The 110714-nt window shown below is 69.2% G+C and carries 107 protein-coding genes and 14 pseudogenes (1 of these 121 cut by a window edge); 66 read left to right on the top strand and 55 right to left on the bottom strand.

From position 1 onward, the window contains the following. Positions 1 to 75: 75 nt before the first annotated feature. A pseudogene (locus ACWY4P_RS52580) lies at positions 76 to 160 on the top strand (RacP protein); the annotation flags it as partial. A 137-nt stretch (positions 161 to 297) separates the two neighbouring features. Then, positions 298 to 1158, top strand: a complete 861-nt coding sequence (locus ACWY4P_RS52585) for a hypothetical protein (RefSeq protein WP_456213383.1) — start codon at positions 298 to 300, stop codon at positions 1156 to 1158. 32 nt (positions 1159 to 1190) lie between these two features. Here ACWY4P_RS52585 and ACWY4P_RS52590 read toward each other — a convergent pair whose 3' ends face one another. Then, positions 1191 to 3134: an alpha-L-fucosidase gene (locus ACWY4P_RS52590; protein ID WP_456207912.1), complete on the bottom strand. Its 1944-nt coding sequence runs from the start codon at positions 3132 to 3134 to the stop codon at positions 1191 to 1193. Positions 3135 to 3231: 97 nt separating this feature from the next. Between ACWY4P_RS52590 and ACWY4P_RS52595 the strand changes: the two genes are divergently transcribed. Continuing rightward, positions 3232 to 5217 carry a family 20 glycosylhydrolase gene (locus ACWY4P_RS52595; protein WP_456207913.1) on the top strand — a complete coding sequence of 662 codons (1986 nt, stop codon included), beginning with the start codon at positions 3232 to 3234 and terminating at the stop codon, positions 5215 to 5217. Between the two features lie 47 nt (positions 5218 to 5264). Here the strand turns inward: ACWY4P_RS52595 and ACWY4P_RS52600 are convergent, their stop codons facing one another. The 4 genes from ACWY4P_RS52600 to ACWY4P_RS52615 form a co-directional block, all read right to left on the bottom strand. Then, complete coding sequence (locus ACWY4P_RS52600) at positions 5265 to 6224, bottom strand: PDR/VanB family oxidoreductase (protein WP_456207914.1); 960 nt, start codon at positions 6222 to 6224, stop codon at positions 5265 to 5267. After that, a complete protein-coding gene (locus ACWY4P_RS52605; RefSeq protein WP_456207915.1) occupies positions 6221 to 6391 on the bottom strand; it encodes a hypothetical protein in 171 nt (56 codons plus the stop codon). The genes ACWY4P_RS52600 and ACWY4P_RS52605 overlap by 4 nt, the downstream gene beginning before the upstream one ends. Further along, positions 6388 to 7482: a Rieske 2Fe-2S domain-containing protein gene (locus ACWY4P_RS52610; protein ID WP_456207916.1), complete on the bottom strand. Its 1095-nt coding sequence runs from the start codon at positions 7480 to 7482 to the stop codon at positions 6388 to 6390. The genes ACWY4P_RS52605 and ACWY4P_RS52610 overlap by 4 nt, the downstream gene beginning before the upstream one ends. 115 nt (positions 7483 to 7597) lie before the next feature. Beyond that, a complete protein-coding gene (locus tag ACWY4P_RS52615) occupies positions 7598 to 8038 on the bottom strand; it encodes a MarR family winged helix-turn-helix transcriptional regulator (protein ID WP_456213346.1) in 441 nt (146 codons plus the stop codon). A gap of 205 nt (positions 8039 to 8243) precedes the next feature. Here ACWY4P_RS52615 and ACWY4P_RS52620 point away from each other — a divergent pair, with 205 nt between their 5' ends. Together ACWY4P_RS52620 and ACWY4P_RS52625 are read left to right on the top strand one after the other, a co-directional pair. Continuing rightward, entirely contained in the window at positions 8244 to 9722 is a 1479-nt protein-coding gene (locus ACWY4P_RS52620) for an aldehyde dehydrogenase family protein (RefSeq protein WP_456207917.1), read from the top strand. Positions 9723 to 9770: 48 nt separating this feature from the next. Next, complete coding sequence (locus tag ACWY4P_RS52625; RefSeq protein WP_456207918.1) at positions 9771 to 10877, top strand: NAD(P)-dependent alcohol dehydrogenase; 1107 nt, start codon at positions 9771 to 9773, stop codon at positions 10875 to 10877. A 28-nt stretch (positions 10878 to 10905) separates the two neighbouring features. Here the strand turns inward: ACWY4P_RS52625 and ACWY4P_RS52630 are convergent, their stop codons facing one another. Beyond that, entirely contained in the window at positions 10906 to 11706 is an 801-nt protein-coding gene (locus ACWY4P_RS52630) for an IclR family transcriptional regulator (RefSeq protein ID WP_456207919.1), read from the bottom strand. A 3-nt stretch (positions 11707 to 11709) separates the two neighbouring features. Next, positions 11710 to 12201: a MarR family winged helix-turn-helix transcriptional regulator gene (locus tag ACWY4P_RS52635; protein ID WP_456207920.1), complete on the bottom strand. Its 492-nt coding sequence runs from the start codon at positions 12199 to 12201 to the stop codon at positions 11710 to 11712. 203 nt (positions 12202 to 12404) lie between these two features. Here ACWY4P_RS52635 and ACWY4P_RS52640 point away from each other — a divergent pair, with 203 nt between their 5' ends. The 5 genes and pseudogenes from ACWY4P_RS52640 to ACWY4P_RS52660 form a co-directional block, all read left to right on the top strand. After that, the gene (locus tag ACWY4P_RS52640) at positions 12405 to 13358 is read left to right on the top strand and encodes an SDR family NAD(P)-dependent oxidoreductase (protein WP_456207921.1); all 954 of its coding nucleotides are present in this window, start codon (positions 12405 to 12407) and stop codon (positions 13356 to 13358) included. Positions 13359 to 13378: 20 nt separating this feature from the next. After that, positions 13379 to 14260 carry an amidohydrolase family protein gene (locus tag ACWY4P_RS52645; protein WP_456213347.1) on the top strand — a complete coding sequence of 294 codons (882 nt, stop codon included), beginning with the start codon at positions 13379 to 13381 and terminating at the stop codon, positions 14258 to 14260. Between the two features lie 67 nt (positions 14261 to 14327). Continuing rightward, a complete protein-coding gene (locus ACWY4P_RS52650) occupies positions 14328 to 15830 on the top strand; it encodes an acyl-CoA synthetase (protein WP_456207922.1) in 1503 nt (500 codons plus the stop codon). 47 nt (positions 15831 to 15877) lie between these two features. Continuing rightward, on the top strand, positions 15878 to 16333 hold the full coding sequence (locus tag ACWY4P_RS52655) for a MaoC family dehydratase (RefSeq protein WP_456207923.1): 456 nt from the start codon (positions 15878 to 15880) through the stop codon (positions 16331 to 16333). Between the two features lie 12 nt (positions 16334 to 16345). Next, positions 16346 to 16417 (top strand): annotated as a pseudogene (locus ACWY4P_RS52660) (transposase); the annotation flags it as partial. Positions 16418 to 16454: 37 nt separating this feature from the next. On the opposite strand, the gene ACWY4P_RS52665 reads toward ACWY4P_RS52660, so the two are convergent. The 6 genes from ACWY4P_RS52665 to ACWY4P_RS52690 all read right to left on the bottom strand — a co-directional run bounded on the left by ACWY4P_RS52665 (position 16455) and on the right by ACWY4P_RS52690 (position 24917). After that, on the bottom strand, positions 16455 to 18734 hold the full coding sequence (locus ACWY4P_RS52665; protein ID WP_456207924.1) for a glycoside hydrolase family 3 N-terminal domain-containing protein: 2280 nt from the start codon (positions 18732 to 18734) through the stop codon (positions 16455 to 16457). Beyond that, entirely contained in the window at positions 18731 to 20665 is a 1935-nt protein-coding gene (locus ACWY4P_RS52670) for a cellulase family glycosylhydrolase (RefSeq protein ID WP_456207925.1), read from the bottom strand. Before ACWY4P_RS52670 ends, ACWY4P_RS52665 begins: the two co-directional genes overlap by 4 nt. 88 nt (positions 20666 to 20753) lie before the next feature. Then, positions 20754 to 21797: a LacI family DNA-binding transcriptional regulator gene (locus tag ACWY4P_RS52675; RefSeq protein ID WP_456207926.1), complete on the bottom strand. Its 1044-nt coding sequence runs from the start codon at positions 21795 to 21797 to the stop codon at positions 20754 to 20756. Then, positions 21794 to 22621 (bottom strand): carbohydrate ABC transporter permease, encoded by an 828-nt coding sequence (locus ACWY4P_RS52680; RefSeq protein ID WP_456207927.1) that lies wholly within the window; start codon positions 22619 to 22621, stop codon positions 21794 to 21796. The genes ACWY4P_RS52675 and ACWY4P_RS52680 overlap by 4 nt, the downstream gene beginning before the upstream one ends. A 15-nt stretch (positions 22622 to 22636) precedes the next feature. Beyond that, complete coding sequence (locus tag ACWY4P_RS52685) at positions 22637 to 23575, bottom strand: carbohydrate ABC transporter permease (protein ID WP_456207928.1); 939 nt, start codon at positions 23573 to 23575, stop codon at positions 22637 to 22639. Between the two features lie 52 nt (positions 23576 to 23627). Beyond that, entirely contained in the window at positions 23628 to 24917 is a 1290-nt protein-coding gene (locus ACWY4P_RS52690; RefSeq protein ID WP_456207929.1) for an ABC transporter substrate-binding protein, read from the bottom strand. Positions 24918 to 25123: 206 nt separating this feature from the next. Here ACWY4P_RS52690 and ACWY4P_RS52695 point away from each other — a divergent pair, with 206 nt between their 5' ends. From ACWY4P_RS52695 to ACWY4P_RS52705, 3 genes are all read left to right on the top strand, one after another. Continuing rightward, positions 25124 to 26293 carry a cytochrome P450 gene (locus ACWY4P_RS52695; protein WP_456207930.1) on the top strand — a complete coding sequence of 390 codons (1170 nt, stop codon included), beginning with the start codon at positions 25124 to 25126 and terminating at the stop codon, positions 26291 to 26293. Positions 26294 to 26515: 222 nt separating this feature from the next. Further along, positions 26516 to 26926: a hypothetical protein gene (locus tag ACWY4P_RS52700; protein ID WP_456207931.1), complete on the top strand. Its 411-nt coding sequence runs from the start codon at positions 26516 to 26518 to the stop codon at positions 26924 to 26926. A 72-nt stretch (positions 26927 to 26998) separates the two neighbouring features. After that, positions 26999 to 27865 (top strand): hypothetical protein, encoded by an 867-nt coding sequence (locus tag ACWY4P_RS52705; protein WP_456207932.1) that lies wholly within the window; start codon positions 26999 to 27001, stop codon positions 27863 to 27865. Here ACWY4P_RS52705 and ACWY4P_RS52710 read toward each other — a convergent pair. Continuing rightward, positions 27856 to 28296: a PPOX class F420-dependent oxidoreductase gene (locus ACWY4P_RS52710; RefSeq protein ID WP_456207933.1), complete on the bottom strand. Its 441-nt coding sequence runs from the start codon at positions 28294 to 28296 to the stop codon at positions 27856 to 27858. The genes ACWY4P_RS52705 and ACWY4P_RS52710 overlap by 10 nt on opposite strands. A gap of 466 nt (positions 28297 to 28762) precedes the next feature. Here ACWY4P_RS52710 and ACWY4P_RS52715 point away from each other — a divergent pair, with 466 nt between their 5' ends. Beyond that, positions 28763 to 28894, top strand: a complete 132-nt coding sequence (locus ACWY4P_RS52715; protein WP_456207934.1) for a hypothetical protein — start codon at positions 28763 to 28765, stop codon at positions 28892 to 28894. A 165-nt stretch (positions 28895 to 29059) separates the two neighbouring features. Continuing rightward, complete coding sequence (locus ACWY4P_RS52720) at positions 29060 to 30379, top strand: YcaO-like family protein (RefSeq protein ID WP_456207935.1); 1320 nt, start codon at positions 29060 to 29062, stop codon at positions 30377 to 30379. 83 nt (positions 30380 to 30462) lie between these two features. On the opposite strand, the gene def is transcribed toward ACWY4P_RS52720, so the two are convergent. Beyond that, positions 30463 to 31125: a peptide deformylase gene (gene def, locus ACWY4P_RS52725; protein ID WP_456213348.1), complete on the bottom strand. Its 663-nt coding sequence runs from the start codon at positions 31123 to 31125 to the stop codon at positions 30463 to 30465. Between the two features lie 111 nt (positions 31126 to 31236). Here def and ACWY4P_RS52730 point away from each other — a divergent pair, with 111 nt between their 5' ends. After that, positions 31237 to 31812: a helix-turn-helix domain-containing protein gene (locus ACWY4P_RS52730; protein ID WP_456207936.1), complete on the top strand. Its 576-nt coding sequence runs from the start codon at positions 31237 to 31239 to the stop codon at positions 31810 to 31812. Between the two features lie 46 nt (positions 31813 to 31858). On the opposite strand, the gene ACWY4P_RS52735 is transcribed toward ACWY4P_RS52730, so the two are convergent. The 5 genes from ACWY4P_RS52735 to ACWY4P_RS52755 form a co-directional block, all read right to left on the bottom strand. Next, the gene (locus ACWY4P_RS52735) at positions 31859 to 32173 is read right to left on the bottom strand and encodes an FAD binding domain-containing protein (RefSeq protein ID WP_456207937.1); all 315 of its coding nucleotides are present in this window, start codon (positions 32171 to 32173) and stop codon (positions 31859 to 31861) included. 116 nt (positions 32174 to 32289) lie between these two features. Continuing rightward, complete coding sequence (locus ACWY4P_RS52740) at positions 32290 to 33309, bottom strand: ABC transporter substrate-binding protein (RefSeq protein ID WP_456207938.1); 1020 nt, start codon at positions 33307 to 33309, stop codon at positions 32290 to 32292. 39 nt (positions 33310 to 33348) lie between these two features. Next, on the bottom strand, positions 33349 to 34164 hold the full coding sequence (locus ACWY4P_RS52745; protein ID WP_456207939.1) for an ABC transporter ATP-binding protein: 816 nt from the start codon (positions 34162 to 34164) through the stop codon (positions 33349 to 33351). Positions 34165 to 34208: 44 nt separating this feature from the next. After that, positions 34209 to 35258: a FecCD family ABC transporter permease gene (locus ACWY4P_RS52750; protein WP_456207940.1), complete on the bottom strand. Its 1050-nt coding sequence runs from the start codon at positions 35256 to 35258 to the stop codon at positions 34209 to 34211. Further along, complete coding sequence (locus ACWY4P_RS52755) at positions 35255 to 36247, bottom strand: FecCD family ABC transporter permease (protein ID WP_456213349.1); 993 nt, start codon at positions 36245 to 36247, stop codon at positions 35255 to 35257. Before ACWY4P_RS52755 ends, ACWY4P_RS52750 begins: the two co-directional genes overlap by 4 nt. Before the next feature lie 523 nt (positions 36248 to 36770). Here ACWY4P_RS52755 and ACWY4P_RS52760 point away from each other — a divergent pair. Then, positions 36771 to 37082 (top strand): hypothetical protein, encoded by a 312-nt coding sequence (locus ACWY4P_RS52760; RefSeq protein WP_456207941.1) that lies wholly within the window; start codon positions 36771 to 36773, stop codon positions 37080 to 37082. A gap of 669 nt (positions 37083 to 37751) precedes the next feature. Here ACWY4P_RS52760 and ACWY4P_RS52765 read toward each other — a convergent pair. Further along, positions 37752 to 38744, bottom strand: a complete 993-nt coding sequence (locus tag ACWY4P_RS52765) for an integrase core domain-containing protein (RefSeq protein ID WP_456207942.1) — start codon at positions 38742 to 38744, stop codon at positions 37752 to 37754. On the opposite strand from ACWY4P_RS52765, the pseudogene ACWY4P_RS52770 reads away from it, so the two are divergent. Continuing rightward, a pseudogene (locus ACWY4P_RS52770) lies at positions 38715 to 38963 on the top strand (transposase); the annotation flags it as partial. The gene ACWY4P_RS52765 and the pseudogene ACWY4P_RS52770 sit on opposite strands and share 30 nt — an antisense overlap. A 169-nt stretch (positions 38964 to 39132) precedes the next feature. On the opposite strand, the gene ACWY4P_RS52775 reads toward ACWY4P_RS52770, so the two are convergent. The 4 genes and pseudogenes from ACWY4P_RS52775 to ACWY4P_RS52790 all read right to left on the bottom strand — a co-directional run. After that, positions 39133 to 40845 carry an FAD-dependent oxidoreductase gene (locus ACWY4P_RS52775; protein ID WP_456207943.1) on the bottom strand — a complete coding sequence of 571 codons (1713 nt, stop codon included), beginning with the start codon at positions 40843 to 40845 and terminating at the stop codon, positions 39133 to 39135. 790 nt (positions 40846 to 41635) lie between these two features. Then, positions 41636 to 42442 carry an integrase core domain-containing protein gene (locus ACWY4P_RS52780; protein ID WP_456207944.1) on the bottom strand — a complete coding sequence of 269 codons (807 nt, stop codon included), beginning with the start codon at positions 42440 to 42442 and terminating at the stop codon, positions 41636 to 41638. 157 nt (positions 42443 to 42599) lie between these two features. After that, positions 42600 to 43685 (bottom strand): integrase core domain-containing protein, encoded by a 1086-nt coding sequence (locus ACWY4P_RS52785; protein ID WP_456207945.1) that lies wholly within the window; start codon positions 43683 to 43685, stop codon positions 42600 to 42602. Positions 43686 to 43774: 89 nt separating this feature from the next. Beyond that, positions 43775 to 44091, bottom strand: a pseudogene (locus ACWY4P_RS52790) (helix-turn-helix domain-containing protein); the annotation flags it as partial. A gap of 239 nt (positions 44092 to 44330) precedes the next feature. On the opposite strand from ACWY4P_RS52790, the gene ACWY4P_RS52795 reads away from it, so the two are divergent. From ACWY4P_RS52795 to ACWY4P_RS52805, 3 genes and pseudogenes are all read left to right on the top strand, one after another. Next, entirely contained in the window at positions 44331 to 44519 is a 189-nt protein-coding gene (locus tag ACWY4P_RS52795) for a hypothetical protein (protein WP_456207946.1), read from the top strand. A 110-nt stretch (positions 44520 to 44629) separates the two neighbouring features. Then, the gene (locus tag ACWY4P_RS52800) at positions 44630 to 47638 is read left to right on the top strand and encodes a helix-turn-helix transcriptional regulator (RefSeq protein WP_456213350.1); all 3009 of its coding nucleotides are present in this window, start codon (positions 44630 to 44632) and stop codon (positions 47636 to 47638) included. A gap of 115 nt (positions 47639 to 47753) precedes the next feature. Beyond that, positions 47754 to 47902: pseudogene (locus ACWY4P_RS52805) on the top strand (IS5/IS1182 family transposase); the annotation flags it as partial. Positions 47903 to 47962: 60 nt separating this feature from the next. Here ACWY4P_RS52805 and ACWY4P_RS52810 read toward each other — a convergent pair. The 4 genes and pseudogenes from ACWY4P_RS52810 to ACWY4P_RS52825 form a co-directional block, all read right to left on the bottom strand. Then, on the bottom strand, positions 47963 to 50149 hold the full coding sequence (locus ACWY4P_RS52810; RefSeq protein WP_456207947.1) for a hypothetical protein: 2187 nt from the start codon (positions 50147 to 50149) through the stop codon (positions 47963 to 47965). Between the two features lie 21 nt (positions 50150 to 50170). After that, positions 50171 to 50951, bottom strand: a pseudogene (locus ACWY4P_RS52815) (helix-turn-helix domain-containing protein). Positions 50952 to 51074: 123 nt separating this feature from the next. Next, positions 51075 to 52898: a group II intron reverse transcriptase/maturase gene (gene ltrA, locus ACWY4P_RS52820; RefSeq protein ID WP_456207948.1), complete on the bottom strand. Its 1824-nt coding sequence runs from the start codon at positions 52896 to 52898 to the stop codon at positions 51075 to 51077. Between the two features lie 747 nt (positions 52899 to 53645). Further along, the gene (locus ACWY4P_RS52825) at positions 53646 to 54860 is read right to left on the bottom strand and encodes a reverse transcriptase domain-containing protein (RefSeq protein ID WP_456207949.1); all 1215 of its coding nucleotides are present in this window, start codon (positions 54858 to 54860) and stop codon (positions 53646 to 53648) included. A gap of 134 nt (positions 54861 to 54994) precedes the next feature. Between ACWY4P_RS52825 and istA the strand changes: the two genes are divergently transcribed. Then, the gene (istA, locus tag ACWY4P_RS52830) at positions 54995 to 56533 is read left to right on the top strand and encodes an IS21 family transposase (protein ID WP_456206336.1); all 1539 of its coding nucleotides are present in this window, start codon (positions 54995 to 54997) and stop codon (positions 56531 to 56533) included. Then, positions 56533 to 57324 (top strand): IS21-like element helper ATPase IstB, encoded by a 792-nt coding sequence (gene istB, locus ACWY4P_RS52835; RefSeq protein ID WP_456206335.1) that lies wholly within the window; start codon positions 56533 to 56535, stop codon positions 57322 to 57324. Before istA ends, istB begins: the two co-directional genes overlap by 1 nt. A gap of 114 nt (positions 57325 to 57438) precedes the next feature. On the opposite strand, the pseudogene ACWY4P_RS52840 reads toward istB, so the two are convergent. Together ACWY4P_RS52840 and ACWY4P_RS52845 are read right to left on the bottom strand one after the other, a co-directional pair. Beyond that, positions 57439 to 57963, bottom strand: a pseudogene (locus ACWY4P_RS52840) (reverse transcriptase N-terminal domain-containing protein); the annotation flags it as partial. Positions 57964 to 58760: 797 nt separating this feature from the next. Next, a complete protein-coding gene (locus tag ACWY4P_RS52845; protein ID WP_456207950.1) occupies positions 58761 to 59378 on the bottom strand; it encodes a hypothetical protein in 618 nt (205 codons plus the stop codon). 184 nt (positions 59379 to 59562) lie between these two features. Here ACWY4P_RS52845 and ACWY4P_RS52850 point away from each other — a divergent pair, with 184 nt between their 5' ends. Continuing rightward, a complete protein-coding gene (locus tag ACWY4P_RS52850; protein ID WP_456207951.1) occupies positions 59563 to 59811 on the top strand; it encodes a hypothetical protein in 249 nt (82 codons plus the stop codon). A 138-nt stretch (positions 59812 to 59949) separates the two neighbouring features. Here the strand turns inward: ACWY4P_RS52850 and ACWY4P_RS52855 are convergent, their stop codons facing one another. The 5 genes and pseudogenes from ACWY4P_RS52855 to ACWY4P_RS52875 all read right to left on the bottom strand — a co-directional run bounded on the left by ACWY4P_RS52855 (position 59950) and on the right by ACWY4P_RS52875 (position 63231). Beyond that, positions 59950 to 60510 carry a hypothetical protein gene (locus tag ACWY4P_RS52855; protein ID WP_456207952.1) on the bottom strand — a complete coding sequence of 187 codons (561 nt, stop codon included), beginning with the start codon at positions 60508 to 60510 and terminating at the stop codon, positions 59950 to 59952. Between the two features lie 648 nt (positions 60511 to 61158). Further along, positions 61159 to 61791 carry a hypothetical protein gene (locus ACWY4P_RS52860; protein ID WP_456213351.1) on the bottom strand — a complete coding sequence of 211 codons (633 nt, stop codon included), beginning with the start codon at positions 61789 to 61791 and terminating at the stop codon, positions 61159 to 61161. 138 nt (positions 61792 to 61929) lie between these two features. Further along, positions 61930 to 62088, bottom strand: a pseudogene (locus ACWY4P_RS52865) (IS630 family transposase); the annotation flags it as partial. 82 nt (positions 62089 to 62170) lie between these two features. Continuing rightward, entirely contained in the window at positions 62171 to 62641 is a 471-nt protein-coding gene (locus ACWY4P_RS52870) for a PPOX class F420-dependent oxidoreductase (protein ID WP_456207953.1), read from the bottom strand. Beyond that, entirely contained in the window at positions 62638 to 63231 is a 594-nt protein-coding gene (locus tag ACWY4P_RS52875; protein ID WP_456207954.1) for a dihydrofolate reductase family protein, read from the bottom strand. Before ACWY4P_RS52875 ends, ACWY4P_RS52870 begins: the two co-directional genes overlap by 4 nt. 91 nt (positions 63232 to 63322) lie before the next feature. Here ACWY4P_RS52875 and ACWY4P_RS52880 point away from each other — a divergent pair, with 91 nt between their 5' ends. Further along, entirely contained in the window at positions 63323 to 63775 is a 453-nt protein-coding gene (locus tag ACWY4P_RS52880) for a winged helix-turn-helix transcriptional regulator (RefSeq protein WP_456207955.1), read from the top strand. A gap of 390 nt (positions 63776 to 64165) precedes the next feature. On the opposite strand, the gene ACWY4P_RS52885 is transcribed toward ACWY4P_RS52880, so the two are convergent. The 3 genes from ACWY4P_RS52885 to ACWY4P_RS52895 all read right to left on the bottom strand — a co-directional run bounded on the left by ACWY4P_RS52885 (position 64166) and on the right by ACWY4P_RS52895 (position 68090). Next, on the bottom strand, positions 64166 to 65785 hold the full coding sequence (locus tag ACWY4P_RS52885) for a VWA domain-containing protein (protein WP_456207956.1): 1620 nt from the start codon (positions 65783 to 65785) through the stop codon (positions 64166 to 64168). A gap of 19 nt (positions 65786 to 65804) precedes the next feature. Continuing rightward, positions 65805 to 67004: an AAA family ATPase gene (locus ACWY4P_RS52890; RefSeq protein ID WP_456207957.1), complete on the bottom strand. Its 1200-nt coding sequence runs from the start codon at positions 67002 to 67004 to the stop codon at positions 65805 to 65807. Positions 67005 to 67163: 159 nt separating this feature from the next. Beyond that, positions 67164 to 68090: a LysR family transcriptional regulator gene (locus ACWY4P_RS52895; protein WP_456207958.1), complete on the bottom strand. Its 927-nt coding sequence runs from the start codon at positions 68088 to 68090 to the stop codon at positions 67164 to 67166. A 154-nt stretch (positions 68091 to 68244) separates the two neighbouring features. Between ACWY4P_RS52895 and ACWY4P_RS52900 the strand changes: the two genes are divergently transcribed. Next, positions 68245 to 69561, top strand: coding sequence for a DUF4419 domain-containing protein (locus tag ACWY4P_RS52900; RefSeq protein ID WP_456207959.1), 1317 nt, complete (start codon positions 68245 to 68247; stop codon positions 69559 to 69561). A 138-nt stretch (positions 69562 to 69699) separates the two neighbouring features. Beyond that, positions 69700 to 70011: a hypothetical protein gene (locus tag ACWY4P_RS52905; RefSeq protein WP_456207960.1), complete on the top strand. Its 312-nt coding sequence runs from the start codon at positions 69700 to 69702 to the stop codon at positions 70009 to 70011. 322 nt (positions 70012 to 70333) lie between these two features. Here the strand turns inward: ACWY4P_RS52905 and ACWY4P_RS52910 are convergent, their stop codons facing one another. After that, complete coding sequence (locus ACWY4P_RS52910; RefSeq protein ID WP_456207961.1) at positions 70334 to 71224, bottom strand: helix-turn-helix transcriptional regulator; 891 nt, start codon at positions 71222 to 71224, stop codon at positions 70334 to 70336. A gap of 335 nt (positions 71225 to 71559) precedes the next feature. On the opposite strand from ACWY4P_RS52910, the gene ACWY4P_RS52915 reads away from it, so the two are divergent. Both ACWY4P_RS52915 and ACWY4P_RS52920 read left to right on the top strand, forming a co-directional pair. Continuing rightward, complete coding sequence (locus ACWY4P_RS52915; RefSeq protein ID WP_456207962.1) at positions 71560 to 72582, top strand: zinc-dependent alcohol dehydrogenase family protein; 1023 nt, start codon at positions 71560 to 71562, stop codon at positions 72580 to 72582. A gap of 452 nt (positions 72583 to 73034) precedes the next feature. Next, the gene (locus ACWY4P_RS52920; RefSeq protein WP_456207963.1) at positions 73035 to 73733 is read left to right on the top strand and encodes a TetR/AcrR family transcriptional regulator; all 699 of its coding nucleotides are present in this window, start codon (positions 73035 to 73037) and stop codon (positions 73731 to 73733) included. A gap of 187 nt (positions 73734 to 73920) precedes the next feature. On the opposite strand, the gene ACWY4P_RS52925 is transcribed toward ACWY4P_RS52920, so the two are convergent. After that, entirely contained in the window at positions 73921 to 74634 is a 714-nt protein-coding gene (locus ACWY4P_RS52925; protein ID WP_456207964.1) for an SDR family NAD(P)-dependent oxidoreductase, read from the bottom strand. Between ACWY4P_RS52925 and ACWY4P_RS52930 the strand changes: the two genes are divergently transcribed. Further along, positions 74609 to 75142 carry a TetR family transcriptional regulator gene (locus ACWY4P_RS52930; RefSeq protein ID WP_456207965.1) on the top strand — a complete coding sequence of 178 codons (534 nt, stop codon included), beginning with the start codon at positions 74609 to 74611 and terminating at the stop codon, positions 75140 to 75142. The two genes, ACWY4P_RS52925 and ACWY4P_RS52930, sit on opposite strands and share 26 nt — an antisense overlap. Positions 75143 to 75286: 144 nt before the next feature. Here the strand turns inward: ACWY4P_RS52930 and ACWY4P_RS52935 are convergent, their stop codons facing one another. From ACWY4P_RS52935 to ACWY4P_RS52945, 3 genes and pseudogenes are all read right to left on the bottom strand, one after another. Further along, the gene (locus ACWY4P_RS52935; protein WP_456207966.1) at positions 75287 to 76174 is read right to left on the bottom strand and encodes a dioxygenase family protein; all 888 of its coding nucleotides are present in this window, start codon (positions 76172 to 76174) and stop codon (positions 75287 to 75289) included. A gap of 205 nt (positions 76175 to 76379) precedes the next feature. Next, complete coding sequence (locus ACWY4P_RS52940; RefSeq protein ID WP_456207967.1) at positions 76380 to 77063, bottom strand: SDR family NAD(P)-dependent oxidoreductase; 684 nt, start codon at positions 77061 to 77063, stop codon at positions 76380 to 76382. 435 nt (positions 77064 to 77498) lie between these two features. After that, positions 77499 to 78799: pseudogene (locus ACWY4P_RS52945) on the bottom strand (aspartate ammonia-lyase). A gap of 103 nt (positions 78800 to 78902) precedes the next feature. Here ACWY4P_RS52945 and ACWY4P_RS52950 point away from each other — a divergent pair. Genes ACWY4P_RS52950 through ACWY4P_RS52960 form a run of 3 tightly spaced genes read left to right on the top strand, consistent with a single transcriptional unit; the run spans position 78903 to position 81700 of the window. Next, entirely contained in the window at positions 78903 to 80246 is a 1344-nt protein-coding gene (locus ACWY4P_RS52950) for a dicarboxylate/amino acid:cation symporter (protein ID WP_456207968.1), read from the top strand. Beyond that, positions 80243 to 80983: a cysteate racemase gene (gene cuyB / locus ACWY4P_RS52955; RefSeq protein WP_456207969.1), complete on the top strand. Its 741-nt coding sequence runs from the start codon at positions 80243 to 80245 to the stop codon at positions 80981 to 80983. The genes ACWY4P_RS52950 and cuyB overlap by 4 nt, the downstream gene beginning before the upstream one ends. Before the next feature lie 30 nt (positions 80984 to 81013). Beyond that, positions 81014 to 81700, top strand: a complete 687-nt coding sequence (locus ACWY4P_RS52960; protein ID WP_456207970.1) for a GntR family transcriptional regulator — start codon at positions 81014 to 81016, stop codon at positions 81698 to 81700. A 273-nt stretch (positions 81701 to 81973) separates the two neighbouring features. Here the strand turns inward: ACWY4P_RS52960 and ACWY4P_RS52965 are convergent, their stop codons facing one another. Beyond that, the gene (locus ACWY4P_RS52965; protein ID WP_456207971.1) at positions 81974 to 82456 is read right to left on the bottom strand and encodes a MarR family winged helix-turn-helix transcriptional regulator; all 483 of its coding nucleotides are present in this window, start codon (positions 82454 to 82456) and stop codon (positions 81974 to 81976) included. 113 nt (positions 82457 to 82569) lie between these two features. On the opposite strand from ACWY4P_RS52965, the gene ACWY4P_RS52970 reads away from it, so the two are divergent. After that, positions 82570 to 83316: a dienelactone hydrolase family protein gene (locus ACWY4P_RS52970; RefSeq protein WP_456213352.1), complete on the top strand. Its 747-nt coding sequence runs from the start codon at positions 82570 to 82572 to the stop codon at positions 83314 to 83316. A gap of 95 nt (positions 83317 to 83411) precedes the next feature. On the opposite strand, the pseudogene ACWY4P_RS52975 reads toward ACWY4P_RS52970, so the two are convergent. After that, a pseudogene (locus ACWY4P_RS52975) lies at positions 83412 to 83777 on the bottom strand (hypothetical protein); the annotation flags it as partial. Between ACWY4P_RS52975 and ACWY4P_RS52980 the strand changes: the two are divergent. Then, the gene (locus tag ACWY4P_RS52980; RefSeq protein WP_456207972.1) at positions 83763 to 83897 is read left to right on the top strand and encodes a hypothetical protein; all 135 of its coding nucleotides are present in this window, start codon (positions 83763 to 83765) and stop codon (positions 83895 to 83897) included. The pseudogene ACWY4P_RS52975 and the gene ACWY4P_RS52980 overlap by 15 nt on opposite strands. Positions 83898 to 83952: 55 nt before the next feature. On the opposite strand, the gene ACWY4P_RS52985 is transcribed toward ACWY4P_RS52980, so the two are convergent. Continuing rightward, a complete protein-coding gene (locus tag ACWY4P_RS52985; protein WP_456207973.1) occupies positions 83953 to 84288 on the bottom strand; it encodes a hypothetical protein in 336 nt (111 codons plus the stop codon). Positions 84289 to 84701: 413 nt separating this feature from the next. Here ACWY4P_RS52985 and ACWY4P_RS52990 point away from each other — a divergent pair, with 413 nt between their 5' ends. From ACWY4P_RS52990 to ACWY4P_RS53015, 6 genes and pseudogenes are all read left to right on the top strand, one after another. Beyond that, positions 84702 to 84893: an aKG-HExxH-type peptide beta-hydroxylase gene (locus ACWY4P_RS52990; RefSeq protein ID WP_456207974.1), complete on the top strand. Its 192-nt coding sequence runs from the start codon at positions 84702 to 84704 to the stop codon at positions 84891 to 84893. Then, entirely contained in the window at positions 84890 to 85363 is a 474-nt protein-coding gene (locus ACWY4P_RS52995) for a transposase (protein WP_456207975.1), read from the top strand. Before ACWY4P_RS52990 ends, ACWY4P_RS52995 begins: the two co-directional genes overlap by 4 nt. 14 nt (positions 85364 to 85377) lie before the next feature. Continuing rightward, positions 85378 to 85512, top strand: a pseudogene (locus ACWY4P_RS53000) (IS30 family transposase); the annotation flags it as partial. A gap of 654 nt (positions 85513 to 86166) precedes the next feature. Beyond that, the gene (locus ACWY4P_RS53005; protein ID WP_456207976.1) at positions 86167 to 86319 is read left to right on the top strand and encodes a hypothetical protein; all 153 of its coding nucleotides are present in this window, start codon (positions 86167 to 86169) and stop codon (positions 86317 to 86319) included. A gap of 48 nt (positions 86320 to 86367) precedes the next feature. Continuing rightward, positions 86368 to 86898: a GNAT family N-acetyltransferase gene (locus ACWY4P_RS53010; protein WP_456207977.1), complete on the top strand. Its 531-nt coding sequence runs from the start codon at positions 86368 to 86370 to the stop codon at positions 86896 to 86898. 664 nt (positions 86899 to 87562) lie between these two features. Continuing rightward, complete coding sequence (locus tag ACWY4P_RS53015) at positions 87563 to 88573, top strand: S66 peptidase family protein (protein WP_456207978.1); 1011 nt, start codon at positions 87563 to 87565, stop codon at positions 88571 to 88573. 52 nt (positions 88574 to 88625) lie between these two features. On the opposite strand, the gene ACWY4P_RS53020 is transcribed toward ACWY4P_RS53015, so the two are convergent. Next, the gene (locus ACWY4P_RS53020; RefSeq protein ID WP_456207979.1) at positions 88626 to 88916 is read right to left on the bottom strand and encodes a hypothetical protein; all 291 of its coding nucleotides are present in this window, start codon (positions 88914 to 88916) and stop codon (positions 88626 to 88628) included. Positions 88917 to 88981: 65 nt separating this feature from the next. Between ACWY4P_RS53020 and ACWY4P_RS53025 the strand changes: the two genes are divergently transcribed. Beyond that, positions 88982 to 89332 carry a cupin domain-containing protein gene (locus tag ACWY4P_RS53025; protein ID WP_456207980.1) on the top strand — a complete coding sequence of 117 codons (351 nt, stop codon included), beginning with the start codon at positions 88982 to 88984 and terminating at the stop codon, positions 89330 to 89332. 62 nt (positions 89333 to 89394) lie between these two features. On the opposite strand, the gene ACWY4P_RS53030 is transcribed toward ACWY4P_RS53025, so the two are convergent. Further along, a complete protein-coding gene (locus tag ACWY4P_RS53030) occupies positions 89395 to 90687 on the bottom strand; it encodes an 8-amino-7-oxononanoate synthase (protein ID WP_456207981.1) in 1293 nt (430 codons plus the stop codon). Between the two features lie 144 nt (positions 90688 to 90831). On the opposite strand from ACWY4P_RS53030, the gene ACWY4P_RS53035 reads away from it, so the two are divergent. Both ACWY4P_RS53035 and ACWY4P_RS53040 read left to right on the top strand, forming a co-directional pair. Further along, on the top strand, positions 90832 to 92163 hold the full coding sequence (locus tag ACWY4P_RS53035) for a cytochrome P450 (RefSeq protein ID WP_456207982.1): 1332 nt from the start codon (positions 90832 to 90834) through the stop codon (positions 92161 to 92163). A 513-nt stretch (positions 92164 to 92676) separates the two neighbouring features. Further along, positions 92677 to 92805 (top strand): hypothetical protein, encoded by a 129-nt coding sequence (locus ACWY4P_RS53040; protein ID WP_456207983.1) that lies wholly within the window; start codon positions 92677 to 92679, stop codon positions 92803 to 92805. A gap of 112 nt (positions 92806 to 92917) precedes the next feature. Here the strand turns inward: ACWY4P_RS53040 and ACWY4P_RS53045 are convergent, their stop codons facing one another. Continuing rightward, positions 92918 to 94336 (bottom strand): MFS transporter, encoded by a 1419-nt coding sequence (locus ACWY4P_RS53045; protein WP_456207984.1) that lies wholly within the window; start codon positions 94334 to 94336, stop codon positions 92918 to 92920. Between the two features lie 86 nt (positions 94337 to 94422). Further along, positions 94423 to 94905 carry a MarR family winged helix-turn-helix transcriptional regulator gene (locus ACWY4P_RS53050; RefSeq protein ID WP_456207985.1) on the bottom strand — a complete coding sequence of 161 codons (483 nt, stop codon included), beginning with the start codon at positions 94903 to 94905 and terminating at the stop codon, positions 94423 to 94425. Positions 94906 to 95030: 125 nt separating this feature from the next. Between ACWY4P_RS53050 and ACWY4P_RS53055 the strand changes: the two genes are divergently transcribed. The 4 genes from ACWY4P_RS53055 (at position 95031) to ACWY4P_RS53070 (ending at position 97083) form a co-directional block, all read left to right on the top strand. Further along, a complete protein-coding gene (locus ACWY4P_RS53055) occupies positions 95031 to 95894 on the top strand; it encodes an NAD(P)H-binding protein (protein WP_456207986.1) in 864 nt (287 codons plus the stop codon). A gap of 277 nt (positions 95895 to 96171) precedes the next feature. Beyond that, positions 96172 to 96411: a hypothetical protein gene (locus tag ACWY4P_RS53060; protein ID WP_456207987.1), complete on the top strand. Its 240-nt coding sequence runs from the start codon at positions 96172 to 96174 to the stop codon at positions 96409 to 96411. A 73-nt stretch (positions 96412 to 96484) separates the two neighbouring features. Next, entirely contained in the window at positions 96485 to 96706 is a 222-nt protein-coding gene (locus tag ACWY4P_RS53065; RefSeq protein ID WP_456213353.1) for a hypothetical protein, read from the top strand. An 8-nt stretch (positions 96707 to 96714) separates the two neighbouring features. Continuing rightward, the gene (locus ACWY4P_RS53070) at positions 96715 to 97083 is read left to right on the top strand and encodes a hypothetical protein (RefSeq protein ID WP_456207988.1); all 369 of its coding nucleotides are present in this window, start codon (positions 96715 to 96717) and stop codon (positions 97081 to 97083) included. 265 nt (positions 97084 to 97348) lie between these two features. Here ACWY4P_RS53070 and ACWY4P_RS53075 read toward each other — a convergent pair. Continuing rightward, positions 97349 to 97630, bottom strand: a pseudogene (locus ACWY4P_RS53075) (dTDP-4-dehydrorhamnose reductase); the annotation flags it as partial. A gap of 384 nt (positions 97631 to 98014) precedes the next feature. On the opposite strand from ACWY4P_RS53075, the gene ACWY4P_RS53080 reads away from it, so the two are divergent. The 7 genes from ACWY4P_RS53080 to ACWY4P_RS53110 all read left to right on the top strand — a co-directional run bounded on the left by ACWY4P_RS53080 (position 98015) and on the right by ACWY4P_RS53110 (position 101725). Beyond that, positions 98015 to 98254 (top strand): hypothetical protein, encoded by a 240-nt coding sequence (locus tag ACWY4P_RS53080; RefSeq protein WP_456207989.1) that lies wholly within the window; start codon positions 98015 to 98017, stop codon positions 98252 to 98254. Next, positions 98254 to 98631: a fic family toxin-antitoxin system, toxin component gene (locus tag ACWY4P_RS53085; RefSeq protein WP_456207990.1), complete on the top strand. Its 378-nt coding sequence runs from the start codon at positions 98254 to 98256 to the stop codon at positions 98629 to 98631. Before ACWY4P_RS53080 ends, ACWY4P_RS53085 begins: the two co-directional genes overlap by 1 nt. A 413-nt stretch (positions 98632 to 99044) precedes the next feature. Beyond that, positions 99045 to 99248 (top strand): hypothetical protein, encoded by a 204-nt coding sequence (locus tag ACWY4P_RS53090; RefSeq protein WP_456207991.1) that lies wholly within the window; start codon positions 99045 to 99047, stop codon positions 99246 to 99248. Continuing rightward, a complete protein-coding gene (locus ACWY4P_RS53095; RefSeq protein ID WP_456207992.1) occupies positions 99245 to 99685 on the top strand; it encodes an NUDIX hydrolase in 441 nt (146 codons plus the stop codon). Before ACWY4P_RS53090 ends, ACWY4P_RS53095 begins: the two co-directional genes overlap by 4 nt. Before the next feature lie 142 nt (positions 99686 to 99827). Next, a complete protein-coding gene (locus tag ACWY4P_RS53100) occupies positions 99828 to 100346 on the top strand; it encodes a class I SAM-dependent methyltransferase (protein WP_456207993.1) in 519 nt (172 codons plus the stop codon). Then, entirely contained in the window at positions 100325 to 100462 is a 138-nt protein-coding gene (locus tag ACWY4P_RS53105; protein WP_456207994.1) for an NUDIX hydrolase, read from the top strand. The genes ACWY4P_RS53100 and ACWY4P_RS53105 overlap by 22 nt, the downstream gene beginning before the upstream one ends. A 975-nt stretch (positions 100463 to 101437) precedes the next feature. Further along, positions 101438 to 101725 carry a YiaA/YiaB family inner membrane protein gene (locus tag ACWY4P_RS53110; protein WP_456207995.1) on the top strand — a complete coding sequence of 96 codons (288 nt, stop codon included), beginning with the start codon at positions 101438 to 101440 and terminating at the stop codon, positions 101723 to 101725. A 52-nt stretch (positions 101726 to 101777) separates the two neighbouring features. On the opposite strand, the gene ACWY4P_RS53115 is transcribed toward ACWY4P_RS53110, so the two are convergent. Together ACWY4P_RS53115 and ACWY4P_RS53120 are read right to left on the bottom strand one after the other, a co-directional pair. Next, entirely contained in the window at positions 101778 to 102407 is a 630-nt protein-coding gene (locus tag ACWY4P_RS53115) for a DUF2690 domain-containing protein (protein ID WP_456207996.1), read from the bottom strand. A 169-nt stretch (positions 102408 to 102576) separates the two neighbouring features. Further along, positions 102577 to 102705: pseudogene (locus tag ACWY4P_RS53120) on the bottom strand (Tn3 family transposase); the annotation flags it as partial. A gap of 80 nt (positions 102706 to 102785) precedes the next feature. On the opposite strand from ACWY4P_RS53120, the gene ACWY4P_RS53125 reads away from it, so the two are divergent. Further along, positions 102786 to 103421 carry a hypothetical protein gene (locus tag ACWY4P_RS53125; RefSeq protein ID WP_456207997.1) on the top strand — a complete coding sequence of 212 codons (636 nt, stop codon included), beginning with the start codon at positions 102786 to 102788 and terminating at the stop codon, positions 103419 to 103421. Between the two features lie 241 nt (positions 103422 to 103662). Continuing rightward, positions 103663 to 103893 (top strand): peptidase inhibitor family I36 protein, encoded by a 231-nt coding sequence (locus ACWY4P_RS53130; protein WP_456207998.1) that lies wholly within the window; start codon positions 103663 to 103665, stop codon positions 103891 to 103893. Between the two features lie 270 nt (positions 103894 to 104163). On the opposite strand, the gene ACWY4P_RS53135 is transcribed toward ACWY4P_RS53130, so the two are convergent. Beyond that, positions 104164 to 104361, bottom strand: coding sequence for a hypothetical protein (locus ACWY4P_RS53135; protein WP_456207999.1), 198 nt, complete (start codon positions 104359 to 104361; stop codon positions 104164 to 104166). A gap of 624 nt (positions 104362 to 104985) precedes the next feature. Here ACWY4P_RS53135 and ACWY4P_RS53140 point away from each other — a divergent pair. The 9 genes and pseudogenes from ACWY4P_RS53140 to ACWY4P_RS53180 form a co-directional block, all read left to right on the top strand. Next, complete coding sequence (locus ACWY4P_RS53140) at positions 104986 to 105246, top strand: hypothetical protein (protein ID WP_456208000.1); 261 nt, start codon at positions 104986 to 104988, stop codon at positions 105244 to 105246. Between the two features lie 434 nt (positions 105247 to 105680). Beyond that, positions 105681 to 106043: pseudogene (locus tag ACWY4P_RS53145) on the top strand (helix-turn-helix domain-containing protein); the annotation flags it as partial. 94 nt (positions 106044 to 106137) lie between these two features. Further along, complete coding sequence (locus ACWY4P_RS53150) at positions 106138 to 106710, top strand: AMP-binding enzyme (protein ID WP_456208001.1); 573 nt, start codon at positions 106138 to 106140, stop codon at positions 106708 to 106710. Further along, positions 106707 to 107111: a condensation domain-containing protein gene (locus ACWY4P_RS53155; protein ID WP_456213354.1), complete on the top strand. Its 405-nt coding sequence runs from the start codon at positions 106707 to 106709 to the stop codon at positions 107109 to 107111. Before ACWY4P_RS53150 ends, ACWY4P_RS53155 begins: the two co-directional genes overlap by 4 nt. A 9-nt stretch (positions 107112 to 107120) precedes the next feature. Next, positions 107121 to 108416 (top strand): condensation domain-containing protein, encoded by a 1296-nt coding sequence (locus ACWY4P_RS53160; RefSeq protein ID WP_456208002.1) that lies wholly within the window; start codon positions 107121 to 107123, stop codon positions 108414 to 108416. Further along, a complete protein-coding gene (locus tag ACWY4P_RS53165; RefSeq protein WP_456213355.1) occupies positions 108341 to 108580 on the top strand; it encodes a phosphopantetheine-binding protein in 240 nt (79 codons plus the stop codon). The genes ACWY4P_RS53160 and ACWY4P_RS53165 overlap by 76 nt, the downstream gene beginning before the upstream one ends. 19 nt (positions 108581 to 108599) lie before the next feature. After that, positions 108600 to 108815, top strand: coding sequence for an MbtH family protein (locus tag ACWY4P_RS53170; protein ID WP_456208003.1), 216 nt, complete (start codon positions 108600 to 108602; stop codon positions 108813 to 108815). Between the two features lie 55 nt (positions 108816 to 108870). Continuing rightward, positions 108871 to 109746 (top strand): LLM class F420-dependent oxidoreductase, encoded by an 876-nt coding sequence (locus tag ACWY4P_RS53175; protein ID WP_456208004.1) that lies wholly within the window; start codon positions 108871 to 108873, stop codon positions 109744 to 109746. A gap of 232 nt (positions 109747 to 109978) precedes the next feature. Beyond that, positions 109979 to 110714, top strand: partial view of an ABC transporter ATP-binding protein gene (locus tag ACWY4P_RS53180; RefSeq protein ID WP_456213356.1) — the 5' end (the start) only. The gene runs 881 nt beyond the window's last position; the window shows 736 of its 1617 coding nt (coding positions 1-736); it begins with the start codon at positions 109979 to 109981; its stop codon lies beyond the right edge, outside the window.

The following is a 110714-nucleotide window of genomic DNA, read 5'->3' on the forward strand; positions in this document are numbered from 1 at the left end:
GTGGGGTCAGTTGACGTTCTTGCGGCCAGCCCGGGTTCAAAACATAACTAAACGTCCTTGAACGGTCAGGCTGACGAGTTCCGCCGCTTCATCACGCACTGTCGTCCCACACGCCGCTCCTCACCCCGGAGACAAGTGGGTCCGCCACATCGTCGCCCAGCCATTTGATGTGTTTTGGCCGCACGACGGGAACCGAGCGAGCATGATGACGCCCTTCGGCCACACACCGGCACCCATGACACCGAGGGGAACACCACCATGCCGATCTGTCGGCCGCCCCGCCATCGGCCGCGGCCGATGGCGGCACGGACCTCCGCCGGGCAGCACAGACCGCAGGACGGGCCTACCTGGCCGCACCTGGGCGCCCCGCTCGCCAACCCGACCGACATCGCCGACGACGGCCGTGTCGTGGGCGTGCAGCCCGGCCAGGGCGTGGTGCTGTGGAACGCGGACGGCACCGTGACCACTCCGGGCCTGCCGTCGGGCGAGATCTCGGCAGGTATGGCCCGGCCGGGCGAGGACGGCACCGTGCCGGCGACGGCGTCCCACCAGTTCATCGACTGGCCCGGAGGACACCCGCGCGTCGCCACGTCGTACTACCGCTGGCGGCCGGAGACCAGGTTCCAGCACCTGTCGGGGCCGGGCGACGGCTCCTTCACCCCGGCTCTCAACGACAAGGGGCTCGTCGTCGGCTGGAGAGGCGACGTGGGCACCGCCTGGCGGCCCGACGGCACCGAGGCGACGTATGCCGGCTCGGTGCTCGGCGCCACGCGCACGTGGCTGCACGGCGTCAACAACCATGGCGTGGCCGTCGGCGGGGAGACCCGCCCGGGCGGCACCTCGGCGGCCATCCGCTGGGACGCGCCCGACGCCCCGCAACGGCTGGTCGACGAAGGCTTCGGCGGGCAGGCACTGGACATCAACGCACGCGGCTGGATCACCGGAACCGTACGTGCCACAGCGGACACCCTCGCCACCAACCTCCCCGCGGTGTGGGACCCGCACGGCGGCCTGCACCGGCTCGACACGATGCTGGACCTGCCCAAGGGCAGCACCGTGCAGTCGATCGACGCCATCAACGACCACAACCAGCTGCTGCTACGGATCAGCGACACCGCCGCCCACCGCACCACCACCCTGGCCGTCCAGCTCGTCTGAACACGAGTCCGCAGGAGCCGCCGAGGGCCGGTTCAGTGACGGGTGTTCGGCCGGGAATCACCGGGCTGGGCGGATGGTGCGACCGTACGGTACAGACCCACCGTCGCCAGCTGCGGTGCGGCGCGCGCGGCCAGGACCCGGATCCGGACCCGGTCGGTGCGCACCGGCGCGTCCAGCACCAGGATCCGGCTGTAGCCGACGGTGGTACCGCTCGCCGCCTGCACCCACCTGGCGCCGTCCCAGGTGTCCACCGCGAACTCCTCGACCCGCTGGCCCCGGGTGATGTTCTCGCCGAGCAGGATCTGGTCGAAGCTCTGCGCACGGGGGAGTGCCAGGACCACGCTGCCCGTGGTGGCCTGGCCCGCCGGGGACCAGCCGGTGGACAGGTCCTCGTCGGCCAGTGCGGCACCCGTCGCGTCCACTCCGGGCGCCAGCAGGTTGGTGCGGTAGGTGTCGCGGACGGCCGTGCCGAAGGAGGTGAGCGAGGCGAGATCGGCGTCGGCGATCCGCCCGTCCGTGCCGGGCGGCGCGTTCAGCAGCATCACGGCGTTGCGCCCGACGGATCGCTGGTACTTGTCGACCAGCTCGGCCGCCGACTGAGGCCGCTCGCCGGGGTGGTAGAACCAGCCGGGCCTGATCGAGGAGTCCGCCTCGGCCGGGAACCACTGCAGATAGCGCACATCGGGTCGGCCGAGCACCGCCCGGGAACCGATGTCCTCGGCCCACGCGCCACCGGGGATCAGCCCCTCGTTGTGCGCCGTGTCCGGGTCTCCGGTCGCCGGCACGGTGCTCCACTCGCTGGTCCGCGCGGTACCCGCCTCGTTGCCCACCCACCGAGTGCCCTGCGGCCCGGCGAAGACCACGGTGTCCGGCGACAGCGCCTTGATCATCGCGAACCAGGTCGTGAAGTCGTACTTCTCGCTGATCCCCGAACCCGCCCACGGGTTGGCGCCGTCCAGCCACAGCTCGTCGATCGGCCCGTACTGGGTGAACAGTTCGTAGAGCTGGTTCAGGTAGTAGGCGTTGTAGTCGTCCTCGACGACCTCGAACGTCGGCAGAGTGCCCCGGGCCACCGCGCGGGCACGGTCGTCACCGGGTACCAGGGTCGGGATCGTACGCGCTGTGGGCGTGCTGGAGTTGCCGTACCGGCCCTGGCCGGCCGGGCTCGAGGGCGCGTCCTCCAGCGTGGCCTTCTCGGCGATCGAGCGTGAGCTGGCCGGCTTGGCCTTGATCGCCGGGATGTAGGTGTCCTTGTGCCACGCCCGGGGCAGTTCGGCCCCGTCCGACGGCGACAGATAGACCCCCACCCGCAGCCCCGCCGCACGGGCCGCGCGGACGTAGTCACCGAGGATGTCCCCGCCCTGCCGTTCGCAGCCCGCCTTCCGCGCCCGCCAGTACGCGGAGGGGTCGGTGTCACGCTTCTGCTCGGCCGCGGCCCGGGCGGCGGCGGCCTCCTCGGCCTGCTCGCAGCCCGCGGTGCTGACCCACCAAGGGCTGGCGATCACGGAATGGTTGCTGTAGCGGGTGGGATAGAGCACAAAGCCGTCGTGGTGCTTGGCGGTGAAGATGACCTGCTTGGCCCCCATCGCCCGGTACGCGCGCATCCACTGCGCCACGTCGACGCCCGGCGGGGCGAAGCGTGACTCCTTCTCCATGCCCGAGCCCCACTCGCGGTCGGTGAAGGTGTTCATCCCGAAGTGGGTGAAGCCGACGATGCCGCGCTGCTGCCAGGCCACTTGGGACGGGCGCGGCACGATGTTCGCGGCCTTCTCGACGATCCGTTCTGGGCTGTCGCACTCCTCCACGGTCATGACCGGCGCCGGCCTCACGGGCTCCTGGCACCCCGCGACGCCGCTCGCCCCTTCGGCCGCGGCGGTCGCGGGCGGCAGCGTCGCCACCCCGGTCAGCGCCATGATCGCGGAGGCGATCAGGGCGCGGCGCAGAGCGCCACTCCTCGAGCACGGGAACAGATTCATCGGATGTGTTCGCCTCTCGATGCCTCGACACCGGTCACAGCCGATGAGACTAGTAACCGTGTTCCCCGCTGGGAAGTGGGTAACAACCCTCATGCCGATGGACACAAAGACCCAACGAATGCGCGCCGCCCGCAGACGCACCCGCTGGGCCGCCTGCCTCCTGGCCGCCCTGGCCCTGTTCGTGCCGCCGGCCCTTCCGGCCTCGGCGCTCACCCCCGCGTCCGCCGCCGCCCGCACTCAGGCCCCACCAGAGGTGATACCGGCCCTGACTCAGTGGACCGCCGGAACAGGCACCCTCCCACTCAACCAGGGCTCCCGCATCCTTACGCCCCCGGCCAAACGGGCCCAGGCCGACGCCGCCACCTTCGCCGACGACCTGGCCGACGCGACCGGTCTCAGACTGCCGGTGGTCACCGGGGGAGAGCCCCGGGCCGGCGATCTGGTGCTGCGCCTCGACCCCGGTGCCAAGGACCTCGGTGCGGAAGGATACGAACTTCTCGTCTCCGACACCGTTCGGGTCACCGGAGCGACCGACGACGGACTGTTCCTCGGCACCCGCACCGTGCTCCAGATGCTCCACGGCCAGACCGCACTGCCGCGCGGCCGGACCGTCGACATCCCCCGGTACCCCGAACGCGGCGTGGGAGTGTGCGCCTGCTACATCCACATCTCGATGCCCTGGTTCGAGCGGCTGATGCGGGAGATGTCCTACCTCAAGCTCAACCAACTGTGGATCGAGGCGAAAGTCGCCAGCGACGACTACCCGAAGACCAAGTTCTGGGGCTACTACACCAAGGACGAGATACGACAGCTCTCGGCCATGGCGAAGAAGTACCACATCACGCTCATACCCGAGATCAACTCCCCTGGACACATCGACCCTTACCTGCAGAACCACCCCGAACTGCAACTCACCGACTCCTCCGGCACCAAGTCGCCCTCGCGGCTGGACATCACCCGGCCCGAGGCCTACAGCTTCTACACCGGACTCCTCGACGAGGCCCTCACGGTCTGGGACACGCCCTACTGGCACATGGGCGCCGACGAGTACATGCTCGGCTCCGACTACGCCGCCTACCCGCAGATAGCCGCCTACGCGAAGGCCAAATACGGCGCGTCGGCCACCCCTCAGGACGCGTTCATCGACTTCGTCAACCGCGTGAACACCCACGTGCGGGCCGACGGCAGAACCCTGCGGGTCTGGAACGACGGACTGACCGGCGACAACACCGTCCCTCTCGCCAAGAACATCGACGTCGAGCACTGGATCTCCGAGGCCGAACAGCCGCCCTCCACACTCCTCGCGCAGGGCCACCGGGTCATGAACTCCGCCTACTCCCTCTACCTGATCCGCGGCGGCTCAAAAATGAAGACCCAAGCCCTGTACGACAGCGACTGGACACCCCTGCGCTTCGAGGGGGAGACACTGACCGGCCCCCAGCCCCAGGTCACCGGCGCCAAGATCACGATGTGGCCCGACTTCGCCTCCGAACAGACCGAAAACGAAGTCGAGACCGACGCGTTCATGCCGCTGCGCTTCATCTCCCAGGCCACCTGGGGCAGTCCCAAACCCGCCGCGACCTACAACGGTTTCGCCGAACTCGCCGGCCGGCTCGGCCACGCCCCCGGCTGGGACAACGTGACCCGCCTCCCGCTCAAGGACGGCACCTACGCACTCACCCTCCCCGACTCGGCCAAGCGGCTGACCACGGCAGGCGCCACGGAGGGATCCCCGGCCAAGCTGGCGTCCGACCCCGCCGCGACCTGGGCGCTCTCGGCGACCTCCGACGGCTACTACCGGATCCGCGCGGTCCGCGGTGGCGCCACCACCGGCAACTGCCTGGACATGGCCAGCGGCAGACGCTACCTCGGAGCACCACTGGAGGCGGGCGCCACCATCACCCAGCAGGCCTGTTCGGACAACACCCGCACACAGCGCTGGCAGCTGATCGCCAAGGGCGGAACGGTGACCCTCGTCAACGCCATCTCCCAACTCGGCCTCGCGGAGAAGGCCGACGGTCAGGCCGTACAGATGCCTCCGGACACCCAGGCGCCGACCGCGCTGCGCCCGGTGGCGGGATAGCCGGCGGGCACCGTGGCCGGACGCCTCATCGCGCATACGCCGCAGCGTCAGAGGTCCAGCACCAACCGAGCTCCCCCGCACCGCGACACGCAGATCATCATGGTCTCGTTCGCGGCCTGCTCCTGCGGCGTCAGAACCGAGTCGCGGTGGTCCGCCTCGCCCTCGATGATGTCCGTCTCGCACGTGCCGCAGGTGCCCTCGGCGCAGGAGTACAGGACCTGCACCCCGGCCTCCTGCACCGACTCCAGGATGCTGCGGTCCGGCGGTACGGTCACCGTCAGCCCGGACTGCTGGAGCACCACGTCGAACGAGCCGGCGGGGGCGTCGGCGTGGCTCTCCTTCGCCTTGAACCGCTCGACGTGCAGCGCCTCGCCGGGCCATCCGTCGGCACACCGCTCCTCCACCGCCTTGAGCAGCGGCTCCGGCCCGCAGCAGTAGACCAGGGTGCCGGGGGAGGGGGCGGCGAGGTAGGCGGCCAGGTCCAGCAACCCGTACTGATCCTCCGGCATGACGCGCACCCGGTCCCCGTAGGAGGCGGTGAGCCGGCCGGCGAACGCCATCGATGTGCGGCTGCGCCCGCCGTACAGCAGTGTCCACTCGGTGCCCGCCGCCTCGGCGGCGGCGACCATCGGCAGGATCGGGGTGATGCCGATGCCGCCCGCCACGAACAGGTAGCGGTCGGCCGGGACCAGCGCGAAGTTGTTGCGCGGCCCCCGGACCCGTACGGACGTGCCCTCGGCCAGCTTGTCGTGGACGTACGCGGACCCGCCGCGCCCGGCGGGCTCGCGGAGCACCGCGATCTGCCAGGCGCCGCGGTCACCCGGGTCGCCGCACAGCGAGTACTGCCGGACCAGCCCGTCCTCCAGCACGAGGTCGATGTGGGCGCCGGGCTCCCAGGACGGCAGCTCCTCACCGTCCAGGTGACGGAACGTCAGGGAGACGACGCCCTCGGCCTCGTCGGCACGGCGGTCGATGACGAGGCGGCTCTCGTGCTCGGGGCTGCTCACGGGGACTCCTTGTGCTCGTGACCCTCCGGGTGGGCCAGCATCCACTCCCACATCTCGATCGGGTCCTGCGCGGTGCGCTCGGCGCCGCAGTGGCACACGCCGTGCAGGGTGTCGGTGCCCGGGACCCAGTCGATGCGGTAGACCTCGGCGCTGAGGGAGCCGCTCATCGCGTCGCGGCCGGGGTGGCGGGGGCGGGCGGCGCGGCGGCCGACGCGGGCCGGCTGCCCTCGGCGGCGAGCCGGGCCAGGATGCGGCGGGCGGCCAGGCCGCCGGTGTCGATGTTGATGCTCAGCTCCTGGTAGCCGGCCGACTCCTGGTCCAGGGCCTTCTGCAGCAGGTTGAGTGCGGTGACGTCCTGCATGACGACCGTGTGGTTGTTGTCGTGCAGGAAGGTGCTGACCTCGTCGTCGCCCTGGGCGAAGTCCCGGGAGACCGCCCAGAAGTCGTACACGTGCTTGTCGGTGGACGGCGTGATCGCGTACGTCACCTCGACGTGGAAGGCGTCCGGGTCGGTGCCGTCGGCGTGGGGCTCCACGCCGACCGGGGCGATCCGGCTGTGCAGCAGATACAGGCACGGGGCGTGGTACTCGATGTCCTGCCAGCGGGTGATGCGGCCCTCGATGCCGGTGGACCGGGAGTAGAACGGCGGGCAGGCCGCGTCGTCCATGTGGCGGCTGACCCGTACGATGCCGGCGCCCTCGTCGACCTCGGTGCTGATCGGGGTCTCGGCGACCTCGGGGGTGCCGATGTAGCCGCCGTGCAGGTATGTCTCGTGGGACAGGTCGAGCAGGTTGTCGACCAGCAGCCCGTAGTCGCAGTCGATCGGCTCCATGCCGCAGACGGTCTTCCAGCGCGGGTCGGCCATGTGCGGGGCCCGGGGGACGGCGGCGGCGTCGGCGAGGTCCGGGGCGCCGATCCACACCCACACGAACGAGTCCTGCTCCACCACCGGGTAGGAGCTGATCCGCGCGGTGCGCGGGATGCGCTTCTGGCCGGGCACGTACACACAGGTGCCGGAGGTGCCGTAGGTGAAGCCGTGGTAGCCGCACACCAGGTTGTCGCCGTCGAGCCGGCTCGGGGCGGCCGACAGCGGGTAGCGGCGGTGCACGCAGCGGTCCGCGAGGGCCACGACCTCGCCGGTCTCCTCCGTGCGGTAGAAGACGACCGGCTCGTTGAGGATGGTGCGGCCGAGCGGCTCGCGCCCGACCTCACGGCCGTAGGCGGCGACGTACCACTGGTTCCTGGCGAATTCGGTCATGACAGGTCCCGTCCGTCGTTGGAGGGTTCGTTGTGCAACACCATCGGGACCGGCGTCATGCCCCGGCAACACCCCTTCCGCCTGACGGAAGGATGGGCCTCGGGACTGTGCGGAATCAGTGCGGCGGGCGGTCGGACAGGGCGGCGCGGCAGCGGTTGAGGTAGTCCTCCAGGTCGTTGCGCTGCCGGTGGGTCAGGCCGGAGAGCATGCGCTCCTCCAGCGCCTCGACCGCCTCGTCGAGGGCGGCGAGCAGCTCGCGGCCCGCGTCGGTGAGGCTGATCAGCAGTACTCGGCGGTTGTGCGGGTCGCGGCGGCGGACGATCAGACCCCGCTTCTCCAGGGCGGTGACCATGTCCGCCATCGACTGCGCGGTGACGAAGGAGTTGCGGGCCAGCTGCGCCGAGCTCAGCCCGTCGCGGCGGCGCAGCACGGTGAGCGCGGTGTACTGCAGGGCGGTGATCCCGGCGGGCTTGACCAGTTCGTCGATCTGCGAGCGCGCCGCGAGTTCGACCTGTTTGACGGCGTACAGCAGTGAGGGGCGCGGTACTTCCGCCACGCTGCCGGGGGTGGGGTCGCTGCCGGTTTCCGCTGCGCGCGTCACCTGGTCCTCCGCTTCCGTGCGTTTCAGGTTTCCTGATTATGCCCACCCTCTTGCTTTCCTTCGGAAGGGGGCGTAACCATCAGGAAACCTGTTGGTCGCATCAGTGCGGCCGGCATCAGCGCGACGCGGTGCGCGACCGCACCGGGAAGGTGAGCGGGCCATGTCCGAATCCGGGGAGCAGAACGCCTCCGCCGTGACCCGGCCGCACATCGAGCCGGGCAGGCTCTTCATCGGCGGCGAGTGGTGGGAGGCCGGGGCGAACGGGCGTCGGGAGGTCGTCGATCCGTCGACCGGCACGGTGATCACCACCGTCGCCGAGGCGGACGTCGCCGACCTCGACGCGGCCGTCGACGCGGCCCGCGGGGCGTTCGAGGGCTGGGCGCGGACACCCGGGCGGGTGCGGGCCCGGATCCTGCACCGGGTCGCCGACGTCGTCCGCGAGCGCGAGGACGAGCTGGTCGCGGTCGAGAGCGTGGACGTCGGCAAGCCGGTCACACTGTCGCGCGCGGTGGACGTGGCGACGGCGGCGGAGCAGTACGAGTACTGCTCGGCGCTGGCGCAGAGCGTCGACGGCGCCACCCGGCAGACCCCGATCCCGTCGCACGCCTACACCCGCCGCGAGCCGCTCGGCGTGGTCGGCGCCATCACGCCCTTCAACTTCCCGCTGATCCTCAGCAGTTCGAAGATCGGCCCGGCGCTCGCGGCCGGCAACACGGTGGTCCACAAGCCTGCCGAGGAAACCCCGCTCAGCGCCCTGCTGATGGCGGAGATCCTCGCTGAGGCCGGGGTTCCGGACGGGGTGGTCAACGTCGTCACCGGCGGCGGCGCGGTCGGCGAGGCGCTGCTGCGACACCCCGGCGTCGACAAGATCGCTTTCACCGGTTCAACCCGGGTCGGCAAGCTCGCCGCCGCCGTGGCGAGCGAGAGCCTGAAGCCGGTGACCATGGAGCTGGGCGGCAACGCGGCCCAGATCGTGTTCGAGGACGCCGACCTGGACAAGGCGATCGGCTCCGTCATCAAGGGCTTCGTCTTCAACACCGGCCAGTTCTGCATGGGCGGCCCGCGGCTGCTCGTCCACCGCTCCCTCCACGACACCGTCCTGGAGATCCTCTCCCAAGCGGTCGCGGGGATCCCGCTCGGCGACCCGTTCGACCCGGCGACGGTCATCGGGCCGATGGCCGCGGCGCGGCACCTGGAGAATGTCGAGAAGTACGTGGCCATCGCCCGGGAGGACGGCGGCCGGATCATCACCGGCGGCGAGCGGCTGGAGCTGGGCGGCGGCTACTACTACAAGCCGACCGTCATCGCCGGCCTGGCCAACGACTCCCGCGCCGTCCAGGAGGAGATCTTCGGCCCGGTGCTGACCGTGCAGCCCTTCGACACCGAGGACGAGGCGGTCGGGCTGGCCAACAGCACCCCGTACGGGCTCGCCTCGGGCCTGTGCACCAACGACCTCGCGCGCGCACACCGGGTGGCGGCCCGGCTCCAGGCGGGCATCGTCTGGGTCAACGACTGGGCCATGCTCGACCCGGCGGTCCCGTTCGGCGGGGTCAAGCAGTCCGGCTACGGGCGCGAGTACGGCCCCGAGGGCCTGGAGCCCTACACCAAGGTCAAGTCCGTCGTCATCTCCCTCGCCTGACGCGCTCCGCACGTCGCCCGAACCGCGTCTCCAAGGAGTCCGCTCATCATGACCACCACCACTGCCGCCGCCATCGTCGAGTCCGCGGGCGCCGGCTTCTCCCTGACCGAGGTGGACCTCGCCGAGCCCCGCCCGGACGAGGTGCTCGTCCGCATGGTGGCCGCCGGGGTGTGCCACACCGACCTCGGCGTCGCCGCGGGCGCGCTGCCCTTCCCGCTGCCCGGAGTCCTCGGCCACGAGGGCGCCGGCGTGGTGGAGGCGGTCGGCTCCTCCGTCACCCGGGTCGTCCCCGGCGACCAGGTGCTGCTGTCGTTCACCTCCTGCGGCAGATGCGGCGGCTGCCGCGGCGGCCACCCCGCCTACTGCGACGCCTGGCTGCCGCTCAACCTGCTCGGCGGCGCCCGCGCCGACGGCTCGCCCACCATCACCCGGGGCGGCGAACACCTCGGCGGCCACTTTTTCGGCCAGTCCTCCTTCGCCCGCAACGCCCTGGTGGACGAGCGCAGCCTGGTCAAGGTGGACGCCGACGCGCCGCTGGACCTGCTGGCCCCGCTCGGCTGCGGCGTGCAGACCGGCGCGGGCGCCGTCTGGAACGTCCTGAAGCCCGCGCCCGGCGCCGCCATCGTGGTCACCGGTGCCGGCGCGGTCGGTCTGTCGGCCGTCATGGCCGCCACCCTCACCCCGGCCACCCGCATCATCGCCGTCGACCGCGTCCCCGACCGGCTGGAGCTGGCCCGCGAGCTCGGCGCCACGCACACCGTCGAGGTGGGCGACGCGGACCTGAACGAGGCGATCGCCGAGATCACCGGCGGCGCGGGCGCGGACGGCGTCGTCGAGACCACCGGCAACACCGGCGTGGCCGGTGCCGCCATCGGCGCCCTGGCCGCCCGGGGCACCGCGGTGCTGGTCGGCGCCCCGGCGTTCGGCTCCACCGTCCCGGTGGATGTCAACTTCATGCTGCCGGGCCGCAATGTGGTGGGCCTGACGCTCGGCGACAGCGAGACCGAGACTCTCATCCCGGTCCTGGTCGACCTGGTCACCTCCGGCCGCATGCCGGTCGAGAAGCTGGTCAGGCACTACGAGTTCGAGGAGATCCAGCGGGCGGTCGGCGACATCGTCTCCGGCGAGACGATCAAGCCGGTGCTGCGGTTCTGAGGCCGGCGCCGTGTCCGGGCATGGCCCCTCAGCGGGGGACCGGAGCGGTCGGCGACGCCGCTCCGCTGTCCGGCTGCCAGCCGAGGGCCAGCGAGATGCCGCGCGCCGCGACCCGCACCATGGGGACCAGCGCCTGCGTGGGGCGGCCCTCGGCGTGCACCACCACGGACACCGCCGCCACCACCTCGCCGCGCCGGCCGCGTACGGGGGCGGCCACCGAGAGGGCGTCGGTGGTGATCTGCCGGTCGCTGACGGCGAATCCGGTCTGCCGGATCCGGGCCAGCATCCGGCGCAGCCGCACCGGGTCGGTGACGGTGTGCGGGGTGAACGCCCGCATCGGCCAGTCGCAGACGCGGTCCTGCAACTCGGCATCGGCGTGGGCGAGCAGCGCCAGGCCCACCCCGGTGGCGTGCAGCGGCCAGCGGGCGCCCACGTGGCTGCGCACCTTCACCGCCGTACGCCCCGAGATGCGCTCGATATAGACGACTTCGACGCCGTCGCGCACCGCGAAGTGGACGTTCTCGTGGGTCAGCTCGTAGAGGTCCTCCAGGAACGGCATCGCCGCCTCCCGCAGGCCCACTCCGCGCGGGGCGAGCGAGGCCAGCTCCCACAGCCGGAGCCCGATGTGGTAGTCGCCACCTTCGTCGCGCTCCAGCGCGCCCCAGCGGGCGAGGGCGCCCACCAGGCGGTGTGCGGTGGCCAGCGGCAGGTCGGCGCGGCGGCTGATCTCGGTGAGCGACAGTGCCAGGTTGCGCTGGTCGAACGCCGCCAGGACATCCAGCAGCCGGTCGGCGGCGGAACGCGGGCCGGATCCGGGCGCGGTCGGCACGGGTCAGCCCCGCTCCGGCTCGGCCACCCGCAGCAGCAGTGCGTGCAGGGCGGCGCGCTCGTCCTCGTCCAGCGGCCCCAGCAGGTCGTCGGTGACGCGCCGGCTCGCCTTCTCGGTAGCCCGCAGCGCCTCGCGGCCCTGGTCGGTCAGGACGACGACCCGGCTGCGCCGGTCGCCGGGGGAGGGGCGCCGCTCGGCGAAGCCCAGCTTCTGAAGGTCGTCGACGAGGCTGACGATGGCGCTCGGGTCGTACCCCAGCCGGTCGCTCAACTCGCGCTGCAGGGCGCCGTCGACGGTGGCCAGGTAGCGCAGGAGCGCGTAGTGCCGCAGCCGCAGACCGGACTCCTCCAGGGTGGCGTTGAACAGCCGCCCCGACCGCAGTCCCAGCCGGTAGAGGAGGTAACCCGTGTCGGCGTTCAGACCGCGCATCCAGGGCGCGGCCGCCACCTTGTCAGCCGTGTCAGCGATCTTCTGCTCCAGGGTCCGGGCCGTCATGAGGGCCAACAGCGTATGGGTACCAGCCGTTCCAGCATGACGCGTGTTCAGGATTTCGACAACTATTGACCTCAACAATGATTGGTCATAGCTTCTATTTCATGGGCCGGCCCGGGGCGAGCCGACGGGCGGCGCGAAGAGCGTCGAGTACCGGTTCCCCGGCGGCCTTTGAGACCCTCGTACCGAGGAAGGGACACCCAGCCGTGTCGAACACCCGCACCGATCTGACCGGCAAGGTCGCCGTCGTCACCGGCAGCGGCCGGGGCCTCGGCCTCGCCTACGCCACGGCCCTGGCCAAGGCGGGCGCCTCCGTGGTCGTCAACGACCTCGACGAGGCGGTCGCCGAGCGGGCCGCCGAATCCATAACCGAGGCAGGCGGCACGGCTGTCGCCGAGGCGGTCGCGGTCGGCACCACCGAGGCCGCCGAGCGCCTGGTCGACCGGGCCGTCTCCGAGTTCGGCCGGCTGGACATCATCGTCACCAACGCGGGCATCCTCCGCGACAAGGTGCTGTGGAAGATGTCCGACGACGACTTCGACGCCGTCATCACCACGCATCTGAAGGGCACCTTCACCCTGGCCCGCGCCGCCGCCGTACGGATGCGCGAGCAGGGCGAGGGCGGCAGCCTGATCCTGGTCGGCTCACCGGCCGGACAACGGGGCAACTTCGGCCAGACGAACTACGCCGCGGCCAAGGCGGGCATCGCCGCCTTCGTCCGCACCTGGGCCATGGAACTCAGCCGGGCAGGCGTCACCGTCAACGCGATCATCCCGGTCGCGGCCACCGCCATGACCGAGACCATCCCCGCCTTCGCCCCCTACGTCGAGGCGAACCGGGGCGGCGAGCCGCTGCCGGACTTCCTGCGCAAGGGCGAGGGCTTCGGAACCCCCGAGGACTGCGCCGCCCTCATCCCGTTTCTCGCCTCCGAGGCGGCCCGCGACGTCACCGGCCAGTGCATCGGCATCGGCGGCGACAAGCTCGCCCTCTGGTCGCACCCACAGGAGGTCGCGGTCGCCTACGCCGACGGCGGCTGGACCCCGGAGACCATCGCGGCCACCTGGCACTCCTCGGTCGGCGCCGACCCGCAGAGCTTCGGCATCCCGGCCCCGAAGACCCCGGCCCCGAAGACCCCGGCCCCGAAGACCCCGGAGGCGTGAGCGCCGTGTACCGGCCGTCCATCAACCCCGACCAACTCGTCGCGATCGACGTCCACACCCACGCGGAGGTGTCGTCGAAGGGCCAGGCCTCGCTCTCCGACGACCTGCACGAGGCGTCCAACGCCTACTTCAAGGTCGAAGGCAAGCGCAAACCCACCCTGAAGGAGACCGCCGCCTATTACCGCGCGCGGAAGATGGCGGCCGTCATCTTCACCGTGGACGCCGAGCACGCCACCGGCACCGAGCCGGTCCCCAACGAGGAGGTCGCCGAGGCCGCCGCCGCCAACGCCGACGTCCTCATCCCGTTCGCCAGCATCGACCCCTTCCGGGGCCGCGCGGGCGTACGGCAGGCCCGCCGGCTGGTGGCGGAGTACGGGGTGCGGGGCTTCAAGTTCCACCCCAGCATCCAGGGGTTCTTCCCCAACGACCGGATCGCCTACGAGCTGTACGAGGTGATCGAGGAAACCGGGACCATCGCCCTGTTCCACACCGGCCAGACCGGCATCGGCGCCGGTGTGCCGGGCGGCGGCGGCATCCGCCTGAAGTACAGCAACCCGCTGCACATCGACGACGTCTCCGCGGACTTCCCACATCTGAAGATCATCCTGGCGCACCCGTCCTTCCCCTGGCAGGACGAGGCTCTCGCGGTGGCCACCCACAAGCCGGGCGTGCACATCGACCTGTCCGGCTGGTCGCCCAAGTACTTCCCGCCGCAGCTGGTGCAGTACGCCAACAGCCTGCTGAAGGACAAGGTCCTCTTCGGCTCCGACTACCCCGTCCTCACCCCCGACCGGTGGCTCGCCGACTTCGAGAAGCTGCCGATCAAGGACGAGGTGAAGCCGAAGATCCTCAAGGAGAACGCGGCCCGCCTGCTCGGGCTGGCCACGTCCCAGGACACCTGAGCGTCGAGACGCGCAAGCGTCACATCTCGTAGTCGTAGGACTCGCAGAACTCGCGAAGGGGCGAACGATGCGCAACGAGGGACTGGGATCCTGGCCCGTACGCCGGGCCCGCAAGACCCCGCACCGCACGGCCCTGGTCCATCAGGACCGGACCATCAGCTACGCCGAGCTGTACGAGCGCACCACCCGCCTCGCCCACGCCCTGCGCACGGCCGGCATCCGGCGCGGCGACCGGATCGCCTACCTGGGCGCGAACCACCCGAGCTACTTGGAGACGATGTTCGCCTCCGGGACGCTCGGCGCCGTCTTCGTCCCGCTCAACACCAGGCTGGCGGCGCCCGAGATCGCCTTCCAGCTCAGGGATGCGGCGGCCAAGGCGCTGATCCACGACCCGTCGCACGGCGACACCGTGGCGGGCCTGCGCGGCCAGACGGACGTGAAGACGCACATCACCGTGGGACCCGACTACGAGACCCTGCTCCGCGAGGCCTCGGCCGACCCGATCGACGAGCCGGTCGGCCTGGACGACATCTGCATCATCATGTACACCTCCGGCACCACGGGCCGCCCCAAGGGCGCGATGCTCACCCACGCCAACCTCACCTGGAACGCCGTGAACGTCCTGATCGACCAGGACCTCGCGTCCGACGAGGTGGCCCTCGTGTCGGCGCCCCTGTTCCACACCGCCGGGCTGAACATGCTGACCCTCCCGGTCCTGCTCAAGGGCGGCACCTGCGTCCTGGTCGACGCCTTCGACCCGGGCGGCACCCTCGAACTGATCGAGCGGCGCCGCATCACCTTCATGTTCGGCGTCCCGGCGATGTTCGACCAGGTCGCCCGCCACCCACGCTGGGCCGACGCGGACCTGTCGTCGGTGCGCATGCTCTCCTGCGGCGGCTCGCCCGTGCCGACCTCCCTGATCGCCACCTACCAGCAGCGGGGCCTGACCTTCATGCAGGGCTACGGCATGACCGAGGCGTCCCCGGGCGTCCTGTTCCTGGACGCCGAGCACGCGGTCAGCAAGGCCGGTTCGGCCGGCGTGCAGCACTTCTTCAGTGATGTGCGCGTGGTGCTCCCCGACCTCACCCCGGCGGCGCCCGGCGAGACCGGCGAGGTGATCGTGCGCGGCCCGCACGTCATGCAGGGCTACTGGGGTCTGCCCGACGAGACCGCCGCGTCCTTCGTTGACGGCTGGTTCCGTTCCGGCGACGCCGCCCGGGTGGACCAGGACGGCTACGCCACCATCGTCGACCGGCTCAAGGACACGATCATCTCGGGCGGGGAGAACATCTACCCTGCCGAGGTCGAGAACGCCCTGCTCACCCACCCCGACATCGTCGAGTGCGCCGTCGTCGGCGTCCCCGACCACAAGTGGGGCGAGGTCCCCCGGGCCGTCGTCGTCGCTCGGGAGGGCGCGGCGCTCGACCTCGACGAGGTCCTGGCCTTCCTGACCGGACGGCTCGCCAAGTACAAGATCCCCAAGTCGGTCGTCATCGTGGAGGCCCTGCCCCGCACGGCTTCCGGCAAGCTCCTCAAGGCCCGCGTGCGCAGCATGCACGGCGCCGACTGAGCACCCCCAGCCACCTCGGCGAACCCTCAGCGAGCGGAGAGACATACATGGGCATCACCGTCAACGGCCTGGACGAGCTGAAGAAGCTGGCCGGAACCGACCTGGGCACCAGCGACTGGATCGAGGTCACCCAGGAGCGCGTCAACACCTTCGCCGACGCCACCGGTGACCACCAGTGGATCCACGTCGACCTCGAGAAGGCCAAGGAGGGCCCCTTCGGCGCCCCCATCGCCCACGGCTACCTGACACTGTCGCTGTTCATCCCGATGTTCACGGAGCTGCTGGAGGTCGAGGGCGTCACCACCAAGGTCAACTACGGCCTCAACAAGGTCCGCTTCCCTTCCCCGGTCAAGGTGGGCTCCCGCATCCGCCTAGTCGCCCGACTCGCGGAGGTCGAAGAGATCGCGGGCGGCGTCCAGATCACCGTCGACGGCACCGTGGAGATCGAGGACGCGCCGAAGCCGGCCTGTGTGCTGCAGAGCGTCTCCCGGTTCTACGCGTAACGGAGAACGTCGAGTGGCGAGGGCGACCTGCTCCAGCAGCTGACGAAGCGGTTGCTGGAGTCCGCTCTCGAGGGCGAGATCACCGGACGGCCCCGGCGAAAGGGGGCGATCAGCTCGGCGATCAGCTTGGGCGCGCGATCACCAGCCTCGCCCCCTGCGTCCGGGCGGAGGAGGACCCGGTTTCCAGAAGGAGTTCTCCGGCTTCGACGGCAAGGCCGAGGTCCCGGGTGACGGAGCCGAGGGTGTCGGCGTTGATCTCGAACACGGCGTCGGCCTCCTCTCCGGGGCGTAGGTCGAGGCGGGCGAATCCGCGCAGCTCGCGTGTGCGGGGCCACGAGGACCCTCCCGACTGCCGCCGTACATAGAGCTGGACCGTCTCGCGTACCGGCCGCTCTCCGGTGTTGTGCACGGTGACCCGGCAGGTGAGGGTGGGATCGTCCGGGGTCACGCGGGCGCGTGACAGCCGTGGTGGTGCGTAGGTGACGGTGGTGTACGACAGGCCGTGGCCGAAGGCGTATCGGGCAATGGCCGGCTGGTCCACATAGCCGCGGTACCCGTGATCCTTGGCGTTGTAGAACACCGGCAGCTGCGCGGCCGACCTCGGTACCGACACCGGCAGCCGCCCCTCGGGCTCGGCCGCGCCGAACAGCACGTCGGCGACGGCCCGTCCGCCCCACGGGCCCGGGTACCAGGCGCTCAGCACGGCCCCGGCGGCGCCGGGAAGGTCGGGCACGGCGTGCGGACGGCCCTGCACGAGCACCACGATGACCGGCACTGCCGTGGCCGCCACCGCGTCCAGAAGCGCCAACTGCCCGTCGGGAAGCCGTAGATCGGCCAGATCGACGCCTTCTCCGCAGGTCATGCCCACCGGATTGGCGGCGGTGACGACGGCCGCGCCGTTGGAGTCGAAGGTGGTGTCGCCCGACCGGGCGCTGGACCCGCCCAGGACGAGCACCGCGAGGTCCGCCGCTGCCGCCAGCGCGGCCGCCTCCGGAACACCGGAGAGGTCGCCGCCCACCAGATCACACCCCCGTGCGTAGGTGACCTCGGTGTCCGGCGCGGCGGCCGACCGGATGCCGTCCAGGACCGTGATGTGGTGGGAGCCGGGCCGCTGCGGCGCGGTGTAGTCGCCGATCTGCTGGGCGATCGAGTCGGCGTTCGGGCCGAGGACGGCGATCCGGCGGGGCGGTGATGCGATCGGCAGGACTCCTCCGTCGTTGGCGAGCAGCGTGATCGACGCGCGGGCTATGCGCTCACTCAGCTCGCTCGGATCGGAGCGTTGTTCCCGAGGCGCCGCGCCACGAGAGCAGGGCTGTTCAAAGAGGCCCAGGCGGAACTTCAGGGTCAGGACCCGGGCCACGGCGGTGTCGAGGGTCTGCTCCGCTACGAGCCCCTGCGCCACCGCCTCGGCAAGCCTCGGATAGCAGGCGTCCCAGAGGCTGAGATCGCATCCGGCGTTCAGGGCCAGGGCACCCGCGGCCACCGGGTCTCCCGTGAGCCGGACCAGACGGTCGATGGCGCCGCCGTCCGCCATCACGATTCCGTCGAACCGCCACTGATCCCGCAGGAGTTCGGTCAGCAGCGCCCGGTTGGCGACACAGGGCAGGCCGTCGAATTCGTTGTAGGCCGCCATCACCCCGGCGGCGCCGGCTCGGACGCCGGCCCGGGCCGCCGCCAGATGGATCTCGTGCAACTCACGGGCGCTCAGCTCCGTGGCCGCGCTGTTGCGTCCGCCGACGGTGGCCCCCTGTCCGGCGAAGTGCTTGAGCACGACGGCGACGTCGGCGGTGCGCATGCCCCGCACCAACGCCTCGGTGAGCCGGGCCGCCAGATACGGGTCCTCGCCGAAGCACTCCTCCGCACGGCCCCAACGCGGGTCGCGCACCAGGTCGAGGGCCGAGACGAGCGCCACGTGACCGCCCCGTGCCCGCAGCTCCGCGCCGGCGGCGGCCGCCGCGGCCTCGTAGAGCTCGGGGTCCCAGGTGGCGCCGACGGCGAGGTTGACCGGCAGCACCGTGCCGTCCAGCGCCTGGTGGCCGTGAGGGACCTCCTCGACGAGGAGCACCGGGATCCCCAGCCGGGTGTTCTCCATGACGTGCCGCTGCACCGCGTCCGCCACCCGGGCCCCGTCCGCCGCCGTGATGCCGTCGGCGAAGCCGACGCCTGACCACGCGTCGGCCCGCTGCAGCCCGTACAGGGCTCCCATGCCGTCGTACGCGGCGACCTCGGCGCGGAAGGCGTCGGTGAGCCGGTGGCCGTCGGCCGTGCGCTCGTAGGCGTGCCAGCCGTACATGCGCTGATTGACCTGGCCCACCTTCTCGGTCAGCGTCATGCGCGCCAGCAGGTCGCGGACCCGCTCCGGCACGGGCGCGGACGGGTCGCGGTAGAGGTGATCGGTCACTTCAGCTCCAGAACACGGACACCGTACGGGGCGAGCGTCACATCCGCGGTCGGCGCGCCGGACGCGAGGTCGTGCAGCGTGCCGTCGGCGGCGGGGCGGACGTCGAGCTCCTCGGGGCTCTGGCTGACCAGCCACACGAAGCGGCGCCCGTCCTCGTGGACGAGGACGTCCGCGCCGACGTGGGGGCTGTCGACCGTCACCGGCCGCCGGGCTCCGGCGACATCGGCGAGCGCCGCGTACAGGCGGTGCGTGTCCTCGGGATTGACCCGGGCGGTGCGGGCGGCCATGTGCTCCAGGGGATAGGTGGCCAGGACGGTGCGGCCGTCTCCGGTGTCGCGCACCAGGAGGGCGGGCCGGCCGTGCGCGTCGACGGCGACCACTCGGGCATCACGGGGGAGGACCGGCAGATATGCCCGGCTGTCCTCGTTGCCCGCGACGGGGAAGCGCAGCGTGTCTCCCGCGGTCAGCCCGCCGAAGTCGTCGGTGAACGTCATCTCCAGGACCTCGTCCTCGATGGGCTCGGCGACACCGTAGGAGAGCTGCAGCTCGACGCCGAACAGCCCGTCCAGGTCGTCGAACCACGGGCCGCGGGTGCCGGGGTGCTCGCCGGAGCAGAACGAGAGGTAGACCGTGGCGCCCTCGCGGGCGCGGTGTTCGAGCTCGCGCCGGGTGCGCGTGGTGAGCTGACGGGTGGCCGGCAGCAGGTACAGGGCCGCGTCGCCGGGCAGGCCGTCGGCCTCCCGGGTGAAGCCCACCGGCAGGTCGGCGGCGCGGGTGGCGACATAGCTCTGGTGCAGGGAAGTGAAGATCAGTGGTCGGTCGGCGGGCCTGCTGTAGGGGTAGCCGCGCTCCAGGAAGGCGGGCACGACCAGCGCCGCGTCCGCGTCGGCGCGTCGGCAGCGGGTGAAGTCCACGGCCCCCAACACCTCGGCGAACTCGGCGAGTTCGAGCAGCGGAGCCTTGGGAGCCCCGGTGCTGTCGGTGATGCCGAAGTGCATCTCGAAGGGGTGGTGGTCGTACGGCGAGCGGTCCCACAGATCGTCGTAGTCGGTGTTGTTCCAGGCGATCCAGCCCGTCGCTCCGCCGAGCAGGGAGTTGTGCAGGGTCTGCCGGTAGTAGACCGCCGCGTTCCCGGCGGACACCGTGTCCGTGGAGAGACCGAACTCCTCCAGTACGACGGGGTGCCCGGTGACCGAGGCCAGTTCGCACTCGAAGGCGGCGCGCAGGTGCTGGCGGGGCCGGTCGGTGTCGGAGCGGTACACATGCGGGCCGACGAAGTCGACGTACTCGGCCGTCTCGCGCAGCGAGAAGCCGTTGTCGCGGCCGGTGACCTCGATGCCCCACGCGCCGTCACCGAGAGAGACGGGCTGGGTGCCGCCGGCGGCCCGCACGGCGTTGCACATGGCCTGCGCCCAGGCCGTCACCACATCGGGGGAGGGCGGATCCACCTGGTAGACGCGGCCGTATCCCGGCATCTCATTGGTGATGAGCCAGCCCGTGACCGCCGGGTGGTCCTTGAAGCGGCGGGTCATCTGGGACACGAACCACGCCTGGCGGCCGACCATCCACACGTCCTCGTACAGATCGCGGCCCCCGCGCCAGGCCGGATCCCAGTTCTCGCCCGACATGTGTCCGACGATGAAGGTGGGTACCGTCCCCATGCCCGTCTCGCTGTGGGCGTCGAGGAAGTCGCGGAAGTGTTCGCACAGCGTCTCGTCGATGCGGTGGGGCTGCGGATGGAAGTCGGGCCAGTAGAAGAACGACCGGGTCATCGTCAGGCCGTGCTCGTACAGCACCCGCAGTTCGGCCCGGACCGTCTTCGGGTCGTAGTCGCGCCACATCAGGGGCCCGCCGGTGCGGGACCAGAAGTTGGCGCCGAGCCAGGGCAGGACGGCGGGGTGGTGGGTGAGCTGGGCGCTGTGGCGTCGCATGGTCCTTCTCGGATCTCGTGGTGCGGTGTGGGGGTGCGGGGTACCCGTAAATCTGCCGGTCGTGGTGGCAGCGCGAGCGCTGCGGGCATCAGACAGGGGCGGGTCCGGTGGATTCCCGGACGACCAGACGCGGCCGGTCGTCGAGCACCGTCTCCTCGACATCCTCGCCGCAGCGGGCGAGGAGCAGCCGGGCGGCGGCCGCGCCGACCCGCTGTACCTGCTGGTCGACCGTGGTCAGCCGGGGGTGCAGCCAGCGGCCGAGCGGCAGGTCGTCATAGCCGACGACCGACAGGTCGTCGGGGACGCGCAGACCGCCGCGCTGGGCGGCGCCGATGCCGCACACCGCCATGGAGTCGTTGGCGTAGACGATCGCCGTGGCGCGGTCGGCGGTGTCCAGCAGCGCCCGGGTCGCGGCCACGGCGGACACTTCGGTGAAGTCGGTGTGCAGGACCGCGTAGGGCCGCAGACCGGCCGCCTTGAGGGCCGTCTCGAAGACACCGCCCCGCAGCCGGGTGTGCTGGAGGTCGGCGGGGCCCGCCACATAGGCGATGCGCCGGTGTCCGAGGCCGAGGAGGTGGCGGACGACCTCCTCGACGGCGGCGCCCTGGTGGCCGATGCCGACGCTCGGCACCCCGGCGGCACGGTCGGGGGGACCGAGCAGCACGGCGGGCAGGCCTAGGCGGGCCAGCAGGGCGGGGCGCGAGTCGTCGGTGCGCGCGTCCGTCAGGACGGCTCCGTCGACCCGGCCTTCGGCGGTCAGCTGCCGGTAGAGGGCGTTCTCCTCCTGTGCCCCGGCGACCAGATGCAGCAGGAGGCCGTAGCCGCGGGGCGCCAGTTCGCCTTCGATACCGGTGATCAGCTCGCTGAAGTGCGGGTCGGCGCCGAGCACATCGGTGGGACGCCGCACCACGAGCGCGAGGGTGCGGGTGCGGGCGTTGCGCAGGGCGGCGGCGGGCGCGCTCGGCGACCAGCCGAGCTCCCCCGCGGTGTCCAGGATGCGCTGCCTGGTCGGCTCCGACAGTCGGCCCTTGCCGTGGAAAGCCTGGGACACGGCCGCCGTCGACACCCCGGCGGCGGCCGCCACCGCCTTGATGGTCGGCCGGCGGACCGGCTTCCCGGTGGGCACGCTCACATCTTCACCGCCCCGCTGATGAGCGCCTGCTGCATGCGCTTCTGGAGCACCGTGTAGACGATCCATACGGGGATGAGGGTCAGCACCGTGCCCGCGGTGAGAACGCCGTAGTCGGTGCCGATGACCGCCTTCAGTGTGGGCAGGGCCGCCTGGACGGTGCGCTGGTCGGGGTCGGGGCCGATGATGACGAGCGAGTACAGGTACTCGTTCCAGAACGTCAGGAAGTTCAGGAGGATCACGGTCGCGATGCCGGGCAGGCACATCGGCGTGTAGATGTGGCGCAGCACGGTGTAGGTGGACGCCCCGTCCATCCGGGCGGCCTCCTCCATCTCCCTCGGGATGGTCCGCATGAACTGCACCAGGATCACCACCGACAGCGGCATCGCCGTGGCGGGCAGGAAGAGGACCATGAAGAGCTGTGTGTGGAACAGCCCGGTGGCCGCGGCGAGCAGGAACGTCGGAAAGAGCGCCGCGAACGTCGGGATCAGGAAGCCGAGCGAGAAGACCTTCTCCACCGCCGAGGCCAGCCGTCCGGTCGACCGGGCGAGGGCGAACGCCGCGGGCAGCGCCAGCAGCAGGGTCAGCGCCAGCGAAAGGACCGTCACCAGCGCCGAGTTGACGATGGCCGGGCCCAGGGAGGCGCTGCTGTAGGCCGTGCGGAAGTTGCCGAAGCCGAGCGAGTCCGGCAGCGCGAAGGGGTGGGCGAAGATCTCCTCGTTGCTCTTGAACGCGGAGGCGAGGAAGTAGTAGAGCGGCACGATCAGCAGCACCGCGTAGGTCCACACCAGGAGGTGTGCCGGCAGCCAGCGTTTGCCGAGTTTCATGGTGAGCCGCTCCGATCAGTAGTTCTGGCGAAACACACGGCGGATGGCGAGCAGCCCGACGAGCCCGGCCAGAAAGAGGACGACGCCGACGGTCTGGCTGTAACCCAGGTCGGCCGCGATGAACGCCTTCTGGTACACGAGGAACGACAGCGTCGTCGACGAACTGCCGGGACCGCCCTGGGTGAGCAGCAGGACATGCTGTGCCGAGCCGAAGAGGGTCCACAGGAACTGAAGCATGGTGACGACACCGACATAGTCGCGGATCACCGGGAAGTGGATGCGCCACATGGTCCGCCAGTGCCCGGCCCCGTCCAGCTGCGCCGCCTCGCCGAGCTCGTCCGGGACGCTGTCGAGCCGGGCGGCGAACAGGACCGCGGTGAAGCCGATCCCGCTCCACACGTCCAGGGCGATGAGACAGGCCAGAGCCGTCGAGGGCGAGGCGAGCCAGGCGTCGGTGAGCGAACCGAGCCCCGCGGACTGCAACCCGCCGTTGACCAGCCCGTCCGGGGACAGTGCCGCGTAGAACACCATGGCCTTCGCGGGGGTGGAGATCAGGCCGGGGATGAAGAGCAGATAGCGGATGACACGGTGTCCAGGGGGCTTCTGCGCGACGTAGTAGCCCAGCATATAGGCGCATACGATCATGATCGGCAGCGCCACGGCCAACTGGACGGCGGTGTTGTTCACCGCGTCCCAGAACACGGGGTCGTCCAGGACCGTGCGGACGTTGTCGAGACCGGCGAAGGACACCGGCTGAAGCATTCCCGGCCAGTGCAGGGCGGCGATCACGAAGATGGCGATCACCGGACCGATCATGAAGATCGCGTACCAGATCAGCGCGGGGACGGCGAGGATCGTGCCGCCCTGTCGGGCGTTGCGTGAACGGGGCGTGGCGGAGGGCGGAGCGGGGTGGCGGACCGCGGCCCCGCCCGGGGTCGACGTCAGCGTCGTCATGAGGTGGCTTCCGTGAGGTCGGGCTCGGGAGATGAGCGAGCGGGCGGGCGGGTCACGCGGAGCGGTACGCGGTTTCGAGCGCGGCGCGGACCTTCGCGGCGCTGGTGCCTCGGGTGAAGGATGTGCTGGTCGCGGTGATCAGCGGCTGGGTGGCGGCGGGTGGGACGTAGACGTCGGGCAACAACACCTGGCTCACATCGGAGCCCAGCTTCTGCGCGGCGGCGACCAGCGGGAAGTCCGTGCTGACGGTGTCGGAGCGCAGCGCCATGTCGCGGCCGCTCTCCTTGATGAACCGGGAGACGGTGTCGGGGCGGTACATGAAGCGCAGGAACTTCTCGACGGCGTCGATCTTCTTGGTGCCGTTCGGACTGATCCAGAACCCGATCAGGGTGAACGTCCGCAGGATGGTGGGCTTGTCGTGCACGGCGCCGTCGGCCAGCGGCCAGCCGCCGACCTCGGTGTGCCGGGCGACCTTCTCGGGCACCTTCGCCAGCGCCGATGACATCGCCGACTCGATCGCCGCGGACTCCGTGTTGAACTGCGTGGTCATCAGGTCCGAGGTGAGGCCCTGCGCCTTGTCGGCGAAGACGCCCGCGTCCCGCAGGGTCGCAAAGTATTCAATACCCTCCCGGGCACCCCTGCTGCCGAAGTCCCCGGTGGTGTAGGCGTGCCTGGCCTCGTCCTCGGTCAGGAAGGTCTGGATGATCTGGGCGAGCAGCTTCTGCCCCGTCCAGTCGTTCCCGCCGACGGTCACGGGCGCGATCCCCTTGGCGCGCAGCTTGCGGGACGCGGCGATCAGCCCGTCACCCGTGGTGGGTATCGCGTCGACGCCCGCCCGGTCCATCAGTGCCCTGTTGTAGGCGATCGGCCAGTTCGTGGCGAAGTAGGGGAAGGCCCGCAGCCTCCCCTTGGCGTCGGTCCACGCGGCGAGGGCCTCCGGGCGCACCCGCTCGCGCAGCCCCCAGTCGTCCAGGTAGTCCTTGACGTCGACGGTGGCGCCCACGTCCGTCCACGCCAGCGTTTTGTCGTAGAGGTTGACCATCACGACGTCCGGCTCCTTGCGGGCCAGGCGCGAGGTCTCGTAGACCTGCGCGAGGTCGTCGCCGTTGATGAGGTTCTTGACCTTGAGTCCTGGATTCTCCTTGCGGAAACGGTCCAGAGCCGCGAGGTAGGTGGGCGATCCCGGGGCGGTGGTGCCCAGCTGGCTGTGCACGACGAGCGTATCGGGATCGGAGTCCGCCGCGGCCACCAGGGAGCAGCCGGACAGGGCAGGCAGGACGGTCGTGGCGGCGAGGCCGGAACCGGCGGCGAGGAAGCCGCGCCTAGTCAGCGGTGAGTGCACTGCGGGGTGTCTCCAACCAGGCGGTTAACGAGTGGTTAATCGATCTACCTCGAGGGTGTGAGGAATGTAGGAGCCGCTTCGTCTCCGGTCAAGCCCTTGGGAGAGATGCAACCTCGCTGTGGCACCTGGATCTCGGTCAACTGCGAGTGGCACACGGTGTGTTACGGTTCCAAACCGTGTGTTCAGTCATATGAGGGGCGGCGACGGTGAACGATGTACCCGAGAGCAGTATCGATCTCTACGCGGAATCCGCGCTCCGTGATCCCTACCCCTTGTACCGGCAGCTGCGTGAACTCGGGCCGGTGAGCCGGCTCACGCGCCTCGGCATATACGTGTTTCCCCGGTACGAGGAGGTCAGAGAGGCATCCTCGAACTGGAAGACGTTCTCCTCCGCCAAAGGCGTGATGGTCAATGACGAGATCAACACCATGCTGGAGGGCATCACGCTGTGCAGCGACCCGCCGGAGCACACGCAGATGCGCAAGGTGCTGGGCAGACCGCTGCGGTTCGACGCGTTGCGGGAGCTGACGCCGAAGATCGAGGAGGAGGCTGATCTCGTCGTCCGCCGGATGGTGCGCCAGGGCACCTTCGACGCGGCGACGGAGCTGGCCGAACACCTTCCGCTGAGCGTGGTGTCGAAGCGGGTGGGCCTCGCCGAGGCGGGCCGCACCCGCATGCTCGAATGGGCTTCGGCGACCTTCGACGCTCAAGGGCCGCTGAACGAGCGCACGCTCGCCGCTTTCCCCAAGCTCCAGGAAATGGCGGAATTCGCCGCCAGCGAATGCTCGCTGGAGACACTGCGGGAAGGCAGCTGGGCGTCGGAGCTGTACCGGGCGGCGGAACGAGGGGAGATTCCGGCCGAGAAGTGCCCGGGAATGATGCTGGACTACATCGCTCCCAGCCTGGACACCACCAAGTACGGCATCTCGAGCGCGGTGTACCTCTTCGCCAGGCATCCCGAGCAATGGGACCTGGTGCGCGCGGACCCCTCGCTCGTCCCCCACGCGGTCAACGAGGTGCTGCGACTGGAGTCACCCGTCCAGCGTTTCACCCGGTTCCTGACCGACGACCACGAGGTCGGCGGTGCGGTCCTGCCCGCCGGGTCCCGGGTCATGCTTCTCTACGGCTCGGCGAACCGGGACGACCGCAAGTACCCCGCCGCGGAACGGTTCGATGTGCAACGCCGGCCGTCGGACCACCTGGCCTTCGGCAGAGGGGAGCACGCCTGCCTCGGCATGGGGCTGGCCCGGATCGAGATGCACGCCATCATCAACGCTCTGCTCGCCCAGGTGCGCGGATTCGAGATCGTGGCGGCGGAGCCCGTGCTGAACAGCACGTTGCGCGGCCTGAAAAGGCTGTTGGTACGCGTGCACTGAGTCTCTTCGACGTCGCTCCCGGCGCGGACGTGGACCAGGACAGCTGGATCACCGCGCCGCTTGTGCTGTGCGCAGGCCCGCTCCGCGCCACAAGGCTGGCACGCAGTGCTAAGCAGCTGTCGCCCACCGCGCATGACATCCGGTCGGCCCGATCGGCAGGATCATATCGGGCCGATCGTGTCGGCTCATGAAGAAAGGGGCGAACCTGTTATGAGGCAGCAGATGAGGCTTGGGCTGGGCGCGGGGGCGTTGGCGGTCGCCGGCGCGTTTCTCCTGGCGCCGACGGCGGGCGCCAGCCCCGCTGCACCGGACCACGCACGCGGCACCGCGACCGCGTCGGCGGCGTGCCCCGCGCCGCTGCACGCGTACCAGTACACGAACTACACCGGTGGCTACAAAAAGTTCTGCAAGTCGGACATGAAGCTGTCCGACAACCGGTTCAACAACGGGGGAAAGGTCAACGACCACATCCGCTCGGTGAAGAATCTCACCCGCGGCTGCTACTGGACGCTGTGGACGGACTACTGGAACCGCGGCCGGAAAACCACACTCAACCCGTGGAGTTGGGACGCCAACCTGGCCAACAACAAGGTCAAGTACAAGACCAGCTCCCTGTACAAGTGGTGTAACTGACACCAAACTCCGCCGGGGCTCTCACGCGCCACGCAACGCGGGGCGCCCCGGCTCCCCAGGGAGCTGATTGAGATGCGTGCTCGCCCGGCCGCCGTGGCCACCGTAGCCGCCGTGTGCCTGGTCGCCGCCGGATGCTCCAGCGGCGGAGCCGACCCGGCCGGCAGCGGCCCTGCGCAGCCCACGCCCCGGCCCCCGGCCCCCACGCGGGAGGTGAAAGACCTCGTCCTTCCCCTCGACGCCTACACCCTCGACGGGCCTCAGGCGGCACGCATCGCGGTGGCGCAGGACCGTCTGATCGAATCCTGCATGACACGCAAGGGATTCCACTGGCTCCGGCTTCCCGGGCGGGACGCCGAGTCCTGGCCGAACCGTGGTCGCTACGGGCTGATCGAGGCGGAGCCCGCGAAGCGCTACGGATACCACCCACTGCCCGATCCTCACTCCGAGGCCGCCGAGGCATGGATCGCCCGGCGCGAGGGAGGACTCACCCCGAAGGAGCGAGCAGCCGCCTACGGGAAGGACGGCACATCGGGCTGCGAGCAGCAGGCGGACCGCGAACTGCTGCGCAACGTGCCCAAGGTCGACTTCGGCCGCCTGGACCGGATCTCGGCCGACACCTACGAGCGCTCCCAACGCCATCCGGACGTAGCGAAGGCGTTCGCCCGCTGGAGCGCCTGCATGCGAGCCATGGGCTTCCACTACCCGGACCCGATGGCCGCCAACAACGACCCCGGGTGGAGCGGGACAGCCCCCTCGCAGGCCGAGATCGACACCGCTCGCGCCGATGTCACCTGCAAGCGCCGCGCATCTCTGGTCCGCATCTGGTGGCGGACCGAGGCTGACTACCAGGAACGGCAGATCCGGCAGCACGCGAAGTGGTTCGCCCGGATCCGCCTCGCTCGGGCGCGATACCTTGCGAACGTCGACGCTCACGGTTGAGGCAGTACTCCAGGCCGGAACTTCTCCACACCGACGACACGGTGGACGTGGTACGGCTCGATGTAGACCGCCACTCTCACCTCGCCGGGGATCAGCCAAGGGAACGTCTCCGTGCCGAGGTACTTCTGCGCGAGCCGGTCCATGACGTGCACGGCAGGCTCTCCCGCCACGAAACGGACGGCGCGGCCGCGGATCTCCACCCGGTGGTACGGGTTCTCGGTATCCATGCAGCACAGCGATACGCGGGGATCACGCCGCAGGTTCTCTTCCTTGACGCGGCCGGCCGAGGTGTTGATCACTATCTGGCCGTCCTCCAGGTCGGCCCACATCGGTGTCAACTGCGGCGAACCGTCCGGGTTCAGGGTGGCCATCTGCCAGAACCTGGGCTCCTGAAGCCAAGTACGTGTGATCTCGTCCAATGGTGTCGCCATGCGGTCACTCCTCACTCGAAGGCTCAAGCGGTCCAACGCATACATGATCACCAGGGTTCCGGACTGAACTGGTGGGGTGGTGCGTGTAGAACCCGATCGTGGTTCGGAGTGATCTCATCAGCACGCCGACGGTACAACGTTGTGAAATATTGCCTCAACCACCTCGAGCCATGGCAGGCTCCTGGCGGTACCGGGCACGGAATCCGGCCAACCTGACCGCATGATGGTGTGATTGTGATCGTCAGTAAGTGTGAAACACAGTGTGTTCGTGGACGGTGGCGACGGGAGCCGGGCGAGGCCGGAGACGGGCGATCACGAAAGGCGGCGCGCCTCGGCCGGCCGTGAATGATCGTCAAACCTCACGCGCCGTTATCGGCCACCGTGATCTGCCGCACTGCAGGGGCTCGGGCTCGGTCCTATGGTCTGGCCGACCGTACGCCGGTCGCGTTGCGGCCGGAGTCAACTCATGAGCGAGAAGGGATGTGCTATGGGCATCGTCGACATCAAGGCGCACCGGACGGAGCAGGTCGTGCTCTCTCCCGAGGAGGAGCAGATGCTCGCCGACCTGGCGACCGCTGACGAGAGCACCGAGTCCTGACCTGCGTCGAGACGAGGTGAAACGGGGGCGGTGGGCGCCGCGCGCCGACAGGACGGCGGCGCCCACCCGCCCGTGCGAGAGCACAGGCGCACGACGGAACCGTGTGGCGGTGGCTCCGGACAGGGCCGGGCCCGGGCAGTTCGGCACGATGAAGGAAGGCGGGCAATGACCACAGTGGACACCGATCGCCCCGTGAAGCCGCCGCAGGCGGGGGAGCGGGAGCTGCCGCTCTCGGACGCCTACCCTCGCGGCCTGGCCGCGGCCGCCGAACTCGGCCTGGACACGCGCGTCAAGGCGCTGCGGGAAGGCAGCCCCGGTACGTGGTCCTGCGTACTGGAACGTGGCGGGAGCCCCGTGCACCAGGGCTTCGGTCTCGGCAAGGGCGACCGTGAGGCGGCCCGGGTCGGCGCGGTGTTCGAGGCGCTGGAGCACCATCTCAGCAGCGTGGTCGGCCTCGCCGGGCCGGCTGCGGACACCTTCGTGGCCCGCGCCGCCCACGACGTCGCCTCAGACGCCGCGCTGCGCGGCGATGGTGCGGTGGCGCTGCTCGCGGACCTCCCGGACGGGCCGCTGGCCTGCGCCCCCTACCAGCCCCTCGGCCGGCCGGATGCCGCAGCCGAGGTCGCGGTGCCCGTGTTCCTGTCGATGCCCGACTTCATCGAGAGCGACCACGAGGCGGCGCGGCACGCCGCGGGTGACACCTACGACTACACCGCGATCGGGCGGTACTCCTCCAACAACGGCTGGGCGGCCGGCACCGACGTGGTGGAGGCGACGGTCCACGCCGTGAACGAGGCCGTCGAGCGGGACGCCTTCTCGCTGCTGCTCGTCGAACAGTTCTTGACCCGGGGCCGTGCCCCACGGCTGAGGGTGGTCGACCCGGCGAGCCTGCCGCCGGACCTGCGGGACCTGAGGGACACCGCCGAGACAGCCGTCGGCCGGCCCGTCCATCTCATCGACATGACGAGCGACCTCGGCATCCCCACGTACCTGGTCTTCGTGGAACCGGCCCCGGGCGAGCCCGCGCGGGTACGCGGCTGCGGTGCGTCGCTGTCGCCGCTCTATGCGGCACACCGGGCGCTGAGCGAGGTGATCCAGGTCGACCTGTCCCTCGCACTGGCCCGGACGAACCCCTCGTATGCCCGGCTGCTGCCGCCCCGGCGGGACTGGACCGGGCCGTATCCCGCACTGCACGCCTGTTACCTCGGCGACCTGGGGCCCGCCCTGAGCGGCGCGATACGCGTACCTTTCGGGGACCGCCCGGCGCCGCCGACCCCGCGCGAGCATCTCGACGCGCTGCTGGCGGCCCTGACCGGTCACGGGCTGAACGTCATGCGGTGGACGCCGTACGCCACCGAGAACCTGGCCGTTGTGAACGTGCTGGTTCCGGGGCTGGAGCGCTTCCTGCTCGTCACCGATGGACAGCTCGTGCTGCCGGGACCACGGGGGAGGGAGGCGAGGGAGAGGGCGCTCGCGCGGCTCTGACACAGCGTCTTCCGAAAGCCGGTCGCCGCATCGCCGCGCACCACATCGCCTGCTTGCCCCGCCGTGGGGTGGAAGCCGGGATCTCACCGGCCGAGGTTGGCGGCCTTGATCGCGCGTTGCGCGAAGACATCCTCGCGGCGGTCTTCCATCTGCCGCAACGCGTCCTTGCGGTCCCGCTTGGAGAGTCGGTCGAGATATGTGTGCCCGAGGAGGTGATCGGTCTCATGCTGCAGACATCGGGCGAAGTAACCCGTCCCCTCGATGAGGAGAGGGCTGCCATCCTTGTCGAATCCGCGAGCTACGGCGCGATCGGTGCGGGGAACCGCCATGGCGGCGCCGGGCACGGAAAGGCAGCCCTCGACGTCGTCGACGAGTCGGCGGCCACCCGGACCGGGCAGGTCGAGAACCGGGTTGATGAGATGGCCGACATGCCGGATCCCGTAGTCGTCCGGACAGTCATACACGAACAGGCGCAGATCGACGCCAACCTGGTTGGCGGCCAAGCCGGCACCGTCGGCCACATACATGGTCAGAAACATGTCGTCGATCAACGCCGACAACTCCGCCGTTCCGAACTCGGTCACCTCCCGGCACGGACGGCTCAGCACCTCCTCACCGACCACCGTGACCCGGCGCACCGAACCTCGTTCCGCCTCCGGTGACAGAGCCGCATACGAGTCGACAGGGCGGCCCTGGACACGGACTCGCCGGTCGTCGGCACGAGACCGGTCGTGACGAACAGACATTGCTGTCTCCTCTGCTGGGCATGCCGCACAGGCCACAGACGTCACCGTGGCCCTGAAGCCTCCGAACAATCACTCTTGCCAAGTGCTTTGCAAAGTAGCAGACTTTGCAAAGTGACTGAAGAAGACCTCAACCTTCCATCCAGCCAGTCCCTCCAGGCCGGTGAGGGGCTGCGCGAGCACGAGGTCCGCACAGCCCTTCTGGACCTGCTCGCCGAAGTCGGCACCGTCACGGCGACCGAAGCGGCCGCCCGGCTGGGCTACAGCTCCGGGCTCTGTTCGTTCCACCTGCGGCAGCTCGCGCGCCACGGGCACATCGAAGAAGCCCCTCACAGCGGGGGCCGCGCTCGTCCTTGGCGCCTGCGGCAGCCGACCCCTGCTGCCGACCCGTCCACGGAGGACTTCGGCGACCTCGCCCGCGGGCTGGAGGACGAGAGCTGGCAGCGATGGCTCGACCAACGGGACCAGGCGCCAGCCGAATGGCTCCGCGACGAGGCCTTCAGTGCCGTTGCGTATCTGACACCCGATGAGATGGGCCGGGTCGCGGACGCCATCCGGCGCGCGCTCGCTCCCTACCAAGACCGTGAACAACGTCCCCTGGCCCGACCGGACGACGCCCGCCCAGTGGCTCTCATCACCAGGCTGTTCCCCTTGCTGCCCCACGCGACAGACGAGGCGGACCAGGCCTGAGAAGCCGAGGGCACCGGTGCCGGCGCGGACAGTTCGACCGCGGTGATCAGTTCGCCCGGTTCCAGAACGTCTCGATCTCGCGATGATCTCCGGGATGCCGGTACAGCTCCGTCAGCGGCAGTGTGCGGGTGCCTCCGGCTCCCTGGAGGCGCACTACCGCGTCGAGCGCGGCGAGCGCCACGCACATGTCCGACGGATGCGTGGCGACGCAGGCGGACGAGGCGCCCAGGATCGTGCGGGAGAGCACTGGGTAGCGGGTGCGAACGGCACGATGCTCGGCGACCGCGGTGTTTCGCGCGGCCGCGCCGATCAGCAGGTTGCCGTCCTTGTGCTCCTCGGTGTCCGAGGACAGGCCCGTCACGTCGACCAGTGGCGGTTGGAGGAATTGGCGCGTGCCGCGGCGAGTCCGAAGATGGCCAGGTGCGGCCGAGACGGGGCGCGCGAGGAACGCGGCGCCCCGCTCCGGGGCAGCGGCGGTTACTTCTTCGGGAGTTGGACGCCGGTGGCCTTGGCCACGTCCTTGAGCATCTGCTCCGCGGCCTGGACGCCGATGCCGGACATCCACGTCTCGTCCGGGACCGTGAAGACCTTGCCGTTCTTGACGGCCGAGAGGTCCTTCCAGACCGGGTTGGACGTGACCGCCTTTTTCTGGGTCTTGTCCGGGGTGTCGGCGGTGGTGACGAAGATCAGGTCGGCTTCGGCCCGGTCGATCTGCTCGGGGCTGACGTCCTTCATCGTGACCGCGGGATCGTTGGAGACCTGGGACGCCGGGCGCTTGAAGCCGATGTCGTTCAGGACGACGCCGCTGTAGGAGTTGGACTGGTACAGGCGGGTCGGACCGGCGATGAAGCGGACCACGGACGCGGTCGGCATGGTGCCGCCGTCCTTCTTCTTGATGGCCTCGCCGAGGGCCTTGGCCTGGTTCTCGTACTCCTCGACCTTGGCCGCGGCCTCCTTCTCGAGGCCGAGCGCCTTGGCATGCACCTCGAGGTTCTGCTTCCACACACCGCCGGTGGTCTCGGTGAACACGGTCGGGGCGATGGCGTTGAGCTTGTCGTGGATCTTCTCGTGACGGACCTTGGAGGACAGGATCAGGTCCGGCTTGAGCGAGGCGATCTTCTCCAGGTTCGGCTCCAGGAGCGGGCCGACGTCCGTGGTGCCGCTCAACTCGCCCTTCAGATAGTTCGGGAAGCCACCCTCGGTCTTGAAGTGCGGGGCGACCGCGCCGACGGGGTCGACGCCGAGCAGCGTGACGTCGTCCAGCTCACCGGTGTCGAGGACGACGACACGCTTCGGCTGGGACGGGATCTTCACGTCGCCCATCACCGTCTTGAGGGTGCGCGGGAATCCGCCGGAGGAGGCGGCGGCCTTCGCGGTGTCGGTGTCGTCGGACGGGGACTCGCCGCCGCAGCCGGCCAGCGCGGCCGTACCGAGCACGACGGAGAGCAGCACGGCGATCAGCCGGCCCGATCCGCGCTGGGGAGAGCGCTTCAACATGAGGGTGGTCCTTCTCGTAGGGCCCGTAACGGGTGTGGTTCACGCGGACGCGGCGGAGTGCCGCACCGCGCTGCTTTTCGGGACGACCAGCGGGGTGCCGGTCTCCGGGTCCGGAATGACCCGGCAGTCCACGTCGAACACGGACTTGACCAACTCCGCGTCGAGCACGTCGGCGGGGGCGCCGACGGCGGCCAGCCGTCCGTCCTTGAGGACCACCATGTGGTCCGCGTAGCGGGCGGCCTGTCCGAGGTCGTGCAACACCATCACCACGGTGCGGCCCGCCTCGGTGTGCAGGGCGGCGACCAGGTCGAGGACGTCGAGCTGGTGGCGCAGGTCGAGGAAGGTGGTGGGTTCGTCGAGCAGGAGCAACTCGGTGTCCTGCGCCAGCGCCAGCGCGATCCAGGCGCGCTGCCGCTGGCCGCCGGAGAGCCGGTCGACGGGCTGGTCCCGCAGTGAGGAGGTGCCGGTGCGCTCCAGGGCCTCGTCCACCGCCTTCTGGTCGGTGGCGGACCACGGACTCAGCAGCCGCTGGTGCGGGTAGCGACCGAGCCGCACGAGAGCCTCGACGGTGATGGCCTCAGGGGTGACCGGCTGCTGCGGCAGCAGGCCCATCCGGCGGGCCAGCGCGCGGGCGGACATCCGGTGGATGTCCGTGCCGTCCAGCATGACCGTACCGGAGGCCGGGGCCAGCAGTCGGCTCAGACCACGCAACAGGGTCGATTTGCCACAGGCGTTGGGGCCGACAATCGCGGTGACGACACCGCCGGGCAGTGTCAGATCGAGGCCGCCGACCACGAGCCGGTCGCCGTAGCGCAGGTCGAGGCTCTGGGCGCGGAGCTGGTTGGTGGCGGTCATGGTCGGCTCCTGCGAACGGTGGGGCAAGGCTTGATGTACGCCCGTCACATGCGGCTCCTGGGGACGGGCGAGCTCTGTCGGAACATCAGCACCAGCAGCCAGGGAGCGCCGAGCGTGGCGGTTGCCGCGCCGACCGGCAGTCCCTCGATCGGCAGCAGGTGCTGGACCACCAGGTCGGAGGCAAGGAGCAGGACCGCTCCGGTCAGGCCGGCCAGTGCCAGGGACGCGGAGGTGGGCGGGCCGGTGACGAAGCGCACGATGTGGGGCACGGCGAATGCCACGAACGTGACCGGCCCGGCGAGCGAGGCGGCGAGCGAGGCCAACACAACGGCGACGACGAGGAGTTGGAGGCGCGCGGCGGAGGTGTTGAGGCCGAGGGCGCCCGCCGAGTCGTCCCCGAGGTCGAGCACGGCCAGTCGGCGGTGCAGGATGAAGGCGACGGCGAGCGCCAGCGCCATGGCACCGCCGGCCCCCCACACCTCCGTCCACGTGCGCCCGTACAAGGAGCCGGTGGTCCACTGCAGCGCCGATCCGGCCAGTTCGGCGGGGAAACGCACGATCATCAGGTTCACGGCCGCCGCAAGGCCCGCCTGGACGGCGAGTCCGGTGAGCACGAGCCGGGTCACTGCCAGCCCGGACCGCCAGGCGAACACGCCCAGCAGCAGCGCGGCGAGGAGGCCTCCTCCCAGGGCCCCGACCGGTATCAGCGTCTGCGAGGCACCCGCGGCGATCAGCGCGACCGCGCCCAGCGACGCCCCGCCTGTCACGCCCATGACATCAGGAGATGCCAAGGGATTGCGGAACAGCCGTTGCAGCACACAGCCCGCCGCTCCCAGTCCGGCACCGGCGACGATCGCCGCCACGGCCCGGGGCGCCCGGAACTCCTGCACCACGAGTACGTCCCCGGGATCTCCGAGTCCGACCAGCGCCCGCAGCGCGGTGACCGCGGGAATCCGCATCTCGCCCGTCGTCAGCGACACGGTGAGCAGCACAAGCAGCGCGGCGACTCCGGAGGCGGCGTACAGCAGGACGCGGCGTCGCATACGACCACGGGACATGGACGTCGTACGAGCGGGCACGGCGGCGGTGGTCATCGGGCCACCTTCCGGGCCAGCAGGGCGAGCAGAGGCGCGCCCAGGAAGGCGGTCACGATGCCGACCTCCAGCTCCGAGGGGCGGATCACGATCCGGCCGAGAACGTCGGCCGCGAGCAGCAGCAGCGGGCCGGCAATCAGACAGCCGGGCACCAGCAGGCGGTGGTCGCCGCCGAGCAGGGGCCGTACGAGATGGGGCGCGGCGAGGCCGACGAAGGCGACTGGCCCAGCGACGGCGACGGCCGAGCCGGCGAGCAGGACGACCGCGATGCCACCGGCCAGCCGGATCCGGGCCACCGGCACACCGAGTGCCTGCGCCGAGTCGTCCCCCAGGGCCAGGGCGTTGAGGGCAGGGGAGACGGCCAGCGCGACCACCAGGCCGAGTACCAGGGTGGGCAGCACCGGACACAGCACGTCGAAGGTTCGGCCGGACAGTGACCCGGCGAGCCAGAATCGGGCCTCGTCCAGCGTGCGCTGATTGAGCAGCATCACCGCCGACGTCCAGGAAAGCAGCACGAGCTGGAGCACCGTGCCGCCCAGCGCGAGCCGGACGGGATCGATGTCCCCGGCGCGGCGGGCCAGCGCCTGGGCGAAGAGGGCGGCGCCCGCCGCCCCGGCGAACGCGAACCACAGGTACTCGGCGGGGCTGGTGAGCTTGAGCGCGTAGATCGCGACGACCACCGCGAAACCGGCGCCCGCGTTGATGCCGAGGGTGGTCGGGGACGCGAGCGGGTTGCGCGTGATGCCCTGGGCGACAGCCCCGGCGACGCCCAGCGCGGCGCCCACAGCGAGGCCGATGACGGTACGCGGCAGGCGCAGCCCGGTCACCACGAGCGCCTCGCGCCCGTGGGCGCCGCCGAACAGCGCGTCGACCACCGTGGACAGGGGTACGGAACGGGCACCGAGGGCAAGGCTCAGCGCGACGCAGAGCACCAGGGCTCCGAGACCGGCGAGGAAGAGAGGTATGTGCCTGAGGGCACGGAAGGGCACACCTGTGGGCGCGCCCTGGCGAGTCGCTGTCACAAAATGTGAGCTTAGGTGAGCCTTGCCTTACTTCTCAACCCGCTGTGTGTCCGCTGTGACCTGCGCAATCCACCATCGCGAAGGCAAGCCCCTTCTGGCCCGTCGTCCGCCTCAAGCGAGGCTGCGGACCTCAACCTTCCTCATAGCGCCCGTATCCGTCGGCATCAAGGCGGGCGACGTCCGTCGGGGTGCCTTCCAGCGAGCGCGCGTTGTGCGAAACGGCCGGGCCGGGTGCAGGTTCACTGGTGACGGTCCCGGTAGGCCCGTCTGCCGGCAGGCGTTGCAGCGCCGCAGACGAAGAAGGCCAGGAATGCGACCGCGTCTTCCTCCTGAAAGGCCTTCAGGAGCCCGGCCGGCCACTCCTCACCGACCGCGCTGCTAGCCTCTGCGGAGCCAAAGTGACTCAGGGGGAAAGTCCGTGCTCACATCTGTTGCCACGGGGTGGCCGTGGCTGTTGGCTGTCACAGCCCTCGTGATCCACTGCTCCGCCATGGCCAGATGGATACCCGTCCAGAAATTCTGGACGGTGTATCCCTTCATCTGGGTTTTGTGCGGTGCCGGAGCGGTGGCGATTGGTGTGCGGCTGGGCTTCGCTCTGGCCGAAATGCTCATCATGTGTTCGTTTGCCCTCATCGGGCTGACAATCGGCATGTTCCCGACTCGCAAGTTGTTCGCGATGTGGGCGCACGAGATCAACACGGGTGTGACGCGCGAGAGGTACGACTACCCACGCTCACACCTCGCATTCTGTGGCGTCTCCGTGATCGTCATGTTGCTCGCCGCGTTCCTGTTGGCGCGGTGATATGCCGTAATCGGCGGACCGTGCCGTACGGCAGCGCGGTACTGCGACCGCTGCGCCCCCCTTGGGCGACCCGGCCTGATGACGGTCGCAGACCGTCACCCCCTGTCGGTGGCGTCCACTGCGTTCCGGCCCCATGAACACCCGCTTCGCCCCACCCATCGCCACGCCCCAGCCGACGCTCCTGCGCGACCTACTGGCGGACCCGGCGAAGCCGCCGTCCGCGGCCCGGGCCTGGCGGGCGGTCCGTGAGCTGGCCGTCATGGCGGGCCCGGGCTCTGAGGGCGCCCTGGAGCTGGCCGCCCGGTTTGCCGACATCGCCGAGCCGTCGTCGGACAAGCTGCTGGAACTCTGGACCAACTCGTCGGACCGGGACGGGTTCGCGCGCCTGCTGCTGCGTCCGCGACCTCACCGACCTGTCGGTGCTGCCTACCATGACCGCCCTCCGACAGCTCACCATCAGGAGCTGCGTGCACCTGACGACGCTCGACGGCCTGCCCGCCCAGCCGTCGCTGGACATCCTCGACGTGCCCGAGGCGCCGCAGCTGCGCGCCTGGGCACCGGCCACGACCTGCCGGTGCTGGGCTGTCTGTTCAGCAGCCGCTGTCCCGAGCTGGCGGACCTGGGCGGTGTCGCCGACCTTGCGCTTGCCGGAAATCTCATCCGCCCAGGTCATGCGGCATGTCGGTATTCGTGGAGGATGCCGCCGAGGCGCTCGCGTCTTCGTATGTCGAGGCTGGCGATCTGGTCCGGATCGGTGATCGGCGCGGGTAACGGGTGCAGAGGACGGGCGTTGGGGATGCCCTGGTGGGGCCGATGAGCGTTGTAAAACCGCTCGAACTCCCGCAGCGCATAGAGCAGGTGCCGGTGGTTCCAGATCAAGGTCCGGTCCAGCAGTTCGCACCGGCAGGTCTGCACCCACCGCTCCATGACCGAGTTCATTCTCGGCATCCTGACACCGCTGAGGACGACCTCGATCCCCACATCGGCAAGGACGGCATCGAACAGGGCGGGGAACTTCCCGTCCCGGTCCCGGATCAGGAACCGCACCCGGCAGCCCGCGTCCTCAAGGTCCATGACCAGGTTCTTGGCGGCCTGCGTCACCCATGAGGAGGTCGGGTGCGCGGTCGCCCCCAGGATCCGGATGCGTCGGCTGGCGTGCTCGATCACCGCCAACACGTACAGCCGGGCCCCGGACAAGGTGACTGTTTCCAGGAAGTCGCAGGCCAGCAGGGCATCGGCCTGGGAACGCAAGAAGTCGGCCCAGGTACTGCAGGCCCGCTCGGGTGCCGGGTCGATCCCAGCTTCCTTCAAGATCTTCCAGACGGTGGACGCAGCGACCTTCACGCCCAGGACGAGAAGTTCACCGTGCACCCTCCGGTAGCCCCAACCGGGATTCTCCTTCGCCAGACGCAGCACCAGGGACCGGACGGACTGGACAGTGCGGGGGCTTCCGGGAGGCTTGGTCCGGGAGGCAGCCGCGTGGCGGCGTGCGACCACGCTGCGGTGCCAGCGAAGTACCGTGTCCGGGCGCACCAGCAGCCGTATGCTGCCGAGCACGTCCCGTGGCAGCCGGTGCAGCAGCGCCGCCAGGAACGCCCGGTCGATTGGAGTGAACCGCACCCTCTCCTTGCCGAGTTGCCGCTCCAGCCACGCGAAGAGCACGAACTCCTCCAACAACGGCGGGCGGAGCAGCAGACCGATCAGTGGAAGGAGCGGTACCACACCAGGGCCGGGGTGGAGGGCAGCATCTCGCAGGCGGTGCGACGCACCGGCACCCGGCGTAGTCGCTATCGCGGCCTCGCCAAAACCTCTCTGGCCCAGGTCCTGACCGCGGCCGCTCTCAACCTCTACCGTCTCGACGCCTGGTGGACCGGAACCCCCGCACGACACGAGTCTCCCACTACGAACAACTTGTCCTCAGCCTCGCGGCCTGATCGACAAAAACCCAGATCACATCGACTAACAGAGTCCTACAGGGATCATTCCGCTGTCACTCGGCCGACGCCCCGCAGTGGAAGGAGTCACCGCTTTCGAGGCATCGGTGGCTGCCTCATGGACAGTGGGTGAAGTAGACAGAGGTGGGGGTGTCCTCGGCGGCTTGGAGGGCCTTGGAGTTGGCTGTGAAGTACTTGTAGATGGCGATGGCCACGGCTCCTCCTTCTCCCACGGCGGCGGAGATGCGCCGGACAGAGCCGTTGCGCACGTCGCCGGCGGCGAAGACGCCGGCGAGGCTGCTCTGCATGGAGGGGGTGGTCAGGCTCACGTCCGCGCCGGTGAGCACGCAGCCGTGCCATTCGCCCATCGTCGTTTGGAGTTTGACACCGGCGTTGTCCAGCCATGTAGTGTCGGCCTGGCCGCCGATCAGGACATATAGGTCCGACACCTCCAGGGAATTCGTGGGGTCGTTGGACAATGTCAGCTGCATCTTGCGCGTGGTGTTGTCCTTGGCGACCTTGGTCACCTCGGTCTTGTTACGGATTTTGATGATGCCGTCCTGTGCGTACTTCTTGATCGCAGCCCTGAGCTCCGGGATCATGTCGTTGAGGTTGGCGCCCCTGACGAGCAGCTCGACGTAGATTTTGTTCGCTGCGAACAGGGCCGCCGCGCGGCCGGCGGTGTCCCCGGCTCCCACGATCGCGATCGTGTCTTTCGCGGGGTCGTAAAGGCTGGTGTCGCCGGGCAGGGCGTCGTAGTACACGCCTTGGCCTTCGTAGTCCTGGGCTTGGGTCGACGACGCCAGACGGCGTGGCTTGAGGCCGGAGGCGATCAGCACCACCCCGGTCGTGACCGTCACGTCCTGTCCGATGTCCGTTTGCGCGCTAACCCGTTCCTCTTCGTTCGGTGTGGCGGTCAGCTTGTAGGTGGTCCCGCCGGATGTGGTGTTGGTCTTGATCTGGTTGGCGCTGTAGCACGGCAGCCGGTGGATGTACGTGTCGTACTTGTCGGTGTGCTGTCGCCACAGACGGGCGAGGTCGTAGGCGCTGATTCCTTTGGGGAACCCGAGGTAGTTCTCGATCGTGTTGATCGCTGTGGCAGCCTCCCCGCCGAGGGCGAACTTCTCGATGATGAGCACCTTCAACTGGAACAGCGAAGCCAGGTTCACAGCCGCGGACAGGCTCGCCGGGCCGCCACCGACGATGACGACGTCATACTTGACCGTCGAGTCGTAGGTTTTCAGCCCCAGCGGGACCGCCAGGTCGGCCAGCGTGGGATTGGTGAAATACTGCTCCTGCTGGCTGCCGACCGTCAGATCGACCTTGACGTCAGGTGTAATGGGCTGCAGGTCCGGCGCGCAAATGACGAGATTCAGCAGCAAGAACCGCAGGGTCGTGGAAAACCGCCTGTTCTGCCAGTCTCCGTGAACCTTGGCTTTGACGTCGTCCGGCGTCGCGGTGTCGTACAGCGCCTGGTGGAGCGGGACCCAGAAGTCCTCCTCCCGCTCCCCCAGTGCACGGGGGATGCTTCGTACTCCGCCTTCCTCGACGCCGGGCCGGTGTGCCAGCAGCAGGCGGCCTTCCTGCGGAACGCGCGACAGCAGCGTCTCCTTGGTGTCGTCGGGAAGGCGCTCGTCGACGAGCACGGCGGCCACCCGCTGGCCCTCCTGGTCCAGGCGCTCCAGCACGACCCCGGACTGCGCCGGGGTGGAGACCGGCAGCACCTGGTACTTGCCGTAGAAGTGGGCTTCCACCAGCCTGGCCAGGTCCGCGCCCTCTGAGGGGGCGGAGTGCGCGAGTAGGATCACAGCCTGGTCATCGTCGGTCATGTCTCTGTCCTACCTTTCGGCTTGCAGGAGAATTTGCGCGGCATCGAGCGGAGGATTGAGGAGGGGCAGAGGGTCCCTGTCCTTGATGAGACTGAGGACCAGGACAAGAGACGCGAGGTCCTGTGGGTGACGTCGGTAGTTCCCTGCGGATCGCTACCGATAGCGTCTGAGTCGTCGGCTAGTTACGAGTGCTCCCCTGCGCACATTGCGGGCGCATTCCCCGCAGAGGGAGCAGGTCACGGGAGAAGCGGGTGATGGTTTCACCGCTTGGTGTAGGTTCGTCGTCATCCGATGGTGAGAGCCCCGGTGACTGTCGCATCGGCTGCTCCGCCCGTAATGCACTTGACCGCGGCGTCGAGGAAGTCAACGCTCACGTCGGCGTGCAGACTCTTGCCTGTGCAGTGCCCGCCGGTGATGACGCAGTCAATGCTGCCGGTGTTGAGAGAGGACCCGCTGAGGCCGACATCGGCCGTGCCCTACCTCGCGGGTGCCCCTCAGGTCACATCGAACACTTCCTTCTGTGCTTGGCCAGCGGTTAGGACTGCCAGGATGAATTCCGCGGATGAAACGATCGCTGTGACGGTGAGGGAAATAATCCTGCGATACGTGACCACCCCCTGTGTTCTGACTCTATGAGGAAGGGGACAGCCATTCCCTTCGTGTGTAGTGCAGCATGGCGCATCTCCGCAGAGGAAGGGGTGTCTTGTAAATCATATGATCGGAGACGGACGTGCCGCTCGTAGCGCTTCAGAGTGGCTTCACCGGATGTGAGCTGGGATTTTTTCTATGGTCAGCTGGCTCGGTGGTACTTGTTGATGAGGCCGGCGACGGCTTGTCGGCGTTTGATCCGGGCTGCTGGCAGGGGTATGACGTTCGGGTCGTCGCTGGGCGCGAGTTGGTCTCGGCCTTGGTGGGGCCGATGGCTGTTGAAGTGGCCTGCGTAGTCGCGGAGGCCACTTTCGGCGTGGCTGCGGCCGAACAACAAGACCCCGTCGGTGCACTCCTGTCGAGCTGAGCGGATGAAGCGTTCCGCGTGGGGGTTGCAGTTGGGGCTGCGCGGAGGGATCTCGACCACCGTGATGTCCTCGCTGGCGAACACGGCGTCGAAGGCGGCAGTGAACTTCGTGTCGCGGTCGCGGATTAGGTGGGTGAAGCCTGCGGTGCGATTGCCAAGTTGCCACAGGAACTGCCGGGCTTGCTGGGTGGTCCAGGCCGCAGTGGGGTGAGCGGTGACGCCGAGGATGTGGACAGTGCGGGTGCGTACCTCCATGACGAACAATGCGTAGAGCCGCTGCAGGGCAATGGTGTCGATATGGAACAGATCGGTGGAGAGGAGGCCGTTGGCCTGGGCATTGAGGAAGGAAGTCCACTCGCCTCGCGTTGGCTGTCGGCGCGGTGCGGGGCTGAGGCCGGCAGCACGCAGTGCTCGTCGGACCGTGGCGGGGCTGACCTTGTGCCCGAGGCGCCGCATTTCGCCGTGCAGGCGCCGAAAGCCCCATCGAGAGTTCTCGGCGCCAAGAGGGATGATCAGGCCGCGGATCTCCTCTGGCAGGGGAGGGCGCCCCGGAGGCGGTGGCTGTGTCCATTTCTGCTTCACCAAGCGTCGGTGCCAGGCCAGCAGGGTGCGTGGTGAGACGATTCGATGTTGGCGAAGTGCGTGGGGGAGTAGCCGGGCCAGGGCGGCAAGCAGCGCCCGGTCCGGCCGTGTGCCGCTCGAAAATACGGTTCGATGCTGTGTACTGCGGCGATGCCGTTCAGGCAGCCTGGCGGTACTCGTTAATCAGGCCACCGAGAACGGGCCGTCGTTCGATTCGATGGGCCTTGAGGTCGGTGACGTTGGCCAGGGCGGGTAGTTCGGTACTGTCCGGGGGCAGTTGCTGCCGGGACTGATGGGGGCGGTGCCGGTTGTAGTGCCGGATGTACTCGGTCAGCACCTTCACGGCATGCGCCTCGTTGTAGATCAGGATCCGGTCAAGAACTTCGCGGCGTAGGGTACCCACGGCTCGCTCGCAGACTGCGTTCGCCTTCGGTGCCCGGGGTGGGCTGAGCAGGATCTCCATGTCGTCGGCCTGGAAGACGGCGTCGAAGGCGTTGGTGTACTTGCTGTCCTGGTCCCGGAGGAGGAAGCGCAGGGAGACCATCCGGCACCCCAGCGTCATGGTGAGGTTCCTGGCCTGTTGGACGGTCCATGGGACGGTGGGGTGCGCGGTGACGCCGGCGAGGTGAACACGCCGGGTGCCGTGTTCGATGAGGGCCAGGGCGTACAGGCGCTTGAGCGCGATGGTGTCGATGTGGAGGAAGTCGGCGGCGAGGATGCCATGGGCCTGGGCGGTGAGGAATTCACGCCAGGTCGGGCCGGAGCGCTGCGGAGCGGGATCGATGCCGGCCGCGTGCAGGATCTCCCAGACCGTGAACAGGGCGATCTGGTAGCCGAGGCGTGCGAGTTCGCCCTGTATACGGCGGTGGCCCCATGCACTGTTCTCTTTGGCCAGGCGCAGGATGAGCTGTTTGACGGTGGGCGCGGTGGACGGCCTGCCGGGGCGGCGGTGCTGGGGGAACGTCCACTTCCGCGCCAGGGGTTGCCGGTGCCAGGCCAGCAGCGTGGTGGGAGTGACAGAGAATACGTGACGCCAGTGTTCCCGCGGGACCAGCCGGGAAAGGACGGCGAGCCAGATTCGGTCGGCGGGCTCGTAGCGGACTCGGGCGATCTGGCGGCGTAACACCGCGTTCTCGTGCCGCAACGCCAAGACCTCCGCATCCTTGGCCACGCGGCAGCGCAGCACGGCAGCGGGCACCTTGATCAGGTTCCGGACCAGCGCGGTGACGATTGAAAGTGGCATCAGCAGATCATCCCAGGCGCCGTGCAGGCCGCCACCCTGCGCGGAGAAGCTGCAGGCCAGACCCAGAATCGTATTTCCGAGCGGGACAGGGTGAAGGGCTGGCCGAGCTTGATGGGGCGGGTGGTGCCGTCTGGATGACGAAGTCCTCGTCGTCAGGGGTGAGCAGGCGGGGGCGGCCTCCCGCCCATTGAGGGTCCGGGCAGGCCAGGCCGATCTTGTTGAACCGGTGGATCACCTCCCGCACCGTGTCCTCGTCCGCCTGGACCAGCTGGGCGATCACCGGGACACGGTTCCCGCCGGCGGACGCGAGCAACATCATCGCCCGCCGGTAGCACACCGAACTGGTACTGCCCCGGCGCACGATCTGTTGTAGCTTCTGGCCCTCCTGGTCGGTCAGTCTGCGCACCCGCACAGGACCCGATCACAAACCCGGCGAACGTATGCGGTCACGGCACCCGCCGCCGCCCTCACCTGCTACAGGCGCCTCCGTCAGCTCGCCAGGTAGGACGCTCTCTAAGGTCTCCTCACGCCAGCCCTAAGGCACCCCCTGGGCGGCAAGATGCGCAAGCCTCCCCATGTGGCGCCCCCACCTTGGACACGACGCTGGAAGCACAGCAAGAGACCAGCCCGTCCAAGGAGACCGTCATGCTGCACCACGAGTTCCAGGCCGCCCGCCAGGCCGCCGTCCTCGCCCGCGCCGCGCAGCGCCGCCTGGTTCGCGAGGCCAAGCAGGACGCGAAGGCGGTCCGTACCACCGCCGACAGCACCTCCGGCGCCGACAGACGCAAGCACTACTTCCCACCCTCGCGACGCGCGCGAAATGTCCGCAGCTGACCCCGCGCCGCGTGACGGAGCAAGGGCATCGCGTGGCCGGGCACCCGGCTGCGGCGGCCCCCGCCGACGCCGAGGCCGAGACCGCTGTCCCTCACCTCGTACGACATGCGATGCTCGGCACCGTGCACAGCAGTCATATAAGCCCTGTTTTCGTGGGCCGCAGCGCCGAACTTACCGCTCTCGACGAGGCCCTGTCCCGGGCGAACACCGGGGAGCCCCGCGCCCTCTTTGTGGGCGGCGAGGCCGGTGTCGGCAAGACCCGGCTGATGCAGGAGTTCCTCGGCCGGGCCGCCGCGGACGGGGCCGTCGTCGCCCTGGGCGGCTGCGTGGAAACCGGCGCCGACGCCCTGCCCTACCACCCCGTCTCGACCGCCCTGCGCTCCCTGCGCCGCCAGCTCGGCGCGGAGCTTGACGCCGCCATCGCCGGCCAGGAAGGCGAACTCGCCCGGCTGCTGCCCGAGCTCGGCGAGATGGACCGGGGACGCCCCGAAACCGAGGGCCGTGCCCGGCTCTTCGAGCTCACCGTCCGCCTCCTCGAGCACCTCGCCGCGGACCGGACCCTCGTTCTGGCCCTGGAGGACCTGCACTGGGCCGACCGCTCCACCCGCGAGCTGCTCAGCTATCTGCTGCGCGCCCTCACCCACAGCCGCCTGCTCATCGTCGCCACCTACCGCGCCGACGACCTGCACCGCCGCCACCCGCTGCGCCCCGCCCTCGCCGAGTACGAGCGGATGCGCACCGTCACCCGCCTCGAACTGCCCCGCTTCGAACGCACCGAGGTCCGCCGCCAGCTCGCCGCCATCCGCGGCGAGGCCCCGCCTGAGCAGGTGCTGGACCGGGTCTTCGAACGCTCCGAGGGCAACGCGTTCTTCGTCGAGGAGCTGGCCTGCAGCATCCTCGAAGGCTCACCGGGCGGCATCAGCGACTCCCTTCGCGACCTCCTGCTGGTCCGCGTCGAGGCGCTGCCGGACGAGGTGCAGCGCGTGGTACGGATCGCCGCCGAGGGCGGCTCCGAGGTGGAATTCCGGCTGCTGGCCACCGTCACGCGCCTCGCCGAGGACGAGCTGATCGAGACCCTGCGCACCGCTGTGGGCGCCGCCGTCCTGCTCCCCTCCGAGGAGGGCGAGTCCTTCCGCTTCCGGCACGCCCTGATGCGCGAGGCGGTGACCGGCGACCTGCTGCCCAGCGAGCGCTCCCGGCTCAGCCGCCGCTACGCCGAGGCGCTGGAGGCCGACCCCACGCTCGTACGGTCCGAGGAGCGGGCCGGGCGGCTGGCCGGCTACTGGTTCGACGCCCGCGACCCCGCCAGGGCGCTGCCCGCCGTGATCGCCGCGGCGGCCGCCGCCCGCGGCCGGCACGCGTTCGCCGAGCAGCACCATCTGCTGGAGCGGGCGCTGGAACTGTGGGACGACACCCCCGAGGAGCTGCGCCGCCAGACAATGCGGCAAGGCGTCGAGGACGGCCTGTGCCTGGCCATCTCCCCGGACATGCCTGGGGACTTCGTGGACCTGCTCGCCGCGATCACCGTCGCCGCGCGCCTGGCGGGAGAGCGGGAGCGGGCGCTCGCCCTCTGCAAGCGGGCGCTGCGCAAGCTGGAGGGCGAGCCTCTGCGGGCGGCCTGGTTCTGGATCGAGCGCTACCAGCTGATGCGCGACCTGTCCCGCTCCGACGGCTGGGACGAGATCGCCCACGCCCAGAGCCTGGTGAAGGGCCTACCGCCGTCCGTCGTACACGCCGATGTGCTGACGCATGCGGCGCACTGGTACGCCGTGCACCAGCCGGGGCCCACAGCGATCGAGACCGCGAAACAGGCGGTGGAGCTCTGCCGGATGACGGGCGCCGAGATCACCGGCCTTGCCGCGCAGCACACCCTGGCCTGGCTCACCATCGACTCGGGCGACGTCGAGGCCGGACTCGAGCAGGCCCGCGACGCGTGTGCCCAGGACCTGGAGCCGGGCAACGCCAACGTCCTGCTACGCGGCTACGGCAACCTGTCCACAGCGCTGCACGGCATCGGCCGCTACACCGAGGCCGTCGAGACCGCCGAGGAGGGCAGCGGGCTGGCCGAGCGGCACGGGCTGCCGGACACCGCCTCCTTCATCGACGCCAACCTCGCCGAGTCCCTCACCCAGCTCGGCCGCTGGGCCGACGCGGACGAAGTGCTCGAGCGAGCCCTCGGCCGCCGCGGGGTGAGCGTCCGAACCCAAGGGCAGATCGCCGGGCAGCAGGCCGAACTGGCCCTGGCCCGGGGCGCCTACGACGAAGCCCGCCGCCGGCTGGAGGAGGCCGACAGCTGGACCACCGGCCCCTACCCGGAACCGCAGCACACCCTGGCCATGGCCCGGATCGCCATCGCGCTGGCGGCCGCCGACGGCCGGATCCTCGACGCCCGCTCCCTGCTGAAGACGGCGGTCGGCGAGGCCATCGCCCCCAGCCACCAGCGCTACGGCTGGCCGCTGCTGTACGAGGCCGCGGCGGCGGAGGCGCGGGCCCGCGGGCTCACAGTGGCCGAGCCGGGGCGCAAGGCGGCGGTGGAGCGGATCCGCAAGGCGATGAAGGGCCAGCCCGAGTTCGTACCGCTGTGGGCCGCGCAGGCCCTGATGACCCAGGCCGAGCTGCTCACCACCGAGGGCCGGGACGCCACCGCCCACTGGACGCAGGCCGTCGCCGCCACCGAGCAGCTGGAGGCCCCGCCGCTGCTGGCCACCGCCCGGTTGCGACTCGCGGAGGCCCTGATCACCCGGCGCTGCACCGGGTCCCGCCAAATGGCCGGTGAGCTGTTGCGGCAGGCCGAGGCGGTAGCGCGCGAGCTGGGCGCAGGACCACTCGAGACGGAGATCACCACTCTGGCCGGCCGCGCCCGGATCCCGCTGCAGCAGGCCGGTGGGGAGACGGACCCGCCCCCGACGCCGGCGGCGGCGCTGGGCCTGACCGCCCGGGAGCGGGACGTGCTGCGGCTGGTCGCCGCCGGGCGGAGCAACCGGCAGATCGCGGAGGAGCTGTTCATCTCACCGAAGACGGCGAGCGTGCATGTCTCCAACATCCTGGCCAAGCTGGGCGCTTCAGGCCGAGGGGAGGCCGCGGCCATTGCGCACCGGCTGGGGGTCTTCGAGGAGTGACGCTCCGCTGAGGTTCCAGCTTGGTGGGGTGGGTGCGGGGGCTCTCGAGAGCGGGGCAGGCACAGGTCCTGGTGATCCATGGAGTTGCGACGCTCTGTGATCACTGGGGAGACCTGTGCCTGTGCTGCTGTCAAGGCTGACCGAACCACTGTGGGACCAGTTCCCGGCACTACTGTCCGAGCGGCCGGTCTACCCCCTGGACCATTCCCTGCGCCGGCACCGCCCGCGTATCAACGATCGGTTGTGTTCGACAAGCTCGTGCAGTCGCAGGTGATGTGCCGGTGTCTGGCCGTTGTGTCCGCGTGGTTGGCCGGGCGACAGTCGCTATCCGGCTGTCTCCCTGACGGCCTGCCGCAGTTTCCCGGTGTCCGGTGACGTCATCCGGAGATTGGCGACCGCAGTTGCCGCGTCCGGCCAGATGTCGAACCGGCCCCAGTGGAGTGGCCAGGCGAAGCGCCGGTCTACGATCCAGGCCAGGTGTGCTTCGATGTCGGCGCGACGCTCGGGTGGCGCGATCGCCATGTCCGGTTCGACGGGCAGGCACCAGGTGTGATCGTCGAGTGCGAGGATTCTGCCGTCGAAGTGGTCGTAGACGTCGTCGGGGTGGAGCGGGAGTTCAGCGTCCGCTTTCCGCAGGAACGTGTAGTCGCCGATGGTTTCGCCGGTGTCGGCCTGCAGGAAGCGCAGGACGGTCTTGCCCACTGCGACGATCACGTCGTCGGCACCCCACAGTATGCCTTGTGTCCCGGTCGGGGTGGTCAGCGTGCGCAGTCGTCGCGGCTCGTCGTCGCCCAGCGACCAGATTTCGATGTCCCCCGCTGCTGTGAGGACGGCTCCCTGGTCTCCGGCCGGCGCCCAGGCCCATACCGCGAAGTCCTTGTTCTCACCGGCCAGGGCCGTCTTCGCAGGGGTAACGGCCAGTCGGTGGCTGAGCCGCCCGTCGTCGTAGAGGTCAACGCCGGGGTCTGCGGCCTCCTCGTTCAGCACGGCGGCGAGTCGGGTGGCGGAACCGCGCATGCCCCAGTGCAGTGACAGATCCCAGCGCGACCCGGCGGTCGGTACCGGCTCGCCGGTCGGGCGGCCGGTGATCGCGTCCCGGAAGTGCAGCCGCCCGCGGTGGACATGCGCGAGGTAATGTCCGTCCGGGCTCCACTCGGCCAGCCAAGAGACCCTGGTGTGCCAGAGAGGTGCGCCCGTGGGGACGTCGACGACGAACGCCTCAGAGCGGTTGGCGACGTACAGCCGGGTTCCGTCGGAGGACCAGAAGGGCGACTGATCGACCTCCAGTTCCTGCCCGCAGGCTTCCTGGATCTCCGTCGGCAGAGGCCTCTTGGCCAGGTTGTGTTCGTGTGACATCTCGGCTTCCTCGGCCAGCCAGTAGAGGACGCCGTGCTCCAGCGGGGGAATGCACCCGTGCACACCGATTCCGGTCTTCGTGCCCGTCGAGATGTAGGCGCTGCGCCCGTCGGGATGCAAAGCCCAGTGGGGCGGGCGGGAATAGCCGTTGGTCACCTGGGCCTCCGCGCGTGGCTTGAAGGAATCGCCGAACGGGTCCCACACGCCAACTGCGTTGGTGCGGAAGGCCATGCCCAGGTGCAGGCCGTCGGCTGACCACTGCATGGTGCGGGCGTAGCCGTCCCAGCCGACGCCGCCGTCGATCCACTTCAGAACGTTGACGCACCGCCCGGTCGCGACCTCCCAGACCTGCGCGGTGCCGCTCTCGCCCTCACCCCAGTCGCCGGTGGCCAGATGGGTGCCGGAAGGACTGAGCGCCAGCGCGGTGATCCTCGAACGGTGTCCATACGGGCGGCTGAGCATCGTGCCCCGTACGCGGATCCTGTCCGTGGCGAGCCGGTGCGCCGCGGTGAGGCCGTGGTCGCGCTCAAGCACGGTCAGCCGAGTCCGCAACGGAGGCAGGTCGCGGGCGGGAACGAAGGAAGCCCAGTCCGCGTCCGCCAACAGGTTCTCCAGCTCGGCCGGGCCAGCCGCGGCAAGAGCGGCCGGGTCCGCGAAAAGGGCCGGCACGGGAGCGGGCCGGGAACCATCCCCACTCGCCTGACCCTCAAGTTCCGAGAGCGCCGCGAGGAGCGCTGCCTCGTCATAGCTCGGTATGCCCTGGACATACGCCTCGTTGCCCTTGTCTCTTGACGTCTCCTGTCCGATGAAGATCGCAGTGGTCGAGGGCGTGAGCTCATCCGATACGATCACGCCTGCGGCTTCCAAACGTCGCTCTGCCTCGCCTGCACCGAGCGTGTCGAAACTACCGGAGAGCGCGACAACACGGCCTTTCAGGTTCATGAGCGGCGAGACTACTAGCCGACACTGACACCGACACCTCGACCACCCCTCGGACGCTCCCGTGGCGGGCTGAGCGCCGTCGACGAAGCCGTCTGCGGTGAACGGGACGAAGTCGAAACGCAGTTCGCGCTTGAAGTAGTCCCGAAAGCCGTCCTCGCCCAGCCAGTACGTCTCCAGTTCGCGGTGGCGCTCGGCAAGCTCGTCAGGGCTCATGCCGTTCACGCCAGTGCCGGATCAGGCAACGTTTGCCCTGTCGACGACGGCGCGTAGGCGCCGGTCGTCGGCGTGGAGGTTTCGCCAGATGATGTAGCGGTGGATCATGCTGCCCTGCCCCTTGTGGTCGGTGTGGTCCGTGGCCATCTCGCGGGTAGAGCTTAGGTAGCGGCAGTCGCACTCCGTCGTAGCGGTTGTAGGGTGAGCGGCCCGAACTCGTCCTCGCAGAACATGACTTCGGGCTCGCCGTCCTCGGGTATGACCTTGCCGTCGGCGATTCCGTAGAGGTGTTCGACGCGGGCCTTCTTGGCCGTGCAGTCTGGGTCGCGGGAAATCTTTGAGGTCTTCAGGCGTTGAAACGAGACGCCTTCCTCGTGGAGCAGGATGCGCAGGCCCTCGTGGCTGATGTCGTCGACCACCCCCCTCGGCAACCAGGAAGTCCGCCAGCTTGGTCAGGCTCCAGGTCGAGAACGGCAGGTCGTGCTCGGTGGGCCTCGACTTGGCGATCTTCTTGATCTCGTGCCGTTCAGGCAGTGTGAGCGTCTTTCGGCCGGCCGCCCTTGTACTTCGGATACAGCGAGTCGAAGCCGTCCGTGTTGAAGTTGTGGATCACGTCTCTGGCACGGTCGTCGCTGGTGAACGACACCGCGGCGATCCTGGCCACCGGCATGCCCTGCGCGGACATCAGCACCATCTGGGCCCGCCGCCAGGTCACCACCGACCCAGTGCCCCTTCGGATGATCCGCAGCAGCCGCCGCCCCTCGTCATCATCGATCTCACGGACCGGCACTCGTATCGCCACCCGGACAGGGCGACCGTCGCACGCCGCTGTGGTCGGGTAGCCGGATCACGTTGCCGTGACCCGGTCGGGTAGCGACGGCGCATTGCTGCGCCGCTGCCCCCTCGGAACCGTGCATGCGACTTATCACCGCACACGGCTCGGGCAAGCCACAAGGGCTGGCAGGTTCTGCCGAGTTCGCTGGTCTACTGCCATTTTGATTGAGCGTCGGTGATGGCAGTAGCTATGCAGGAGATGGATGCGATTCCGATCGCCAGGACCGTCGTTCTGCAAGGTCAACACCTCTTTGCGGAGAGCCTTGCGGACGACGGTGAACCACATTCCCCATTCCTCCGGGGCCTGTGGTTCCTGGTCGGCGTACAGAAGGTAGTCCCCGCACTCCGGACAGCGTCCTTCTTGCGCTTTGAGTAGGCGCAAGGTCGGCTGATCGAGGGGCGGTGGTTTTCTCCTGCGTCGTCGTTTAGCCCAGTACTCGGCCAGCTCAGGGTTGTCTGGTGACGCCCCGGACTTGACCGCCTGGTGCCGAACGATCGGAATCCAGGAGAACTTAATGAGATAGGCACCGTTGTCACGGTTGCCGAAGACCCATCGGTCCTTCCTGGTGGTGTTGAAAGCGCCGTAGTACCGATCCACAACCCAGCGTGTGGGTTTGTTCTGGTGACTATGTAGACCCCACCGGTAGGTGAGCCTCCACACATAAGCGTCCAGCGCGTTGAATATTCGGCTGGACACCACGGTCCGGTAGTAGCATGCCCAACCCTTGATGATGGGATTGAGCTTGGCCAGGACTGCCGCCGAATTCGCGCCGCGTAGGGCGTGCATCTCATCAGCGAGTCGCTTCCGGATTCGTTTAACGGCGTCTCTGCTGGGCTTGATGATGAGCTTTCCACTGTCGTAACGGCGGATGTTGAACCCTAGGAAATCGACCCCATGTGTCAGATGGACGATCTGGGTCTTCTCTTCGTTGAAGGTGAGACCCCTGGGAGTCAACCACTCACTCAACCGCGCTTTGACCAACTCGGCTTGCTCCTGGCTGGAGCATAAGGCGAGAAGATCGTCAGCGTAGCGGACCAGCACCGGGGCACCACGCACCACCTCGACGATGTTTCCGTCTTGGCCAGTGCGATAACGGACCCCGGCCGCACTCTCCATTCCATGGAGGGCGATATTGAGTAGCAATGGACTGATCACGCCGCCCTGAGGCGTTCCCTCGCGGGTCGGGGTGAGCCAGCCCCTCTCAACCACACCTGCCTTCAGCCAGCCGTGGATCAACTTCCGCGCAGGGAAGGTGCCGAGCTGGCTGAGGATGTGATCATGGCTGATGCGGTCGAAGGCTGCCTTGAGATCTGCGTCGAGCACCCACAGGCGTTTGGCGTTCTTTCCGCACGCTGTGGTGAAAATGGTCTCGATCGCATCATGACAGCCGCGGCCCGGCCGGAATCCATAGGATCTCGGCTCGAATCTGGCCTCCCACTCTGGCTCCAATGCATTGACGACACGGGCTTGTCGCGCCCGATCAACAATGACGGGAATTCCCAGTGGGCGCCGCTTGCCGTTCGCCTTCGCTACATAGACCCTCCTGACTGGCCGGGCTTTGGGTTCTCGAACGGAGCAACGCAAGGCTTGCGCCAACTCTGTCTTTCCCTGGGAGGTCGTGATGACTCTCCCATCAATCCCCGGTGTCAGGCGTCCAGCGTTGACCTCCGTGACCTTCCGCACGCTGACCAGCGTGTTGGAAAAGCTCCGGAGCATCAATTTCTGCAGATTGCGGACCTTCTTGAGGTCCCGTTCCTGCGTTGCCTTGAATATCCGCTGCCTCAGACGTCTTACCTGGGCTTCGGCATGCCCCCAATCTACGGCATCCCAGTGCCAGTCCAGGTCCTCCGGTCCGTTCACCAGACTCGGAGCAGGCACGACGGCCGGCGCCGCCTCGCTCGTCCGCGTTGTCATGGTGCCTAACTTGTCCTTTGGTTCGGTTGTCCTTGCGGCGTGAGCATTCAAAGGCTCACCTGGTCCACGTCAGCTCCCTTTTGGGCCAGGCAAGAGCCTGTATCCAGCCAGTTATACGGAGGTCACCAGCGGAGGTGCCAGTTCGCGACATCCGGTTTCCTGTTTCCTTTCGGCTGCTGGCTTTGGCTTGTTGGACCATCCTGTTCCCGCTGGGGAGTTGAGCTCTCCTTACGGTCGGCCTACCGGTTATCGCCACCGGACCTCAACGGGGTTACCACGTTTCGCACGATCGAGATACAGCTGGGAAGGGTGCCCGCTCAACTCCGAGGCTGCGGTGTCCTTACGGCTGCGTAGAGCTGCACAGCCGCCGCCTGCCGCTTTCCAACGGCCAGCCCTACACCCTGGTCCTACTTGCCATCTCCAGGGCTTTCTGTGACGGAGCATCATCACGGGTTCACTTTCGTTCACCCATCAGCCTTTCCCTCGCCTGTTGCGCTCGGATGGTACGAGCTCCCTTGGGCTTGAACCCTGAGCTTCGCACCCCGCGATTACTCGCAACGCACGTCAGGGCGGGAACGGGCCTATGGACACTAGCCCGGAATTACACCATCAACACCTCTGATCCTCCTTCCAGTGCAATTCACTCGATTCGTGCGACTTCGTGTCGCACGCCCCCTCAGAACCGGACGTGCGGCGTTAACCGCATCCGGCTCAAGCAAGCCCCGAGGGCTTCGCAGGTCAGCAGGGTTATGTGGCCCGTTCGCCGTCGCCTGCGTGGTGCTGGCGGTGGCATTCGGAGTGCACGAGGCGAAGGTTGTTCCGCTCGTCCGTGCCGCCGTCTCGCCGGTAGGTGAAGTGATGCTTGTGGAGCATCTTCTTCGAGGCCGCGAACCAGTTGATCCACTCGCGCGGGCTGTCCGGTTCGTACTCGGCTCCGACGATCAGCGCCTGCTTGCAGAGAGGACAGAGCCCTTGCTGCCTGACCGCCAGGAGAAGACTTGTCTTGTCCATCGGCGGCGGCGCTTTCCTGCGACGGCGGTTCCGCCAGTACTCGGCCAGGGTGGGGTCGTCCGGGGACGTTCCGCCCTTGACGAGCTGGTGGCGGACGATGCCCGTCCAGGCGAACTTGATGAGGAAGGCGCCGCTGTCGCGGTCGCCGAACACCCACCGGTCTCGTCGGGACGGGTGGAACCTGCCGAAGTACCGGTCCACGACCCAGTACCTCGACTTGTTGCGATGGCGACGTCTGGCCCATTTGAAGGTCAGCCGCCACATGTAGTGATCCAGCGACGAGAACGTCGTGGTGGACGCCACCGCCCGATAGTAGGCAGCCCAACCGCGAACGATCGGGATCAGCCTGCGCAACACCGCCTCGGCGTTCGCCCCGTGCAGGGCTCGAACCTCGGTCCGCAGTCGCGCCCGGAGCCTCTTGCAGGCCGCCGTGCTCGGTTTGATGATCAGCTTGCCGACCGTGCGGCGGACGGTGAAGCCGAGGAAGTCGAATCCCTCATCAAGGTGGACGACCCGGGTCTTCTCCTCGTTGAAGCGAAGACCCCTCGGCGCCAGCCAGTCCTCCAGCCGGGCCCTGACCTGGTGCGCTTCCGCTTCGTCGTGGCAGAGCACAACGAAATCATCGGCATACCTCACCAGCACCGGGGTGCCCGGCATGGCGCCGGGCTCACGCCCGGCCCGCACCGTGTATTGGCACCCTGCGGCCTGTTCCAATCCGTGCAGAGCAACGTTCAGCAGCAGGGGGCTGATCACGCCGCCCTGGGGAGTTCCCTCCTCGGTGGGTGCGAACCGGCCGCGGTCGATCACGCCCGCCTTCAGCCGGCTGCGGATCAGGTCCCTGGCGGGGAACTGTCCGAGCATGGTCATGAGGTGGTCGTGGTCGATGCGGTCGAAAGCCGCCGACAGGTCCGCGTCCAGGACCCACCGACGTTTCGGGTTCTTGCCCTTCACCGTCTGACGGCGGCCTCCGTAAGCTCCCCGGTGGCGGCCATATACGGCGCATTTTGTGGCCACGGGTTTCCCCGAGTACGGCCAGTTTTCTCCCCGCTCGCCCCGAGTAGTCCCGCTCGGCGACGCTGGAGCGGGTGAAGAACAGCAGGGAGATCATGGAGATCCTTGAGGCATACGACCTCACAGGCAGTTACCGTGCCGCGGCCGAGCTGGCCGGGTGCGACCACCACACGGTGGCCCGGTACGTGAAGATGCGGGCGGCCGGCCAGCAGCCCGACAAGCGCCGGCACCGGGCCCGGCAGATCGACGACTATCTGCCGAAGATCGAGGAACTGGTGGTCCGCTCGCAGGGCAAGATCCGCGCGGACGTGGTCCACAAGAGGATCGCTGCGATGGGCTTCACCGGCGGGGAACGCACCACCCGCCGCACCGTTGCCGAGGCAAAAGCCCAGTTCAGGGCAGGTCGGCGTCGTGTCTATCGGCCGTGGGTGACCGAGCCCGGGCTCTGGCTTCAGTACGACTTCGGCGACGGCCCGGTGATCAAAGGCCGCAAGACCACGCTGTTCTGCGCATGGCTGGCCTGGTCGCGTTTCCGCGTCGTCATTCCGATCTGGGACAAGACGCTGCCAACGATCACCGCATGTCTGGACACCACGTTCCGCCGGATCGGCGGCATCCCGGCCTACGTCCTCACCGACAACGAGAAGACGGTCACCACCGACCACGTCGCCGGGATCGCGGTCCGCAATCCGGAGGTCGTCGAGGTCGCCCGGCACTACGGCACGACGATCCGTACATGTCTGCCGGCGGACCCGGAGACGAAGGGCGGCAGCGAGTCCACGGTGAAGCTCGCGAAGGCCGATCTGGTGCCCAGGGACGTCAATCTGCGCGAGCAGTACAAGACCTTCGGTGAGCTGGAGGCCGCCTGCCGGCAGTTCTGCGAAGAGGTCAACTCCCGCCCCCACAAGGCGACTCGGCGCAAGCCCGTCGAGCGGCTCGCGGAAGAACGGCAGCGGCTGCACCCGCTGCCGCGGCGGCCGTTCACCGCGGCCTTCGGCACCACCCGGCGGGTCTCCTGGGAATCGACGATCTCGGTCGACGCGGTCCGCTACTCGGTCCCGCACCAGCTGATCGACACCCGGGTCTGGGCCCGTTTCCACGGCGACGAGCTGATCGTCACCGCCGTCGACGAGACCGGCTCCGCGGTCGAGGTCGCCCGCCACCCGCGCGGCGAGCCCGGCAGCCCGGTCCTGGAGGATGCCCACTATCCGCCGCGCGAGGACAAGGAAGCCGACCGCACTCCGAGGGCGACCTCCGCCGAGGAGGCCGCGTTTCTCCAGCTCGGACCCGGTGCCGCGAGCTGGCTGATCGAGGCCGGGGCGGCCGGGGTTCGCAGGATCAAGGCGAAGATGGCCGAGGCCGTCGCCCTCTCAAAGCTCTACTCCATAGCGGAAGTTGACCGCGCACTCGGCACCGCCGCGGTCACCGCCCGCTTCGCGGACAAGGATCTCATGTCGATCCTCGACTATCAGGCCGTCCACGGCCTGGCCGAGCCGGTCCGCCGCAGCGAGGCCCACTCGCTGCAGCCTGGCACCTCCGCCTGGTCCGCCCTCGGCGCCGCCGCCCCGAGCACTGCTGATCTTTCCGAGTACGACGAAAGCGACCACTCCTGATGGCCACCCCTCTGCGCACCGTTCCCGGCACCAACGGAGACCCGCTCGCCGAGGCCATCGAGCTGACCAAGCGGCTCAAACTCCCGCACATCCGCCGGTCGTTGACCGACATCATTCCCACCGCCAAGGCCCAACGCTGGGATCCCGCCGAGGTCGTCCGCGTCCTGCTGGCCGAGGAGGCGGCCGGACGCGACCGGGCCAACCTGCACACCCGCCGCAAGCGGGCCGGGTTCCCCACCGGGAAGACCTTCGGGGACTGGCATGAGTCCAAGTCGTCCATACCCAGGGCCACCCAGGACGCCCTGAAGAGTCTGGAATGGGTCGGCCGCCGGGAGAACTTCTGTATTTGCGGACCGTCGGGAACGGGAAAGTCGCACTTCACCGAGGCGCTCGGGCAAACCGCGGTCGAGGCCGGCCTGACTGTCGCCTGGTTCACCATCGAGGACCTGGGCGCCCTGGTCCGCCGCCACCGCGCGGACGACTCGATCGCCCGGGCGCTGGCGAAGATCGTCCGCTCGGACCTGATCATCGTCGACGACATCGGGCTGCTGCCCGTCTCCGAGGACGCCGCCGAGGGCTTCTACCGCCTGGTGGATGCCGCATATGAACGGCGCTCGATCGCGGTTTCGAGCAACCTCCACCCGTCTGGATTCGACGAGATCATGCCCAAGACCCTGGCCACCGCGACCGTCGACCGGCTCCTCCATCATGCCCACGTCACGGTCACTCAGGGTGATTCATTCAGATTCACCGAGGCCACCACCGGAAAGGGAGTGAAGCCCTTCAGCTGATCCACACCGACCCAGGGTGGGGAGAATATCTGGCCGCGAGCGGGGCGATCATGCCTTCCACCAGCGGGGATGTCTCGAGGCCGCCAGCGGGGACGATCAAGAGGCCGTTGACACCGTCCAGAAGATCGCGGATATCGCGTCCTGGCAGCTGCGGCCGGGCCGGAAGCCATACGACCTCGGCTCGAACCGCGCTTCCCACTCGGGTTCCAGCGCGTTCTTCACGCGGGCCTGGAGGACCCGGTCACGGATGACCGGGATACCGAGTGGCCGCTGTTTCCCGTTGCTCTTGGGGATGAACACTCGCTTGACCGGCCTGGCTCTCCAGGGCTTGGACGACCGATGGATCTCGGCCGTCAGCTCGCCTCTCGCCTTCGGCGTGAGGGCTCGCTCCCCGTCGACGCCAGCGGTCTTGCGACCACTGCTCTGCTGCGTCACCCGCTTCACGCTGACCAGCGTGTTGCTGCGGCTCCGCAGCATGAGCTTCTGCAGATTGCGGACCTTCTTCAGGTCCCCTTCCTGCGTCGCCTTGAAGATCCTCTGCCGCAGGCGCCGTACGTTCTCCTCGCAGGTGGCCCAGTCGATGCCGTGCCAGTCGAGTAAGTCGTCCTCGGGTCCGTTCACCGCAGACGGCGGCGTCACGACAGATGTTCGTGACCTCCATGTTCCCCCTCCGGTGTCTAACTTGCCCCTCGGTTCGAGCGTTGTTGCAGTGGTGTCTTCAAAGGCTCACCTGATCCACGTGGGCGCTCTTTCGGGCCGGGCCACCAGAACCCGTATCCGGCGAGTTATGCGGGAGACGGGTGAAGGTCCCGTCTCCCGGTTTCCTCCGGCCTTTCGACCTACCGACGTTCGCTTCTTGGATCATCCTTCTCCCGCCGGGGAGTTCAGCTTTCCTTACGGTCGGCCTACCAAGCCGGGTGGCTTGGACCCCGTCGGGGTTTCCACGTTCCGCACCAGTAAGACGCGGCCGGGGTGGGCGCCCCCTCTACCCCGGGACCAGCGGTGTCCTCCCTCCGGGCTCAGTTACCCGAAGGTCGCTTGGTGCTTTTCAGCACCGGGTCCTGTGACCGCCGCCAGCACGCCATCGACGCGGTCTTAAAGTCACGAGGCATCATCAGGGGTTCACTTGCGTTCGCCCGTCCGGCCTTCCCCTCGCCTGTGGCTCCCCGATGGCCGGAGTGCTCTTGGGCTTGAACGCTCGGCTTCACACCTCGCCGTTACCAGCGACGCATGCGAGCGCGGGGACGGGCCCTGGACACTGGCCCGAAGTTCAGCCGATTGATACCTCCTTCACGTGGCTGTCCTTACTTCCCTGGTGCGACCTCGTGTCGCACACTGAGCGCTTCAGCTGACGAATGCACGCGGCTATCTGGCGGGCCGGTACCACGGTAGGTGGCGAGGCGGGTGCACCGTGCCTGCCAGTCCCCGACCCTTACTCATGGCTGCTTCGCGCGACCCGCACGGGCCAAGTGGGCGACGGCGCGGCGGCGCCAGCTCGACGTCCACCAGAAGGCGCCGAAGAACAGGACAAGGCCGGGAAACACGAGGATGGGGCTGGCCACATTGTTCTCCGGCTGGGCCCATGCCATGACGCCGGTTCCGGTCATCAGGAAACCCGCGGCGACGCACGGGCCGATCAGGTAGCCCTCGACCCGCATCGGTGTGGGCACGTCCTTGGGTCTGATACGCGCCCTGCCGGACTCGATCAGCCGGAGCGCTTCGGCCTCGCCACGGCTACCGAGGCCCGCCCCCAGCGAGCCCTCGGACCCGGCGGGCTGCCCGTCAGAGCTCTGTCTCGGGGCCTCGTCATAAGGGATTCCGGCGAACCGAGTGGTGAACACGGCGTCCGGGACGACGAGGACGGCGTTTTGATCCGGCGGTTCAGAGCGCAGCTGCTGAAGCGCCTCCTCGGTGTGCGGCGAGTTGAGCGCGGCGATGTAGCGGGCGAGCGCCTGTCTGGCCTCCGCCTCGGTGGGGTAGTCCTCGCCGGTGCTCAGTGGTGCGGAGAACGGGTTGTCGTCCCTGTAGTGCGCCCAGGTCCATTCGGTGTCCACACCAGTCAACCTATCCACACCTGCCGCCCGGCACGAGGGTGTTGTGGCAGTTCAGAACCTGTCCGCCATGGTGTTCCCGACGGGGCCTTCCTCCTGAGCGCTTCGGCAGCGGAAACGACAGCCGCGCCCCCTGGCACTCGCCATCGGGCTCAGCAGGTGGTTCCCGGTGTGGGCGGTGCTCGGCGTGAGCCGGTTGCATTACACCCTCGCCACTGGAGGCATGACCTCCAAGTGCGGCGCCGACCGGTACGCACATGAAGCGTTCGACCCGCGCTGGCACCCCATCATCGAGGAAAGCCTGTCCTTGCGCACCGGCGGCGCAGAGGGCCGCCGCCGTAACCCCCTGGCCCGCCGCCGCGACACCCTCGCTTTCCTGGACACCGCCATTGACTCCGCGCTCGCGCGGGGCGCGCGGGTGCTGTTCGTGCAGTAAGCCGGCCCTGCCGTGGAGCAAACAGAGGTTTGTCTGCTGCCCGGGGTAGTCCGTGCCAGACTCCGCGACGCCAGGATGGTCCGAAAGGCAGGCCCTGGCCGGGCCAGTACGCCGAGCCGGCCTTGCGGTGGGCGGCTTTCAGGCGCCCGGTTCCGGTGGCGGTGTCGTCGGCTGGATGGCCGGCGGCGTCTGGCCCGCCGTCGGCAGTTGGTACGGCCCCTGCTGCTCCACGAGGATCAGCGCGCTCGACGGCACCATGGCGCGCAGTTCGTGCAAGACGAGGAGGGCGGTGTGCAGTCGTTCCGGGCCTTCATAGGCGTCGTACGCGAGGACGAGGCGGGCGCGGGGCTCAAGATTCTGCCAGGCGTAACGGCGGCGGAGGTTGGTCATGTGCCGGGCGTCGGAGCGCAGGAAAGTCGAACCGGCGGAGAAGCCCGCCGACAGCAGGGCGAGGATGGCCGCGGGGACGCGGGCACCCGCGGAAGCCAGGCCGGCGGCGCCGGAGATGCCGGCCAGGACGGCGGCCGGAAAACCGAGACTGAGATACACGGCGTGCCAGAGCTTGGCCCGGCGCTGCGCCCGCCGCGCGCCGATCTGTGCCTCGGCGATGATCTTCTCGACCTCGGCGCGCAGCGCGAGCAGCCGCGGGTCGCCTCCCGGACCGGTGTCCGGCGCGGCTCTGGCGTTGCCTTGGGCCACGAATCCCCCTGTCCGGAGCGGGAGTTGGACTATCAGGCACCGGATTGTATGAGCGCGGACCGGGTCCGCGACAGGGGACGGTCCGCGCCGGTGGAGGGGACCCGCCCCGTTCCCGAGGGCCTCAGCTCTTGCCCAACAACTCCTCCTGGTGCCCCCGCCACTGCTCCAGCACGCCTGGAACTCGCTGTCGACGAACTTGAGAAGGCGAGGATCTCCGCGAGCCGGCGGTCGGCCGGTGTGTCGGCCCCAGGCCGGTCGGCCGGTGCCTGCATCGCGGGTCCGGACCTGGGGGCAACGACCTCATCGACGACCCGGCCGTCTTGCCCGACGGGCATTCACTCCTCACCCAACCCGCCTGCCTCGGCTCGGTGCAACTCCGGATCGTCCCCACCGGCGCCCCGCGCACCGCGACGCGCGGGGCGCGGGGCGCGGAACGAGCCGCCGCCCACCTCAGCGAACACGGGCTGGCACACCGGTGTCCACACGACGGGGAGACAGTGGACATACAGATCACGTGATCGAGTGTCTCTATATCCACCGGCCTTGACCATTACTCCCACGGGTGCTCGCGCCGCGCCTGCGGTCCACGGGCGCATCGGCCACTGCAACGCTCAGTGGCAGCTCCGAAGATCGATTACGGGTCGGCCCTCAGGCAGTGGGCGCCGGGCCCGGCTCAGCTGTACCGGTGGTCGCATCCGGGGCTGTAGTCGAATAGAAGACGGACTTCTGCTGCTTGGTGCGGTGAACTTGGCTTTTGGCGACAAGGGACTCGAGGGTGCTGCGCACGACCGTGGCCTTGATCTCGCGGTCCGGGAGGGCTTGGGCGAGAGCAGTGGTGATCTCGGCGGCGGAGCGGGGCCCGCCGTGCTCGGTGAGATGGCCGATGAGGAGCTCCCGGAGGGTGGGGGCACCTGCTTCTCGGGGCCGCTTGGGGCGGTTCTTGTCCGATGCCGTCTCCTTCTTCTTGGCGGTGGCATCGGCTGTTTTGTGCTTGCGTGCTGTGGGCCTGGGCAGCACGGCGGATTGCTGCCTGGCAGGAGATTCCGCCGCAGTGCTTGTGTCGGCGGCGTTCCCGGTTACGTCACTGGTGGCTTCGTTGCCCAGGGTCTGCTGGATGCTGAGCAGCAGTACCCGGTTGCTTTCCAGCACAGCCAACTGCGCCTGCAGAGAGCCGATTTCGGTGCTGATCCGTTCTTGCTCCTTCGCATTGCGCTCCAGATCAGCGGCGACTTGGGTCGCATACTGGGACTTCAAACTGGCATTGTCGGAAAGGGTGTCCACTACAAGCTCCCTCATCTGGGTCTCTATCCCGCGTTGGTGCTGGATGGTACCCACTGCGAACGCTGTGTGGCGTCGCCCTGCTCCGATGCTGAGTGCGCTGTACCTCTGCTGCACGCTACTCTCCTGTCCGCTGGCAGGCTGTGTCGGACTGAAGCGGACATGGAAACGCCGCGCGATCACCGCCGTGGAGATCCGGGACGGCGTCCACCGCTGGTCCTCCGTCCAGCCCTGCGCGGCCGGTCCCTTCTCCAACTCCGCGGCCAGTCACTTCCGCCGGCCGGGCTTCATCCGGACCACTGTTGGGATGTGGCGAGCCTGCGCGGCATCCGCGCGGAGGTTCGGCCAAGTGGATACTCGCGGCGCCATGGATCGAGGTGCCTCAGCCCATGCTCTGCCGGTCGGGTTCGATGAGCGCGACGATCCGCTCCTTGTCTCGCGAGTAGGGGCCACCGATGTACTTCGTCGAGATACGGTCGATGATTTCCCAGGCGGCAGCGCCCTCGATCCACTCGACGACCTTGCCGCGGACGACGACCGGCTGGAACGGGTTGTCGGCTGGTGTGAGGGAGAGCGCGACCCGTGGGTCGCGGCGCAGGTTGCGGGCCTTGCGAGTGCCCGGACCGGTGAGGATCGCGACGTGGTCGCCGTGCGTGCCGACCCATACGGGGACGGAGTGGGGTGCGCCGTCGGGCAGGACGCTGGCGAGGTGGGCGATCGAGGTGCCGTCGAGCACGCGGCGCACATGGGGGTCGAGCATCACGGTCATCTCCTGGTGTGGGTTCTGGTTGGGCTTGTGGCGGTGGTGGTGTTTGTCGGCGGGCGACGCGGCTTCGCCGGCGACGACGGTCATCGCTCGACCTCGTAGTGGAGGTGGGTGACGCCGGGCGCCGGGACGGCTTCGACGAGGTGGAGTCGTACGTGTTCGGGGAGCGACTGGAAGAAGGGTCGGCCGCCTCCGAGCAGGACCGGCACCTGGTGGAGGACCAGCTCGTCGACGAGTCCCGCCTTGAGCGCCTCGGTCACGGCACCGCCGCCCATGAGACCGACGTCCTTGTCGCCGGCGGCCTCGCGGGCCGCCGCGACCGCGTCCTCGATGCCGCTGGTGACCAGGGTCTGCCGCTCGGTGATCTCCGGCGCCGGCCGGTGGCTGAGGACGAACAGTCGGGCCGTCGGGTGGGGGCTGCCGCCTCCGAAATGGTCGGAGTCCTCATAGGTGTTGCGTCCCGCCACAATGGCGCCCACGCGTCCAGCGAGCGCGTCGAAAGCCAGGGCGCTGGGCTGGCTCAGCCGGAACCCGTCGAACACCTGGCTGGGTGTGTCGCCGCCGAAGTACCAGTCGAAGAGCAACGTTCCGGCGCCGAGTCCGCGCCCGGCGCCGGGACCGCGACCGGTGATGTACCCGTCGACCGACACCGCGTGGGCGCTGAAGACCTTGCTCATGTCCGTGATCCTTCCCGGGGTTCCCTAAGGAGACTCTATGACCGTAGCGCTCGAAGTTCCCTTAGGGAACTCAAAGCGCTAGACTGGTTCCATGCAGCGCACGAACTTCGACGGGATGGCGTGCTCGATCGCGCGTACGCTCGACGTCATCGGGGAGCCCTGGTCGCCGCTCGTCCTGCGTGACGTGTGGGTCGGGCTCACCCGGTTCGACCAGATCCAGGCCGACCTCGGGATCTCGCGCAAGGTTCTGACCGAGCGGCTGAACCACCTCGTCGACCAGGGCGTGCTCGAGCGTCATCCCTACGACCGGCGGCCGCGGTACGAGTACCGCCTGACGGAGAAGGGCACCGAGCTGGTCGACCTGCTCATGGTCATGACCCGCTGGGGAGACAAATGGCTCGCGGGCGAGGCCGGCCCACCAGTGCTCTACCGCCACCACGCGTGCGGCCAGGTCAGCAGCGTCGACCTGCGTTGCTCCCACTGCGGCGAGCCGATGCACGCGAACGACGTCGACGCACTCCCGGGCCCCGGCTCAGCCGTGTGACCCAGACGGGCACAGAGCCCTTTCAGAGGGCGGCCTTGAACGCCCAGGGCGCCCCCGACCGCCGTCGGGTGCGCCCCCCCTCAAGCCCAACGCGCCGGACGCCAGACCACCGACCACCACACGCGACCCGCACCCGCCCGGCCATCCGAGAAACCCCCGCCGCGGCCGCATCGCACGAACCCCCACCCGCCCAGTGCCACGGTCAGGTCACCCCCATCGAGGCACCTCACGCCGCCGGACTGCACCCGGCCACCCAACCGGCGTCACTCCGAAGCGAAACCTCAGAAGCGAGGTTGCCGGCGGGGGCGGGGGCGGGGGGCCTGCGTGAGGGATGCCCAGTTGCGGGAACCATTCCTCTCTCGTGCCGGGGTTGCGAGGGAGGAGGCCGGGTCAGATCACACGGAAGAGGTCGGCGGCGGCGTGGACGTCGGTGAGGTCCTCGATGGAGCGGAGGTTGTCGCACAGGGCGTCCAGGACCGAGCCGGCTTCGGCGGCGCGCGGGGTGCCGATGGCCACGCCGAAGACGCGGAAGCCCAGCAGGTGCTTGGCGTCGTTCCAGCCGCGCATCCATTCCTCGGTCACGCCGCATTCGTCGTCGGTGATCATCACGATGTCGCCGCGCGTGCGGGCGGCGTCGTTGAACTCCTCCTCCAGCAGTTCGCCGGCCGCTGTCAGGGGCCTCTGGCAGCTGGTGCCGCCGCCGAGGAAGGTCTCCGCGAAGTCGAGCACCCGGGCGATGCCGGCGGGCCGGCCGGCCGGGAAGCGGAAGACGCGGATCTGGTCGGCGGATGAGAACAGGATGCCGACGAAGTCACGCTTGGCGCGGCGGGCCTGATCCAGCAGCGCCAGGGCGCACGCCTTGGCCCACGCCTCCCGGGTGACTCCGCCGGGCCCCGCCTCATACATGGAGTGCGAGGTGTCCACGCACGCGATGATGGCGCCCTGGCCGGTGGTCTGCTCCCCCTGGCTGTCGTAGAGCATCAGCTCCCCGGCGGCGTAGCGCGTGGCGAACACCGCACGCAGCTCAGGCAGGCCGAGGTTGGCCAGCTCGGAAGGGATGACGCGGGAGAGGTCATTGCCGAGCGTGACGCCGACCAGCTCCCCGGCAGCGTTCTCCACCTTACGGGCGCACTCACCGCCGGCCATCTGCCGGAAACGGCCGATCAGCTCGGCCCACTGTGCGAGACGGCTGGTGCGCAGCCGCTCGGCGAGCTGGGCGCGCTGGTCGAACGGCATTCGCTCCAGCTCGCCGGAATCGACTCCCCATGCCCGCATCAGCGCGGCCTCCTCCCGCGCGGCCTCGGCGGCCTTCGCCGCCGCGTTCCGCGCGGCGGCACGGATGCCGGGGGCCGCCGCCGCGAGGGCCTGCGCGGCGTCTCGGGCGGCCTGCTGCGCAGCGGCCTCGGCGGCCTCGATCGCCTGTTGTACGGCGTCGGCGGCCGGGGCCGGCACGGTGCCGACCCCGTCGGACCGGTCCGCCCCCTCGGCGGCCTGCCGGAGCGCCTCGCCCACGGCGGTCGCCGCGTCTTCGGCTTCCTGCTGGGACTTCTTCGCCTGCTCGGCCTGTTCTTGGGCATCCCGGGAGCGCTCCAGCATCCAGCGCAGTGCGGCGGCCTGGGCGAGCACGGCCATGGCGGCGGCGTAGGGGTCGCCAGCCGTCTCCCGGCGCAGCTCGGCGAACTCCAGTGACTCCACCAGTGAGGTGATGACCTGGTGGTTGACCAGCCGACGGGGGTCCATCTTCTCGCGCTCGCGCAACCGCGGGCTGACCTTGTACGCGGCCAGGAACGCGTCGGTCAGGAGGTCGGTGGCGTAGTCGTAGCGCTCGTTCAGCTCCTCGGCGAGATCGCGCAGTGCGGCCGACTGCCCGTAGGTGTCGCGCCATGCGATCTGGTCGAACCGGTCCGCGACCACGGCCGTGGTGTGCCGCTCGGGAGCCGCGGCGGACAGGCCCAGCCACTTCCCGGCCCGGCTCGCCAGCTCGTTGAGCCTGCTCGGGGTCTCGCCCATGGTCCTGATCCCCCGGTGTTCAGAGCTGGGCCTGCACCATGCTCGCGTCCACGCCGAGGGCCTCGGTGAGAACGCGGGCGCGGACGGCGCGCTGGCGGCCGGTGACTCGGTCGATGGCGGCGGTGGAGCGGCCGGCGCCCGCCGCCTCCGCACGCAGCTTCTCCAGCCGCTTCCCCGCCTTGGCGAGCTTGCCGTGGGCATTCTTGATGACCCACTCGCTCAGCGCCTCGCGGGACTGCCCGGCCATGGCGTCGAGTTGGGCCTCCAGCTCCTCGATGACGTCGGCCAGGTCGAGCGCCTCCTTGGCGTCGGGGTTGATCAGTTGCAGCACTTCGCGCTCGACGGTCGGGCGTTCGGCGGGGGAGTCCCACAGCACGTGAGTCAGCACCGACAGGTCGGTCTCGGCGACCGCCGGGCGGGCGTCGAGGTACGCGGACGCCTGGAGCAGGCCCACCGCCTGCCGCCAGCGGCGGTCAGAGGCGACGAGTTCCTTGCGGCGCAGGGCGGCCCGCAGCGTACACACCGCATCCACGATCACGTCGGGGACGTCCACGGCCGGGACGGCTTCGGTCACGGCGTGCTCCAGCGCGGCCAGCTCGATGGTGGTCCGTGTCGGTGCCGCCGGGCGGCTGACGGCGGAGCGGACCAGCGCGGCGAAGTTCGAGGGGTCTGCCAGGTACCCGACCTCGATCCGCACCAGCAGCCGGTCGTAGATCGCGGCCGAATCCTCTCCGCTGGGCAGCTCGTTGCTCGCCGTGATCGCCCCGATCAGGGGGCAGCGGATCGGCTCGCCGCCGCTCTCGGGGTGGTAGATCCGCTCGTTGAGGTAGCCCAACGTCTCGTTCAGCGCCGCCGTGGAGCACTTGAAGATCTCGTCGATGAACGCGACATGCGCGGTCGTGGCGCGGCCGTCGTAGACCTGGCGATACTCACCCCGGGCCAGCGCGGCGACGTCGATGGGACCGAACATTCTCGTCGGCGCGGTGAACTTCGACAGGAGGATCTCCCAGTAGGCCGCTCCCTCGACCCTGCCCGTGAGTTCCCGGGCCATCTCGGACTTCGCCGTTCCGGGCGGGCCGAGCACTAATGAGTGCTGCCCGGCCAGCAGCGTCACCATCAGCGTCCGCACCACGTCAGCCCGCTCGTAGAAACGGTCCGACACCTCGTCGCTGATCGCCCGCAGCCTCTTAGCCGTGTCCTGCGCGTCCTGTGCGCCCATATTCAACTCCTTGCCTGTGACACAACTCGTTCTCACGCAAAAGCGGGTCGCACCCCCTTTTGAAAACCTCATTGTGCGCAGCGTGGGCAAGGCGGCGTACACCTTCTGCGTGCTGGAGCGGCTCGTCGTTGCCGCTGGGTGACGCGGTGGTCCTGCCCACTATGCCCATGTCGGTGTCCAGGTCTGGGCGTCGGAGTGGTCGAACTGCCCGGAGCAGAGGTGGTCGCGGAGCGTGGTGAGTGCCTGGTGCGGGTTGTCGCGGTGCCATACCAGTGAGTGTGGGTAGACAGGTGCCGGGTCGCGTACGGCGATCCGCCGGAGGCCGTGGTCGGCGGGCCAGACGAGGCGGGTCTGCTCGCCGACGAAGGTCGCCAGTGTCCGGGAGTCGGCGATGGTGTCCAGCAGGGGCTCGGTGCCGAAGTCGGGGCCGGTGATCTCGATGGTGAGCCCGAACGCGGTGGCGAGGGCATCGTAGTAGGCGGCCCACTCGGTGCCCGGAACGATGCCGGGCATCCAGATCCGGTGCCCGACGAGCTCGGCGGGCGTAACCGTGCGGGCGGAGGCGAGCTCGTGCGCCGGTCCAGTGAGAAGCTGGACGGGCTCGTCGAAGGCCCGGGCGACCCCGATGTCGTCGGGGAGCAGCCGACCGGGCGTGGTGACGGCGTGGAAGGACGCGTCGATCGTGCCGGACCGGATCGCGTCGATGGCCGCGTCGGCGTCGAACAGGGTCATGACATCGAGTTCGACCTCGGGGTGCGCGCGATGGAAGTCGCGCAGCAGGGCGGCCGGGGCGAGTCGTCGGCCGATCACGTCGACGCGCAGGGCGCGGCGGCCAGGACGGACGGAGGCGACTGCCCGCGCTTCGGCCCGCAGGAGATCGCGGGCGTGGGGCAGGAACGCCTGTCCGTCGATGGTGAGCTTCGCTCCTCGCGTGGTGCGGGTGAACAGCCGCACGCCGAGGATCTTCTCCAGCGTGGCGATGCGTTTGGAAACGGCCTGCTGGGTGATCGACAACTCGGCGGCAGCGTCTTGGAACCGCCCCGCGTCCGCGGCGGCCACGAAGGTGCGCACAGCATCGAGATCCACGCCGTTCATGCTATCCGCACAACGATTGGTTGTGCATTGCTGGCTGGTCGGTTGTTTGATCTGGCCATCTGCTGCTCGTTTTGATGGGCCAGAGGCCCAAGGCCTTCATCAGGTGTCTAGGATCGGGGCCGAGCATTGTTCCCGGGGGTTGTGGATGGGTTTTGAGATAGATCTGCCACTCGGTGAGGACGCTGATGCCGCTCGGCTGGCGGCTGAACTCACCGAGCTCGGTAACGAGCGGTTCCTGCGGGCGGTGCTCCATGACCAGACGCGCTTCCACCACCGGAGTACCGACCGCCTCATCGGCTGGTCCACCGACGCTTCGGAGGCCGAGCCCACCTCCAGCCTCCTGTTGCGCGCCATCCACCTGTGTTTCACGGCCCACCTGCCACTGAGTCTCTCGCCCGACCTGCTCTGGTACGCCGTCGTGCATGAGGTGGCCGTCCATGTGCGGCTCAACTCCAGCACATACGAGGGACTCTTCACCGATACGCCCGGGCACCAGCAGACCATCGCCGTCCGTGACGATTCTGCCCCGCGGGACTGGGAGCGCTCGATCAATCTGGTCCAACAGCCCTTGCGCTCCCGGATCGGCGAGGATGTCGCAGATCTGTTCCAGCCCGCTTTCTCCACCACCACCTCGGCCGACGCGACGGCGGCGCTGGTCGCGCTGATGGATGTGGTCAGCCCTTACTACCGCTTCCGGTGGCAGACGCTCTGCGGCATTCCCCGGATCCGGCTGGAGGGCACGGACCGGGACTGGCGCCTGCTGGCGGCCCGGGTACGGGAGCTGGCGGGGTGGTTCGATGGCCTGCGGCCGTGGTTCACCGCCCTGCACCCGGTCCTGGACACGATCAGCGCGACAGCCTCAGGGTGGGGCGTCGACCACGCGTTCTGGCGCTCGCTCTACAAGTGGGAGTCGGCCTCCGGCGGCGATCGGGTCACCGGCTGGATCACGGCCTTCATCGCCCACCGGTACACCGACGACGGACCGTGTCCCAAGCAGTCGTTCGGCCCGGGCACCACCGCGCAGGACGACTTCCCCTCCCATGTTTCCCGTGTCCCGTTCCGCTGGGAGACCCCCATCGGCACCTTTGACATGGCCTTCCTCGGAGGAGTCCTCGGCATCGAACGCAGCGGCGAGTGGATCCGGCCCCAGCTCGGCCACGCCGTGGTCGAACTCCTCCCCACCACCGAGCACCACGACAGGCACCTCCCAGAGCCCTGGACACTTGCGGACATCCAGCGCCTCACCGGCTGCCCCCAAGCCCAGCTGCTCACCACCCTCGGCACCGTCACCCTGTACGGCGAACCACTCCAGGCCCGCTGCGCGATCAACCTGGCAGGGATCTGCGCGGTGCGGGCCGACAACGGCGACTGGTACCTCGGAGACCTGGTCTCCGACACCGGCGACATCCAGTGCTGGGACAACTACGGCCCACACCTCGGCAACGCGCTGCGCGCGCTCTGACCATCGCTCCCGGGGGCCGTTCTGGGTACTCGCGGCCCTCGCAGCGGCCTCCATTGGGCTCATCGCTCGCCACGTTCCGCAGGACGGCTCCGACCAGCAGGCGGTGTCGATCCGGTCCGAGCTGTCCGCACTGAGCTCGTGCCCACGGTCGTGCTGGTCGCCCTGCTGGGCTTCTTCGGGTTCGTGGCTACCCCGGTGCTGATCGCCCTGGGCGTACGCTTCGCAGGCCGGGCTCCCACCCTGGGATCCGCCCTGACCGTCTCGGCGTTCAACTTCGGGACCGCGGCGGGCTCTTGGACAGCTGGGCTCGCCCTCGACTCCACCCTCGGGGCCGCCGGTCCCGCCATGATCGGCACCGGAAGCGCCGCACTGACCCTGGTGCCCACGATCGCCATCGCCTTCACCCAGCGTCGGCATCGTTCCGCGATGGTGGTCGGCTGGAACACCTGATCCCGCGTAACGGCCGCGACACCCGTCACGCGCCGTTGTAGACGTCGCGACGCGGTCCCGGTCCTGTCAGGCGAGCGTGTTCGGCGTGAAGGCGGAGGAATGTCGACGCTGCTGCCGGAGTCCAACCTGGGCGGCACCGCGATCGGCACCGGCATCAACGGCCATCCCCGCTACGCCGGACGGTGGTGCCGGCGGGGGCCCGCGCCGGAGCTCGCCGAGATCGAGTCGGCACTTGGATGGTGGGCGGAATCCGTCCGCGCCAAGGGCCGGGGGACTGCCGTCACCTCACAGCTGGGAGGGCCGGGCTTACGAGGGCGAACGGTCAGTCGCGTGAGAGGGGCTGTGTGGAGGAGTCGGCTTCCTGGGTGGCGGCCCAGGTGGCGAGGAGGTTCAGGTTTTCCGCGGAGGGTGAGTCGGGTTCGGCGGTGTAGATGGTGAGGGTGAGACCGGGTTCGGCGGCCATGGCCAGGGCTTCCCAGGCGAGGGTGAGGTCGCCGACGACGGGGTGGTGGAAGCGTTTGATGCCGGTGCCGTGGCGGGTGACGTTGTGGGCGCCCCAGCGGGTGCGGAAGGCGTCGCTGCGGGTGGACAACTCTCCCACCAGGTCGTGGAGGTCCTTGTCGTTCGGGTTGCGGCCGGCCTCGGTGCGCAGGACGTCCACGGTCATGTCCGCGGCGAGATCCCAGTCAGGGTAGAAGCGGCGGGCCGCGGGGTCGAGGAACTGGAAGCGGGCGAGATTCGGCCGCTTGGTGCTGCCGCTGTGGATGTCGCTGAAGAAGGCGCGGGCGAGCTGGTTGGCGGCGAGCAGGTCCAGGCGTCCGTTGGCGACGTACGCGGCCCCGGCGGTGACGGCGTCCAGGGCCCACTGGAGGCTCTTGTGCAAGGGCCGCTGCTGACTGGAACGTGACCGGGGGCGTGCGAGGGTGTCGGAGCCTTCTTGGGCCTGGGCCAGGTGGAGCAGGTGGGCGCGTTCGGCGTCGTCGAGCCGGAGGGCGCGGGCGACAGCTTCGAGCACGGTGGGTGAGACGCCGGCGAGGTTGCCGCGCTCGAGTTTGGCGTAGTACTCCACGCTGACGTCGGCCAAGGCGGCGACCTCGCTGCGGCGCAGGCCGGGCACGCGGCGGCGGGTGCCGGCCGGCAGCCCCGCCTGCTGCGGGGTGATCTTGGCTCGCCGCGAGGTGAGGAACTCGCGGACTTCGTCACGGTTGTCCATACGACGACCGTACGGCCGAGTACGGCAGGTTGGGGTGTACTGCCAATACACCCATCAGCAGTAACTCGCTGCCCGCGCGGAATGGCGGTTACCTGGATGCCGTGGTGCTTTCCGCTCCGCCGTGGCCGGTGGTGCGGCGTGGGTGCCCGGCCCGGACGGTTTCGCCCGGGACGTGCACGCGGGTGACGTCAGGGTCGACATCCGCGCGTACAGCAGATTCCCCATGAAGCTGGTGGCGGGGGTTCGCCGGCGTGGGAAGAACCGGGGACGTTGCGGTTCCCAAGCAAGATCCGGCGCTGCGGGCGCCAGCACACAGAAAGCAAGGAGACGCAGTCATGCGTGGAGTAGTGATGTACACGGCCGGTGATGTCCGGGTGGAGGAGCGTGAAGACCCGAAGATCATCGAGCCCACCGACGCGATCGTCCGGCTGACCGCGACCTGCGTTTGCGGGTCGGACCTGTGGCCCTACCGCGGGATCGAGCCCACCGACCACACGGCCATGGGGCACGAGTACGTGGGTGTCGTCGAGGAAATCGGCTCCGACGTGAAGAACGTCAAGGTGGGCGACTTCGTCGTCGGGTCGTTCGTCATCTCCGACAACACCTGTGAGATCTGCCGCTCGGGCTACCAATCCGGCTGCGTGCACCGGGAATTCGTGGCGCAGACGGTCGGCACCCAGGCCGAGAAGGCCCGCATCCCCCACGCGGACGGCACTCTCGTTCCCACGCCGGGGCAGCCGGACCCGGAGCTGATCCCCTCGCTGCTGGCCGCCTCCGATGTGCTCGGCACCGGCTGGTACGGTGCCGTCGCAGCCGAGGCCGGCCCCGGCAAGACGGTCGCGGTCGTCGGCGACGGCGCGGTCGGCCTGATGGCCATCCTTGCCGCCAAGCAGCTGGGCGCGGAGCGGATCATCGCGATGTCCCGCCACCCCGAGCGGCAGAAGCTCGCCCGGTTCTACGGCGCGACCGACATCGTCGAGGAGCGCGGTGACGCGGGCGTGGCGAAGATCAAGGAACTGACGGGCGGGCTCGGCGCGCACTCGGTGGTCGAGGCCGTCGGGACCCAAGAGGCGACCATGCAGGCGATCGGCGCCACCCGCCCCGGCGGCCACATGGGCTTCGTCGGTGTCAACTACGACGTCACGATCCAGGGCATCGACCTGTTCTTCGCCGGCATCCACGTGGAGGGCGGCCCCGCCCCGGTGCGCCGGTTCCTGCCCGAGCTGATCCAGCTCATCTGGGACCGCAAGGTCGACCCCGGCAAGGTCTTCGACCTCACCCTGCCCTTGGACCAGGCCGCAGAGGGCTACAAGGCCATGGACGAGCGGCGCGCCACCAAGGTGCTCCTCACCTTCTGACCTGCCCCGCACGCACTCCCCGTCCGCCCCGTATCGCAACGGCGGGGCGGACGGCTGGGCGGTGGCACGGCGATGCCGGGGCGTGGTCCGCGTGGGCCATTTCGCGTACGACCTCGTGATGCGGTTCGGCCATTCCCAGCCGGTTCACCGAGCACGAGCTGTTCGGCCTCGATCGGTTCCTCGGCCAGGTCGACTTCGGTGGCATGCCCGCCCCGATGGTCCACGAGTCCATCGAGCTCTCGCCACCGAAGTCGCCCCCGCCACCCGCAAGTTACTCGGCCTACCGGCGCTCCGACCATCTGATACCCGCCATCGGCGATTCCCCGTTACCAAGGAGAGGACTGGCGTGACCGCGGCCACCGATCTGTCGTACATCGATCCGGAATCGTTGTTCACTGCGGCCAGCGTGGTGCCAAAATGGATAGGGCAATCCGATTGCTAGACTGGCTGGTATGAACCCTGGCGCCCAGAACCCCGACGGCCCCGCCGCCCAGCCTCTGCGCAGCGACGCCGAGCGCAACCGGGAGCGGATCGTCGCCGCCGCGCGCACGGTGTTCGGGCGCGAGGGGCTGAACGCCTCCATGGCCTCCGTGGCCCGCGAGGCGGGGGTGGGAATCGCCACCATGTTCCGCCGCTTCCCCGCGAAGGAGGAGCTGGTCGCCGCGGTCTTCTCCGACCGCATGGACGCCTACGCGGACGCCGTCGCCGTCGCCCTCGACGACCCCGACCCCTGGAATGGCTTCGTCGGCTACATCGAGACGGCCTGTGCGATGCAAGCCGCCGACTGCGGGTTCGCCGACGTGCTGACGATGACCTTCCCCACTGCCAAGGCTCTGGAGAAGCGGCGCAACGAGGCCTACGAGGCGATGGTGCGGCTCATCGACCGCGCCAAGGCCGTGGGTCGGCTGCGAAAGGACTTCGACCCCTCGGACCTGGTGCTGCTGCACATGGCCAACGCCGGCGTCGTCAATGCCACCGGCGACGCCGCTCCGGACTCCTGGCGACGCGTGGCCGCCCTGCTGACCCAGTCCTTCGAGGCCCCTGCCCGCGGCCCCCTGCCCGCCTCGCCCGAGCACGACGCCCTCTACAAGGCCATGCTCCGCGCCAGCCCGGCGGGCCCCACCGCACCGGAGCCGGGCAAGAGCAGCTGAACTCAGGACCGGATCACCGTTCCTGAGTGCGGCGCGCTGTGCAGGCGTCGAGGGCGCCATCTGCCAGGGCCTCACGCTTCGCCCGCCTCCGGCCCGGATGGCTCACTGCGGATGTGCCAGCGGTATCTTCCGAAGGACGTGACCACGCCCCGTTCCCGGAACGGCGCGCCAAGCGCCATGCCGGGCCTCACGCGACCGAAGAGCCGTCGGGTGGGACCACTCTCGTCGTACCAAATCTGCCCAGGTGGCTTGTAGGCGGGCAACGGGGACGTGGCACTCGTGGCGGTGATGGGCCGCCCGCGGGCGGCATCGGAACGCTCGGCGACAGCAGTGGTGTCGCCCCGTGCGTCCATCGGCCCTTGCCCGACCACGTGTCCTGGATCGCGAAGACCTGCTGCTCAGTGAGAACGCCATGGCGGCCATCAGGAGTGGCCGAGTCCCCGTTGTCCGTGACGCCGGGGAGCACACTGTTGACCGTGAACCCCCGGGGGCGAGGTGTCGCGCGAAGTGCAGCGAGAGCTGTTCGAGCGCGCCCTTGGACATCACGTAGACGGCCTGCGAGGCTGGCGATCCGGGTCAGACCGGAGGAGATGTTGATGATGCGTCCCCCGTCGGGGATCAGCCCGAGGGCACGCTGGGCAATGAAGAAGGGCGCCTTGGCGTTGACCGCGAACAACCGGTCGAACTGCTCGGCGGAGACCTCTTCCGGAGCGGTCCCGGGCACCGTTTCGCCGGCGTTGTTCACCAGGATGTCCAGGGTGGTCTGCCCGGTGTGCTCCTTCAGGCCGGCTTCCAGGCCGCGGAACAGTTGGTCGATGTCGCCGGGCACGCCCAGTTCCGCGCCGACCGTGAAGGCTTGGCCGCCGTCCTTCCCGATGAGCTCGACGGTCTCCTGGGTCACGGATTCGGCAGAGCGATCCCGCCCCTCGGTGTCCCGGGCCCACGTCGGCCTGACCGAAGGGCAGATCGTCGCTGCCGCGATGGAAGCGCTGGAGAGCGACGGGCTCGACAGGCTGTCCCTGCGGGCCGTTGCCGGCCGGCTGGGGGTACGGGTCAACGCAGTGGCCTGGCATGTGAAGGACAAGGCCGGTCTGCTTGGCGCGGTGGCCGACGCGATGCTGGCCGACTGCCTGCCCGCCCGCCTGCCCCGCGATCCGGAAGAACGGGTTCGCAAGCTCCTCAAGTCGTACCGTCCGGCGCTGCGTTCCCAGCGCGACGGCGCCCGCCTGGGGCGGGAGGGCTTTTCGTTGGCCCGCCCTCACCAACTGGCGTTCGCCGAGGCGTTCAACGCCGCTTTGCGCGCTACCGGGCGCGGCCCGAAGGAGGTGGCCTGGACGACGTGGACTCTGATCTATATCACGCGGTACCCCGGCCCGCTGTTGGTGGCCGTGAACGGGCGCACGCCATGAAGTGAAGGCTTGCCCACGGCCGGACACTCCTTACTCAATGACGCCGAAAACGCTCCGCGCCGGCTGCGACTCCGAGGCGGTCGTAGTGGTGCTGGAGGACGGTGTTGGGCCGGGCCGGGGACCAAGCGGTGGCGTCCTCGGGGGTCATGCCGGCGTGGCCTTCGGGGTGATGGTGTCGGGGCCGGTGCGGGTCTTGAGGATGAAGTCGAATCCCATGGTCCTGTAGGGGCCCTTGAAGCCGTGTTCGGCGATGTCCTCGGGGTCCTCGCGCAGGATGGTGTCGGCCTGCAGAGCGGTAGGGGCCAGGGTCCCGCCGACGAAGTCGACGGGGATGACGGGGTCCCCCTTGAAGTAGATCTCGCCCCGCCACGGGGTGATCAGGTCGGGGTGGTGGACCTCGTAGTGGATGTGAGCCGGACGGTAGAGGCTGCGTCCGAGGGCCGCGACGGCTTCGACGACCCCGTCGACGGCCGTGACATGGGGGTCGGCGTAGGCGACGGGGGTGATGGTGGTGAAGGTGTAGCGGCCGTCGGCGTCCGTGAACTGGTGCCCGCGCAGGTTGTACTTGGGCGTTCCGTCGTCGTACAGCCCGGAGTAGTTGCCGTTGTTGGCCGCGTGGTAGATGTCCAGCTTGGCGCCCGCGAGCGGCCGCCCCTGTCCGTCCAGTACGCGACCGGAGACGATCAGCGGGGTTCCGGGTTCGTCAGGCCGCATCGGCAGGGCGCCGGGGTTGTCGATGCGCGGGGAGCCGGGGATGTAGGTGGGGCTGTTGACGTCTTCGGAGGGGGTGTAGCCGTCCCGGCCCCCCTGGAAGAGCTCGCTGTACAGCGGCATGGCGACCAACGCCAGGGGAGCGCCGGTGGCCGTCTGGATCCTCTGCAGCAAGTCGGCGGCGGCGTTGAGGTCGTCGAAGGTCAGTCCCTCCTCGTCGCGCATGCGCGCCAGAGCGTTCTTGAACGCCTCGAGGAGACGTACCGCGCGGGGGTTGATCAGTGCCGGGTCGACGTAGGACGGATCAATGGTCGTGGTCATGCCGGTCTACTCCTTGAGGTGGATGGCTGAAGGGGGCATCGGCAGCCCCCGGAAATCAGGGGATGAGCTGCCCGCCAGACTTGGCGGTCGGCGTGACGCCGGAGGCTGCGAACGCCGCGGCAACCTTCTTCAGGACCGCGCCGTGGCCAAGAGCCACGGCGCGGTGCAGGTTCGCCGAGGGCGGACCACGAAAGCCCGTGCGGTCTCAGAGCTTGAAGACGAGCTCGGCCTGATCTCGCTTGGTGGTGTGCAGCTCCCAGTAGACGGGGGAGATCTGCTCGGGCTGGGCCGTCGGCAGGCCCGGGATGACGGAGACGCCGATCGATACGTCGATGCCGATGTGGGCGGCCTGGATGCCCGTGTCGGCGTCGGCCAACTCCTTGTGCAGGTTCATCGCCCAGTTGCGCAGCGCCGCGGCGGCGGCGTTGACGTTGGCGACCCGCGGGTCGGGCCAGATCGAGCCGGCGCCGGTGGTGTAGAGCAGGGTGCCCGCGCCGGCCTCGCGCATCGCGGGCAGTACCGCCTGTGTGGCGGCGATGGCCCCGTACAACTGGAAGTTCATCTCGAACTCCACCTGAGACGGTTCGGTGGTGGCCGGAGCGGTCAGCGTGGTGATGCCGAACGTGCCCACCGGGGAGTACTCCAGGACATCGATCCCGCCGAAGCGTGTGGCGGCGTCCTTGAGCGCCTGGGTGAGCGCGTCGCGGTCGAGTACGTCCGCGGGGAACGCGACGGCAGTGATGCCCTCGGCGGTGAGCGTGCCGACGAGGCCGTCGAGCTTCTCGCGGTTGCGGGAGATCAGGGCGACGTCGAAGCCGTGGGAGCCGAAGGTGCGGGCGATGGCCAGGCCCAGCTGGGGGCCGGCTCCGACGATGGCGATGCTGGTCACAGCAATCCTTTCGTGGAAGACATGGCAGTGGAAGCCGCAAATGTGGATACGTCTATCCGTTTCTTGATCCGGATAGGGCTTTCCGATTCACTGGCGTCACGGTACCACGAAATCGGATAGGGCAATCCGGTTGCTTGCTGGTCGGCATGAGCCCCGGCGCCCAGCACCCCGACGATCCCGCAGCCGCTGGCCGCCGCGCGCAGGGTGTCGGCTGCTCTGCACCGGCATACGGACGGAGGGCCTGCCCGCTGAACTGGGTTTCGCCTCGGGCGCGACCTGCTTGCTGGCGCCGGCTGCCGGACCGCGACAACGCGGGGGTCTGGTAGCGGCTGCGCGAGGTACCGCCGGCGGAGCTCCGGGCCACGGACCGGCTGGACACGTCTTGGTGATCGACAACGCCCACCTCAGGGTCCGGGGTCGGCCGTGTGTCGTCGTTCACGGAGCGGCTACCGCCGAGCGCTGCGCGGAGGGTCGAGTGAGGCTCTCGGGCCGCAGGATCGCGTCCAGTTGGTCGGCGGTGAGCAAACCGGCTTCGGTGGCGAGGTCCTTGATGGCGCGGCCGGTGGTCAGAGCCTGGCGGGCGAGGGTGGTGCTGGCGGCGTAGCCGATGTACGGGGCGAGCGCGGTCACGAGCCCGACGGAGCGGTGGACCGTGTCGTGGAGGTGTTCGCGGTTGGCGGTGATGCCGGGGACGCAGCGGGTGGCGAGGGTGTCGCAGGCGGCGCGCAGGTGGGTCAGGGAGCGCAGCAGGCTGTAGGCGATGACGGGTTCGAAGGCGTTGAGCTGGAGCTGTCCGGCCTCGGCGGCCATGGTGACGGTCAGGTCGTTGCCGATGACCGTGAAGGCGACCTGGTTGACGACTTCGGGGATCACCGGGTTGACCTTGCCGGGCATGATCGACGAACCCGCCTGCACCGGTGGCAGATTGATCTCGCCGAGTCCGGTGGTGGGGCCGGACGAGGTGAGGCGCAGGTCGTTGCAGGTCTTGGAGAGTTTCACGGCCACGCGCTTGAGGATGCCGGAGAGCTGGACGAAGGCGCCGCAGTCCTGGGTGGCCTCGATGAAGTTGTCCGCGGGTCGGACGGGTTCGCCGCTGATGTCTGCGAGGTATGCGCAGGCGAGTTCGGCGTAGCGGGGGTGGCCGTTGATGCCGGTGCCGATGGCTGTGCCGCCGAGGTTGGACTCCAACAGCAGGGTGGCGGCCTCCATGAGGCGCTGGCGGTCCTCCTCGATCATGACGGCGTAGGTGGTGAATTCCTGGCCCAGCGTCATGGGGACGGCGTCCTGGAGCTGGGTGCGGCCCATCTTCAGGACGTGGCTGAACTCCGCTGCCTTCTCGGTGAAGACCGTGGCCAGCGCCCGAAGTGAGTCGCCGAGCCGGCGCAGTGAGGTGACCAGGGCCAGGCGTACGGCGGTGGGGTAGACGTCGTTCCGGCCCCTCCCTGGACGGGGTCGACGACGAACTGCTCGTGCAGCTGTCCGGAGCCGATCTCCTTGCATGCGCCAATGATCGCTTCGGCGATGTCCGGCGGCAGCAGGCCGAGGTCGCGGTTGGCCTGCGCGGTCGCCTGTTTGGCCGCGGCCAGTGCGGCGATCAGATCGGGGAACTGGGCAATGGTCGATCCGGTGATCGTGAAATTCTCCACGGCCCGCACGGTGTGCACGCCGTAGTAGGCGTCGGCGGGGGCGTCCTTGTCTCCCACCAGGTCGTGTTCCAGGCGTGTGGTCTGCGCCATCTGATGCTCCTCGTCCTTGCGGGCCCCTTGACAGGCCCCCATCTCCGGCCTCAGTGTTGCCGCCCAACACGCAGAACGCAATATATTGCATGCAGGAGCTTTCATGGACACCGCTCACCCGCGCCCCACCAGCACAGACACCCCACCGACCCGGCCCTCAGGGTTCTGGCGGCGATGTCTGAAGATGCCGATCGGAATCCAGTCGATCATCGCCGTCGGCCTCGGAGCCCTCATCGGATCCCTCGCCCCGTCCGCGGGCGAGCAGATGAAGATCCTCGGGGAGGTGTTCCTGAACCTGGTCCAGGTCGTCGTACTGCCCCTGGTCTTCCCGCTCATCGTGCTGGGCATCGCCCGCATGGAGTCCGTCAAGAAGGTCGGCCGGATCGCCGGCAAGGCCATTCTCTACTTCGAGATCGTCACCACCGTCATCCTGCTGATCGCGGTGGGCCTGGCCAAGCTCACGGGCATCGGCAAGGGCGCCCCCGTCCACGGGGCCGATGCCAAGGACCTGGACGGCCTGAGCCAGGGCATCGACTTCCACGAGCTGGTTCTGCACGCCGTACCGAAGAACATCTTCGCCGCGTTCGGCGAGGGCAACCTGCTCGGCGCGATCGTCTTCGCCCTCCTCGTGGGCGTGGCCATGGCCGGGATCGGGGAGAAGTCCGAGCCCTTCGCCTCGGTGCTGGAGTCCGTCACCGCGGTGATGTTCAAGGTCGTCGGCCACGTCATCCGGATCGCGCCGCTGGGCGTGCTCGGCTTCATCTCCTACGACGTCGCCCACTACGGCTTCGGCAACCTGCGCAGCCTGATGGGCTTCATCGCCGTGGTCTACGCGGGCCTGGCCGTCGTCGTCGGCGTCCTCTTCCCGCTCATCGCCGCGACATACCGCATCCGCTACGTCGACCTGCTCAAGTCCATCGCCGGTCTGGCCGGGATCGCTTTCGTCACCCGCAGTTCCGAGTCGGTGCTGGCGCCGCTGATGGGCAAGCTCGAGGCGTTCGGCGTCAGCCGTTCGACGACCTCGTTCGTCGTCCCCCTCGGCTACTCCTTCAACACCGACGGTTCCGTCCTCTACCAGGCCGCCGCACTGGTCTTCCTCGCCAACGCCTACGGCGCCGACACATCCCTGCCCGCCCTGCTCCTCATGGCCGGCGTGCTGGTGATCCTCTCCAAGGGCATGGCCGGCGTCGCCTCCGCCTCCATCGTCGGCCTCATCGCCGCCGGCAACTCCATCGGCCTGCCCGCCGAAGGCGTCGCTCTGCTCCTCGGCGTGGACTTCATCGTCGACATGGCCCGCACCGGCGTGAACGTCATCGGCAACTCGCTTGCCGCCGCCGTCATCGACAGCTCCGAGAACCGGCGCGAAGCCAAGCGCGGCAGCCGTGACACCTCCCACACGCCGGCCGCGCCCGAGGCCAGGCTCCTGCAGAAGGACACCGCACAGTGAGCACCCCCACCCCCACCCCCACCGCCACCGCCGAGATCATCGGCATCCTGGGCGGCATGGGCCCGGCGGCCACCGCCGACTTCTACGCCAAGCTCGTCGCGATCACTCCCGGTTCCAGCGACCAGGACCACCTCCGGACGGTCATCTGGTCCGACCCCACCATTCCCGACCGCACCGAGGCTCTGCTGGGCGATGGCCCCGACCCCACCCCCTGGCTTCTCGACGGCGGTCGCGTCCTGCGCGAGGCCGGCGCCACCGTCATCGCCATCCCCTGCAACACCGCCCACGCCTTCGTCCCGCGCATCGCCGACCACGTCGGCCTGCCCATCGTCCATATGATCGGCGAAGTCGCCAGGCACCTCAGCACGTTGCCTTCTCGCATCCACACCGCCGGACTGCTCGCCACCACCGGCACCGTCCGCGCCGGCCTGTACCAGGAGTGGCTGGACCGCTTCGGGATCCGCCTCGTCCTGCCCGATGGCGTTAGCCAGGACCGCGAGGTCATGACCGCCATCCGAGCGGTGAAAGCCGGCGCCCGCGACGACACGACGACCGCGCTCCTGGCCCGCGCCGCACAGCGCCTGAGCGAGCAGGGCGCGCAAGCGATGATCGCCGGCTGCACCGAGATCCCGCTCGGGCTTCCCGCGGAGGCCGTGGACGTCCCCCTCATCGATCCGGCCCTCATCCTGGCCCAGGCACTGGTCCGCAGGGCCACAACACGGGTCACCGCCGGGTAGGACGAACACAAGCGATGTACTGTACGCAATATGTCACTCGACCGCCCTGTCTCCCGCCGCCTCCTCAGTGACGAGGTCTTCCACCGCCTGCGCGACTCCATAGTGCGCGGCGAACTCGTCCCCGGCGAGAAGGTCAAGGACGGTGAACTCGCCGAGCGACTCGGCCTCAGCCGCACCCCGGTGCGCGAGGCCCTCGCCCGGCTCGCCGACATCGGCCTGGTCGAGGCCAAACCCGGCGTCTACACCCGCATCACCACCCTCAACCGCCGCGACGTCGAGAAAACCCTTGCCGTCCTGCGCTCCCTCGACCAGCTCGCCATCGAGACGGCCGTGCCGGTCATGACCGAGCAGGACCTCCAGCGCATGCGAGAGGCCAACCGCGATTTCGAACGGGCCGTCGCCGCCAACGACACCACCGCCGCACTCGCCGCCGACGACCGCTTCCACGCCGTCCCCATCGCGGCCGCCGACAACCCCGTCCTCAGTCGGATCGTCGAGCAGCTCCACCCCCAGATCCACCGCATCCTCTACCGCAAGTTCTCCACCCTCCTCGGCGGCCGCAACACCATCGAACACCACGACCAACTCATCGACGTCTGTACCGGCGGCGACGCCCGCGCCGCCGCCGAACTCTCCGGACACCACTGGTCCGAACTCGGCGGACACATCAACCAACTCTTCGACACCAACCAGTTCGCCGAGGCAGCCGCCGGTTAGGACGCCGGTCGCGTTCGTTTGCCCTGGCGGGCGGCTGCGGAAAACACGGGCTTCGAACTCGTGAGGGGGCGCCCCCAACACGCCTTTCCACGCTTCCGGGGAGACGAGCACCTGCGGCTGCTCAGACGTTGCGCAGGCGCCGACGTTCGACGTTCCATGCCGGTCATGGCCGCGAGGACGGTGAACACGATGCCGGAGGGATCGTGCTTCACGAGCGACCACCTATGGAACAGGGCCCCGGGCAGTGTTGCTGTCGGATGCCACTATGCGGGGTCAGGAGGTCGGGGCGTGGTAGTCCAGCAAGCGGGTGAGCAACTGCAGGAGCTGGTCGCGTTCGGCCGGACTCAGCGGCGCGAGCAGGTCGTCGTGGAGGTCGTCCAGAACCTTGTCGAGGCGGCGTAGATGGCGGCGGCCTTGGGGGGAGATGGTGATGATGTTGCGGCGCCGGTCGTCGGGATCCGGCGCCCGTACGACGAGGTCACGCTCGGCCAGTTCGTTGAGCACGCCGACCATGTCGCTGCGGTAGATGCCGGAGCGCCTGCTCAGCTCCGCCTGGCTGCCCGGCCCGTACTCCTGCAGTGAGGCGAGCACCGCGTAGTGCCACTTGCGGGCGTCGACCTGGGTCAGCCCCTCGTTGATCAGCCGGTCCGACCGCGCGGTCAGCTGCGACAACTGTCGGCTCGCCTGGCGGCGCAGCCTGTCGGGCGTCTTGCGCGCGCCGTCGTCGGGCATGTCCGCGGCCTCGGCTCTGGTCATGGCGCCCATCCTACTCATTGCGTTAGTGCGACTAACGATGTACGGTCGCTCACGCCGAAAACGTTAGTGCGATAAACGTTAATTCGGTGAACTTCAAGGAAGGAAGATCCGCTATTCCCAGCAAGATATTGCAGATTCCCACCACGGACGGCCAGGCCGACGCCTTCGCCGCCTTCCCTGACCACGGCGAGCGGCACCCAGGGGTGCTGATGTACGCGGACGCCTTCGGCATCCGGCCCGTGCTGCGGGAGATGGCCCGCGAACTGGCCGGGCACGGGTACTACGTGCTCGTCCCCAACTTCTTCTACCGGCATGGCCCGACACCGCTGATCGAACTTCCCGAGCACATCGGAGAAGAGGCCCGGACCGCGGTCGTCGCCCAGCTGATGCCCTTGATCGAGGCGCACACCGCCGAACGTGTCCTGAGCGACGCCGACGCGTACCTCAGGTTCCTCACCACCCAGCCCGAGGTCGGCGCCGGACCGGTCGCGGTGACCGGCTACTGCATAGGCGGCCTCCTGGCGATGCGCACCGCCGCGGCCCACCCCGGCCAGGTGGCCGCCGTCGCCGGATTCCATGGCCCCGTGGGCGCCGACGGGCCCGACAGCCTGCACCGTCTCCTCTCCACGCTCACCGCCGAGGTCCACCTCGGCCACGCCGAAACCGACATGACGCCCGAGGCCCTCGGCGAGCTCAACCAGGCTCTGGATGCCGCAGGTATCGGCTACACCTCCGAGATCTACCCCGGCACCGTCCACGGCTTCACCATGTCCGACACCGACGCCTTCAGCCCCTCCGCACTGAAGCGCCACTGGGACCGCCTGCTGCCCCTCCTCGACCGCACCCTGGCCAACAGCTGACGCTCCGGCCCGGAAACCAATCCTTGATGTTCGTGGGTGGAGTACTCGCCGAAGCGGCGGATGTGCTCGGTCAGGTATGGCGAGATGCGGGCCAGGTCCTCGGGGTCGATGACGTGGCCCTCCTCCTGGAGCTGACGGACGATCTCGGCGATGTCGAGAAAACAAGCACTGCCAGCGTCCTGGTGGCGAACAGCAGTCGAAAAACACCGGTCGGCCAGTGCTTCCCTGTATGTGGTGCACTGAATCGGGACGGGGGCGGACGTCACGGGCAGGAGCGTGCTGGACGCCCCGCGATCCGGTGTGGCTGCCGGGGCCTGGGACAAAATCCGGGGCAACGGTCCCGTCAGAGCGGGACACGGTGTGGCGGAGAATGATGCGGCTTGGGCGGGGCGCTGTCGTCCCGCCCGGGCCCTGCTCCGTTCACCGTTGACCGAAGGGAACTGGACATGCTTGTAGACCACATTGAGATCCCCAGCCTGGCTCCGCAGGTGTACCTCGACGATGAGGCCTCTGGGGTCGCGGTCGACGCGCCGGAGGAGCGCGCCTGGCTTCCTTCCTACCAGGCGGCCCTGGTCGACTGACGGACGACGTCTTCGGTCCTGCACCGGGTTCTCGCGAGAGCCCGGTGCAGGGGTTTCACGTCCAGGTTCGCAGTCTGTCCCGAAGGACGGTCCACCCTTGTCCGTTTCGTCTTCCGTTGCTGCTCCGGCCACCGACGTAGTGGCCCAGGCTGACACCATGCTTTGTGCCGATGGCCAGTTCGGCGACTCCGCCGCCATCGGCGAGCGCAACCTTGCCCGGTTCCGGCTGGGCCTGACCATGCTGGCGCGGCACGATCGCGAAGAGGCGGACCTGCTGCGGGCGACCGCCGCGGCGTGCGACGACCGCCTGCGTCCGCTGCTGTACGACCCGGTGCTGCGCAACTGCTTCGAGGTGGATCTCGCACAGTTGGAGACCAACCGGTTCGAACACAGCTACTTCGGCAGCTACCTGAGTCGTTGTACAGGCGGTCCGGCGTCGGACACTTCGTCCTCCACAGGGCCCTGCGAAGCCCTTGTCCGTCCGTACCGGCGTGCCTGGCCCGGTCTCGGGAACGCGTGGGTGCTGACCGAGCTGAAGCCGCAGGGCGGCTCGCAGGAGACGCTGGCAGGGCGTCTCATGGAGCTTTACCAGGGTGCCCTCGGCGACAGCCGGGCAGCAGGCCCGGTCAATCCGACGGACGACGTATGCGCCGTCCTGCGGGAGGGCGCGGAACTCCTCGCAACGCTGCTGCCGGCAGCGGGAACCGGCGTGCTCGGGCACGTCAGCATGGTCGGATTCACCCGCCGGGACAGTGAAGAGGGCCCGCTTCAGTCCATGTCCGGCGGCGACCACTCCCTTCGACGGTGCTGCTGGCCCCCGAACGCTGCACATCGCCGTGGCTTGCAGCGGAGAGCTTGCTCCACGAGGGCGCTCACCTCAAACTCTTCGACGCCCTCCGGACGGGTTCCCTGGTCCGGAATACCGCCGAGCGGGTGCCGATTCCGTGGCGGATCGGTTCGTGGACAGTCATCCGGGTTTTCGCATCGGAGCCGTGACCGCCGCCCGCCTCCTGGGCCGGACCGGGAACCCCACCCGCTTCGCGACTGCCAGCGCCTTCGCCCAGTACGCCGGCACCGTTCCCATCGAGATCGCCAGCGCAGACCGCGCACGCCACCGCCTGTCCAGGCGGGGCGACCGCCAGCTCAACGTGGCACTTCACACCGTCGCCATCACGCAGATCCGCATGCCAGGCACCCGGGGCCACACCTACTACCAGGCCAAACTTGCACAAGGAAAGACACCCCGGGAAGCACAACGCTGCCTGAAACGCCGCCTCGCTGATCACGCCTGGCGCACGATGGTCGGCGACGAACGCCGACGCACCGGGACGACGGGCCCAGGAGGACGACCGGGGGCGACTACAGCATCCAGCGCGGCCGGCCCAACCCCGACGGCCGACTCTTCGGGCAAGTCACTTCCCGGACCCGCCAAAACCGAGCCTACGCCACCACTCCAACCCGCTTGACAAACACAGAGGCACCCAAAGGCACCGACCTCTCGGTTCATACCCGCGAGCACCTCGACGCCGTCGCCGCCGAGCTCAACGACCGCCCGCGCAAGGCGCTCGGCTGGGAAACCCCAGCCGAGCGCCTGCGTAAACTACTCGCGGCCTGATCAACACGACTACGTGTTGCAACGACCCCTAGAAAGCGCACCGTCGAGGACGGGGGCCTTCGTGTCGCCCGCCGAGTGGCAGGCATGGCTTTGCACTCCGGGATCAGTCAGGAATGTTGACCCACCAGTTGGTTGCCGTTGTGCCAGCTGGGCAGTCGGCGATAGACACTTGCAATCCGGGATTCAGCCATGGACCGCTGTAGTAGCGTGCGTTGGAGCAGCGCACCAGAGCTTGGAACGCGTAGGTGGTTTCGCAGTAGGCCCACGAACCGCGCTTCCCGGGCAGGAAGTCCCCCTGGCAGCCGGGCGGAATAGGGCCATCAGCAGTTGCGGGGTTCGCTGTCCCGACCGTCACTGCCGCGATGGCCGCCATTGCTGAGGCCAGAACTGCCAGTCGTCCCCCAGTCTTCACAGATCCTCTCCCTTCAGGTGACAGCAGGTTCAGGTCTAGCGGACCGCGCGTTGTTCGCGTTCGGGGCACTGCTGCCGAACAAACAACCTCTGAAAAATGCTCGACGCCGTGCGGGCAGTTGTGACGGAGCAGCGATCTTCAAGGGGTTGCTCTGGTGTGGTGTCCCGTTATTTGGTTGAGGACCGGGGCCTGGGGGAGCGGTCGAGGTCGGGCGTGATTGGCATGGGCTGCGGCCCCTCTCGGTGGTCCGCGAGAAGAAGGAGTCCGAGGAGGTTGGGGATGGCACGCAGGTCTACCGGTGGGCGGCCGACACCCCGGAGTTCTCCTACCGCGCGGCTGTACTGCTGCGCCCGCTGCCCGAGGACTTGACGCCCGGCCTTGGGGCGGATGCGTGATGCCGCAATTCCCGGCACGACTCGCCGGGCACTGCTTAAGCTTCCGCCGTGAACGACACCACACATGGCATACGGATCAGACCAGGCAGCCTGGCCGACGCACCGGCCATTCTAAAGATGCTCGACTCTGCGGTGGTCTGGATGAACGATCGCGGCAACACCGAGCAGTGGGGCACGACACCGTATTCTCAGAAACCCGACGGGGTGGCGCGGGTCGAGCGGTACACGACCGAGAACGCCGCGTACATCGCGGAGTTGGGCGGAACGCCTGTCGGAGCCATGGTGTTGGACTCCGGCCCCAACCCGCAGATGCCGATCGCGCCGGCCGAGGAGCCCGAACGGTACGTCCGGCTGCTCGTCTCCGACCGGCGGTACGCCGGTCTGGGCATCGGGGCGGCGCTGCTGGCCCATGCCGCCGAGGAGACCCGGCGGGCAGGCGTGGAGCTGCTGCGGGTCGACTGCTGGGCGGGCGGCGGAGGCGAACTGGTCGCGTTCTACGAGCGCAACAGTTTCACCCCCACCGACCGTTTCCTGTCCGGTGCCTGGCCGGGGCAGGTGCTGGCCCGGCGGGTCGGCTGACGGCGCGGGCAGGGCACCGGCGACGGGCTCGTCCTGCGGGTCCCGGGACGGGTTCCGGCCGGTCGATCCTGACGCGGTTCCCCACCGGTCGGCGGTGCCACCCGTCTCGCGCGGCGGGCACCACTGGCAACTCGGGCGATCCAGTCCGACGGCGGCCCCGACGACACCCCTGTGGCCGTGGGGTGCTATCGCCCGCACCCGGTTCGAGCTCGGCGGCATGGATGGAAACAGGCGCAACCCAACCACCCTGACCCCGCCGGACACCCCCGAGCATTGGGAGCATGCGCCTCCCCGGAGTTGTCCCTCTGGCAACTCCGCGAGGACCGCGTACTCCACGAAGCCCGCCTCTTGGCAGACCCCTCCGCGTGATGCGGCCGTTCGGGATCAGTGTCGGCACCGCGATGCGCTACACGGCTGCCGCTCATCCCCAAAAATGCGTCCAGCCACTTCGCTGACCCACCTGGCACCGCAGAGAGGCTCGCGACCTTTCCGTTACCGAAGCCCTGGTCGGCCAGTTGCTGGGCGTCAATCGGTGACGCAGAACTCGCTACCTACGACGTCCTGCATCACGACGGGGCAGTCCCTGTCCGGCCTTGGGACTGGTGAGGTCGCATGTTCAGGTGTCGTGTATTCCGCTCACGACTGCCTGGCTACGCGACGATGGGTGATTGATCTGCAGGGCTCAGCTTCGGTTCGGCGTGTGCAGGAAGATTTCGGCATGGATACTTTCGACACTCTCCAGACCGTGCGGCCGCCGCGGTTGCGGCCTGGAGATCGGGTGCGGATCGTCTCTCCGTCCAGTCCGCCCAGCCGCGAGGGAGTCACCCGTGGCGTCGAACTACTGACGTCATGGGGGCTGCGGGTCGAGTTGGGTGAGCACGTCTTCGACCAATGGGGGTATATGGCTGGTCGGGATGAGGATCGTGCCTTCGACCTCAACTCTGCGTTCGGCGACCCGGGAGTCCGCGCCGTGATCGCCACCCGGGGCGGCAAAGGCGCCTACCGCATCGTCGACGACCTGGATACCGACACACTGCGCCGCGACCCGAAACCGGTGGTTGGCTTCAGTGACATCACCCACCTCCACCTCGCTCTGTGGGCGCGATGCCGTCTGTCCAGCCTGCATGGCCCCTTCGCTAACTGGAGCGACGAATGGTCCGGGCCCGCATCGGCTGACGCGCTTCGCCGCGCGCTGATGACCACCGACTCCGTCGTCATCCACCGGGACTCCAGCGAGGCCAGCGCGGCGGTCACCGTTGACGGCACCGCGACCGGCGTTCTGGTCGGCGGCAACCTCGACGCGGTCCGCACCGAGGCCGGAGCCGGCCTGCCGAGTCTCAAGGGGGCGATCCTCTTTCTCGAACACCAGAGAGGCACAGGGTTGGGGGAGGTCGATCGCGCACTGACCCAGCTGACCCGTACTGGGGCTCTGAACGGGTTGTGCGGTGTCGTGCTCGGCCAGTTCCTCGGCTTCGACCGGGATGTCGATGACCCGACCCTGGGGGGATGGGGCATCGCGGATGTCCTGCGCGACCGACTGATTCGCCTGGGCGTTCCGGTCCTCGGCGGTCTCCCTGCCGGACACGGCCCGCACCCTCCGACCATCCCGCTTGGTACTCAGGCCACGATCGACACCGCCGCAGGAACCCTGACCGTTCAGCCAGCCGTCGGCTGACCGGCGACTGCCCTTACCCGGGGTGCGGGGCCACGCACTGGTGAACGACCGGTCAGTCCATCACCGTGTGTGGTCTCCGGGCGCGTATCGGCCCGGCCCAGCAGCCGCGCAGGCCCGTACGGACCGATGAGCGGGCCAGCGTCCGCCAGACGGACAGCAGCCGCGGCTCTCGTTCGTACCCGGGCGTCGCACGCGCCCGGGTGAGCAGGTCGAACGCGGTCGGCAGCCGCCCTGCGGCCATCGCGCGCTCCGCCTCGGCGCCGGCAGCGCCCGGCCCGACTGACTCGACCGGCTCGACGGGTCCGGCTGACCTGGCGGGGGAGGAGCCCAGGCGGAAGGTCATCAGCCGGCGCCCCGGCGCCCGGCGGCACGCGGTTCTTCGTCCTGACCTTCCCGACGGACATCGCGATGGCCGACCCGGCTTTCGCCCCCGTCGCCTTCGACCGGGAGCGGCAGGCCGACTCGCCCGGCATCGCGGACCTCAAGGGGCCCGATGGCATGCACACGACGCAGACCATGGACTACGGCATCGTGCTGCAGGGCGAGATCGTCCTCGAACTCGACGACGGCCACTGCACCCGGCTCTCGGCAGAAGACATCGTGACCCAGTCAGCTGTCGCATCCGCAGCGGACCAACCGGTCACGATGGCCTTCGTCCCCGGAGTCGGGGTTGGAGTCGGGGTTGGTGATCGACCCGGTGGGGGACTCGCTGCTGACCGAGCTGGTCGTCACCTGGGCCACTCGTACCCGGGGCGCTGAAGCCGGCGGCCCGGACGCCCACCCGGCCCCGGAAGACCACCCGGACTGATGGCGTCGGTGAGTCAGGCGTCCGCGCCGCCGCGCGGGGCCCACCGGGCGACCACCGCCACCGCTTGCTCGATCTGGGTGTCGGTGAGGTCGCCGCGTGCGGTGAGTCGCAGCCGGGAGTGGTGGTCGGGTGTGGACGGCGGCCGGAAGCAGCCCACTGCCACCCCTGCCTCCCGGCACGCTCGCGCCCACGTCACGGCGGTTTCCGGCGAGGGAGCGCGGACGGACACCACGGCGGCGTCCGGCACGCTCGCTTCCAGCCCGGCGGCCGCCAGGCCCGCCGAAAGCCGCCGGGCCACCTCCCGGGTCCGCGCGGCGCGCTCCGGCTCCTCGCGCAACAGCCGCAGCGCGCCCAGGGCGGCACCCACGCTCGCCGGGGCGAGCCCGGTGTCGAAGATGAAGGTGCGGGCCGTCTCCGCGAGGTGGCGGATGACCCTGCGGGGGCCCAGCACAGCCCCGCCCTGAGACCCCAGCGACTTCGACAGTGTCACGGTGGCCACCACGTCCGGTGAACCGGCCAGACCGGCGGCCGACAGCGCGCCGCTGCCTCCGTCGCCGACAACTCCGAGGCCGTGGGCGTCGTCCACCAGCAGCGCGGCACCATGCGCACGGCATGCCTCGGCCAACTCCGTCAGCGGCGCGGCATCGCCGTCCACCGAGAAGACCGAGTCGGTCACCACCAGGGCACGGCCTCCGCCGTGCCCGGTGAGCGCTGTGTGCACCGCCACCGGCTCACGGTGTGGCACCTGCGCGACCTTCGCGCGGGAGAGCCGGCAGCCGTCGACCAGGGAGGCGTGGTTGTGGGCGTCGAAGACGATGAGCGTGCCCGGCCCCGTCAGAGCCGTGAGGGCGGCCAGGTTGGCCGCGTATCCGGAGGAGAAGACCAACGCGGCCTGAAAGCCGCAGAAGGCCGCCAGTTCCTCCTCGAGGTCCGAGTGCAGCTGTGTGGTGCCCGTGACCAGGCGTGAGCCGGTGGCGCCGCCGCCCCAGCGCGCCACCGCTTCCGTGGCCGCCCGCACCACCCGCGGGTGGCGGACCAGGCCCAGGTAGTCGTTGCTCGCCAGATCCAATACAGGCTCGTCGGCCGGTCGTGGACGCGGCCGACGGGTCAGACCGGCGCGGCGGCGCAACTCGGCGCGCCGGTCGATCCAGTCGAAGACCGCCGCCGGGGCGGGGGCGGCGCTTGCTGGGTGGGCGCGGTGCGGATCGGTCCGGCTCGCGGAGGGCGCTGTGGCATCCGGCGTGGGGAGGGGCCGGGCGCCGGAGGCCGGGGCAGGCGTGGTCGGCTGGACGGGGTGCTGGGCCATGACCGGCACTCTGACACGCGCGTGGTGGCCGGTCGGCGGGTGGGGGAGGCTTCCGGGCCGGCCGCCCGGAGACGCCGCCGCGTGTTCGAGTGATGCCGCGCACAGGGCGGCGGTGCCCGGGCGGTCACGTGTTAGCGTCCGTACGTGATCATCCCGGCCCTGGACACATCCGCACCTGGTACGGGGGTCTGCGTCGCAGGGCCCCACAGCGGGGCGACGGGGTCCGTACCGTCTGGCGCCCGCGATCCGCTCGGCATTCTCGACCTGTTCGGGGACGGTTTCGTCCGTGATCCTTACCCGTGGTTGGACGTGCTGCGCTCCCAGGCGCCTGTGCACCGTGACGCGGGCACCGGTCTGTGGCTGGTCAGCCGCCACCAGGACATCCGCCGGGTTCTGCTCGACCCCGCCACCTTCCGTCCGGACAACGCCCAGCACGCGGTCACCCCGCTGCCCGTAGCCGTGCTGCGGGTGCTCGCCCGGGCCGGCTTCCGGCTCCCGCCCGCACTGGCCAACAACGGCACCGACAGCCACCCCGGTCTGCGCCGGGTGATCACCGGCTTCTTCAACGCCCGGCGAGTCGAGGCCGCCGTACCCGTGATCGAGCGCCTGGCCAGGGAACTGCTCGACGCGGCGCGGGCGCGGATCGACGCCGACGGCGAATATGACCTGTTCACCTCTTTCGCCCAGGTTCTTCCCTGTCGGGTGCTGATGGAACTGCTGGGCATCCGAGACGTCGACCCGGCCACGCTGACCCGCTGGAGCGACGCCTCGCTGGAGCTGTTCTGGGGCAGGCCCGCACTGGACCGACAGCTGGAACTGGCGGAGCTGGTGGGTGAGTTCCATCAATGGCTGACCGCGACCGTGCGCACCGGCAAGGCCGCCGCCGACTCCTTCGTCGGAGCACTCGCCCGGCACCGTCTGCCCGACGGAGCGCCGTTGGACCCCCAGACGGCGGTCGGTGCCTGCTTCTTCGTCTTCATCGCCGGGCAGTCGACCACCGGGCAGCTCATCGCCACCGTGCTGCGCCGGGCGCTCACCGAGCCCGGGCTGTGGCCGCGGGTGGCACAGGAGACGGAAGCGGCCTGGGCCTGGGTGGAGGAGGTGCTGCGGCGCGAGCCGCCGGTGACCACGTGGCGGAGAGTCGTGGCGCGACCGGTGGAACTGGGCGGGGCGGATCTTCCGGCCGGGGCCCAGCTGCTGTTGATGCTCATGGGCAGCGGCTCGGATCCGGAGGTCTTCGCGGACCCGGAACGGATGTATTCATACCGGGCGAACATCCGCCACCACCTGGCCTTCGGCGCCGGTCGCCACCGCTGCCCGGGCGCGTCGTTGGCACGAACGGAGGCGGCGGTGGCCCTGCGGGCGGCGGCTCGTAGCCTGCCGAAGGCGCGTCTCGCGGCGGGAACGGAGGGCACGCCGATGCTCGGCCTCCTGTCATTCCGGGCCCCTCTGCGTGTGGCGATAGTCGACGGGTGAGGAGGGGCACCGCCTCTCGTGGTCGGTGGAACCAGGACCCTGACGTCCGCTGTTCGGCCCAGATGGTCTTGCCCCGGGCTGTGTGGCGGGCTCCTCTGCCCGACCTCGCGGTGTCGGCGGTTGGCGAGGGTGCGTTGGGCGGCGTCGCGTCAAGCCCCCCTGGTTTCGCCTCGACTGTCGACGGCTCTGGCGCCCGGTGAGGTGGTCAGGGCGGAAGAAGGCCCGGACGGCTCCTTCGCTGAACCCGCACATCGTCTCCAGGCTGCCCTCTTCGCGACCGGGGAGGCAGCCAGTCTTGACCGCTCCGGCAGCGTCGCGACGAGCGCACAGTTTCCACGTTGACACAGATGACCTTGCCGATCTCAGTGTGCGAGGCTGCCCGACCGCGACGCCGACACCCACACCCGAATCCGCCACGACCGCATCGACAAATCCGGCATCGTCACCCTCCGCCTGGCCGGACACCTGCACCACATCGGCGTCGGACGAACCCACGCCGGAACCCACATCATCATGCTGATCAACGACCTCGACGTCCGGATCGTCAACGCCGTCACCGGCGAACTCCTCCGCAACCTGACCATCGACCCCAGCCGCGACTACCAACCCACCGGCCGCCCACCCGGCCCACAACGACGATGACCCCGAACCCAGTCATAGGTTCGGGGCCATTCCGACTGTCGGAGGTTGGTCCAGCGGACCCTGCCCGGCGGAAGCGAAGGCTGCCCAGCCTGCCCGACGGCCTCAAGACGCCCTACGCCCCTTTGGGCTTCGTCGGCACGCACAGCCACGCGAGGCCTGCGGCGGTCAGGTAGGCGAGCGCGCCGATGGCCATGCTGGTACGCAGCCCGGTGTTGTAGTCGGTGGCTGTGGCGAGCAGGCTGCCGCCGAGCGCTACGCCGATGGCGCTGCCGATCTGGCGGGTGGTGTTGAACAGGGCGGAGGCGGCCCCTGAGTACGCCGGGGGTGCAGCACTCATCACGGTGGCGGTTGAGCCGGTGAGGGCGAAGGAGGTACCGAATCCCGCGGCCATCATCGGGGCCACCAGCAGCGGGTAGGCGGGGTCGGCTCCCGCCGCGGCCCAGCCGGCCAGTCCCAGGGCAGCCAGGAGCATGCCGGAGATCACCAGCGGACGATCGCCGGTGCGGCGGGTCAGCCGCCCGGACAGGACGGAGGCGAACATGGTCATCGCCACCGCCGGGAACAGCGCCAGCCCGGTGCCGAGGGCGCTGAAGCCGCGCTGGTGCTGGAATTCGAGGCTGGCGGTGAACACCATGCCGTAAAAGCCGAAGTTGAACAGCAGGCCGATGGCGGCTCCGCCGCTCATCGCGCGAGAGCGCAGCAGGCTCAAGGGAAGGACGGGAGACCGGGCCAGCCGCTCGCGCACCGCGAACGCCGCTGCAGCCAGCACGGCCAGGAACACCCCGGTGAGAACAGCCGGATCGGACCAGCCCCGCCGTCCGGCCTCGTTGAGCGCCGCGGTCAGCAGCGCCACCGCCGCCACGACCGCGCACTGTGCCGGCCAGTCCAGGGCTCGGGCGGCTCGCCGGGGCGAGCGTGCCACGTGCCGCAGCGTCAGCATCAGACAGGCCACGCCGACGGGCAGGTTGATGAGGAACACCCAGCGCCAACCCACCGTGGAGACGAGCAGCCCGCCCAGCAGCGGCCCGGCAGAGGCCGCGATGCCCGCCATCGAACCCCACAGCCCGAAGGCCCGCGAGCGTGCGGTCGGCGCCGGGTAGGCCTGCTGGAGCAGGGCCAGGGAACCGGGCACGATCAGCGCCGCGCCGAGCCCCTCCACCAGCCGGGCTGCAACCAGGAAGGGGGCGCTCGGCGCGAGCGCGCACGCGGCCGAGGACACAGTGAACACGGCCACGCCCGAGCAGAAGACCCGACGGTTGCCCAGCCGGTCGCCCAGCGCGCCACCGGCCAGCAGGAATCCAGCGAAGACCAGGGTGTACCCATCGGTGATCCACTGGACGCCGGTGAGCGAGGCCGACAGTTCCCGGCCGATCACCGGCACGGCGACGTTGATGATCGTCACATCCAGGATCACCATGAAGTACCCGGCGCACACCGCCAGCAGCGGTGCCCAGGGCCGTCGCTCGGATTCCGGGGCCGGCTCGGGAGAGGACATGGACTCACCGCCACCGGCCGACTCCGCGAACGCCACGACCCCAACTCCATCCCGTCCGCGAAGGCACTACGCCAAAAGGTACAGTAATGGAAATATGTTCCATATCGCAGGAGCCAGGCTGCTCACATCGCCTTCGGCAAGGAAGAGGGCCCGGTGATGGCCGAGTCGTCGTAATCGATGGGCTCGCTCAGTAGCTCGCTCGCCGCCCGGTGGACCTTCGCCAGGGCGTTCAAGAGGGATTCGCGTTCGGTTTCGGTGAGATCCGCGGTGACCTTCTCCTCGATCAACCGCCGTTCCGCTTCGACCGGTTTCTGCAGCGCACGTCCAGCGTCAGTGAGCCAGAGCCGGACGAGGCGGTTGTCCCGGTCGTCACGGCGACGGGTGAGCAGCCCGGCTGTAGTCATCCGGTCGGCCATCTTGACGACGGTGGGCGTCGTGACGTTCAGCGCGGCGGCGACCTCGCCGGGCGTGCTGCCGTCGCGCTCCCACAACACCGCGAGCAGGTAGTTCTGTCCGACGTGCAGCCCATGGCGTCGCATGGCCGCGTCGGCCAGGGCCCGGAGCGCCTTCGACGTTCTGCCGTGCAGGTCCAGGAACTCAGACATCGGGGCCTTTCGGTGATGTGCGGGAGCTGTTGTCCGAGCCGCAAGCAAGTCGATTGACGGCTAATCATTCACCGGCTAACGTTCCTCGCGACTCGTTAGACGGCAAACGACTTTAGGGAGCCACGATGATACTGGTCACCGGAGCCACCGGGAACATCGGCCGTGAACTCACCCGCGAACTCGACGCGAAGGGCGCGAAGTTACGTCTCCTCGTCCGCGACCCCGCCCGCGCTGCCGGACTGTCCGACCACGCCGAGCGCGCCGTCGGCGACCTGGGGGAACCCTCGACACTGACGCCGGCCTTCGTCGGCGTCGACAAACTCTTCCTGCTCACCCAGGGCATCGGTACCGACTACACCGCCGCCGCCATCGCCGCCGCCGAGGCTGCCGGGGTGAGCCACATCGTGCACCTGTCTTCCTTCCACGTCACCTTTGACCCGCTGCCCGCCATGGCCCGCTGGCACCACGAACGCGAGGAAATCATCCGCGCCTCCGGAATACCCGCCACATTCCTGCGGCCCGGCGGTTTCATGACCAACGCCTTCGACTGGCTGCCCACCATCCGCGAGGGAAACCACGTCCTCGACCCGGTCGGCCCGGGCCGCTACGCGCCGATCGACCCCGCGGACATCGCCGCGGTCGCCGCCCTCGTCCTCACCGAGGACGGCCACCAGGACAAGGAGTACGTCCTCACCGGCGACGAGACGTTCACCGTCACCGAGCAGGTCCGGGTCATCTCCGAGACGATCGGCCGCGACATCGAGGTCCGAGAAGTGACCACACCGGATGAGGCCGTACGGTTCCGCTTCCCCAACGGGGCGCCCCAGGCACTCGCCGACGCCGTCGCCGCGGGCTTCAAACTCATGCGCGCCGACACCGTCGGGTTCCGGACGGACACCGTCGAGCGACTACTCGGACGCAAGCCGCGGACTTTCACGGACTGGTGCGCGCGTAACGCCGACGCGTTCCGACGGCCTGAAACCACCTGAGCCGATAGACGACCACGCCCTCTTCCGATTCTGCTGATCGGTCTGCCCGCCATGCCGGTCCGCGCCGCCCGCCCGACAGGCCTGACCGCCTCCGAACGCGCACGGTTAGAGAAGGCCGCCTACGGTCACAAGACTGAGCACCGATTGCGGGTACGCGCCCAGGTCGTCCTTCACGCGGCTCGCGGACGCTCCAACGCGCGCATCGCCCGCGAGGCGGTCCTGCATCCAGGCCCGCTGCCGCTGCCACCCGACTCTGGCACCCGGGCAGGCCCGGGCCATGCGCGTCAACCACGAATACGAGCGCGGCGGCGCCCTGGCCTACCTGGCGGCCTACGACGTCCACCGCGCCCGCGTCTTCGGCCGCTGCGAGTCAAGCACCGGCATCGTTCCGTTCATGAACCTGGTCGAACAGGTCATGACCACCGAGCCCTACACCAGCGCCGGACGCGTCTTCTGGATCGTTGACAACGGCTCCTCCCACCGGGGGAAGAAGGCCATCGACCGACTGGCCGCGTGATCAACCCCCGAAGGATTTCCGGAACGGACCACTGAGTCCCTACCCGCGCGCGTGCGCGTAGAGGCCGCTCAAAATCCGAGCCAAGGACCGGCTCGCCGCTATAGCGGCTGCTGGGGGACTTTCGCTGCTTGCCTATCTGGCTCGCCTGGCCGAGACCCTCCTCACCCTGGCGGAGCGGGCGGAGAAGGCCCGGGCGGCCTTGAAGGAGTGGAATGGCTACGCGCCGACCGCGGCCGAGCAGCAGGACCTGGACGACGAGTTGGACCGGCGCCTGGCCCGGGCGACTGCCCGGTGAGCGACGCCATGCGTATCGTCCTGGACGACACCGCGATGGCCGCGGCCGGCCAGGGCAGCATTCTCGCCTCCCGGCTGATCCACCGGGCCCACGCCGAACCGGGCTGGTTCCTGTACGCCCCGGTGTGCGCGCTCGTGGAAGCCGACCGTGCCAGGCCCGGCACCGCCGAGCACCTGGCGGCCCTGCCCGGCATGACCGTCCTGGACCTGGATCTGCCTGCCGCGCTGGCCGTCGCACGGCAGGAGACCTGGGCGGCAGCGCACAGTCAGTACGCTGCTCAGCCCACCGCGGACCGCCCCGACGGAGCCATCATCGCCACCACCGTCCCCCATCGGTGGCTCGGCGAGCCGGTCCGCGTTCTGGACCTCACCCCCTGACCATCCGTTGCGGACCCATCTCCGCAGGCGCACAGCGCGGTGTCCCCGGCATGGGGGTGACGGCCCATGCCGGGGACACCGCGGTACGCGGCTTCGCCTGGCGCCGCGCCAGCCTCCACCCGGGGGCAATGCCTTTCCTCTCTGGTTCGCCCGGCGACGATTCACCGTCACAGTGGGCCAGAGCAAGGGAGAGCGCCGTCATACTGGTCTCGTCGGGAGCTGGGCGGTTTGCTGTTGGGCGCGGCGCCGTAGCTGCATCGACCACTCAGCCAAGGAACTCGCGAGCGCCGCGGAGTCTGGTCCGCAACCGCTCCTGCGTCGCGCGACTGTCGAGGCGCACGTCGAGGGCCCCGGGCAGGGAGGTGTCGGCTCGTCGCCCGGCGGGCAGCCGCGCGGCGTCGAGCCCTTCGCGCCGGGCGATGAGCACACCGAGGTCGTGACGGCTCAGTGCGTCCGGCCCGGCGAGGTGGAACATTCCGACCGCGTCGGACAACGAAGCATCGGTGGTGGGCTGGGTCCCTGCATCGCCTACCCCGCAGCGAAGGTCGAGTCAGCGACGTCCAGATGACAACCCCCGCGATCAAGTGGCATCTACCGCGGAAAGCCACGGTGGCGAACTGGCCGAGGCCGAGGCGCAGCGCTGCGGATCAGTGCCCGTGCAGAGTTCCTGGCTGGGTGTGTTTCCCGCTCGTTCGCTGGGCGCTGCCCCCGTACAACCTGGCAGGGCCCGGCGCGCCTGGCGGACGACTTCGGCCGCGGCATGGATGCGCACCGCCGGGGCGATGGCCTGGCTACATCGACGCCGAGAGAACGCGTCTACGCGATGTTGTACCTGGACGATGAGGAGACCTGGCGCGGGTCCGTCACAGGGTGCGTTCCCGATTCTCGAAATGAGGGCCCGGGCTTGGTAACAGTTGTTACCATGCGGGGCATGGCGAAGACACAGCTCGGTGCACGGGTGGACCAGGAGATCGCAGAGCTCGCCAAGGCGCGGGCGAAGGAACGTGGCATGCCGCTGGGGGACTACCTTGCCCAGTTGGTGCTGGATGACGCCAGTGGCCTGCGTGCCCGCGGTCTGGAGGCGGCCCGGCGCTTCCTTGACGAGCACCAGCACGTCTTCGACGAAGCCGAGGACACCCACAAGCCTGCCCCGGGAGTGCACGCCGCGTAATGGATCTGCACGTCGACGTCTCCTGGATCCTGCAGGTTGCCGAGATCGCCGGAGCAGGCGATCCGGCTCCGGACGACTACGGAATCCCGGTGGCCGCGGTGGCCTGCCACAAGGCCGAGCTCCTCGAGCAGCCGGTCTACGACGGCCCTTACGTACGGGCCGCCGCCCTGGTGCACGTCCTGGGGCGCTGCCGCTGGCTGGAACGCTCCAATCTCGCGGTCGCAGCGGCAATCGGCGTGATGTATTTGGAAGCCTCCGGCATCCCCGTCAAACCCACCCACGACGACGCCGTAGCCCTGCGCGACCTGCTCCGCGATCCGGCCTGCACAGCCGCCAGCATCGCAACTCTGCTGCGGTCATGGCCCGCGGCAACCTGACCACACCGCCCTCACAAGCGGGTCCAGCGCTGCTTTGACACCGGTCGCACAGCTGCCAGTCCTGCTGCGCAGCGCAGCTGTGTGAACAGCCTGGCGCCGACGGCGATCTGCCAGCTCACTCCCGGGTCGGCCCGAGGATGACGCACCACGCAGTGCTCGATCCGCCAGTGCGTTGCCTCGGTCGGAGTGCAAGCGCGGATACAGGTAGTCAACACTTTGCTGACCGCGGGTTGCCAGCCGCTCGCCGCGCCGATCGCCAGCGGGCTCGGCACCTGGCTCGGCATGCGCCCCACCCTCGCCACTGGCGCCCTTGCGCTGTGCGCCCCGCTCCTGGTCCTGTACTTCTCGCCTCGTTGTGCTTTGAGGAACATACCCAGCACACCAACCGATCCCTCTCCCCAGGCGGTGACCAGATGAATCACGCACAGCCCCAGCCCGGGATCCCCGAGCCGTCCAGCACGGCTGCGATGCTCCTCAACGACCGCGGTGAGTACCTGACCTGCCTGGGAACAGCCGAGGCGATTCGGGCCCGCCAGGTCATGGTGCTCGGCGCGGCTCCCATGCCCGCCGATGCCGGTACGCGGCAGACCGGCACGGTTCCGGGAGGGCGGGCGTGACCGCGACCCTGAACATTGTCGGCGGCCACCTGTACCTGGAACGAGACGGGATGGTCCTGCTGGGAAAGCGCGGTCCTACGGCGGCGTTCGCCGCCCTGGAGTGGCACGCGCTCGCAGGACACGTGGAGCGGGAATCCGTGCGTTCCTGCGTGGTGAGGGAAGCCCGCGAGGAGGCCGGACTGGTGATCGCCGAAGACGACCTGACGCTCGTCCACACAGTTCACCTGCTTGACTCCGCGGACGCCGTTCCCCGGATCCAGCTGTTCTTCCAAGCACGGCGCTGGCGGGGAGAGCCGAAGGTATTGGAACCGGATAAGTGCGCCGCCTGGGGGTGGTGGCCCACCAGCGCGCTGCCGGAACCGATCGTGCCGTACACCCGGGCTGCGATCGACGGCATCAGGCGCGGACATCCCTATACCGAGATGGGTTGGACCTGACCTGCCTCGTGTCCTCCCGTTCCGCCGCGCCACTCAAGGAGATCACCTCGGTGCCCGATCGACGTAAGGGAGCTCCTCGTTGGGATATGTAAAGCACGATGTATGGGATGCGCACTATGCCGGTGGTGAGGGGTTCCAGCCGGTGGGGGACTCTGAGCGGGCCCTGCTGGCCGAGCATGTGCCTGCCCCCGCCGAAGGCGGTAGGGCGCTGGATGTCGGCTGCGGTCTGGGCGAGCTGGCCGTTCATCTGGTGTCGATGGGCTACACGGCCGATGCCGTGGACTGGGCCGAGCACGCCCTCGCCCGCGCCGGCACCGAGCAGCCGCCTGGCGTGCGCTGGCTGCGCTTGGACATCGAGAGGGACGACCTCGAGCCGCTGCACGAGGGCGGCTATGACCTGATCACGCTCCGGCTCGCGTACGCCTTCCTGAACGACCGCGCCCGGGTCATGCATGACCTCGGCCGACGGCTGCGCAGGGGCGGCGCGATCGTCGTGATCACTCCGCTTGCCGCGACCATGTCCGAGGCCAAGCGGAGCATCGCGCTGGACGAGTCGGAGATCAGCCTGCTGACCGCCGGGTGGAAGCAGGCGCAGCGGTTCGATGCGGACGGGCTGGTCATGCTGATCCTGTGCGGCCCGTGCACGCCGATGCCACGGTGATGGAGAAGGACCTGTCGTCGGCGCACGCGGTGACCGGTGCCTGCGCGGTAGTCACCGACAGCTGCGGCCGGGTCCTGCTGGGCCGCTCCACCAGCGGCATGTGGGAGCTACCTTGAGGCCGGACGGAGCCCGCCGGCCCCGGCTCAGGTCAGGTCAACTCGAAGTCCTCCACGTACTCAGGGTGCCGTCAGGACGGTTCGGGCAAGGGAAGGTGTTTCGGCCGAATCTGGGCTGCTACGCATGGACCCGTACACCTGGAAAGCGACTGTACCGTGCCCCGATCGTGTGATTTTGTCTCCCGGCGCCCCGCGAATGGTGTGGTGGCTTTGCAATGTGGGCGTGAACCATATCTCCCGCGGCCTGGTGGCCGCTGCACTGACCGTGCCCCTCCTGGCCGCCGCGGCTCCCGCTGCCGCGCCGGCGGCCGCCAGGTCGGTAGAGATTGATTGTCCCGACGGCTACGTGTGCATCTACCCCCGAGATCAACTTCGGCGGCCAGCCGTGGGTGAAGCGGGCCGTCGATGGCAGCGTGAAGGACCTGCCCTCCGCCATCCGCGATCGCGATCTCCGGCCGGTGGGTGTGCGTCACCAAGAGCGGCGGCTCGATCCACGGCCTGCGCGGCTACAACCTCAAGGATCAGACCCGCTCACTGCGTATCAACCGCGACGACTGCGGCTGAAAGTCCTCGGGCCCATGGGCTGGAGCCTCGCGCACGAGGAACGCCCGCACCTGGGGCACGTACCAGCAGCGTCCAGCAGTTGCCGGATTCCTACCTGGGCATCTTGTTTTCGAGCAGGAGGGCCGGTTTCCGGAGTTCGTCGAGGAGATCCCGCAGGCTGTGGTCAGGTACGTCGCGAATGCGGACCCATTTCCGCAGGCGTACAGCGCGGTGCCCCCGGCGTGGATGACGGCCCATGCCGGGGGACACCGCGGTACGCGGGATGCGCGGTGCTGACGGCACCCAGGCCACAACCGCCGTGTCCATCCACCGGGGGCACTACGAGGTCCTGCGGCGGACGCCTGATTTCTGAGTACTTCCTGAGTATCCGGTCGGATGCGGAGCCAGCCGCGTCCGCCGATTCTTGTCCGTATGAGTGAGACACCGGTCAGGCAGCAGAGTACGGCCGCGTTCTACGGTCAGGCGGTCGCATCCTTCGCTGTTGCCATGGCGGCCACCGCCATCGGCATTTTCCGGCTGAACGCCGACGCCTGGGTGCGCGGCTTCCTGGCCATCGCCGTGCTCTACCTTGTGACCTCCGCTTTCACCCTGGCCAAGGTGATCCGGGACCGGCAGGAGGCCGGGCAGATCGTCAGCCGGGTCGATCAGGCGCGGATGGAGAAGCTGCTCGCCGATCACGATCCCTTCGAAAAGCTGTGAGCGCTTCCGTTGCCGCTCGGCCGGGACGGGGCACCCGGTGGCGCCGAGTACGTCATTGTTGCTGACGCCGACCGCCGCACATCGTCTCACCCGCATCCAGCTGTACTGACCGTCCCTCGAGACGTCGGGGAAGTCCCGCGAGATGGTATCGCCGGCTACCACGAGGAGCGCGCCGCGCACCTGGAAGCCCGGAGGGAGCGGCCATCATGGCCGCACAGCAGATTCGGGCCCTGCGTGCGCCGGCGTTCTGGCTGCTGACGGGCATGGAGGTGAAGGCGGCAGTATCCATGCATGGATCAGGGGGCCGCTGCGGTCTTGGCTGCTGGTATCGCGGAGGCCAAGGCGGCGCGGAGGGCCCGGGAAAGAAACTGTCAGGAGCGGAAGCACTCCCGTGTCCCATGCTGCCCGCCGGTATCAAGCACAGCCGGAGGTTGGTCCGGTCTGGACGGCCGACCATGGGCGTGAAGCGGTAGATGCCCGTATCGGCTGGATTTCTGACGATGGCTCGACGGGGTTGGGAGCTGGGGGCCAAGATCTCGATCGCGTCCCCGACTTTCGTATGCCACATCCGGCCCCAGGCGGCGTCGCATACCTTGCTGTACCGGATCTCCATGACGGCGCCGGTCCGGGTGCGGTGCTGCGGTCCGAGTGAGTCCGCCCGGCCGGGCAGTCCGCAGGACATCTGGTCGGGATCCTTCCAGTCGCATGCCTTTGCCTGGCATCCGGGGACGGGATCCAGTTCGGGGGGCGCCGGTTTCTTTCCGTTGAGATAGCGCTCCCACGACGACTTTGACCCCGCGGTTGCCGAAACCAACCCTCTGCGAGAACCGGTTGAACGACTCCGCCTTGTTCGTCGCCGCGGTCACCCGCCGGCGAAGCGCTGGATCGGAGAGGTAACGCAGCAACTGCACGGTGCGGATCACGCGGCCGACCTCGCGGAACGCGGCGTAGGTGGCGCCGGTGGACTGGGGGGAGACCACGGAGCCGGTCCCGCGGAAGCCCCGCCAACCGGGCGGCTCCCGGGTCAGCCCGGCATGGCGTCAGGCTGAAGGTGCGATATGTGCGAACACTGGTGGCCTCGGACGAGGGAGGAGAGACCGTGGACAACCTCCACCATCAGGAAGCCCGGAAAGCAACATCGGTCGGCACAGGCGTCCGTGGCACCCCCGCCCAGACAGGGGTCATTGGCATCGGGCTCGCCGCCGTGCTGACGTTCGCACTCGCGCAGGGCTCCTGGGAGTGGTTCGCGGCATACATCGGAGTGACGCTTCTCGCGGTGATCTTCTCCTTCTGTCGGCTGCCGCCGTGGATGCCCGGCCTCCGCTCTGCGTATGTGCAGAGTCTGGTCGCATATTCCCTGGTGGTGGGCCTGTGCGTCGCGATCGCGTTGGCCCCGGTGCTGCAGCGCACAGGGTGGCTTTTCCCGATGCCAGGCACCCGCAGCGACTGTCGGGAGCTGGGCAAGTACGAGAGCCTCCGCACGGAGGCCTCGCTGGGGACCCTCGCCGGTCGCGACAGTGCCGCCCTGGGTTACGCGCAGGTCAGGCAGAGTCATGACGCCATTGCCGACTGTCTGGCATCCACCACGACCCGGTGGCTGCCGCTGTATGGACTCGGGGCGGCCGTGCTGGCGGGCGGGGGTGCGTGGTCCTTCGGCCGTGCCCGGGCGCGGAGGGAAGCGGACCCGGCCACCTGAGGCCCTCTGTTCCCAGATCGTGCGGTTTTGTCTCCCGGCGCCCGCGCGAGCGGTGTGGTGGCTTTGCAATGTGGGCGTGAACCATATCTCCCGCCGTCTGGTGGCCGCTGCGCCGGCCTGCCCCTCCTGACCGCTGGGGCTCCCGCTGCCACGCGCGCGGCCGCCAGGTCGGTAGAGATCGATTGTCCCGGCGGTTACGTGTGCATCTACCCCCGAGATCAACTTCGGCGGGCAGCCGCGGGTGGAGCGCGCCGTCGATGGCAGTGTGAAGGACCTGCCCTCCGCCCTCCGTGATCGCGGCAGCTCGGTGCGTAACAACTCCGATCGCACCGCACGCGTCTACGAGAAGCGCAACTTCGCCGGCCGGTGGGTGTGCGTCACCAAGAGCGGCGGCTCGATCCACGGCCTGCGCGGCTACAACCTCAAGGATCAGACCCGCTCACTGCGTATCAACCGCGACGACTGCGGCTGAAAGTCCTCGGGCCCATGGGCTGGAGCCTCGCGCACGAGGAACGCCCGCACCTGGGGCACGTACCAGCAGCGTCCAGCAGTTGCCGGATTCCTACCTGGGCATCTTGTTTTCGAGCAGGAGGGCCAGTTCCCGGAGTTCGTTTCGAGGAGATCCCGCAGGCTGTGGTCAGGTACGTCACGGACGCGGACCCATCTCCGCAGGCGTACACGTGCAGGACGGCCGCGGAGGGCGACATCGGTAGGCACTCGTACCTGATCGCCTGGCCAGAGTTCACGTAGTACGCGCCATGTACCCCACGGTGACCCACCGTACCGAGGCGACGGACGGGGCCTCCACGGTGTTCGACGCGACCGTGGTCGCGGCTTCGGCGACGCCGCCGATGCCGAGGGTCACCACCCCTGCGAGTGCGGCGCTGATCAGGCCGTGCGCGCTACGCAGCGCCACAGTGCGGATACGGGAATGCGACAACGGTGTCTCCTCCGGTGGGTCACGGGCGGGAAGGCGGAAGGGCGGCCGCCGGTCGCGCGGTACGTCACGCACCGGGACCCGACGGACGACTCCGCTGGGGCACCACCGTGCGCACCGGAGGGGGCGGCCACCGACGTCGGTGGCCACATCGCAGGTCAGGGGAGGGATAAACAACGGACAATGCCAGTTGTCCGCGGACAACGGCCACCCCGAACGTACCCGGACGTGCGACCCGGGCTCCAGCGCGTCGTACGGGGCGGCCGTCGGGGTTCGCGGAACCCGGCATCCCGCCGGCTCTTCCCCGGCCGCAGGGCGAGCCAGCCGTTCCGCCCCGATCTCCGGCCTCGGGGAACAGGCGACCACTCGACACGGTGCTGGACGACATCACCGACCCGGCGCCCGACCATGGCGGAGAACAACCGCCAGCCGGTCTCGCGCACGCCACCCAGGAAGGGTGGGGAAGCCGCATCCCGCCGTTCACCCTGACCCGCGGCGAGCTCGAAGATCTCCGAGATGGGTAAGGCTCTGTCCCCGGGCCGGAGGCCGGGGACTGCGTCCGGCGAGCGCGCTATCGTGGAGGGCCTGATGTCTGCTCGTTCCCATGATCTGGCAGGAGCGCCCCGCGTGCCCGAGGACCCCATAGCCCACAGCGAACTCGCCGCTCTGACCCGGCGCTTCGAAGAAGTCGCGGAGAAGAACGACCGCGAGTTCGGGATCGTCAAGAGCGACCTGACGGCGGTGCGCCTCCAGATCGGGAACCTTGACCAGAAGGTCGACCAGCTGAAGGGCGACCTCGAAGAGCTCGGCCAGAAGATGGATCGGAACCAGGCGCAGATCATCGAGCTGCTCACGCGGCTGGTCGGCCAGGACCCGAACGCCGGCTGATCACAATCGTCAAAGGGCATGGGCCCGAGCCCCGGTGACCGGGGCTCGGGCCCATGCCCTGTCTGCGACGGCATGAGCCGTCTGGAATCGAACGTGTGCGCGTTTTTCCATCTGGCCTCGACCGGCTGCGGGCGGTAGAGATTCTTTGGAATCAGCGTTACGCCCACGGCTACGCCTTGGCACCTTCGGGACTTTGCCCCGGGCCCGTGGACACCACCTTCACCGAGGACGCCTCCAGGATCCGCAGCGGCCACGGGGCCGACAGCATGGCCACCCCGCGCAGCTTTGCGATCAACCAGCTACAAACGGCAGGCCACACCAATATCGCTGCCGGACTCCGCGAGATGTCATACCAGCCCTACCACGGTCAGGCTGGTCCTCCTCGGTCTAAGCGCTGTCCCGTAATGGCTGGTCAGGGGTGAGATGATCTTGCTGTGACTGGTGTGATCACGGCGTCGGAGCCCTCCTGGACAGCCCCGTTCACCGGGCTGAGCCCTCGGCAGTTCGGCAAGTTGGTCACCGCGCTGTGGCGCGAGGGTGCCGACCCGGTCCGCAAGGGCCGGCCGTGGAGCCTGTCGTTGGAGGACCGGGTCCTGCTGGTCGCCGCGTATTGGCGCACGAATCTCACCCTGCGCCAACTGGCCCCGTTGTTCGGGGTGTCGAAGTCTGCGGCCGGCCGGATCGTCAACCACCTCGGCCCGTCGCTCGCGCTCCAGCCCCGCAGACGGTTCCGCAAGGACACCGTGCTGATCGTGGACGGCACCTTCGTCCCCACCCGCGACCACACCATCGCCGAGCCGTGCGGATCAGCAGGTCAAGGTCCGCGGCTTCCGCGTCGAGCCGACCGAGGTCGAGCAGGCGCTGTGCGGCCATCCCTCGCTCGACCAAGCCGTGGTCGTCGCCGAGGGCGAGGTCCTGGTGGCGTACTGTGTCGCCGCCGCAGGGCACGAGACCGACGCGGAGGTGCTCCGCGACCACCTGCGGGGCAGACTGCCGGGGTACATGATCCCGACCCGGCTCGTTCGCTGCCCCGAGCTTCCGCTGACCCCCAGCGGGAAGGTCGACCGCCAAGCCCTGGGCCGCTACGGCTGGCAGGCCTCGGCCGATACGGCCACCGATGCGGTGGCTCCTCGCGACGACGCAGAACGGGCGGTGGCCGAACTCTGGCCGGAGACCCTCGCACCCAGCGGGCCGGTCGGCGTCCACGACGACTTCTGGGCCTCGGGCGGCTATTCCCTGCTCGCGACCCGCTTCGCCGTGCGCGTGCGGGAGACCTTCGGGGCGGCGTTCCCGCTGGAGAGGTTCTTCACCGACGCCACCGTCGCCGGTGTGGTCCGGGCCCTTCGGGACGACCCGGTCGCCGGGCCCGAGGTGGACGAACGCGCGGCGCTCCTGCTGGAGGTCATCGCGCTGTCCGACAGCGAGCTGGAGACGCTCCTGAACACGCCCCAGGAGGACCAGTGAGCGGCACGAGTGACGAACTCGCAGGACGGCGGCGCGAGGCGATGCGGCGGTTGCTCGCACAACGGGGACTGCGGGCCGGCCACGCGCCGTCGATCACACCCCACCCGGAGCGCACACACGCGCCCCTTTCGCATCCCCAGCGCCAACTGTGGCTCTTCGAGCAGATGTTCCCCGGCACGGCGGCGTACAACGTACCCGCCGCGGTACGGCTGACCGGGCCGCTCGACGTCCCTGCCCTGCAGACGGCCCTCGACGCGTGCATCGCCCGCCACCCCGTGCTCCTGGCCACGTTCCACCTCGTCGGCGCCGAACCGGAACAGCGCATCCCGACGGCCCCGGCCACCGTCGTTGTCCAGCGTCACGACCTCACCGGGGAGCCCGCCGCCGAGCGGGAGAGGTAGGCCCGCGAGATGGCGCACCGGATCGCGGCGACCCCATTCGACCTGGGGGCGCCCCGCTCATCGCCGCCCGTCTATAGCCCTGACTCCCGACGGCTGCTCCGCGATGTCGCCCACACCTACGACGCCGTGCAGCGCGGGCAGCACTTGACGCCGCAGCTGCCACAGGTCCATTACGGCGACTTCGCGCGCTGGCACCGTGAGAGCACGGACGGGCCGGGCAGCGAGTCCCAACTCGCCTGCTGGGAGCGGGTTCTGGCCGCCGCGCCGCCGGTCCTCGAACTCCCCGCCGACCGGTCCCGGCCTGCCACCCCGGCCTTCCGCGGCGACGTGGTGGACTTCGACCTTGACCCGGCCACGACCGCCGGGCTCGGTGACCTGGCGCGGCAGGAGGGCGCCACGCTGTTCATGGCCGCCACCGCGGCGTTCCACGCGCTGCTGCACCGTTACACCGGCCGCACCGACCTCCTGGTCGCCACATCGGTCGCCAACCGCGACCACGCCCAGGTCGAGGACATGATCGGCCTGTTCGTCAACACCCTGCTGCTGCGCACCCAGGTCGGTGGCGGGCACACCTTCCGCGAACTGCTACGCCATGTGCGCGCCGTGGCCGGCGAGGCACTGGCGCACAAGGAGGTTCCGTTCGAGAAGGTTGTGGAGCGGCTGAGACCCGAGCGCACCGGTCACACCACGCCCTTCTTCCAGGTGATGTGCACCCTGCGCACCGCGCCGGTCCTTCCCGCCATGCACGGGCTGACGATGAGTGACTTCCCGGTCCACGGCAGAACCAGCAAGCGCGACCTCACCCTGAACCTCGTGGCGGACGGCACCACCATCCGTGCCCAGTTCGAGTACGACACCGAGCTCTTCGAGCGGGAGACGATGCTCCAACTCGGCACGCTCCTAAAAGGGTTGTGCGTCGGTGCGGTCGCCAGGCCGGACGCGGCCGTCGGTGCACTGCCCCTGTCCGACAACGCCGTCTGGAAGGTCCAGGGCGAGCGGGTCGACTATCCGGCGGCAGCCGACTGCGTCCACGAGCTCTTCGCCCGGCAGGCCGCCCGCACCCCCGACGCCGTCGCCGTGCGGTGCGAGGACGCGGAGCTGACCTTCGCCGACCTCGACCGGCTCGCCAACCGCCTCGCCCACCTACTGCGTGCGGCGGGCGTGGGACCGCGTTCTGGGAGGACCTCCTCGGCACACAGGCCGTCGGCCTGGAGCAGAACTCCTTCGACCTGGGCGGACATTCACTGCTGCTCATCGAACTGCACCAGCGGCTGCGGGCCGAACTGGGCCTCCGCGCCCAGCTGATCGACCTGTTCCGTGCGACCACGGTGCGCGCCCAGGCGGCCCTCGCCGCCGACGACAAGGGCGCACCGCCCGGCGGACTGGACAACGCCCGGGAACGCGGCAGGCGGCAGAACCAACAGCTGAGGCGCAGGCAGCCGGGGCGCCCGCAACGCCCCGCACGATGAAGACGGAGGGACAACACTCATGGAAGACCGACAGGACGACACCTTCTACACGGTGGTGGTCAACGCGGAGGAGCAGTACTCGATCTGGCCCTTGGGCCGCGATGTTCCCGACGGGTGGAGCCCCGTCGGGAAGGAGGGACCACGAGACGAATGCCTGGCCCACATCGGGGAGATCTGGACGGACATGCGCCCGCTCAGCCTCCGTCAGCGCATGTCGGCCGAGAACATCCCGTGATGAGGTCAGTGCGGTTCGGCGTCTGCCGTTTTTCCTTGTTCCTTTGGAGCGACTCATGTACGACCTGCCCTACTCCTCCTTTCCTGTCCGCATAGGCGTGCAGATACAACCGCAGTACTGCACGTACTCCGAGATCCGCCGAGCCGCCGCGATGTTCGAGGATCTGGGTGTCGACGTCCTGATGAACTGGGATCACTTCTTCCCGGTGTACGGCCCCGCCGATGGCGAGCACTACGAGTGTTGGACCATGCTCGGCGCCTGGGCCGAGGGAACCAGCAGGGTGGAGATAGGGCCGCTGGTGAGCTGCAACTCCTACCGGAACCCTGACCTGCTCGCGGACAGGGCGCGGACCGTCGACCACATCAGCGACGGCCGCCTCATTCTGGGCATCGGCGCCGGCTGGAGCGAGAAGGACTACGCCGAGTACGGCTACGAGTTCGGCACGCCGAAGGACAGGCTCGACGCCCTGGGCGAGGGCCTGGAGCGCATCGACCGCCGCTGGCGGCGGCTCAACCCGGCCCCCACCCGCAAGATTCCCGTGCTCATCGGCGGCAACGGCGGACGTAGAACCCTCCGGCTCGCCGCGCAGTACGCCGACATCTGGCACGGCTTCGGCGACGCGAAGGAACTGGCGTACCGACACAGCGTCCTCGATGCCTGGTGCGCCGAGATCGGGCGCGACCCCGGCGAGATCGAGCGGTCGACCCGCGTCTTCCGGCGCGGCCCGGATGGGGTGGGCCAGGACCTCATGGATATCGGCACGCGCTTGATCCAACTCGTTGCCCAGGCGCCGAGGTTCGACCCCGCTCCGGTCAAGGACTGGCTGGACTTCCGGGACGACATGAACAAGAGAACAGCCTCGGAACGTCCCAACACCGCCGCGTCCGGCCGACCCTTGATCAAGGAGTCTGACACCCGTGAAGGCTTCTAAGAATATGACCTCCAGACTGCGGCAGTGTGTAAATACCGCCCTCTGGCCCGGCCGGGGGAAGTCGCTCCGGGACACAAGCACCGCCGGAACCTACCCGAATCGGGTGCCCTATACCGACCCCGGCTCACCCGACCTCCGCAGCCCCGCCCGCTATCTGTGGTGGCTCGTCGTCGCGCAACGCCGCCGGATCCTGCTCGGTTCCCTGTGGGGCAGCCTGTGGATGTGCGCCCTGATGCTGCCGCCGTACTTCATGGCCAGGGCCATCGACGACGGGCTCAGGCAACGGGACACGGGCACACTGCTGTTCTGGACCGTCATCATCCTGGTCACCGGCGTGGCCATCGCGGTGCTCGGCATCCTCCGCCATCGCACCATGACGCTCGTCCGCATGGACGCCACCTACCGCACGGCCCAGGTCGTCATCCGGCAGATCACCCGGCTCGGCGCCACGCTGCCGCACAAGGTGTCCGTCGGCGAACTCACCCACCTCCAAGCCGGCGACATGAGCCGCATCGCCCAGACGCTCACCATCACGGGCCCCGGCGTCGGCGCGGCCATCGCCTACCTGGCCACCGCCACCCTGCTGTTCACCATTTCCGCCGTCCTCGCGGCCGTTGTGGTGCTCGGTGTGCCGCTGCTAGCCATCGCCGTCGGCCCGCTCCTGGGCAAGCTGCACGCCGCGGAGGGCACCTATCGGGAACACCAGGGCAAGCTCACCGCCGCCGCCGGAGACATTGTGTCCGGCCTCTCCGTGCTCTGCGGCATCGGCGGCAAGGCGGTCTTCGACAAGCGGTACCAGCAGCGCTCCCAGCGGCTGGTGACCGACGGCTATCGGGTCGCCTCGTTCACCAGCTGGGTCCAGGCCATCGGAACAGGGCTGCCCGTCATCTTCATCGCCGTCGTGACCTGGATCGGTGCCCGGATGGCTGCCAGCGGCGCCATCAGCGTCGGCGAGCTGGTCGCCGTCT

The organism is Streptomyces sp. LZ34 (genome assembly GCF_053890475.1).

What these genes read in the sequence shown, in the direction of transcription:
- ACWY4P_RS52910 (WP_456207961.1), bottom strand. Translation starts at nt 71,224, where the DNA reads ATGGACAACCGTGACGAAGTCCGCGAGTTCCTCACCTCGCGGCGAGCC.
- ACWY4P_RS52800 (WP_456213350.1), top strand. Translation starts at nt 44,630, where the DNA reads ATGCTCGGCACCGTGCACAGCAGTCATATAAGCCCTGTTTTCGTGGGC.
- ACWY4P_RS53070 (WP_456207988.1), top strand. Translation starts at nt 96,715, where the DNA reads ATGCGTATCGTCCTGGACGACACCGCGATGGCCGCGGCCGGCCAGGGC.
- ACWY4P_RS52605 (WP_456207915.1), bottom strand. Translation starts at nt 6,391, where the DNA reads ATGAGCGGCTCCCTCAGCGCCGAGGTCTACCGCATCGACTGGGTCCCG.
- def (WP_456213348.1), bottom strand. Translation starts at nt 31,125, where the DNA reads ATGTCTGTTCGTCACGACCGGTCTCGTGCCGACGACCGGCGAGTCCGT.
- ACWY4P_RS52960 (WP_456207970.1), top strand. Translation starts at nt 81,014, where the DNA reads ATGTCACTCGACCGCCCTGTCTCCCGCCGCCTCCTCAGTGACGAGGTC.
- ACWY4P_RS53020 (WP_456207979.1), bottom strand. Translation starts at nt 88,916, where the DNA reads ATGACCTTCCGCCTGGGCTCCTCCCCCGCCAGGTCAGCCGGACCCGTC.
- istB (WP_456206335.1), top strand. Translation starts at nt 56,533, where the DNA reads ATGGCCACCCCTCTGCGCACCGTTCCCGGCACCAACGGAGACCCGCTC.
- ACWY4P_RS52585 (WP_456213383.1), top strand. Translation starts at nt 298, where the DNA reads ATGGCGGCACGGACCTCCGCCGGGCAGCACAGACCGCAGGACGGGCCT.
- ACWY4P_RS52810 (WP_456207947.1), bottom strand. Translation starts at nt 50,149, where the DNA reads ATGAGCCCTGACGAGCTTGCCGAGCGCCACCGCGAACTGGAGACGTAC.
- ACWY4P_RS52980 (WP_456207972.1), top strand. Translation starts at nt 83,763, where the DNA reads ATGCTTGTAGACCACATTGAGATCCCCAGCCTGGCTCCGCAGGTGTAC.
- ACWY4P_RS53060 (WP_456207987.1), top strand. Translation starts at nt 96,172, where the DNA reads ATGCGCGTCAACCACGAATACGAGCGCGGCGGCGCCCTGGCCTACCTG.
- ACWY4P_RS53160 (WP_456208002.1), top strand. Translation starts at nt 107,121, where the DNA reads ATGGCGCACCGGATCGCGGCGACCCCATTCGACCTGGGGGCGCCCCGC.
- ACWY4P_RS52635 (WP_456207920.1), bottom strand. Translation starts at nt 12,201, where the DNA reads ATGACGGCCCGGACCCTGGAGCAGAAGATCGCTGACACGGCTGACAAG.
- ACWY4P_RS52595 (WP_456207913.1), top strand. Translation starts at nt 3,232, where the DNA reads ATGGACACAAAGACCCAACGAATGCGCGCCGCCCGCAGACGCACCCGC.
- ACWY4P_RS52625 (WP_456207918.1), top strand. Translation starts at nt 9,771, where the DNA reads ATGACCACCACCACTGCCGCCGCCATCGTCGAGTCCGCGGGCGCCGGC.
- ACWY4P_RS52715 (WP_456207934.1), top strand. Translation starts at nt 28,763, where the DNA reads ATGAGCGAGAAGGGATGTGCTATGGGCATCGTCGACATCAAGGCGCAC.
- ACWY4P_RS52685 (WP_456207928.1), bottom strand. Translation starts at nt 23,575, where the DNA reads ATGACGACGCTGACGTCGACCCCGGGCGGGGCCGCGGTCCGCCACCCC.
- ACWY4P_RS53030 (WP_456207981.1), bottom strand. Translation starts at nt 90,687, where the DNA reads ATGGCCCAGCACCCCGTCCAGCCGACCACGCCTGCCCCGGCCTCCGGC.
- ACWY4P_RS52740 (WP_456207938.1), bottom strand. Translation starts at nt 33,309, where the DNA reads ATGTTGAAGCGCTCTCCCCAGCGCGGATCGGGCCGGCTGATCGCCGTG.
- ACWY4P_RS52620 (WP_456207917.1), top strand. Translation starts at nt 8,244, where the DNA reads ATGTCCGAATCCGGGGAGCAGAACGCCTCCGCCGTGACCCGGCCGCAC.
- ACWY4P_RS52885 (WP_456207956.1), bottom strand. Translation starts at nt 65,785, where the DNA reads ATGGGCGAGACCCCGAGCAGGCTCAACGAGCTGGCGAGCCGGGCCGGG.
- ACWY4P_RS52875 (WP_456207954.1), bottom strand. Translation starts at nt 63,231, where the DNA reads ATGAGCAAGGTCTTCAGCGCCCACGCGGTGTCGGTCGACGGGTACATC.
- ACWY4P_RS52950 (WP_456207968.1), top strand. Translation starts at nt 78,903, where the DNA reads ATGGACACCGCTCACCCGCGCCCCACCAGCACAGACACCCCACCGACC.
- ACWY4P_RS52590 (WP_456207912.1), bottom strand. Translation starts at nt 3,134, where the DNA reads ATGAATCTGTTCCCGTGCTCGAGGAGTGGCGCTCTGCGCCGCGCCCTG.
- ACWY4P_RS53085 (WP_456207990.1), top strand. Translation starts at nt 98,254, where the DNA reads ATGGATCTGCACGTCGACGTCTCCTGGATCCTGCAGGTTGCCGAGATC.
- ACWY4P_RS53040 (WP_456207983.1), top strand. Translation starts at nt 92,677, where the DNA reads ATGCTGATCAACGACCTCGACGTCCGGATCGTCAACGCCGTCACCGGC.
- ltrA (WP_456207948.1), bottom strand. Translation starts at nt 52,898, where the DNA reads ATGACAACGCGGACGAGCGAGGCGGCGCCGGCCGTCGTGCCTGCTCCG.
- ACWY4P_RS52795 (WP_456207946.1), top strand. Translation starts at nt 44,331, where the DNA reads ATGCTGCACCACGAGTTCCAGGCCGCCCGCCAGGCCGCCGTCCTCGCC.
- ACWY4P_RS52610 (WP_456207916.1), bottom strand. Translation starts at nt 7,482, where the DNA reads ATGACCGAATTCGCCAGGAACCAGTGGTACGTCGCCGCCTACGGCCGT.
- ACWY4P_RS52775 (WP_456207943.1), bottom strand. Translation starts at nt 40,845, where the DNA reads ATGACCGACGATGACCAGGCTGTGATCCTACTCGCGCACTCCGCCCCC.
- ACWY4P_RS52720 (WP_456207935.1), top strand. Translation starts at nt 29,060, where the DNA reads ATGACCACAGTGGACACCGATCGCCCCGTGAAGCCGCCGCAGGCGGGG.
- ACWY4P_RS53175 (WP_456208004.1), top strand. Translation starts at nt 108,871, where the DNA reads ATGTACGACCTGCCCTACTCCTCCTTTCCTGTCCGCATAGGCGTGCAG.
- ACWY4P_RS53115 (WP_456207996.1), bottom strand. Translation starts at nt 102,407, where the DNA reads ATGTCCTGCGGACTGCCCGGCCGGGCGGACTCACTCGGACCGCAGCAC.
- ACWY4P_RS53050 (WP_456207985.1), bottom strand. Translation starts at nt 94,905, where the DNA reads ATGTCTGAGTTCCTGGACCTGCACGGCAGAACGTCGAAGGCGCTCCGG.
- ACWY4P_RS52760 (WP_456207941.1), top strand. Translation starts at nt 36,771, where the DNA reads ATGGCCAGATGGATACCCGTCCAGAAATTCTGGACGGTGTATCCCTTC.
- ACWY4P_RS52745 (WP_456207939.1), bottom strand. Translation starts at nt 34,164, where the DNA reads ATGACCGCCACCAACCAGCTCCGCGCCCAGAGCCTCGACCTGCGCTAC.
- ACWY4P_RS52705 (WP_456207932.1), top strand. Translation starts at nt 26,999, where the DNA reads ATGCGTGCTCGCCCGGCCGCCGTGGCCACCGTAGCCGCCGTGTGCCTG.
- ACWY4P_RS53110 (WP_456207995.1), top strand. Translation starts at nt 101,438, where the DNA reads ATGAGTGAGACACCGGTCAGGCAGCAGAGTACGGCCGCGTTCTACGGT.
- ACWY4P_RS52650 (WP_456207922.1), top strand. Translation starts at nt 14,328, where the DNA reads ATGCGCAACGAGGGACTGGGATCCTGGCCCGTACGCCGGGCCCGCAAG.
- ACWY4P_RS53025 (WP_456207980.1), top strand. Translation starts at nt 88,982, where the DNA reads ATGGCCGACCCGGCTTTCGCCCCCGTCGCCTTCGACCGGGAGCGGCAG.
- ACWY4P_RS52890 (WP_456207957.1), bottom strand. Translation starts at nt 67,004, where the DNA reads ATGGGCGCACAGGACGCGCAGGACACGGCTAAGAGGCTGCGGGCGATC.
- ACWY4P_RS52680 (WP_456207927.1), bottom strand. Translation starts at nt 22,621, where the DNA reads ATGAAACTCGGCAAACGCTGGCTGCCGGCACACCTCCTGGTGTGGACC.
- ACWY4P_RS52700 (WP_456207931.1), top strand. Translation starts at nt 26,516, where the DNA reads ATGAGGCTTGGGCTGGGCGCGGGGGCGTTGGCGGTCGCCGGCGCGTTT.
- ACWY4P_RS52750 (WP_456207940.1), bottom strand. Translation starts at nt 35,258, where the DNA reads ATGACCACCGCCGCCGTGCCCGCTCGTACGACGTCCATGTCCCGTGGT.
- ACWY4P_RS52935 (WP_456207966.1), bottom strand. Translation starts at nt 76,174, where the DNA reads ATGACCACGACCATTGATCCGTCCTACGTCGACCCGGCACTGATCAAC.
- ACWY4P_RS53170 (WP_456208003.1), top strand. Translation starts at nt 108,600, where the DNA reads ATGGAAGACCGACAGGACGACACCTTCTACACGGTGGTGGTCAACGCG.
- ACWY4P_RS52920 (WP_456207963.1), top strand. Translation starts at nt 73,035, where the DNA reads ATGAACCCTGGCGCCCAGAACCCCGACGGCCCCGCCGCCCAGCCTCTG.
- ACWY4P_RS52670 (WP_456207925.1), bottom strand. Translation starts at nt 20,665, where the DNA reads ATGCGACGCCACAGCGCCCAGCTCACCCACCACCCCGCCGTCCTGCCC.
- ACWY4P_RS53080 (WP_456207989.1), top strand. Translation starts at nt 98,015, where the DNA reads ATGGCGAAGACACAGCTCGGTGCACGGGTGGACCAGGAGATCGCAGAG.
- ACWY4P_RS52880 (WP_456207955.1), top strand. Translation starts at nt 63,323, where the DNA reads ATGCAGCGCACGAACTTCGACGGGATGGCGTGCTCGATCGCGCGTACG.
- ACWY4P_RS52915 (WP_456207962.1), top strand. Translation starts at nt 71,560, where the DNA reads ATGCGTGGAGTAGTGATGTACACGGCCGGTGATGTCCGGGTGGAGGAG.
- ACWY4P_RS52965 (WP_456207971.1), bottom strand. Translation starts at nt 82,456, where the DNA reads ATGACCAGAGCCGAGGCCGCGGACATGCCCGACGACGGCGCGCGCAAG.
- ACWY4P_RS52870 (WP_456207953.1), bottom strand. Translation starts at nt 62,641, where the DNA reads ATGACCGTCGTCGCCGGCGAAGCCGCGTCGCCCGCCGACAAACACCAC.
- ACWY4P_RS53055 (WP_456207986.1), top strand. Translation starts at nt 95,031, where the DNA reads ATGATACTGGTCACCGGAGCCACCGGGAACATCGGCCGTGAACTCACC.
- ACWY4P_RS52655 (WP_456207923.1), top strand. Translation starts at nt 15,878, where the DNA reads ATGGGCATCACCGTCAACGGCCTGGACGAGCTGAAGAAGCTGGCCGGA.
- ACWY4P_RS52710 (WP_456207933.1), bottom strand. Translation starts at nt 28,296, where the DNA reads ATGGCGACACCATTGGACGAGATCACACGTACTTGGCTTCAGGAGCCC.
- ACWY4P_RS53090 (WP_456207991.1), top strand. Translation starts at nt 99,045, where the DNA reads ATGAATCACGCACAGCCCCAGCCCGGGATCCCCGAGCCGTCCAGCACG.
- ACWY4P_RS52900 (WP_456207959.1), top strand. Translation starts at nt 68,245, where the DNA reads ATGGGTTTTGAGATAGATCTGCCACTCGGTGAGGACGCTGATGCCGCT.
- ACWY4P_RS52785 (WP_456207945.1), bottom strand. Translation starts at nt 43,685, where the DNA reads ATGCCACTTTCAATCGTCACCGCGCTGGTCCGGAACCTGATCAAGGTG.
- ACWY4P_RS52930 (WP_456207965.1), top strand. Translation starts at nt 74,609, where the DNA reads ATGAGCTCGACGGTCTCCTGGGTCACGGATTCGGCAGAGCGATCCCGC.